We start from the raw sequence: 114232 nt of genomic DNA on the forward strand, positions 1-114232 counted from the left end.
GTTACTCCACTTTCCCGAGCTTGAGTTTCTGGTTCGTTCCTATATCCCGGACAATCTGGTCACTTTCGTGTAGTGACCCCGAACGGGTCATCCAGCTCGCCAAGCGCGAGGAGGAGATCATCCAGGCGATCGGACGCGTCCGTGCTGCCCAGCGCGATCCGATGAACCCGGCGACCTGGCCGACGGTCTACATCATGGGCAACGTCTTTCCCGACAGCCTCGTCTACGACGATTTCGTGCACGTTGACGACCTCGGCCGCGGGGCTTCGATCCTCTCCGGCGCGATCCAGAACGGCGGGTGCCTGTGGGCCGAGGCCGCCGTCGATCTCGGCCTCGCCGCCTGCGCCTCCGACGACCGCGGCCGCCGCCTGAAGACCGGCGCCGACTTCATGTGCCGCTGCGGGCTGCGGACGGACGGGCCGGTTCCGCTCGGCTGGGCGAAGGTCTCCGTCCGCTCGGGCCGGGGAGGGCGTCCCACCACCGTGTTCGCCTGGCTCCCGGCGGTCGCCGGGCGGGACCCCGCCGAAGCCGCGCTGGCGGCGATGTCCGCCCGGGGCTATGAGGTCTCCAGCGCCGACGTCGTGGAGAGCCGTCCCGTCAGGTCGGCCCCGCCGGTCCGCCGGGACGCACGCCCCGCCTTCGCCGAACGCGTCGAGGCCCTCGCCGACGCGGTGCTGGAATCCGCCGCCCTGCTGGCAGAGGACAAGGACGGGCTGCTGCTGCCCGAGCTGGCCGTCGAGCACGTCCTCGGCCGCCGCAGGATGCCGGTCCTGGAGGCCGTCGCCGAGGCCGAGGCGGGCGACCCCGAGGACGGACCTCCCGCCGACGTCTGGTAAGTCTCCGCCCCGGCGGAACCCTCCAAGCGAAACGAACAGAGAACCCGGTCGGCGGCAGCCTTCCGGGCGATCTCCGTTGCGGCGGGCAGGGGCGGAGGCTTCGTTTTGGAGTTCCCGCCCCCTCTCCCGGACTGAGAACTCGGCGGACGGACCCGCTCCGGGGGGCTTCCGGGAGCCTTTTGGGAGCTTTCCGGGAGCTTTCCGGGTGCCTTTCGGAAGGTCGGTGGAGGGTCGGCACACCCGCCGGGAGGTCCTGCCCTCCGGATCGGGTAGGAGTTATTCCGGGACCGCTATAAGGATCTCTATGTAGGGGTTCCGGAATAACCCCGGGCGGAGCTGGAGTCCCCTCGCGGGGCAGCTTCGGACGGGGCCGGAACGGCTGCACACACGCCCAGCCCGGGAAAAAGAAGAGGCCGTTACGGATGTGCGGACTTTTGACCGGAGGAAGCCCTTCAAAACAACCTCGTTCGTGTTGACATGAAGACATCTTCTTCTTACGCTTCGAGGAAGATAAGTTGAACAGACCGGAGGAGCATCGATGGACGAGGAGAGGAAGAAGGGCGGGAGCGCCGGCAAGGCGAGACTTCTCGCCGGCGTGGCCTTCGTCGCCGTAGCGGCCGGCGTCGTCGCCTGGAACCAGCTCGGCGGTTCCGCCCCCGCCGAGCTGCCGGCCGCCGAGACCCGGACGGACGAGGCTCAATCGTCCGAGGAGGAACCCGTGACTGCCGCCGTCCCGAAGAGCGAGACGGTCACCGAAGGCGGACAGGGAAAGGCCGTCGAGCCGAAAATCGAAGAAGCCGCATCCGCAGGGTCCGCGGAGAAGCCGACGCACGCCGCCCACGCCGTTATGCCCGACGCCCCCGTGGCTGTCGCCGAGGACGACGGCGAGTCCGTCTTCACGAGCGGACCCAGGACGGAGATCAAGGGGCCGGTCGAGCAGGCGGTCGCGAAGGCCGACGAGATGAGCCGGATCGTCGTCCGCCTCGAAGACGCCCCGGTGGCGCCGCCGAAGGGGAAGGCATCGGGGTCGCTGTCGATGTCCGACCTCGTGAGCGGGGGCGGCGGCGAGCGTTTCGTGCCCGGCTCGCGCTGGTCGGCCCGCCACGGCCTCGCCGAAGTGGCCTGGAGCGTCGTTCCGGCATCCGATGGGTTGGCGATACGCGACATGCGGCATTTCGCGATGCTGCCCGGCGACGTCCCGCTGGTTCCCGACTACACCGCCGACGCGACGGAGCGCGGCATCCACACCGTCACCGGCTTCATCAACGTCGCGAAGCCGGGCGAGCACCGTTTCGACCTCCACCTCACGAAGCCCAAGGACATCTCCCGCGACGCCGAGACCTGCACCGTGTCGCTTGAGATCGGCGGGGCAACGGTGCTGAAGGCGACGGACATGGCGGTGGGGTTGGGGGATTCGACCGTCCTCGAAGGCTTCGCCGTCAAGGTCCCCGAAGGCGGACAGGGCCTGCATCCGTACCGGGCCGAAGTCGAGTGCCGGGCCTACGTCGTGCCGGGCGACAAGGACTCCGCGGTGGCCGACGGCCTGCGCGTCGGCAAGGCCCAGAGGGACATGGGGGCGCTGTCGTCGGACTGGCACCGCCGTGTGCTCGGCCGCGACCTGCCGGAGATCGTCGCTAGCTTCCGCGTGAAGGAACCCGGCTCGCTTGAGCCGCGCCGCCTGGGCGACGGCGACCTGTTCGTCGAGGCGGGCCTCGCCCCGTCAGTCCCTGCCGTCCTCGACACCGGCATGGAACCCGGCGTGACCGCGGGGAGCTGGTACGGCGACGTGGTCTGGAAATACTGGAAGGTCCCGATCACGCCGTCCGTCAGCGGCATCGAGCCGTCCGCCCGCCGGCACGAGCCGGACGCCGCCCTGTCGCTGTTCGACGGCACCGGAAAGGTCGCCGTCCGCGTCTTCGAGGGCAAGATCGCGGTGCGCGAAGGCGGCCCGCAGACCGTCGGCGGCTTCGTCACCGCCGCCGAGGCGCCGAAGTCGTTCGGCAAGACTCCCTTGGCTGGGGTGCGGAACTGTGCCTGGACGCTCCGCATCGACGGCGGCGCCGTCGTCACCTCGGCCGGCACGGACGTGCCGGTGGACGGCAGGCGGCACGGCGCCTTCCTGAAGCTGGCGAAGGTTGACCTCGCCAAGGGCGTGCATCCGTTCTCCGCCTATTTCGCCTGCGAGCCGGACATCAACTCGACCGGGCTGCACGAGAAGGGCGACTATGTGGCGGTTGACGCGGACGGCAGGATCGCCGCCGGGGAACCCGACCTGACGCTGATGCTGGTCGCCAAGGGGCCGTCCGAGGGGACGCTGCGCGTCCTCGGGCCGCAGGACGTCTTCAACGGGCGACCGCGGGACGACCGCCGCCCTGTTGGCATGGGGACGGATTCGGGCAAGGCGGAGAAGGTTCCCGGGGTGCTGTCGTTCGACGACCTCGTCACCCCGGGCACCGGCGGGGCGGTCAAGGACGGACGGATCAAGGGCCCGAACGGACGCATCGTGAACTTCCAGTGAGCGGGCATGGGGGCGGGGACACCCGCCCCGGACGGACGAAGGAAAAGAAAGGGAGAAGAGAGATGGCTGTATCGATCAACGGAGTGGACGGCGGCAACCGCGGAGCCGGAGGGCAGACCCCTGGCGGAAGCGACAACACCACCTCCCCGGGGAAGGGCGGGATTCCCACCTCGGCGAAGCTCGCGGTCGCCGTGGCAGCCGTGGCGGCCGCCGCCGGCTGGTTCGCCTTCGGCGGGGTCGGCGGCGAAGCGAGACTTCCCGCTTCCGCAGCTTCCGCGATCCAGCCGGCCAAGCCCGCCAAGGCGGGAAACGGCTGGCTGCCGCTCGGCGGCGACATGGCGGCCCAGCCCGCAGGGAAGACCGCCGCAGCGGGGACGGCTCCGGCCAGCCCCAAGTCCGACGGGTCCAGGAAGCCGTGGGAGGCGGAGCAGCAGGGGCCGTCCGCGACGGACGTGCTGAACGCCGCCTCGCTGCCGCCGGCGGGCTTCACGGCCTGGGAGTGGGACGCCAGGCGCATCGACCGCGGCCCCGCCGCCTTCACGTTCGACAACGCCGGGTTCTGGCTCCGCCCCGGGCTCGTGCCCTTCGTCGCCGCCGGGCGGTTCCATCCGCATCCGGCCGAGATGGCGGCCTTCTTCGCCGCCGACGGGAAGCCGAAGTTCGACGGCGACGTCTTCGAGCTGGCGTCCGTCGGCTGGACCTTCTCGAAGTCCCGCATGCTGACCGGAATCGTCACCGGCCAGAGCGGGCACGGCGTCAACCCGGAGTCCCACTACGTCCGGCTGCCGAAGGAGGCTCGCCCCGCCGTCGAGAAGCCGATGGAGGAGTTCCTGCCGCTGGTCCGCAAGGCGGGCGGACGGAACGCCGTCGTGGTCGAGGCCGTGCCGCTGAACAGGGACAAGACGGCTTACGCGGTCGGGCTGCACCGCAACCCGCGTGCCGTCCACGTCGTGGACTGGCAGGGCAACATGTCGAAGGGGCTGCTGAACGCCGCGGAGATCTTCTTCGTCGCCGCCGCCTGGGACGGCGCGGAGTGGCGTGCCCTGGCCTCTGCGAGCTGGAAGGCCGATCTGATGCAAGGGCCGCACAGCGTGAACGCGAAGACCGGCGAGCAGCTCTTCCTCGGCCAGCGTTCCGATGAGAACATGGTCATGTCGATCCTCGCCACCTCGAAGGTGTTCCAGGACGTCTACGAGCGCTACGAGGGGCACGGCTACATCACCGGAGCGGTCACCACCGCGGCCGACCGGGCGCCGAGCGGGCAGCAGTCCCGCGACCCGCTGGACGCGAAGCTGACGCCCGTGAAGACGGCCTCCTTCAGCCTGTTCACCGGCAGCTTCGACGAGGGCTTCACCTTCGGCCGCCCGATCGAAGTGACCTGCCCCGACGGGATCGTCCCGAGCTTCGCACGGAACGTGCGGGGCATGCCGACCAACCCGGTGGCGGGCGTCGCCGTGCGGGCGAAGGGCGTCTGCCGGGTCCCCTTCTCCTTCGTTGACACCCGCGACGCGGAGGCCCCCGTCGCGGCCTTCGGCGGCTACATGCAGATCGAAGTCAATCTCATGGGCGGCGACATGGCCACGGTGTACCGCCCGCTCAAGGACAAGGCGTTCGTGATCGAATGGTCGCGTGAGTGATCACGCGGTCTCCGGGGCAGGCGGACGGAAACGGGGAGGGCGGAAGCCCTCCCTTTCCCATGTCCGGAACCGGCGCCTCCGCTGAGCTTAGGTGTTGACATGCGGACTGCTTGGCGCTTGTCTGAATGCAGATGGTATCCGATAAGGAGGGATCGAAGGATGGGCAGGACGAGATTCGCCTTGATGGGCTTGACGGCCTCGGCGGTGGTGACGGTGACGGTGATGGCGCCGTCGCCGTCGCACGCCGCATCGGACGAGATGGACGGACGCACGCTGGACGCGCTGGTGTCCGATGTCGCCGCGGGATTCAAGGGCAAGAAGGCGAGCAAGCAGGACGTCAGCTTCGGCACGATGCTGCTGCGGCAGCGGGTGATGACGGCTCTTTTCGCCCCCGACGCCAGGGGGCACCGCTCCGGGTCGTTCAAGGACAAGGGCGGCGCCATCAACGGCTCCGTGGAGGCGGTCGAGGACAAGGCGGGCTGCCTGAAAGTCACCGCGAAGATGTCGGTCGGGAAGGACAGCAGCCGCTCGGAGGGGACCATCTGCCGCGAGGGCGGCAGGGGCGAGGTCTGGACGCACGACATGCAGAGATGGGCGCCGGAGGCGGTGGCCGCCTACGATCCGGACGCCAAGCCTGTGCCGAAGCCCGCCACGGAACCCGCTCCGGCTCCGGCTACCGCTCCGCCTCCGCCTCAGCCCCCCGCAGATGCCGGGTTCGCCGTCGTCTCCGCGGCGCCGAAGAAGGCCGTTGAAGAGAAGAGGCCGCAGGAGGAGCCCGTGACCGCCGACGGCTGGTCGCCGGGCATGCACGCGCAGGCGTTCACGCCGACCTACGAGCCGGACGTCTTCGACGGCCGCGTCGTAGGCTACAAGACGATGTGGAAGAACCTGAACGCCATCGGCCCGGAGGTGGCGGAGAGGCCGGTGAAGGGGAAGATGGGCGTCTTCGACCACCTGGCTATGATGCCCGACCGAAACGTCCATCTGCCCGTCGTCTGGAGGGTCAGCGGGCATCTGAATAAGGACGGCGAGGGGCACGAGGTCATCGCCGAGCTCCGCGGCGTGCCGGGCGGGGTGCGCCGGTGCAAGGTCGCGATCACGTCGCCGCACGGCACGCCGGAGCCGATCGAGGGGGACGTGATCGACGCCCCGCTCCGCATCGGCGTCCGGGCCGACGCGATGGACGAGGTGACGGTGTCGTTCGCCTGCGACCCCGAAGACCGCTCCTACCGCGACGCGTTGGCGACCTCCGCGTCCGGCAAGCCGCTCAAGCCGGGCGTCTCGCCGATCGAGGCCGTCTCCCCGTCGCTGACCGTGTACACCACCTCGCCGGGGGCACGCACCCCGGAGCCGATGAGGGCCTCGGGCGGCGTCGTGGACTTCGTCTACAAGGCCGAAGGGATGGCCCTCGCCGCCGGGATGCCGACGCCCGAGATTCCGGGCGGAGCGGTGGCCCCCGGCCTCTCTGCGGTCTGGAGCGAAGTGCCGCAGACCTGGAAAGTCGAGCGCACCGTCCCTGCCGGGCTGTCCTCCGCCGACCGCCCCGGGCTGACGATGGGCGACGGCGTGATCGACGGGAAGGCGAACGTCGTGCGCGACGGGCGGGCCAACATCGTGGCGTTCGACGGCATCCTCGCCGCGTCGAAGCGGGGCGGCGAGATGACCGTGGCGGTCGTCCCCCGCCGCGTCGAAAGGAAGTCGGCCGATCCCGTCCGCTGCCTCGGTGAGTTCCGCAAGACCGGGCGCGAGGTGGTCCTCTCCGGCGACGTCTTCGCCGGGCAGGGCTACGGAATCCCGACGGTCGGGCGGATGCGCACCGACCCGCAGCCGGACGGCCCCGCCGCGTACGAGAAGGTCTCGGGCGTCTTCGGCTGCGTCGTCAGCGTCGCCGGCCGCGAAGACGGGTTCCTGAAGGGCGACACCGTCGGCTTCACGACCCCCGACGAGCGCGGCGTCGAGTTCGAGGTCTGGGTGAAGTCGGACGAGGACCGCGCCCTCCGCCGGGTCGAAGGCTGGGGGGCCGTTCACCGACAAGCCGAACCCAAGGCGAAGCCCGCCAGCTCCGTGGTGAAGTTCCAGGAGTGAGGCGGACGGAAAGGGCATGAGCACAAGGCGGGGCAAGTTCCCCGCCTTTACATGTTGCGCTGTCCCCTCTGCGGCGACGGCTCGCTCCCGATCACGATGCCGTTGATTGTGGCCCCGATGGGCAGGTCTGCTCCGTCCGTCGGCTCCATCGCGTCCGCCGTGCCGGGAGTGCCGCAGCGGCAGCGTGTGTACCCCATCCCTGGCGGGGCGGACTCCCAAACCCAGCCGCAGACGCGGCACTTCACCAGACCTTCCATGACCCCGATGCCCCCTCCTTCAGCGACCGAGGGGCAATGCTGCTCTCGCCCCGTCACGACGTCAACGTGCACCGGAAGAAAGCCGGAAATGTGCTAAATTGTGGTTGACATGCGGACACTTAATTATGAGCGTTGTGTGCAGCATGTGTTGAATCGGGGGGTGTCCGTCATGGCACAAGGATGGAGGGAGGTTCCGCTCGACGCGCTCAGGGACGCGATAGCGGACGGCGGGCTGGCGCTGGTCGTGCAGGAGAAGGTGCGGCTTTCGGACGGTGCGCCGGCCGGGTTCGAGGCGCTGGTGCGCTGGCCGTCGTCGGCGGCGATCAACGGCGGCGTGCCCTTCGCCCCGGACGCGTTCGTGCGGGCCGCCGAAATGGGCGGGCTCGCCGGCGATCTCGGCGGCTGGGTCGTCCGCGAGGCGTGCGCGATACTCGCCCGATGGCTCGCGACAGATGACGGACGGGCTCTCGCCCGCTTCGTCGGCGACGGGCTGCTCTCTGTCAACGCATCCGCCTGGGAGCTGGAGGATCCGTCATGGGGTCATCGCTTCCTCGCCGCCGTGGCTGCCGCTGGCGTGCCGTACAACCTGCTGGAGGTCGAGGTGACCGAGACCGGCCGCGGCGACGGAGACGACGTCCCGGCCGCAGCCGTGGCCAACCTCGAACTGGTGTCGTCGGCGGGCGTCGGCGTGGCCCTGGACGATTTCGGAATCCGGCATTCGTCCGTCCCCCGGCTCCGCCATCTTCCGGTCTCCGTCGTGAAGGTGGACCGCTCGTTCGTGTCGCGTCTCGACGGCGTCGGCCCGGCGGCGGAGCGGGACACCGAGATCCTGCGCTGGATCATCGGCCTGCGCGGGCTGTGCGACGGGGTCCGCGTCGTCGTCGAGGGCATCGAGACGGAACGGCAGGCGTCGCTGATCCGGGCTATGGGCGCCGACGTCGGGCAGGGCTACCTCTGGTCCCGGCCCGGCGACCCGGACGCGGCACTGGCGTCCGCGGCGAGGCGCCTCCGGGCCGCCGATTTGACCGCCGAGAACACGCGCGATAGTGTGTATGCTTAGTGTTTGCATGGCACAGCCTGAGAGGCTCTGCCTGAAGGACATGCGGCCATTTATACGGCTGCGATAAGAAGGGAGGCGGCCATGGGAATGGGGCTTGGCATTGGAGGCGGAGGCGGACTGAAGGTCGCCGCGCAAAAGCAGTCGCAGCCGGCTCAGACCCGCCAGGTCGGGCAGCAGCGTCCGCGTGCCCTCGCGCAGCACCGCGAGCGGAGCCGTCCGCTGGATTCCGTCCTCCGCTTCGAGGAGCTCCGCCGCACGATCGCCGGCACGAAGGTCTTCACCGGGGAGCGGCTGCAAGATTTCATGCGAGCCGACCCGTCCCGGGCCGCCGAGATGGTGCGCGGGATCGGCGGCTCCGCCCTGTCGGCCATCGCCACGAATCCCCGGGCATTCGAGGGGTTCTCCTCATTTATCCGCGCCGCCGAGAACGTCGAGCGGGACGTCCACGCCGCCCGGGGGGACGGCGGTCTCAAGTCAGCACGCGACCTGCTCCGGGCCGGCATGATGGACCGCCAGCCGGGCGGGCAGTCGGCGTTCGAGACGGACTACGGGAAGGCCGCGCAGGACATCTACACCCGCGCCGCCCATTTCCTGAAAGACACCGCCTGGCTCGACCGCGACCCGCCGGGACGCTCGCCGCTCACGCTCGCCGCCGGGGAAAGGGCGGCGCCCGCCCAGGATGTCTCCCGCAGCGTAGACCGGGACGCCAGAGACCGCATGCTCGACCAGATGCAAGGCAACATCGCCAGCGGATTGCGGTCGCGTGGCGGGCGGGTGATCGCCGAGCTCATGGATTCCAGGCAGGAGGGGATCGGGCTGAAGAACGGCCGCGACGTGCTCGCCGCGTCGCTTGAGGAGGCCGGCTTCGCCAAATGGCTCGCCGCCGAGGGGAGGGGATACCCCGCCTGGCTCCGCGACCCCCGCGCAGAGGTGAGCCGCGGGGACCAGGACGCGGTCATCGACTTCCTGCGCGACCGCGACAGGAAGGGGCAGGGCGGGCTGGAGGCGCCGAAGGACCTTCGCGACCGGCTGAACGCCGAGAGCTACACCGTGCAGTACACGCCGTTCGGCCGCTCCTATCATCAGGGCGCCAGCCCTGAGGATTTCCGCCTCGCCGACCGCCTCGACCGGCTGTCGGAGATCGCCCGCTCGATGAACGCCGTCGAGCGCGAGGTCGGCGCCATCAAGCGCCGCGATGACATCCCGTGGCAGCGGCTGTTCCCCCAGCGCGAGGGGCCGAGCCAGGACGAGTTCGCCGGGTTCCACAACGTGGCGGCCCTGGGCGAGCGACTGAAAGTCCGCAAGGCCGCCTTCTCGGACATCGAGAAGGCCCGCACGATTGACGTACTCCGCGAGCACCTCGCTCGGTCCGGACACGGGGGCGAGCTGCTGAAGACGGTCGAGCAGGCCGCCGACCGCTTCCGCGAGAAGGCCGGCGGGCAGGCCCGCTACGTCTCGGGAGACTGGGCGGAGCGCCGCGCCGATATCCTGTCCCGCATCGGGCAGGAGGTGGAGGCCCGCCCGGACGCGAAGGCGAGGGTGATGATCCGCGAGGCCATGGCCGACCTCAGCCGCGGCTACGGCGAGCGGGATGCCCGGGCGATTGACGCCGGGTTCTCCGCCCTGCGCCGGGGGCTGGACGAGCTGCGGGTGGCCAGCCCCGAGCAGGCGAGGCGCCTGTTCGGAGGGGACGGCCCGACGCTCGGCCTGTTCGCCGAGATCGAGGCCCGCCGCCGCGACGCCGTCGAGCGTTCCCGCACGGCGAACGACCTGAACATGGCGGTGAACGGGCTGAAGGCGGCACGCGACGGGGTCTCCCGGTCCGTCCGCCGGATTCCCGACGAGATCGGCGAGATGATCGCCCGCGAACGCCGGGCCATCCTGGCGCACGAGACCCGCGTGTCCGACCTCCGGTCGAAGGTGGCCGAGATGGAGCGGCAGACGACCGGGCTGAACCGGGTCAAGAACTGGATCCGCAGCGTGACCCCGTTCGTCGGCGGCACGGACGACGGAATCCGCCAGAAGCTGGCACAGGCCAAGCGGCATCTTGAGATCGCCGAGCGCGAGGCCGACAGGGTCGCCCGCGAGGCAACGGACCGCATCGGCCGCCTGAAGGCCCTCGGCCGCGAGTTCAACGAACTCGGCAGGGGCGGCGTGACGCTGTCCTCGCCCGAGGGGCGCGACTACCTGAAGCGCCTGTCGGACATGGGCGTCGGGACGCCGCTGAAGGCCGCCGACCTCGCCGAGCGCGAACGCCGCCGCCTCGCCGACGCGTCCGCCGCCTTCTCGCGGGCCAACGAGGTCGAACTCGACCTCGCCGCGCTTCCGCCCGAGGAGGCGTCCCGCCGCATCGCCCGGGCACGGGCCGAGCTCAAGGACAGCTTGGCCGAGGTCCACCGCGCCGCCCGCGAGCTGGCCGACCGCATCGAGGACGATCTCCGCGCGGACATGAACGCCCGCGCGGACCTGAACCTCGCGTTCGGCGAGGAGGGCTTCGACTTCGACGCGGAGTGGGCGGCGTGAGTGTTGGCGTGTCAGATCATGACGGGCTTTGCAGCAGGGGCGGCGATTTGCCGCCCCCTCTTCTTGGCGCTAGAATCTCGCAGAGTTCGAAACACGGGATCAGGAGGCAGCGATGGAAGACGATGTGACGGAAATCCGGCCCGCCGCCTGGACGCCGACGGTCATCGAAGGGACCGGGCACGGCAAAAGGATCGCCCCCGGCGACGTGGCGGACGTCTCCGCAGCCCTCGCCGACATCGACGCTCTCGTGGCGGACGGAATCCCGGACGATAATGCCCTCGACGACGCGATCGACGCCTACGAGGCGGCCGAGGCGGCGGTCGTGGACGCCCTGGACACGGCCGGCATCCCGCACGGACGGAACGACGCCCCCTCCCTCGCCCGGGCCGAGTTGGAGGCCGAGGCGAAGAGGCGGAACCTGCACGTCGCGACCGAAGACGATCTCCCCGACGTTCGGCAGGCCGAGCCTGAGATCGCCCCGATATGCTCCGCACGTTCCGTGCGAAGCTCGGGGCGATCCCGTCCGCAGCCCTCCGCCGGGTTCACGGAGGCTGTCCTTGAGGCCAAGGCGATGGTCGATGCCGCCGCCCCTCTCGGCGCCGGCGGGGCCCTGTGGGGGCACGTCCCGGCGGACGAGAGGAAGGCCCTCGTGGAGGCCCACGCTGCCCTTCGGGCGTCGGCGAGGTCGGGCGACCCGCAGGCCGTCCGGGACGCGGCGGAGGGATTCCGCGCCGCCGCCGTGGCTGCGGCGGACGCGGCGGACAGGTCGGTGCGGGAACGGCGGGGCAGGGTGGAGTCCGACCGGGCCGAGATCCTCGCCCGCATCGAAGCCGACCGCCGGGCCGACGAGGAGGCAAGGCGCCGCATGACATCCTCAAGCCTGTTCGGGCGTGCGGCGAAGCGGCTGGCCGAGTGGCTGGGCGGCTCGCTGCCGGGGCTGCCCGGAGCCCTCGACACACTCCAGCGGCTCGGGCTGGTCCGCGGCCCCGATCCGTTCGGCGACAAGGGCAAGCTCGCCGCCGCGCCCGACACCAGCCGTCCCGAACTCGTCCGCTCGCTGCGGGCGATCAACGAGCGGTCGATGTCCGTCCGGGCCGCCGAGGACGCGTCGGACGCCCTGCACACGGCGCTCCGGAACGCCCCAGCGGGGCAGGCTTCGTCCAAAAACGCCCGCCGCCCCGAGGCGGTGGTCTCCCGCACGGCGCGGAAGCCTTCCGTCCAGCGGGGCACGGCGTCCGCCGGACGGAAGCCCGCCTCGGTTTCAAAGAAGGGCGACCGCGGGATCTGACCCTTGCCTTGGGCCGATGACCCAGTCGGTGACGTTCCAGGCGCCCGGATTCCTCCGGGCTATTGACGCGAACCTGTCCCCGTGCCAATTTACAGCATCAAGTATGTTGACATGTGGACGGCTTACCCCATCGGCCCAAGCGGATGGCACAGCCTCAAGGTCCAGGAGGGAGCGGACATGAACGTCACCGGGGTTGTGCGTGAGGTTAGCCGGCGCACCGGGCTTTCGCACGAGACGGCGCAGCATTCCGTTGACGCAATGCTTGAGACCATCCTTGCGGCTCTCGAAAAGGGTGACGAGGTCCGCCTCGGGGCCTTCGGACTCTTCCGCGTCGCCGAGAAGGCCCCCCGCGTCGGCCGTCAGATGCTGCGGGACGAGAGCGGCAAGATCGTCGCCGGAGAGGCCCTCCCGATCCCGCGCCGACTCAAGGTCGAGTTCCGTCCGGGCATCGTCTTGCGCGAACGGGCCGAGCGGAAGCTCTCCGACGAGGGGGGCGCGTCCGACGGCGCCGACCTCCAGCCCGCCGCCGAGAACGCCTGAACTCCGGCACATCCCGACGACGAACGGAAGGCGGCACCTGCGTGCCGCCTTTCTGCGTTTGTTCCGCCAAACCACGCCAAACCGCTGAATTTCTGTTGGCATGCGGGTATGAATGCCGCTGATTTTGAGCAACAGGACTTAGCGTCTATCATGATCCGCACCTGAATCGGAATCAAATCACGGAGACGCGGAGATGGAAGGCGAGCACCTGATCAAGAACGAGATGTACCCGAAGCCCATGCATGCGGTGTTGCCGTACGTGCGCCGGCAGTTCGACGCCTTGCCCGAGGCCGGCAAGCGGCTGTTCTTCAACACGCTCGGCACGGGCATGATCCCCCCGCTGGGATACAGGATGACGGACAACATCAAGGTGTTCGAGCAGGGCTACGGGGTCGAACCCGGCGAGGAGGGCAAGCTTCCCCGCATCCTGATCACGTACACGATGTTCAGCGACCGCTCAGGCGTCTCCGAGCCTCCGGGTTCGTTCGTCCGCGCCCTCGTCGAAGTGAACGGCGACATGCTCTCGGAGGCGGGATACCACGTCGAGCCGTGGGAGGCGGGGAGGACGGCGATGTCAGAACCGGAGTTCGCCGCCGAGGTCCTGTCGGCGCTGGCCGACGCAGCCGACGCGAGGCTGGCGAGGGGGTACACGCTCCCCGTCGAAGCCCCGCCCGAGCCGTCGCCCGCCGAGCTGTGGGCCGGGGAGGTGGGCGAGGTCCCCGAAGGCGGGCCTGGCGTGCTCTACCGCGTCGTGTGGCAGCGTCCCGACGGCGACGCCGTCGCCGGGAACCCGCTGTCGGAGGTCGGTTTCGAGTCCGACGCCGAGGGGCTTGAGGGTGTCCACGTCACGACCCTCGCCGGCGCCCGCGAGTGGTTCTCGAAGCTGGTGGAGGACTACGACCGCGAGCCGGCGGCGTGGTTGGTCAGGATCGACCGCCCGGAGGGTTCCGTGCTCGTCGGAGACCCGCAGTTCGCGATCCCGGACGAGCGGATGGCGCTTCCGTCCTGGGTGCTGGTCGCCGAGGCCGGTTCCCTGCGGGGCGAGGTCGAGGCCGACTTCGGCCCGGAGGACCTGATGGAGTCCGCCCCCGACGGCGTGGACATGGACCCGGACGTGGTCGAGGTCCGCAGGCTGCTGGCCGGTCTGAAGGAACCCGGGGAGAGCGAGGCGAGGCTGGGCGAGGCCCTGCGGGAGCTGGAGGCCGTCCGCCGGGCGGAGCCGGCCGAGGAACCCGCCATCGCCCCCGCCGACCCCCGCAGGGCGGTCCGCGTCATCGAGGCGGCCGTCAGGGCAAGCGTCGCCCGTACGCCAAGCCCGCCGGAACGCGAGGCCGCACGCGGGGGCAAGGGAATGGGCATCTGACCCGCCGAAAATCGTGTTTGCATATCAACCCCCACCGATTTGACCGGCAGCGTTCCGTGCGCAAGTATCGACTCAACAGGACAGAGCGGGGGCGTACGCCCCCCCCACAGCGGAACAAGGAGACAGCACATGTCGCAGACCAACACGACCGACACCATCGAGGCGGCCAGAGCCGAACTCCTCGCAGCCCATGAAGCGGCCCGGGAGTCCGTCCGCCGCGCCGCGGAACGCGTGAAGCCGGGCGAGGTCCTCCGCTTCGCCGCGCCGCTGTCGGTCAAGCAGGAGGGGTTCGACCGCGTGCTCGTGCGGGATTTCCTCTACTCGCCCACCCCCGCCAGCGGAGACCGCTTCGCCGCCCTGCTCGACGGCGAGGTCTACGGCAAGCCCGTGGAGCTTCCGGGCTGGCGCGACGGCGACTGCGGCGGCTTCGAGACCTGCGGCCGCTTCAAGTCCGTCGTGCTTTCCGAGAAGCTGGCAGTCGCGCTGCTTACCGACGCCCCGACCCCGGCCGACCACGCCCGGCTGGTGAAAGAGGCGGTGGCAGAGGGCGCCGACCCGACCCTGGCCCTGAAGGCGGTGCTGGCCAGCCCCTTGGGCGATGACCTGGCCCGCTTCCGGGCCGCCCGCGAGTTGACCTCCGCCGGGGCCGACGTCGCCACCGCCAACGCCATCGGGATGTCACTGTCCGCCATCGCGGGCAAGAGGGGCGACGAGGCCGTGTGCGCCGGAATCGTGATGGGCTGCGCCCGGCAGGACGAAAACGGACGCCTGCGCGGCGACGTGAACCTCGCCATCTTGAACGTCGTTCATGCCGGGGTCCATCCCGACCGCCTCGCCATCCCGGGCGGCTCGGAGACCAAACCCGTCCTGCTCGCCGTCGCCGGCATCCGCACCGTCAACCGCAACGACCACGACAACGTCGTCTCGGCGATTTCCAACCTGGTCGAGAACGGAGCCTCCGTCGCCGCCCAGTGGGGCGGTGAGACGGCCCTGCACGCGGCAGTGCGGGCGAGCCGGGGCAGCAACGCCGTCGTCGCCGGCATGCTCGCCCGCCACGGCGCCTTCCCCGCCGAGGCCGTCGCCAAGGCCATGGAAGGGGGGCACTTCTCGAAGGCCGCCGAAGCCTTCCGTTCCGGCGCCGCCGGCAGCACCGCGCTCCACGTCGCGGCATCCGGGGACAAGCGGGCGGCCGTCGCCGAGATCGTGCAGGCGATCAAGGAGCAGCACGGCCCGGAGGCTGCGGCGTTCTTCCTGACGATGCGCGACCGGAACGGCAACACCCCGCTGGCGCTGGCGGCGCACGGGCTGAACGAGGGCGCCGTCCTGGCCCTGCTCGCCAACATGCCGGCGGGGCTGAACCCCGACCAGCTCGGCGTCGGCGGGACGATGCCCGACGACCGCTTCCCCCAGGGGCGCCCGGCGATGACTCCGCTGCACCTGTCGGCCAGCGCCGCCGAACTGACCCTCACCGGACGCACGACCGACGACGCGGCCAAATCGGCGCGTCAGATCGCCGCGATGCTGATCGAGGCCGGATGCGACCCGAAGGCGCTCAACGGCTCCGGAAGGACCCCGTCGGAGACCGCCAGGGAACAGGCGGTCTGGCTCGGCAAGTCCACCCGGCCCGACCGGGCGGCGATCTGCGATGCGGTGTCGGAGGGCATCTCCGCCTGCCTCAAGACGAGCGAGGCGAGGACGGAACGGCGGCCCGGCCTGCTCTCCGGGCTCTCCCAGCCGCAGCCCGCCCCGAGGCAGAACAAGCCGGAGACCAAGCAGGGAGGCGGATTCAAGTTCTAAGCTGTTGCAGAGAAGAGGGGGCGGAATACCGCCCCCTTCTGCTTTAGACATTACTGTTGTTTGTTTGCGGTTTTGCGAAACTTATTTTAGGCTATGAACGAAATGAACGAAAAACACACAAAACGTGTGGACGACCGCAAGGGGCAGAGGAGGAGACGGCATGTGGGAACAGGAGGCTGGGTTCTCGGGGCAGGTTGCGACGTTCACCGTGCCGCAGTCCGTCGGCGTTGCCAGCATGCCTACGGCACGCGGTGCCGCAGGCTCTGCGATAGACGGTGAGAAGGGGATTCCGCTCAACGTCGTCTTTTTCCCGGAGATCCGGGTGCCCAGCGCGGCGTGGCTGGCGAGGCACGCGCCGATGTCGGCTTCGGACTTCCCGAAGTCCGACCGCCTGTCGGAGGGCTTCCGCCGGCGGCTCGATTCCGTGGCCGATGCGGTGAACGAGTTCGAGGCGGAGGGCCGCGTCGATCCCGGGATATTCGCGGTGGCCAGGGAGGTGGCGCTGGACACGGCGGAGGCGTCGGTCGGGGCTGTCCTTGAGCGCGAGGGGTTCGGATACCTGTGGGAAGAGTTCGCGCGGCAGATGCTGGCCGACACCGTCGGACGGGTGCGCTACCGCTTCGAGCAGCCGGGTTGGAGCCAGCCCGCCCCTGAGGGCGAGACCACCGCCGAGCTCGCCGACCGCCTGTCGCATGGGGACTGGCAGTCCGCTGTGAGCGAGGAGATGCTCTCCATCCACCGCCGGGCCGAGGAGGCGGTCTCATCGCTGAAGCGTGCCGCCGCGTCCCGCGACATGGGCTTCATCCCGGCGGCGGCGTCGTGCATGCGTCTTGCCGACGCCCTGCCGGGTGCCGTCGCGGCCCTCGACGACGTGGAGCGAGGCTGCCCGAGCCGCGGGCCGATCGCCGCGGCGGTCGAACGGCTTCGCGAGGTCGCCATCGGGGTCGCGCAGTCCGTGTCCGAGGGCAGGGGCTTCAAGCTGAACGACCGCATCGACAACGCCTTGGACGGACTGCGGGCGGCGATCGACGAGACCGTCGTGCGCACCGTCTTCGAGCGGGTCGGCATCCCCGCGGCGACCGCGTCGCTGGAATCGTCCGTCGGCTTCGGCGGCTTCGCCCGGTCGCGGGGGATCACCTTCGTCCGCACGCCCGACCTGGAGGCAGGGTTGCCCGTGCGGACGGTGGCCGAGACCATTGCCCTGGCCGCCTACGAGGCCACCTGCTGGGGAGGCTCGGCTCACGAGCGGGCCGCCGCCCGGATCGACGCGAAGGCCCCCGGCCTCGGCGGCTGCGTGCACGTCCGCAAGGCCGCCGCCGCGGTGATGGAGGCCATCGTCAGAGCCGTGAACGGCCCCGACGTGCACGGCATCGTCAGGACGGCGGAGACCGGCGCGGTGGCCGGGCACCTGGCGGACGCCGCCCGTGGCCTGTCTTCCCTGCGCTCGGAGGCGGAGAGCCTCCGCATGTCCGTCCGCCGGGGTTTCGCCGCCGTGGACGGCTCGTCGCCCCCGCCGGACTTCCTGGCCGCGGCAACGGCGGCGCCGTCGCCACGCCGGGGGATGCCGAAGCTCTCCGTCGTCCGAGAGGGAGGAGGCGGACCGAAGCTGTGACATACAGTGCGTTGCAAAGCCTCACTGCGGTCTCTGAACCACTGTCCCGAGACGACCTGTCCGCTCACCAGATGGGCCGATTTGACATAGCGTTTCCGTGCAAGCATTGTGTTTGCATGCGGCTACTTAATAGGCTGCAAATTCGGCCAGCAAGGAGAAGGTGATGGCAAACGCGGATGACATCAGGACGGACGGCGACGGCTTCCCGAGCATCAGGGGCATCAAGGACGGCATCGACGGCCTGAAAGCCCTCACTCCCAAGATCGAGGCTATGGCCGAGAGGCTCGACGGGCTGATCGCCGATGCCCAGGATCAGACGGAGAGCATCCACTGGGCACTCGGGAAGCTCGACGGCATGGCCGGCGACCTGTACCGGGCTGCGGCGGCCGGCGAGGCGTGGGACGTGTCCAGGCTGGCCGACATCCTGAAGGACTGCGAGCATCTCTGCCGGGACCTGGAGCCGTCCGCCTGGAGCGTCGCGGGCGAATACACCATGAAGTTCCTGAATCCTGACCGTCCCGGCTTCTCCTTGAACGCAAGCGACGACCCGGTCGCGGGCAAGATGGCGACCGCCCTCGAAGCCTACACGGTCGTCAGCAACCTCAAGGTGCTGCTCGCGGACGGAATTCCGGAAGAGACCGTCACGAAAGCCATCCGCACGCTGGACGAGGCCACCGACTTCGTCACCCTTTGCCTTGAGGCCCGCGCCTGCCTCGACAGGCTGTCCAGCAGCGACGTGCAGGTCCTGCCTATGGACATCGAGGCCGACCTCCACCACGACCTCATGTGCGAGGAAGAAACCCTCCATGGACACAGCCGCCTCTATGGCAGGGAGCAGGGCGATTCCGAGCGCCACGGCATGATGCCGGCGATCGAGGAGTCCGCCGTGCTGCTCGCCCTCGGCCGGCTGGCAACCACCGCCGCGGCCCTTGCCTACGTCGCGCACGTCACCGGGGAAATCCCCACCGAGGTGGGCTTCCTCCCCTCAGAGGACCCCATTTTTCCCGCCCTTCCAGTGGAGTTGGTGGTGCAGGCGATCGAGAAGAGCTTGCCCCGCGCACAGGCCCTGCTGCTCGCCATCGAGGCGAAGCAGGCGATGGATGTGCCGGAGGTACTGCCGCGGATCGCAGAGAAGCTGAATGCTTACGTTGGTGCTCCTGACCCGGTCAATGGGGTCGGCGACCATGATAAAGCCAATGACGCCCCCCTTTCCGTCCACGTTGTCCACTTTGGAGGAACCCGCACCGACTTCTCGCTTATCGAGTATCTCTCAAATATCAAGCCGGAGTTCCATTCCCTCCGGGAGATGTTCGAGGCGGTCGAGGCCCACGTGCCGGTCAGCATCGACAACCTCGCCGAGTTCGCTCGTCCGAACTACCCGACTGTGGACATGGGGCAGGGGAGCGTCTGGTGCGAGGCGGGTGCCCATGTCGGGGACGGATACACGGCGGGCGCCATCGTGCTGGAGGACGGACGATTCTCCGCCAAGCCTTGGCACGAGGCCTGCGGCGTGGCGTTCGAGTCTGCCACCGACCGTGTATCGGATGTGCTGCCGGTCGCTGGTGGCAGTGCCGCGGACATGAGCTTCCGTGATGCGCAGCGAATCTGCTTCAACACCGAGAACCAGAAAATGGTCGCCGTTGTTGAAGGCGGCGACTGCCTCATGGTGCATCGGGGTTCCGGGAACGACTTCCCTGTCTACCGGAAGGAAAGCCTGCGCGACGCTCTGGCCGAGCGCTATGTCGTCGTGCTCGACGCCATGGTCGGTGAGATGCACCGTTCAGTGTCCGCCGGCGAGAGGTGGGACGCTGCCGCCCTGACCGACATCCTCGAAGGATACGAGAAGGTCTGCCGCGAGGTCGGAGCACCCGCCGACGAAAACGCTGGGCAGTATGCCCTCAAGTTCCTCCACCCGAACGGTTCGGACGACCCCGTCGCGGCTCGGATGGTGAGTGCCGTCCATGCTTGCCAGGACCTCCGCAACATCGCCTCCGGAGAAATGGAGTGCAACGCCAACGAAGTTGCCGACGCTCTGAACACCCTGCGTTATGCGGGCCAGAACGATATCCTGACGCTGACCGAGGATCTCCCAGCCCTCGGCGCCGCCGGCCTTGCGTTCTGGAAGACCGTCGATCCCTTCCTCGATGAACGGACGAAGGAGGACTGTCTGGCGTGCGACGAACGCGGGCGATTGGTGCTGGAGGTCGCAGGCTCGTTCCGGGCGCTCGACTTCACCTCCTGCTTGGTGGAGGTCGCCCCCGAGGAGGTTGGGCTCACCCGGGGCGAAATGACGCGCCTTCGCGACGAGATGGATGTCGAGGCGGTCTCCAGCAGCGGGATGGCTCTCGTCGCCGAGCGCGGGAACTCCGGACGGATCGAGGGTTGGACCGTGAAGGACATCCTGGAGATGAAGGCGGAGCTCGCACCCCGCCGCGGCAACGCTGCCGCAAGGTGCATCGCAGAGGCCGTCCGGGAATCCGTCCGTTCCGCCCCCGCTCCCGCCCGCGAGGCCGAAACCGGACGGAGGTCCGGGGGGCTGAAGCTGTAACGCCACCCAGAGGCGGCAAAAGAGAACAAAAGGAGGCTTCGGCCTCCTTTTCCCGTTCTTGGGGGCCGATTTGCGATCCGTCCGCCAGGACGTCACGATTGCCCGGAACGCGCCGAACGGGCGCACACGGGGAGAGGGGACGGGCCATGGCGTACGAAGTGCAGCAGCGGGCGAAGCAATCCAGCGACAGGTTCTCGTGGGCGGGGGAGGCGGGGGTGCAGGAGGCCATCCGCGGGTTCGCGCCCGCCCTCGCCCGTGCCCGGGTCGCCGCCGTCGATCCCGATGGGATCGCTTGGCTGGACGACCCGGCCGATCCCGACCGAGTCCGTCCGGAACGGGTCGAGGACGTGCTCGGCCGGCTGCTCCCGCCGGAGGCGATGCTCGACGCGGACTTCGGGCAGTCCGACCTTGAATTCATGGGGGTCGTGGCCTTCGAGCCGTCCAGCGGGACCGCGCTCTGCTCGTCCGGGGGGACGCTGCGGGCCATGGGCCGCACCGAATGCCTTCTGGAATCATTCGCCGACCGCATCCGCGGGGCGGAGACCGTGCGGGACATGAACGAGTTCCTGGGCGTGTATCTCCGCCACGGCGGCAGGATGTCCGACGTCGGCGAAGCCGTGCGGAAGGTGAGGGCGGAGGCGATGGAGCGGGCCGTGGGTGCGCTGCACTTCGCCCTCGACGCCTGCGGCATGACCTCAGCGCTGAACGACCTCAGAACCACGCTCACGGAGTGCGGCCGCCACTTCTTCGACGTGAGGCCGCACCTGCCGTTCGACCCGCCGCAGTGCTACGACGCGGAGGACCTCCGCAGCCTCGGCGTCGTGGCTGCCTGGCCGGACGGCAGCGCCGTCAAGGAGGTCCGCAACGGCTACCGCCAGACCACCGTCGAGGCCGAGCTCGGGCCGAGGCAGCGGAAGTCCGTCCTCGCCTTCGGCGATCTGCCGCAGCGGAGCGTGACGAGCACGGAGCACGCGAGCCAGCAGACGCGGAAGGCCGGCGGGCCGAAGCTCTGACCCGGAACGACGTGACGTCCAACACAAAGGCACGAGCAGATGACCGACAGCGAAACCCCGCTGACTACTCCCGTCGAAGCCCTCGTGGTCTTCAGCCTCCAGCGCTCGGTCCTCGCCCGGCTCCGCAGGTATGTCAAAGACGACAGCCTGCCGAGGCTGGCCAAGGTTGTCGGAGGGCTCGGCCGGCACGGACGGTTCACCTTGAAGATCGGGCCGAACGATTGCCCGATGCCCGCAATGCAGGTCCTGGCGGACGGAGGCCGTCTCGCTGTCGAGGTCACCTACGGCGGACTCGCCGTCCAGACGGACTGCGGGCCGACCTCCGTGGACAACCTGTTCACCGACGGACGCGGCCCCGTCCCGGCGGGCAAGGTCGCTTTCGGCGTTGCCTGCGACTCCTTCGCCGCGTCCGTCGGGTTCGCCAGGGCGTTCAGAACGCTCCGCCGGGCGGGCTTCTCAATCGACGAGGCGTCCGCCGCCCGGGCGGCCCTGTGGAGTCCCTCATCGGGCGAGTTAACCGCGACCGTCGCCGCCAAGGGGGACGTCCGGGTGATCGTCTCCGTCCGCCGCGAGGGGACGCACGGCTGGAAGCTCTACGTCGGTGCGGTCTCGCCTCGCCGGCCGCTCGTCTGCCCGGCGGGCAGGCCGCACACTCTGCGCGGGCTGAACCAGGAAGCCCTGGAGTTGGCCTTCGCCACGGCGGCCGAGATGTCCGAGACCCCGTCCGGGTGACTTCCGTCCGCGGCGGGCCGGAAAGCCCCCTCTGGACGCATCTTCCGACTGTCTCGGGGCACCCCGCCCCTCCGAATGCTCTGCATGGGCTTCCTAAAGCCTCCTGCGGCGTGTCGGAGGGCTGCCGCCGCCGATCTCCTCCTTCATCCCGGGTGGGGTGTGTCGGCAGGCCCGTCGCCCCGGCGTGCGGACGACCGCTTCCCGTCCGCACGCCCCGTCCCGACCATTTTCCGTCCGTCCCGTCCGTCCGCCTTCAGCTCCGCCCCGGGATGAAAGAGGATTCCACCGGGCTCTGCCCCTTTCCGCTTCCGTTGCGGGAATCCCTTTTCCCGACCGAACGAACCTCCCCATCCGCCCCGCCCGTCCGAAACCAAGACGTTCGGTGAAACCAACGCGCGTGCGCGTACGTGCGGGTAACTAAAAGATAATATAATGATAAGGCGGAAACGGAATAACCTCCGCCACCGCCCCGTCTTCGTTGCGGCAGTAGGGGCCGTCGCCACCGTCCAGATTGAGGGGCGTTAGCGGTTTTCGATGTTTATTCAGCGATTTTCGATGTTTTACGCCCGCCCCGCGCTCTGTAATTGACATGTCAACACCCATGGCGCTACGGTGAAGACAATGATCAAAAGGGGAGCGCATCGCATGGCACAGCCTGATAGGCAGCGCCTGACTGGCATGGGCGAAGGAGCGGTCGGCATCAGGACGAGGGCGGCGGGCCCCGGCAGAGGGCGGAAGCGCCCGGACTACGCCACGGGCACCGCCCGGCAGGACGTCGCGATCGGGAAGCTGGACATCTTCACCGTGCGGGCCAAGGGAGGGAAGGACGCGCCGAAGAAGGTGGGCGGACTGACCCGCACCGTGCGCTACGAGACTGAGTGGCTGCCTGTCCCCGAAGACGAAGGCCCTCCGCGCGAGATCCAGGTCTACTACCCGCCAGGGGTCGGCGACATGCCCAGCAGGCTCTGCCCGCAGGGCTGTGCCATCCACCAGTCCGTCCTCCTCGGCGCCCTCTCGCTCGCCGGGGTGCTGAAGCGGGAGTTCTACGAGGCCGAGCCGGAGACCGGCATCGTCGTCGAGGACCGCACGCTGGTCTCCGGGGCGACCTACCGCCGCGTCAGGATCAGGACGACCACCGCCGCCCTCCTGAAGGCGTCCGGCCTGTCGGTCGGCGGGCCGATGTTCAAGGTGCTGCCGGAGGTGCTGAAGGGGCTTTGGCAGATCAGCTACGCGTACCGCCACCAGGTCGGCAACCGCTTCGTCGAGTACCGCGGCGAGCCCCTGATCACCTACGAGCTGGTGGGCGACACGGGAGAGCTCGACATCACATTGGCCGAGCGGTTCGCCCGCATCTTCTTCGTCGGGCACCACGAGGGGCGCTGGCCCAGGCACCTGTGCATCGACCTCGGCGAACGCAACGCGCTGTCCGGCGAGATCGCGAAGCTGCTGCACAACTGGCTGTCCTGCAACGTCTGGACCGGCAGAACGGCGACGTTCTGGCCTGACACCCTCGCCGGGCACGTCTACCCCGCCGGCACGGTGATCAACAGCCCGAAGCGGTTCGCCGTGAGGGGCGCTCTCGACAAGCTCGGCCGGCTGCCCGGCTGGAGAGTGCAGCATCTCCCCGACGGGAAAGTGTCCGTCACCAGAGGCGGCTCAATTAGTGTTTGCATGCAGCAAGTTTGACGGCTGTCGGAGTGCGCGGCATGATGGGCGGCGCCGGTCCGCACGCGGTCGGCTCAACCGATCAAGCGAGGAGGCAGGGAATGGGAACGATGGACACCGTTGACGAGGCCGATTTCGGGCGGAGGCGGGCCGCCGCGGAGGCACTCTTCTCCGCTGGCGCCACGCTCTACAAGGCGGGCTTTCCGAACACGGCTGAGGTTGCCGCGACCGTCGCCGAGGCGGTCGCGGGGGGAGCCAGGAGGCTTTCCCGCGAAGGGCTGTCCGCAACCGCTTGCGTGTGCGCGGTGCTCCTGAAGCGGTCGGCAGACGCGGGGGAGGGGGCGACAGGAACGCTCCGCCGGGCCGCCGCGTCGGTTCTCGGGGCGGTGTCGCGCTTCGAGGGGGGAGCCTCCCGCAGCCTCGCGGCTTCGACGCGAGCCGGGCTGGTCGAGCGGATCGACGGCTGGCTTGCCGAGACGCAGGGGCGCCGGCCGACCACAGCCCGCGGCGAAGAGGGCCGCAGGGCGGCCATGGACTTCGGCAGCGGCCCCGTTCCGTCCGCCGGCGAACTCGGGCATCCCGGTGGGATCGCCCTCGCGGACGAGGTCGTCCCCGCGCGGCTCCGCTTCGCCGAGGCGAGGGACGACCACTCGGCGGGCCTTCGCAGCCGTCTGTCCGCAGGCGACGCGGGCCGGGAATCCGCCCGTCCCCGCGGGCGGTTCTGCGAGACGTTCCTGGTCGGACTCGTCGATGCCGGGTTCGTCATCCGTTCCGGCATCGACCCCCAGACCGTCTCCCGCCGCATCGGCGACGGGCTTTCCGGGGTAAGGGACTGGGCGCCTTGGCCGGTGGCCAGCGTCGAGGGTCCGTCTGGCGCCCTGGCGGCGGTCGGGCTGATCGACACCGGGCGCGGGATGGCGGTCTACGTCGCCGACAGCGGGAGCGACGGCGGCAAGCCCAGGACCTTCCCGTTCTCGACCCCGCAGGAGGCAATGTCCGCCATGCGCGACGCGGCGGGCCATGCGGCGGCTGCGGCCCGCTCGGTGTCCGCCCGGAAGGGCGGGGGCATGCAGGCGCTCGGCAAGGCCCTGGACGTCTCCGTCACCCGCCAGCCCCAGCCGACGCGGTCAACGAAGTCGCCCGGGAACTCGCTGTTCTGATCACCGCATCCCCCGCAGGATAAGGCGCCGCAGCGGGGGAGAGGGAAGGCGTCTTCGACGCCATCGTAGAGGCGTCTTCGACGCCAGCCCGGGAAAGGGGCACGTCCGTCCTCCGAGACACTCCGCCGATGGAATCCATCGATGGAGGAGCGGCAGTGCAGACGGTGCGTCCCGAGGGCCTTGAATACCTCGACAAGCATTTTGTGCCTCTCAAGGGCAAGGTTAAGTGGGATGCGGAGGCGACCGGGATCGCCCCGCTGACCATGTTCGAGGGCTTCGCGGGCGTGGGTGCCCCCTACCTCGCCAGCGCCGGGCTTCCGATCGAGACGGTGGCGATCTCGGAGCACTCCGGCTACGCGCCGACGCAGTGCCAGGTCTGGAAGACCTGGACGGACGTCCCGAACCTCGACGACATCACCGCCCCCGACCTCGCCGGCCGTTACGGGGTTCTGCTGAACGGGCGCGATCCTCATATCATGATCGGCGGCAGCCCGTGCCAACCCTTCTCGTTCGCCGGGAACCGCCAGGGGTTGCGGGATATCCGTGGCAACCTGGCCCTGCGGTACTGCGAACTCATCGACGAGGTGAACCCCGAGATCAGCGGTTGGGAGAACGTCTTCGGCGTACTCAACGACCCGACCAACGCCTTCGGCCATCTCATCGGCCACCTCTCCGGCTTCCGCCGCCCCCGGACGGACTGGTCGCCCCTGCGGGCCGATCCCCGTTTCGCCCGGGTCTTTGAGGAGTCCCCCGACGTGGCGGGGATGCTCGACGACCATCCCGGCCTGTGCTCCCTGCTGCTCGACGACGAGGCGTTCCGCGTCGCCGTGACCGAGCCGTCGGAGAAGGTCAAGGACCTCCGCCGGAGCTTCCCGAAGGCGATCTCGAAGGAGCACGGCGCCGCCCTGGCGAAGCCCCTCGGCAAGGCGGTCCTGGACGGCGACCGCGAGGCGTTCCTGTCCGCGCTCGCCGCCGCCCCCTCGGCCGCTGCGGAGGTGCTGGTGGCCTTCTCGCCGTTCGCCGTCGCCCCGCACGAGATCCTGCCGCCCGACGCCTACTGCACGATGACGAAAGGCACGCTGAAGCGGCGCTGGCCGAACGCCGGGGTGGTGGCTGGACCGTCCCGCGTCGTCGCATGGCGGGTCATCGACGCGCAGCACTACGGCGTGGCCCAGCGCCGCCGCCGCATCTTCGCCGTGGCGACGAAGGTCGGCAACGGCCTCGACCCGACCGCCATCCTGTTCGACTGGCCCGAGCGGCCGCCCCGGAAGGCGGGCGGCAAGGGCAAGGTGAAGGTCCCCGACATCCACATCAAGGGCGCCACGGGCGACGTGATGGTTTGGCTGCCCGACCCGAAGACCAAGCGCTTCGGCACGGATTGCGAGCCGCACTGGGGCGAGGGTCCGCTCAACCCCGGCCGCAAGGCGAAACTCTCCGACCCCGGCTGCCTGCTGCGGACCTTCGTGCCGGAATCCTATGATCTGTCGGCATTGGCCTGCCTCGGCATCCTGTACCGCGCCGACCGCCGGGACAAGGCCATCCCCGTCCGCCTGGAAGCCGGCCTCGACGAGTACGTCTGCGGCGGCCTCGACCTCGTCGCCGGGCACGTCGAGGCCGAACTGGCGGACTGCCGCGCGGCCCTGCTGGCGATCGAGGAGCTCGACGCCGCGCTCAAGGGTGCGACCCGGCTGGGCGCGGCGGATTTCGCTCGGAAGCTGGAGAGCCTGACCACCTTGGTAGCCCGCAACGACGCGCTGGCCGCCATCCGCACCGGCGGGGCCAAAGGCTCGGCCGAGGATGCCGACGACACCGACACCGCCACCGCCACCGACACCGACACCGACACCGACACCGACGACGAGGAGATCTGAAGATGGCAAAGAAGACCAGGGCCGACGTCCGCCCCGACATCATCGGCATGCTCACGAAAGCCGCCGCGCTGGCGAAGCCCGCCGCCTCCGGCGACGCGGACTCTGCCAAGGCCCTGAAGGCCGTCCTGGACGCGGTGGAGGGCCAGCTCGCCCGCCTCCGCGCCGATGCGGAGAAGGCCGTCGCCGAGGCCGAGGGGCGGAAGTCCGTCCTGACCGCCGCCATGCGGCGCTACCTTGCGGGCGCCTACGACTTCGGCGCCGACGACGTGCCGGTGTTCGGCGTGATCGGAGACGCGACGCCGAAGACCTACGACGACGGCATGGGCACGCTCCGCGCCCAGCAGGGCGGGGAGGGCAACGTCGCGGCCTACCTTCTGCCGCAGCCGGCCGGCGCCTTCCGCGAGGCTGGGTTCGGCCGCTGGGCCGGCACCGATGTCGGCGAGACGCTGCGGGCGTCCGGCGGCAGCTTCGGCGGCGGCTCCGAAACCGTGGTGGCCGCCACGCCCGGCGCGTACGTCGAGAACTCCCGCTCCGAGGTGCGCGAGGTCGAGGGCGGCGTCGCCGCGTGCCTGACCGGCCCCGCCGGCAAGAACTTCAATATCATCGCGGGCGCCTTCATGGGCGGGCAGGGGGCAAAGGCGGGCTCCGTGGCCTACTCCGAGACCGTGTCCCCGACCCTGAAGTCGTCCCCGTCTGGCTCGAACCAGATTCCCAGCCTCGTCGAGCAGTCCCTGCCCGTGGGGCCGTGCCATGCCCGCCAGGCAGAGCCTATCAGGCTGTGCCACCCGACCACCGCCGGGACGCTGCTGGCCTCCGGCGCGGGGATGTCGCGCCCCGCCGGCTGCGCGTCGGAGACCGACCTTGTGGTCGCGCACCCGGTGTTGGCATGCGGTGACGACTTCTACTGCAACAAGGTTTCCGTTGCCGAAATGGATTATGCCCAGCTCAAGGCTGCCGTGAAGGCGGAGGCCGGTCGCCGCCAGCGCCGCCACCGCGTGCGCCGCCTGACCCCGATCGAGACCGCTCGGCTTCAGGGCATGCCGGACTGGTGGCACGCCGTCCCGGCCCCCGAGGGCAAGCGCCCGAAGGCCATGTCCCCCAGCGAGGTGGCCGCCCGCCGCCGCATGTACGCCGAGATCGGCCTCGACTTCACGGAGTCCGAGATCGCCGCCTTCGCGAGCGACGGCGACGCCTACAAGGGCCACGGGAATTCGATGGCGGTCCCTGTGATGCGCTTCATTTTCACGAAAACGGTCGATCACGTGCGTGAGCGCCGCCCGGACTTCTTCGTCCCGCAGACCGCCACCGCCCGGCCTTCGTCCCGTCACGAGGCGGCGAACGAAGCGACGGCAGTGTCCGCATAACAGCACGTCAAACGCTGCAATCCTGTTCAGGGGGCCGATTTGACCGCCGACTCTTGAGAGACTACCGTTGCCCTATCTGCTTCCCAGCGCTACCGTAGCCTACATGCCAACACTTGATGTGGCTGCGGCGGCGCCGGGGCAGGCACGGGACAGGAAGGAGAACGCGATGGCGGGGCTTGGCAGGCTGAATTCGACGAGAGACGACTGGGACGGCAATTCGTCCCGGTCGCCGCAGCACAAAGACAGAACGACGGACATGAGCGACGCCGACTTCCTCGGCGACTGGTTTGCCGACGTCGTGCGGCACCTCGGCGGCTTCTCTGAATACAACGCCGCGAGCCCGGCGGATGTCCGCGCCGCGTTCAAGGAAGTGGTTCGCGAGAGCGGCGATCTCTGCGCCCTCGTTATGGGGATGGTTGGTGAGGGACGGCGTGCGTCGAAAACCTTCTCGAAGGACGGAGTCCGTCCGTACGACGACGAGAGCCTGTTCCACCCCCGCTACATCCGTGCCGCCGACTTGAACGGGCTGATCGCCCGGTTCCAGGAGGTCGGCCCGCACGAGCTGACCGTCCGAGCCGACCTCAAGCCAGACGCTTTCCGGCGGGTGCTCGTCGCGGCGCAGGACAAGACGCGGCTCGACGGCAAGCGCGACGCGGTCAATCGCCGTTACAAGGACAAGGGGGACAGCGACGACGGTTCCGCGCGGGTGCCGGACCTGGAGCCGTCGGAGGATCGGCGTTGGGTGATGGTTGATCTGGACGGGCTGCATATCCAGACGCTCGCCTCGGCGGCCCGGAAGCTCGGCCTCGACATCCACCCTGTCGCGGCCCGTCTCTCTGCCGCGGGGGATCAACCCGACGACATGTTCGACGCGATCGTCCGGCAGGCCCTCATCGACAACACCGACGGTTTTGCCGACTGGGCCGTCCGCACGGCGATCCGCGTGATCTTGCCCAAGGAATTCCACGCGGCCCGTTGCGGCGCGGAGTGGTCGTCATCGGCGTTCCAGCCGTCGAAGCCCCCCGGCGAACTGCGCCTGCACGTCTTCTTCGAGTCCGACGTGGGCTTCGACGACGTGCAGATGCGGGAGGTCTTCAAGGCCGCGAAGGTGCGCATCGAGGAAGAGCTCGGCATCCCCGGCGCCGTCCTCGACGACCGCCTGCTGATCAGCAACCAGGTCCACTACATCTCTCCCCCCGTCTACCTCGACGGCACCGATCCGCTGCGCGGCAAGCCACGTGCGTGGATCGTCGAGGGCACGGAGGCCAAGGTGCCGGTCTCCAAGATGGACCTTGCGGTCGTCGCGGAGCGGGCAAGGGCGATCGTCTCGCGGTTCGATGCCTCGAAGATGGCTGGGGTGAGCGCCAGCGGGCACTTCGACGCGTTCCGCCAGCTCCTGGAGCGGCTCGCCGCCTCGACCGACCGGACGGACGCCGCCGCTCGCCGCGGGCTGGCGCTCATGGCTGGCGGACGGACTCCCGAGCAGATCGTGACGGACGCCCGGAAGGCCGCCGACGAGATCGGGGCGAACGGGGCCGACACGAGTTGGCGATTCCGGGGCGATCCGCTGGCCGAGTTCCTCGGCAGGCTCGGCACGCTCGGACGCGGCGAGACGGGGCAGGGGTTCCAGGGGGTGATTCCCGGCGCGGTGCAGAAGCTGGCCAACCGCCTTGGGGCGGTGGCGCCGGAGGGCGGGGAGGTCGCGTTCGTCGCCTGGATGACGCTCGCGGCCACGCGCTGGGCGGCCGAGGAGGCCCCGCACTTCCGTCCGCAAGGCGTTGACGACTACCAGTTCCACCGCCTGGTCCAGGGGACCCGCTCGGCCGACCGCAAATACGACGCGGAGTACGTCAACGACATCGTCGTCCGCACCTTCCCCAGGAAGGTCGTCCGCAGCCCCGAGCTGACGCTCGTGAAGGACCGCGAGGCCAGCCCGTTCAAATACGTGCTGCGCGAGCACTCCGCCCACCGGCAGCAGTCCGTGCTGACCGACTTCGTCGCCCGCGACGTCAACCACGTCCGCAACGGCATCTATTCGCTGAAAACCAAGGGGGTCGAGGCCGTGGTGCTCAGCGACGGGCGGGGCCGACCCGCCATCCTGCTCGCCAAGGCGGCGGGCGGGCAGCCGCTGATCGCCTTCCCCGGCGCCGCCAAGCTGGGGGACATGTACGGGGCCGGGCGCGAGGCCGTCCGCGCCGAGCTGTCGAAGGTGCTGGCCGACCTCGCCGAGACGTGCCGGGCAACGATGACCTCGGTGGACGGCGGCTTCGACGTGCCGGGTGTCGAAGGTCTCCGCCTCAGCTTCGGCAAGGGCGGCCTCGACACGATCACGTTTGCCGGCCGCTCGTTCGCCCTGCGCTCCGCCCAGCCCGCCGTCGAGGCGTCGGTTCCGTCCGCCCAGGCGGAGCAGGAGGTCGCCCCCCGCGCGGACGCCGCTGCCCGCATCTTCGACCCCTTCGCCGACTTCGCACCCCGGCCCGCCGCAGCGGCGGACAGGGGAAATCAGAACGCCGCGCAGGCCGAAACGTCGGCGCCGGAGATTCCCGAGTTCGACCCGTTCGACTGCGGCCCATTCATGTCCGTCCGTAGGGATTCGAAGAACCCGGAGCGGGATTCGCAGAACCTCACGGATGCCGGGGTTCCGCCACGGGACCGCGGGCAGGGCCAGCGGGACATCGACGACGACCCCTTCGACTTCCCGCCGCCCCGCCGAGGGGGTGCGCTCAGGGCGATCGCGGAAGCCGTGGCCGACGGTGCCGCAAGACCCGCAAGGGATTGCTCCGCCGGGCGCGGAGGCGGCGTATCCCTCGTTTAGGGGGCACCGCGCCATAGGCGTTGCCAAATCTATAACGTTGCGCCTATACTGTCTGCATGACAACACGTAGATGGCAGTTGTGCAGAAAGGCGGCGCCACATGGCACTATACGACACCGTGTCTGGCGAAGGGGGAGGGACGCGCTCCCTCACCCGCGTCGAGCGGTTCTTCCCCGATGACGAGATCATCGTCAGCAAGACCGACCCCAAGGGTCGCCTCGTCTACGTCAACGACATCTTCCTGTCCGTGTCCGGCTACACGGAGCGTGAGCTCATCGGGCAGCCGCACAGCGTCATCCGCCATCCGGAGATGCCCCGCTGCGTGTTCCGGCTGATGTGGGAGCGGATCGGCTCCGGCCAGGAGATCTTCGCCTACGTGAACAACAGGGCGAAGAACGGCGACCACTACTGGGTGTTTGCCCACGTCACCCCGAGCTATGAGGGGCCGGGGAGGCTGGTCGGATACCATTCCAACCGCCGTGTCCCCCGCCGCGAGGCCATCGAGAAGATCAAGCCGATCTACGGCGCCCTCCTTTCCGAGGAAAACCGCCACGCGGACCGCAAGGCCGGGCTCGACGCCTCCTGCCGCCTGCTGAACGACCACCTCGTCTCGCTGGGGAAGAGCTATGACCAGTTCGTCCATGAACTCTAACCCCCTCGCCGGGGTTCGCCGCGCCCTGCTCGCCACCGCGGCCGTCGGGGTCGTCGCGGGCATCGCCTCCGCCGTCTGCGGAAACTGGGGGGAGGCCGTCGCCTTGGCCGGAACCGCCGCGCTGTCCGGCTGGGGGCTGCGGCGCGTGCGCGGGGCCGAGGGCAGCGTCAGGAAGGCCATGGCGGCGTGCCAGTCCGCCTCGCGCGGACAGCTCGGCGTGCGGGTGCTCGACATTGAGGGCGAGCCGGAGGGCATGCGGCAGATGCTGCGCGACCTGAACCGCTTCCTCGACCTGACCGAGGCGTTCGCCCGCGAGGCCGACGCGGCGATGCAGCACGCGAACGACCGCCGCTACTACCGCAAGATCGTGACCACCGGCCTGCGCGGGGACTTCCTGCGGCACGCAGCGGTGTTCAACGATGCCTTCGACCGGATGAAGGCGAGGGACGACGAGGCCCTCGCCTTCGCCGAGACGGAGGTCAGGAGCCTCGCCCGGGCGGTTCGAGAGGCTACGGGGGCGCTGAACGCCTCCGCCGCTCTGCTGCGGGAGAACGCCGGAACGTCGGTCGATGAGGCGATAGCCGCCGCCGCCGCCTCGGCCCAGACCTCGGCCAACGTGCAGGCGGTGGCGGCCGCCGCCGAGGAGCTGGCCGCGTCCTTCGGCGAGGTGCGGGGGCAGGCCGTTCGTGCCAGCGCCGTGTCGTCGGAGGCGGCCGCCGCCGCGAGGCGGACGGACGACACGGTGCGCGAGCTGGGCGAGACCGCCGAGCGGATCGGAGCCGTCGTCAAGCTGATCTCCGACATCGCGTCCCAGACCAACCTGCTCGCCCTCAACGCCACGATCGAGGCGGCGAGGGCGGGGGAGGCGGGCAAGGGATTCGCCGTGGTCGCCGGCGAGGTGAAGCAGCTCGCCAACCAGACCGCCCGGGCGACCGACGAGATCGTGGAGCAGATCGCCCGCATGAAGTCGGTGGCCGAAGGGGCGGCCAGGGCCATCTCCGGAATCGGCGGCACCGTCGGCAGCATCGAGCAGACTTCGGCCGCGGTGGCGGCGGCGGTGGATCAGCAGAGCGCCGTCACCCTCGACATCAGCCGCAACGTCAACGAGGCGGCGGTCGGCACCGGCGGCGTGTCCGCCGCCGTCGTGTCGGTGCGCACGACCGCGGAGCGCACGCGGGCCGAGTCCGAGGAGATCGCCCGCTCCGCCGTCCGCCTGGCCGACCAGGCGGACGACCTCCAGCGCAAGGTGGACGCCTTCATCGGGAAGATGATGGCGTGAGCGGCGCCCGCCTGATGTCCGACGGAGGCCCTGCCGCCGCCCACCGCACGCGGCAGGGCCTCCGAAGGGGGAATGACGTCCTCGCATAAGAATACTTATGGAAATACTCAACCCTAAGTTGTTGTTTTGCAAGACTTTGCTGCGGCACACGCCATTGAGCCGGTCAGCCAAATGGCGGTTCACGGCCTCGCTCGTGATCGTTGTCGGCTACAAACTTCGCTGCTTGCGCGGGCGACAGTCGGTTGACACCGAAGAGCGAGAACACCTTGGCCAATGCCTCGATCAGGAAGGCTTCCTGGGACTGGGGGTTGGACCAGTCTCGCCCCTTCTGCTCGTGCTTAGTCGCCGACCGCCTCGCCGGGGGCCGGTCCGCCATCGCCCAGCCTCCGGGGAAGCGGACTCCGTCGAAGCCGGTAAATCCAACTTCAACACGGCGGGCAGCGTAAGCGCCGTAATGGTCAAGGACCCAGTTAATGCGGCGGAGAGCTGAGGACCAGCCCTTGAAGACGTCGGCCAAATCGACCGAACGCCGGTCAGCCCCGGTTTGCTGCCACACGCAGGAACCGTTCAGGACCCAGAACTCTCCCGTGTCTTCGAAGTACATGGCGACGTCTTTGCTCTCGCGGACCTCACTCCGTCCGGAGGAAATCCAGTAGCGAACGTAGCCCTCCTTAGTGGCTCCGAAATCTCCGCTGTCGTAGCGGGTATGCGCGTCTGGAGCGATGTTCGAGCCAAGGCCGCCGATGCTGGCCACATCGGGCGGGTTTGACTTCCATCCGCTCGGGATGACGCGCAAGTATGCACGTGGACCAGCCGGTATCGACACCGCCGTCCAGTGGTTGTTGCCGAAGGAATCCTGGTGGGCGAAACCGGCCTCCGCGCCAGCCCACAAGGAAGGCTCGTCAGCCTTCGCCTCAACACCCGTGATCGGCTTTTCCGCTGCGGCCTCTTCCAGGTAGTGTACGAGGTTGGTGCGGATCGCCGACGTCAATTCGGACACTAACCGCTTTTTCACGCTCGCCCTCGTCTTGCCGTCGTCGCTTTCGGCGAGCTCATAGGTCAGCGTGCGGCGGCCGCGGATATCGAACGGCAGATCAGATATCTTCCAACCCTCGGCGGTGTTGAGAATGTAGATCTGACGCGTCCAGCCCGGGCTGTTCAGCGACCAGCCTAACTCGACGAGGACGTTCGGGTTCGGCAGCGCCTTGCCATCCGCCGTCTGTGCCACAGGCGTGACGTCGGCCACGAAGACCGCGCTTTCCGCGATCTTCTTCATCAGCACCGGCACGATCTCGGCGGCTCCCGGCACCCCCTTGGTGTCGTGATCAAGCGCCGGTCGATCGGCGTCGTCGAGCTCGAAATCACCTTCCAAGGCCGCGACAGCCTCCTCCAGGGCAGACTTGATGAAGTGGCGGTTGGCCTTCCCCGGCGAGTCGTCTTGCCAGGACCAGAAAACCTTCATGATGTGCGAGCCTTTTGCTGCTGTCCTGATACCGGCCGATCCCCCGGAACGGCAGTTCCAGTGCCACTCCAAGCAATGCAACCCTATCGTGCCGACGACCGCTCAACAACATCCGCCGTCAATGTGATCGTATTTCTCACTTACTTGACATTATTGTCATTTCGTATTATGGATTTGGGCATAAGACGGAATTCAAGGAGGACGTGCGATGCCGCAAGCGAGAGCCATCAACCATCGACCGCCGCGGAATGTGGCGAGGGCATACCGGAATCTGGTCGATCCCGCGAAGAAGCGTGTCAGCGTCAGGACGGTCGCGTCCTGGATGTCCTGCATGCGCTCGATCCTCGAAAGCGTCAGCGCGGCGAGGTCCGGCGGCGATCCGGCCAGGGCGGCGACCCTGGAGGCGTCCGCCGCGCTATGGGACGTCTGGCTGGAAGAGACCTTCGACGCCGTGCCGGACGCCATCGCAAGGATGGAGCTGCTGGCGGCGATCGACGACGGAAGGGCATGCCCGCTCCCCGCCTTCCCCGGCGGTCCGCTCGTCTTCGCGGAAGGAGGGCTTCCCGTCGGACTCGAAGCCTGGCTGCGGGCCTGGCGGCGTGCGTTCAGCTTGGTCCGGGAATAGCCGGGGCGAATGACGCCTGCCCAGGAGCGGGGACGCGCCGTTCGGCGCCAGCATGAGATCGCTCCTCTTGCTTGACATTATTCATAGATTGTGTTATACAATGAGCAAGGGCTGGGAGAGGGATCGGTGGCACGGCATAGCACATAGGTGTTGACATGCCATACGTCACTCCGGCGAGTCGGACGGACGAGGAGGCGTGGATGAGGCAGGCGCACGGAGGCGGACAGCTTGCGATATTCGTCGGCGACTGCCGGGACGCCCTTCGCATGCTTCCCGACCGCTGCATCGACTGCATGGCACAGCCTGGTAGGCTCTGCCTGGCAGGCATCGTGACCTCGCCCCCGTATTTCGGCCTGCGCCGGTACGGCGACGCGGAGGGCGAGATCGGTCGCGAGACGACCCCCGCCGAGTTCGTGGCGGCCCTGCTGGAGGTCTTCGCCGAGGCCCGCCGAGTGCTGAAGGACACGGGGACGGTCTTCGTGAACATCGGCGACGGCTACGCCAACGACGCCTCGGCGGGAATACCGCGGAAGTCGCTCATGCTCGTGCCGGAGCGTTTCGCCGTTGCGATGGTGGACGCCGGGTGGCACCTGCGGAACAAGGTCGTCTGGGAGAAGACCAACCCGCTGCCCGAGCCCGTCACCGACCGGATCGCAGAGCCTGCGGCACCGCGTGCCGTTGTCATGTCGCGGGCCTGGGAGCCGGTCTACCTGTTCACGAAGCGGCCAAGCGGCTACTGCTCGAACGCCGATGCGATCCGCGAGCCGTACAGCCCCGACTATCTCGCCCGTTGGCGGTCGAAGCGGGGCAACCGCAACGCCTGGAAGCTGTCCGAGGCCCACAAGGGCGGCATGGCACAGCCCTGCGGGCAGCGCCTGCGGGGCATGATGGCGACCCGCTTCGCCAACCCGCCCCACCCGTTGGGCCGCAACGCCCGTGACGTCTGGACCCTGGCCGTGTCGAACGCGAAGGGCATCAAGCACCCCGCGCTGATGCCAGTCAGGTACTGCCTGCCAGGCTGTGCCATGCCCCTGTCGCTGGCCGAACGCTGCCTGCTGGCCGGCTGCCCGGTCGGCGGCAACGTGCTCGACCCGTTCGCCGGCGGAATGCCTGCCAGGCAGAGCCTATCATCGGGTGAGACCCGAAGCCCGTTCGGGTCAGGCTGTGCCATGACGACCCTGCTCGCCACCGCGTCGAACGGACGGAACGCCGTCGGCGTCGAACTCGACATCGGCCACGCCGCCGAGGGGGCGGACAGGCTCGCCAAAGCGGGCTTCCCGGTCGGCTGGCGGCTCGATGCCAGGGAGGGGCGCCGCGCTTTGATGGCCTGACAACTGTTTGCATGCCGCAACTGCAACGCCTGTGAAGCTGAATGCGGAGGACGGAATAGGGATGACACACACACAAGCCCGGGCGGAGAGGGATTCACCACCGTCCGGCGAGAACGAGGAGAACACGATGACGAGAACCAGCCGGGCGGGATTTGCCGCCCTCATCGCAGCCCCTGCGGCCGCGGCCTGCCTCATCGCCGCGGCGGCCCCCGCCAAGGCGGACTGCTTCCCCTACGCCGACTTCGTCGCCTCGGCGGAATCCACCCCGCCGTCCGCCCTCCCTTCCACCGGCTGCCGGACGGACGGAATCGGCGCCCCCCTCAACCTCCTCCCGCCGGACCCGGGCAAGGCCGGCAGGATCGTGGCGGTGCCGCTCCCCTCCCCTGCGGAGGCCGGGCCGGAGCAGTCCGTCCGCGACCCGAGCTTCGACCTGCCCGCGATCTACTGACCATCAGGATACCAGCCGCCATGACCGAGACCTTCAGCCTCCTCACCGAACGCCTCCGCCGCGCCGCCGCGGACACCTCCGCCTCCGAGCTGGCCGATCGGTTGGCCGACCTGCTGGACGAGGGCATTCCTGGATTGATCCCCTACATTCAGTCCAGCGAGCACCTTCACGAGCTCTGCGGCAGCGACGACGACGTCGCCCGCGCCGCCCGCGATCTGCTCGACGCCCTCGCCTCGGAAGACGCCATCATCGACCTGGTCACCGAATGCGGCCAGCGCCCCGTGACCACCATGAGCCGGAGGTGAGACGATGGCCAAGGCGAAGACGACGAGGAAGGCGGCCGAGGAGACCGGGTTCGACCGGCTCCTGGTCTCCCTGAAGGGGATCGACGCGATGATTGTGGAGTGGGAGTCCGAGAGGGACGAGCCCGCGGACACCCGCAAGAAGCCGAACGAGGGGCTGGACGACCCCTTCGACTTCGGCGCCGCTTGAACCGGGGTTATGAGGCAACCGAAAGCCCACTATGTGTTTGCATGTGGTCCATTTGCACAATGCAAGGGAGCTGGCATAGCATCGGACTGAACGGCACCCGAGACGGGAAGGAGAACAAGCATGGGACAGGGGAGAGACGCATTGGACGCACTCGCACGCAACGTGGAGGTCGTCGTGCACGACACGGTGGCCGACAACGGACTGATCGCCGGAAGCGTCGAGCTGGGCCGCGACGAGGACGGAACGGACACCGTGACGGTGACCGTGCTGGGCCGTGACGGAACCGGCCGCTGGTCGGCCACCTCCGTCTGCCGGGGCGGGACGGACGGATTCGGCGAGCCGAGCGTCGTGGACGGGGCGACCGCTTTCGCGGGGCGGGTGTTCGAGGGGCCGGGCGTCGAAAGCCCGCGTGAGCTGCTGTTCCTGCGCGAGACGCTGAAGGCCGCCGAACTGGCCGTCGCCGAGGGTCGCGACCTCGGACAGGACCGCTTCGTCTACCGCGTCGCCCACAGCCGGGACTGCGAGCGTGCGTTGTCGTACCTCCGGCACGGGCTGGCCGACGTGGACGCCGCGGACAGGCACGAGCGGACGGCCCTCGTCGCCGCCGTGACACACTCGCGCCCCGTCGCCGTCCAGCGGCTCGTCCGCGAGTTCGGCGCCTCCCTGGCGGCCAGCCCCGGCACGTTCGCGGGCAGGCCGCCGATGGTCGCCGCGGCGATCAACGAGAACCCGGAGATGGTGCGGATCCTCGCCGCGCTGGGCGCCGACCCGGACGTGCGCGACCACGCCGGCTCCGCCCCGCTGCACTACGCCGGCGACTCTCTCCCCACCGTCCGTGCCCTGCTCGACGCGGGCGCCGACCCGAACGCAACGGACCGCGACGGCGAGACGCCCGTCTTCGACGCAAAGCGTGTGCCCGTGCTGAAAGCCCTCGTCGAGGCCGGAGCCGACATCGGCTACGCGATCCCGCTGAAAAACGGACGCAGCGGCGACACCGTCTTGCACCGCTTCGCGAAGACCGGGCGGGCGAACCTCGCACTGGCCGCCGTGAGCCTGGGGGCCGACCCGAAAGCGGCCAGCGCCGCTCCGCTGGGCTGGATGGCACAGCCCGTTGGGCAGCGCCTGGCGGGCATGCGGGGCGACACCCCGATCCTGCGGGCCGAACGCACCGGGCATGCCGCCCTCGGCGAGGCCCTGCGTTCGCAGGGGCGGGATGGCGTGCGTCGTGACCCCGCACGATCGGCCGGGATCAGGATCTGACCCGGTGACCGCGACGCCAGCCCAGGAAAGGGGGATGGCCGCACCCCGCGACATTCGGGGAGCAATCCTGTCGCGGAGCCACAACAATGCAGAACCAAGCCCGGAAGTCCAACATCACCAAGGCCGATCTCGCCGACCGCTTTGAATTCCTGCTGAACGGGGGCACGCCGCCGATTATCGCTGCGCGGTTTGCCTCCGCCACCATCGGCGGCAGCCCCTGCCAGGCGTTCAGCCAAGCCGGCAAGCGCGAGGGTCTGGGGGGCGCCCCGCGACTAAAGTGAACGAAGAAAGAACCCAGCCGCGCACAGGAACCGAGTGCGGCTTCCAGTGGAATCCGGGCGCCTCCAAAAAGCGTTCCACAAAAAGGCAAGACGCCACGCGGGTTTCCACAGAAAGGCGTGTTCGTCCCGAGGCGGACGGATCGCCTTTTCTTTGTCGGGGACTGGGCCGCCCGCCTCTCCTCCCCGCCGTTTTTTGACCCCGCCGAACACGGCCGCTTAGACTCTTAGATGTGTTTGCATGGCACCACCCTAGCGGCTGCCGTGCCGCCTTTGGGGAGGAACGCCGATGAGGGTCGAATACAATTCAGGCACGGGCGAGTTCAGGTTCCACGCCCTACCCCCCTGGGAAGACGGGGCGCCTGCGGGTCGCAAGGAAAAGGACGTCGTGAAGGAGGCGGGCTGCCGCTTCCGCAAAGTCGGCGCCGACGCGGTCTGGTACACGGACAGGCCGGACGTCGCGGCGCAGGCGTTGAAGTCGAGCCAGTCCGCCGGGCATGCCATGCGCGTCGATGACGCGGCCAAGGAGGCGCTGGAGAAGGCGATACGGGCGCGGGAGTCCGCCGCCAGGGCCGCCGAGACCGCGGCCGAGGCGTCGAGGTCAGCCGCGTCGGACGCGGCGATCCCCGCCCCCGCCGGGCTGGACTACCTGCCCTTCCAGCGTGCCGGCATCAGCTACATCCTCGACCGCTACGCCGACGGCTGGCCCGGGGTCATCCTCGGCGACCAGATGGGGCTCGGGAAGAGCATAATGCTCGCAGGCGTGGTCAACAGCCTGCCCGTCGAGGACGGCCCCGTCCTCGTCGTCTGCCCGGCGTCGCTGAAGGGCAACCTGGCCCGCGAGACGCTGAAATGGGGAGTCCAGGGTCGCGGCGTCCACGTCTGGACCGGGAAGGAGCAGCCCGCGTTCGCCGACGGCGACGTGGTGATCGTCAACTACGACATCGTCCACAAGGAAAACGTCGCGGCGGCCCTGAAGGGCGGGCTGGCGAAGCTCGGACGGACGCAGTGGGCCCTGCTCGCCTGCGACGAGGCCCACTACCTGAAAAATCCCCAGGCGAAGCGGACGCAAGCGGTGCTCGGCGACAGCTACCGCAAGAAGGAGGGCATCCCGGCACAGCGTCGGCTGTTGATGACGGGCACGCCGATTACGAACAAGCCGAAGGAGCTGTGGCCGCTCGTCGATGCCTGCGTGAAGAAGAAGGGCGCCGCCGTGTTCGGCCCCGGCGGGCGAGACCTCACCGCCCCCTTCACCCGCTACTGGAACTCGTACGCACCGGAGAAGAGCTTCGCCGGGCTGTTCTGCGACGGCCGGCAGGGGCGCTACGGACTGGAGGACGACGGGGCGTCGAACCTTGAACTCCTTCAGCACGGCCTGCGCGGCTCCTTCATGGTCCGCCGCACGAAGAACGAGGTGCTGAAGGAGCTGCCGCCGAAGTTCCGCCAAGTCGTCGAGTTCGCGATGGAATCCGACGACGGCGTGAACGCCGACCAGGCGAAGGCGGCGGCGAAGGCCGTCAAGGCCGAGGCAGCGACCGCCGGCAGGCACGAGAAGGAGATCGAGCGGCTGCGGGCCGCCGTCGAGCTCGCCAAGGCGTCTGACGACGAGGCCGCGTACCAGTCCGCCGTCGCCGCCCTCCGCAGCGGCCAGGGGGCCGCCTTCGCGGAGATGGCGAAGGTTCGGCACGAGACTGCCGTCGCGAAGATCCCGTACGTCGTCTCGCACATCCGGCAGGCCCTCGACGGTCAGGAGCGGGAGGCGGACGGAAAGCGGGGCGGCATCATCGTCTTCGCGCACCACACCGACGTCATCGAAGCCATCGGCGAGGCGTTCGGCCCCACCGCCAGGATCGCACACGGCGGCACCCCGCTGAAGACCCGCCAGGAGCTCGTGGACGCCTTCCAGCGCGGCGAGTTCGACGTGTTCGTCTGCCAGATGCAGGCGATGGGCGTCGGCCACACCCTGACCCGGTCTAGCCATGTCGTCTTCGCCGAGCTTGACTGGGTGCCCGCGACGGTCAGCCAGGCGGAAGACCGCTGCATTCTTGCCGGTGAACTCGTCCAGACAATCAAGGGACTCGTGCCGATCGAGGACATCAAGGTTGGAGACCTTGTCCTGACGCATCTCGGTAATTGGAAGCCGGTGACCGCAACAAGCAAGAGGAGCCACCGCGACCTCATCACGGAGATCAGCTACTTCCGCTACAACAAGCCGCTCCGCAGCACCTCCGATCACAAGCTGCTCGTTTTCCGGGATGGCGAGATCACGTGGATGGAAGCAGCCGATGTCCGCCCTCGCGACGCTCTTGTGATGCCGAGACCGGTCAGCGACGGCGATATGGATATCGAGGAGATTCGCCTGGACGACTGGATGAGAGTCCCTCGCACACACCACAACTCATGGGGCGACAAGCAGACAAACGGTCGAGCCGTGTTCCTGCCTGACGCACTCGCTCTCGATGACGACTTCCTGTTCATGTGTGGCTGGTATCTCGCCGAGGGCTTTGTCAGCACAGACGCCAAGAAGGGAGCGTTCGTGTCCTTCTCTGGACATGAGCGTGAGCACGCCATCCTGGATCGGATCGCCCTGACGCTTGGCCACCTTGGAGTCGATTCCAGGGTCTATCGTTCAAAGAGATGCAAAGGGATCGAGCTCCGGGCTTTCAGCAGGGAATTGGCCAACTTCATGGGGCACCATTTCGGACGCCTGTGCGAAGACAAGAACGTTCCGACTTGGTTGATGAGGCTGCCGTCGATCAAGCAGAAGCACTTCGTACAGGCATACACGGCGGGAGACGGCTACCTCCGCAATGGCATCAATGAGTGGGTATCTAAGTCCGCTTCCGCTGCATCACAGGTTGCCATCATGGCGGCAAAAGCTGGCGAGAGGGTGACGCTCAGACAGGTCGATAACCGCCACAATGCCGGGCATTGGATCGGTTCCTACAACGACACGGCATCCAACCCCAATCGGGGTGTGCCAATAGGGACGGATGAATACACGCTCAACCCGGTGCGGGAGGTGAAGACCTTCATCGCGCGAAGGAGCCCTTCCGTGACCGTGCATGACCTCACCGTGGCAGACGACCACTCCTTTGTGGTTGGATTTGCGACCGTCCACAATTGCCACCGGATCGGCCAGGTCTCCAGCGTGCTCGTGCAGCACCTCGTCCTCGAAGGCTCGATGGACGCCACGATGGCCCGGAGGCTGGTCGAGAAGCAGGCGGTCATCGACCGCGCCCTCGACCGCCGGGCGGACGGAACCCTGCCCGAGATGCAGGAAGAAGACGTTGACGCCCTCGTCGCCGACCGGGAGAGCGAGCACGAACCCCCGGCGCGGGCGGGACACACCACCGAGGCGACGAAGGCCGTCAGCCGGGAGCGCGTCGCGGAATGGGCCGAGAAGCTCGCCGATCAGGATGTCGAGGACATCCACCGTGCGCTCCGGATCGTCGCCGGGGCCTGCGACGGCGCCAGGGCCACCGACGGCGGCGGGTTCTCGAAAGTGGACGCAGCCGTCGGGCATGTCCTGTCCGCCGGCGAATCCCTGACCGCGAGGCAGGCCGCCCTCGGGCTCACGCTCGCCAACCGCTACCGCCGCCAGCTCCCCGCGGAGCTGAAGGACAAGGTCGTATTCTTGTGGAACGATGTGAAGGGAAGCGGCGGGGACCGCAGGTCCGCAGGCCGCTCCGCGCTGCTCTCGGCGGTCGCGGAGGCCACCGCCGCCAAGGCGGACAGACTCTCCGCCCGCCCGCAGGCCGAGCCTCCCCGCAGGAAGCCCGGAGGGCACTCGCTGTAAGTGTTGTCATGTACCCCTATACCTTCAAGTAAACCAGTCCATAACCACAAAACGGAGGCGGTTGCGATGATGAGGTTTCTTCTTGTGTCCGGGTTGTGGACGGCGATGTCGGGAACCCTGGCGGTTCCCGTCGGGGCCGTGCTCGGACTCCCCTCCGAACAGGCGTTCCTCGCCAGCTTCGCCGGGCTGGCCGTTCTCGGGCTGGTCATCAAGGCCGTCTTCGGCCTCGGCAAGGCCGTCTTCGCCGTCGCCCTCGCCGCGGCGCTGGCACTGGCCGTCGCCTGGGCGGTCGGGCTGGTTGACGTCGGCGGGGGAGGGACGCACGGTCGGCCAGCCCAGCGGGCATCTGCCGCGGCGTTCTAAACAGAACGCCAGCGGGCTTCCGCCTCGGCGTTCTGACCGTACCTGGACTTCCCGTGGCAGTCATCGTAGCACATTTCCTTTGACAGTTTTGCCGGTCCGTGTAGTGTGCTCATTGTGTTTGCATGAAGACGGTTGATAGACTAAATGGGAGGGGATCATGGAGCACATCGAGGCGTTCAGGACGGTGCTTTCCGAAGCCCGGCGCTGCGTTCGGGAGATCGGGGAGTCCGGTCGCGTTCACCTCGCGTCCCGTCTGGCCTCCGCGCTGGAGGAGGTCGGCGAGGTCTCCAAGGATATCGGCGAGGAGGGCGGGCCCGCGTCGGTCCGCGTGATCTCCGGAATGACCGCCCGCCTGCGGCTTGCCCTTTCCTCCGGCAGCGACGAGGCGCTGGCCGTCGCGGTCTGTGCGTGCCAGGACGACGTCCGGGCCGCGAAGGGGTGCCCGTCCGTCCGCGAAGCCCCGGCGACCCCTTCCGCCCTTGTCGAGACCCCGGCATCGTGGGGTTGGGGGGACGCCGACGACGGTGCCGAGATCCCGGTGCCGACGCGCACGCAGGTGCTGACCTTGGCGTCCGCCCCCGACCTGACGCTGGAGGATGCCCGCATCCTCGCCTCCCTCGGGGCCGGTGCCGGCGAGGAATCCGCCGACCTCACCCCCGAGCAGAAGGCCGCCCGAGACGCCGCCGGTGTCATGCTGTACGAAGAGGCCGTCGAGGAGGCGGCGCAGGTGATCGGCGTGCTGCACGACGCCATGCGGGAGATGGCGCACAAGGGGCCCATCCGGGCCGTGCGCAACCTCGATCTCGCGCTGGGCGAGATGAAGGGGGACAGCGGCCAGGCGCTGGCCGAAATCCGCTCGCGGATCGCACGCGACATGTCCAGCCGCAGCCGCACGCTCTCGATGCACAAGCCGAAGCCGCCGGCGTTCGGGCCGACGGAGACACCCGCCCGCATCGACATGATCGAGATGCTTCTCGGGCCGATCGACGCCGTCATCGATCTCCGCGCCGCCTACGAGGTGGATATGGTCGCCATGGCCGACGGCTTCCGGGCGGTCTCGGAGGCGGCCCGGCATCTCGTGCGGATCGCCGAGACGGACTCCGCCGTCGCCGCACGGGGCATCGACGGGCTGCGGGGCTTCGTGCTCGCCGCCCGGGGCGAGGGGACGAAGCGGTCGGCCGTCCGACTGCCGCAGGAACCCGCCGTGCAGGAGCCCGCCGCGGACGAGGACGAGGACGACGAGCCGCAGGATGCGATCGAGGAACCCTCCCCCGCTGGACGGATGATGTCGGTGATCGACCGCGACCGCGGCGTCGCCGAGGCCAAGCGCTTCACCAGCGAATACGCCCGCTGGCGCGAGCCGCTGAAGCTCGTCGCGAAGCACGGCCTGCCTCTCCGGGGTGCGGTGTCCGTCGAGGCGATCGCCGATACCCTCGATCGCGAGTTTCCGTGGATGGAGGCGGCGAACCGGCACGTCCGCGTCTCGATGCAGCTCCGCTCGAAGGGCGAGGCCGCGTGGTTCTGGATGCCCCCGCTGCTGCTCGACGGCCCCGCCGGGACGGGCAAGACGACGTGGGCCCAGCGGCTGGCGGAACTCGCCGGGGTTCCGCATGCGTTGATGGCGTGCGCCGGGCTGGGCAACGCCTTTGGCTTCAGCGGCTCGCAGCGTGCCTACCGCTCCGCCGAACCCGGCTTCCCGTTCCGCAAGATGTGCGAGCTGCGGACTGCGAACCCGGTGCTCCTGCTCGACGAGATCGACAAGACGGGGTCCTCGGATCACAACGGCCGACTGCACGACGCCATCCTGACCGCCCTGGAGCCCGCGACGTGGACGGCGGTGCCGGACGAGTTCCTCCAGCTTCCGATCGACATGTCCGCCGTCGTTTGGGTCATGACCGCGAACGACGCCTCCCGCCTGCCCGAGCCGCTGCGGTCCCGCATCGCGGTCGTCCGCGTCCGCGAGCCGGAGGTCGAGCACGCCCGCGCCCTCGTTCCGAAGATGTCCAAGGGCGTGGCGGCTCTCCACAAAATCCCGGGCGATGCGGTGCCTCCGCTCAACGACGAGCGGGTGCAGGTGCTGCTCGACGAGTTCGAGGGCCACCGTTCGCTGCGGCTGCTCCGCAAGGGCGTCGAGTCCGCGATGGCCGACCTCGTCGCCGGTCCGTCCGAGGGCCGCAAGTCGCCCGACGTCCGCCGCACCGCCGTCCACGAGGCGGGCCACGCCGTCGCCGGTCTCGCCCGCGGCATCGAGATCCTGAAGGCGACCTGCCGACCGGACGACGGCGGACTGTCTTACGGGCACGTCCTGATGAAGGCGCCGGAGGGCAACCCCAGCGCCGACCTGCTCAAAGCCCGCCTCGTCATGGCCCTCGGCGGCCACGTCGCGGAGCGGCTGGTCTTCGGCTCCGGCGCGGTGACGACCGGGGCGAGCCAGGACATCGAGGTCGCCTCGGAGACCGCCCGCCGCATGGTCCGCCTCGGCATGTCGTCGCTCGGGCTGACCCTGTCCTCGGCGGCGAAGGACGCCGACGGGCGGTGCGAGAAGGAGGCCCAGCGGCTGCTCCGGGAGGCGGCGGACGAGTGCGAGCGCATCCTCGCCGCCAACCTCGGCACCGTCCAGTCCATGGCGGCCGAGATGCAGGCGAAGGGCACGCTTGTCCGCGGCGAGGTCGCCGCCTACGCCGCCGGCATCGACCGTGCGCCGGCCGAAACCACCCTGTGGCGGCGGCTGCGGACGGAAGGGGCACGCCGCTTCGGCGCCCTCCGCCGCACGCTCCGGGCCGCGTGAAGAAAAAGAGAACGAAAGTTCTGTCGCCGAGAAGGCGGGGCGGGCGATCCGTCCCGCCTTTTTCTTACCAAACCGCCTGAATAGGCCGGATTGTCAACAGATCCACTTGGCCGTTTCTACGGATCGCAGGCTGTCCCATCTCATCGGCGCTAGCATCGCTCTGTGTTGAAACAGAAGGAATGCCAGCCATGGCGAGACTGCTGACGATCGAGGAGTTCCGGGCCGAGCCGGGCGGAACGTTCTTCGCCCCGGTGCACTGGGGCGCCCACTACTTCGCCGACGGGAAGCCGTGGGCGGAGAGGGACATCGACGAGGAGGAGCACCCGGAGCACGGGCCGGGACGCGGCGGCGAGGTGATGGTGAAGGCTCCGGCCCACTGGGCGGAGGACGGAACCTCCGTGTATATGCCCACGGTCTCCCTCTCGCCGACGCTGTGGGCCGCCGGCGACGCAGGCTGCGTGCGGACACCGTCGCCCCGTCCCGCCGAGGTCGGCTTCGAGGCCACCTCATTCGAGTGCTCGATACTCGTGTTCAGCCGGGAGGAGGTCGCCGCCCCGTGGCTCGCCCTTCTCGACGCACCGCTCTCCGCCCTTGGGGGCTGCGGCCCGGTTGCTTCGTCCCGCCTCGACCCCGCTGACGTCGCCCGGGTCATGGAGTGGCGCCGTGCCAGGTTCCTTGAAGCGAGGGCATCGGCGGAAGGCAAGCTGGCAGGGCGGAGCGAGGCGGAGACCGCCGCCACCCGAACCGGGCTCACGTTGACCAAGGCGGAATCCCTCGCGCTTCGGAGCGGCATGAGGCACCCCGGCGACGCCATTCGGTTCCGGCTGTGGCGCGACCTCATGGGGCATCCCTCCCTTGGGCGGATCGCCCGCATGCTGGGCAAGGGCAAGTCCACGGTTTGCCGCTACATCGCCGGCGACGCCAGAATCCCCCCGAGGGTCGTGAGGCGGTGCCGGGAGCTGCTCGACGCCCGCGCCCTGTCGATGGCCAAGCGGGGCGACATCGCAGGTCGCTTTCCCCACCTGCACGATCTTGCGGACGGTCCTGCCGCCCGCAGCTACGTGCGCGAATTCGCCATGGTGGCGGTCGCTTCGCCGCCGGTCGGCGAGGAGATCATCGAGGCGTCCCGGCAGGCCCGTCCCGGCTGCTCCTGGCTCCGCGAGATGATGGCGGAAGCGATGCCTTCCCCCGAGTCCGCCCCCTTCCCTCCCGGCTGCAACGAACTGGGCGACGACGCGTGGAGCAGATAGCAAGACGTTTGATTGTCCGCATGCCAACTGTTAGTATTCTTATATGCAGCTCTATGACTCCGAGGCGAGGAGCGAACATGGCGGACGGAACCACGGATGCGATAGTAGTTGACACCAGTTGGGTGGACTGGCTGACCGCCTCTCCCCCCGAACGTGCGTCCGAGGCCATGGCGGAAGCGCCCGAGGCTCTGTCCACGGCAGCACCTGATGACGAGACCGCACTCGCCCTGATCGATCCCACTTGGGCAGAGGCAGCGGTCGGCGCGATGCATGCAGCAAAACGTGCCGTTAAGCATGCCGAACTGGAGCGGCGGATGCTTCAGGATTCCCAGGATTTTTTGCACGCGGAATGCGGGACGGTGGCACAGTTCGCTTCTCACCTGTCCGCAGCCGTGCGAAGCACGGCCACTGGTCTCTTCGGCAGGAAGGATTGTCGCTCCTCCGATCTTGAGAATTTTCTCGTCATCGTGGACCGCTTCGTATCCGCAGTGCCAGCGTGGAAAGCGCAGAGTTCGGACGGTGGCTTGATCGAACAGGTGAAGGCAACGACACATGCCATTGAAGATCACCTTTTCGATGTCGAATACGAGAGATTGAAGTCCATGCTCAACGGGGCCGCCCCCAGCGAGGCGGACATCATCCGAGCGATGGCACAAATGGAAAAGGCGTTTGATGCCGCGCAGAAGAGGTCCTCATCCTTAAGCCTGATCGATGCCAAGAAGGAATTTGAGGACTTCCTGATAGCCACCAGTGAGGCGTTCGTGAACCTGCTCATGCACTATCCGCGCCTCATCCACCCGTCACTCGGCGATGCCGCTTCGAAGGCGGCCCGGGAATTTGAGGCAGGCCAGGGATTCAACGCGGGAGAAGCGAAATCGGTATCAGGTTCAGCTAGCAATGCCGGCGAAGATGGAGACGATGAACTGTTCTCCGATCGTACCCCCGATAAGCTCAGGGCAAGGGCGCACGGGGAAGACACCTCGTCGCCCCCTCGTCGGATGATCGCCGATCCCAGCAAGGCGGCTGCGGTTGCGGAGACGCTCATCGAAGAAAAGCAGGTCTGGGCAAACAAGCTGTCCGACGCGCTCGAAAGCGGCGGCCTTCCGCTGCTCGGCTCCTGCGACGTCGGCGCGATCGCCGACGAGCTGGACCGCCGCTTCCCGTGGATGAAGTCCGCCAACGAGTTCGTCAGGACGGCCCTCACGCTCCGTTCGAAGGGGCGGCACGCCTGGTTCTGGATGCCGCCGCTCCTGCTGGACGGCCCGCCAGGCGTGGGCAAGACCACCTGGGCGAAGGCCTTGGCGAAGCTCGCCGGCACGCGGAGCTACGTGACCTCATGCGCCGGGCACTGCAACGCGTTCTTCCTCACCGGCTCGAACGCGGGCTACCGGGCAGGCGCTCCCGGATGGCCCGTGACCCGGATGCTGGACGGAGCCTGCGCGAACCCCGTTCTCCTGCTCGACGAGATCGACAAGGTCGGCAGCAACGACCACAACGGACGCCTGCACGACGCCCTTCTCCCTCTTCTCGAACCCGAGACCTCGGGTGAGGTCGAGGACCTCTTCTACGAAATCCCCATCGATCTCTCCGCCGTGACCTGGGTGTTCACGTCAAACGACGCGTCGAAGCTGCCCGAGCACCTGCGGTCTCGGCTGACGGTCGTGAAGGTCGGCAGACCGGACCCGGCGCACCTGCCCGCCGTAACCGAGGGCATCGTCGCCTCGATCGCCGGCCGCTACGGCATCGACCAGGGGGTGCTGCCGCAGATCTCCGAGGCGGAGTCCGCCGACCTCCACGGCGACTTCGAGGGCCACCGCTCGCTGCGCACCCACCGCCTCGCCGTGGAGGCCCTTATCGCCCGCAGGGTCTCCGGGCGCCCCGAGTGGACCGCCCCGCCGCTGGGGGCCGAGACCGACAGGGTCTACGAGACCGCCGTCCACGAAGCGGGGCACGCGGTCTGCGGACTGGCCTGCGGGATCGACGTCCTGAAGGCGACCGTCGTTCCGGCGGATTCCAGCCTCGGGCATGTGCTCCTCAAGTCCCCGGAGGGTGTTGCGACTTCCGAAGAGCTGGCCAGCCGCATCGTCGTCATGCTCGGAGGCCGCGCGGCGGAGATCGCCTTCTTCGGCCCCGCCGGGGCGACCTCCGGCGTCTCCAGCGACGTCGAGAGGGCCGAAGAGCTGGCCCGGGACATGGTCTCGCTCGGCATGTCGTCGCTCGGGCTGGTGCCGGTGAAGGCGAAGGGCGACAACGCCGAGATCGAGGCCGAGGTCGCCCGGCTCGTCCGCGAGTCCGCCGCGAAGGCCGCGGCCATCGTCGCCGGACGGAAGGACGACATCGAGCGGCTGGCCCGCGAACTCGTCGCCCGCGGCACCCTGCGCGGGGACGCCCTCCGCTCGGTCGCCGGTGGCAACGCCGGACGGAAGCCCGCCGGCGGGGCGCTGCGGGCCGTCAGGGCGTGGCTCGGACGATAAGTGTTGACAAGCAAACGGATATATGGAGGGCAAAGACATGGCTGAAGACACCAAAAGGGCGCTGGCCTACGCGGCGGCTGCGGTCCTCTGCGGGCTCGGCGCCGCGATGGCGATGGCCGCCGCCTCCCTGTCGGCGGACGGAATCCTGATGTGGGTCGCCGAGGCGTCCGGCTTCGACATCATCGCCCGGGTTTGGATCGCGGCGCACTGGGCGTGGGCCGGCATCGTGAAGGCGGCGTCGAAGCTGGTCGGCGGGGCGGACGTGGCCAAGGCGGTGGCGCTGTGGCTCTCGTACGGCGTCGCCCTCGGCGTCGGGCTTTGGGGATACCGCCGGGGCTACCGCCTCGCCCGCGCATACATCGTGATCCGGGCCGCCGATTGATGGCCTCTGCGGACCGAATAGGACGGGAAGCGGGCGTCCGTTCCCGCTCCTTTGGTGTTGACATGCAGACTATTTAGTAACAGCAATTAAGCATGTTCTGAAACTGGGAGGATTTGCATATGCACGGAGGGAAGCAATGGGCCGTCTTCGCCGCCTTCATCGGCGTCGTAGCCCTTCTCTACGTCTGGATCATGTCCGTCATCGGCTCGATGTTCGGCGTTGGCCTCGAATGGGCCTCCGGGCTGCTGTGCCTCGGCGTGCTCGCCGGGGTGGCAAGCATGATCCGCCGGGACCTGAAGAAGCCGTGGGTCGTCAAGCTCGGATGGGTGGCCGTTCTGGTGTCGGCGATAACCGCCGCGGCGTGCCTCTACGGCCTGACGATGACCCCGTTCGCCCACCTGAAGGGGACCATCGTCTCGCGCATGAGCCTGGGGGCCGCCATCGACCGCTATGGCGTGTCGGTGCTGTCCGGGATGGACCTCTCGCTGGCCCTGCCCTTCCTGCTGAGCCTCGCCGCGACCGGCCTCGGTCTCGCCACGCTGGCCATGGACGGACGCCCGCTCGAACGCATCCTGGTCATGCTCGGCTTCGCCCCCAGGGGCTTCGCGAGGGCGGCGAACGGCGAGCTTGCGGATTCCGGCTGGCTGCCCGTGAGCGACGCCCTCGACCACAGCCTTAAGGGCGGCCTCGTAATGGGGCAGATCGACGTGACGCTCGACCGCGCATTCAAGCGCCGAAAGGTGCACAAGATCGGCGAGGAGCCGAAGGCGATGAACCCGCTCGACGAGGAGCAGGAACTCGCGAAGAAGGTGTCCGACGGCCGCGGCTCGATGCCCCCGATCATCATGCACAAGCTCGAAGGCCACGGCATGTCGATCGGCTCGACCCGCTCGGGAAAGGGCCTGACGCTGATCGCCAACCTTCTCGCCCCGCTGGTGGACGTTGACGGCACCTGGGGCATGCCCCGCTGGAAGCGTCGCTGGCATCGCCGCACGCTCCGCCGGAAGGGCGTGCAGGCTGGCTGGCCGGGACCGATCCTGATGATCGACCCGAAGGGCGAGAACATCATGGTCGCCCTGTGGGCCCGCCTGATGCTCGGCCGCAAAGTCCGCCTCATCGACCCGTTCGACGCCGTCGGCGAGTTCGCCAATAAGCCCGGGTTCGAATACCTCAGCCTCGTGCCGAAGGGCGGCTTCAACGTGCTCGACATCATCCCCCACGAAGACAACAAGCGGTTCACGAACCTCATCGAGGCGCTCATGGACCCGCTGATCCCGATGCCGAAGGGGGACGCCGGCAACGCCAAGCACTTCCTCGACGGTGCCAAGACGATCACCGCCGGCGTGCTCGCGTGGATGTGCTCGATGTTCCCGAAGGGCGACCCGCGCCGCTCCCTCATGCTTTTCAACGAGCTCATCTACTCCCCGCTGCTGGACGCGATGCTGACCGGCGAGGGCTTCCCGGAGGAATGCTACGAGAGCGAGGGCAAGCTGAAGCCGGAATGGGCCGATTGGAATCTGGCGGACCCGATGTGGCTTGAGCGTGCCGGCGGACTGCCGATACGGGCGTCCGGCAAGTACCTGAAGGCCGGCGCCGAGAACGAGCGCCCGGGCTTCATCTCGTCGATCCAAAACGCCGTGAAGTGGCTGAACAACCCCGTGATGCGCCGGCACGTCGCCGTGAGCACCTTCGACATCGACGACTGGTTCCGCGGCACCGAGGATCTATTCCTGACCGTGCCGCCCTCCGACATCCCCGGCGTCGAGGGCTACATGCGCCTCTGGGCGGCCATGCCGATCCTGCTGGCCCCGTCGAAGCAGTCGCTCATCAAGGAACGCTGCCTGGTGGTGCTGGACGAGGCCCCGCTGTTCGGGAAGCTCGACGCCATCATCCAGGCGTTCGGCGTGATGGCCGGCTACAACGTGAGCTACTGGGTCATCGCGCAGACCCTGTCGCAGCTCGAATCCGTCTATTCGAAAGAGGATGCGAAGACCCTGCTCGGCAACGCCGAGTTCGTGCAGTTCCTGAAGGCGGGCCAGGGCGACGACAACGGACAGAAGTGGGTGAGCGAGGTGCTGGGGGCCACAACCAAGCTGCTGGAGACCCGGGGCACCTCGTCGGGCACCTCAGGCCAGGACGGGCAGGTGTTCGGCGGCTCGAACGTCGGCACTTCGCTCAACCGCAACCTTCAGAAGGTCGAACTGATGACTCCTGCGGAGATCGGGCAGATGCAGGACGGTGACTGCATCATGCTTTGGAATCCCAGCGGCAAGGAGCGCAAGCCGTTCCGCATGCGGGCCGTCCGCTACTTCGATCACCCGTTCTTCAAGGATCTGGCCTTGCCCAACCCCATGCGTCCGGGAGCGGAGCCTCCGAAGCCCGAGGTGGTGGCTGACCTGGAGGCCCGGCTGCTGGAGACCGCCGAGCAGGAGAGGAAGGTCGAGATTCCGAAGTCGCTCATCCCCCCGGAGCTCCGCGGAGGCTTCACCAAGCCCGACGGCAAGGGCGGCTCGGCAGGGGGCGGAGGCGTCTCCCTGCCCGCCGTCCTGGACATCGACGTGCCCCAGTTCTCCGGGTACGACGACGCGGACGAGGACGACGAGGTGTACTCCGACCGTGTTTCCGCCGAGAGCCGCAACATGGCGAACAGGGCAAGCGGCGACCTCGACGACATCAACAAGGAACTTGGCGGCGACACCGACTACACGGGCGTAGCCGGAGCCGGCTCCGACGATTACGCCGATATCCTGGGCCTGGGCGCCGAGACCACCTTCGTCGGAACCTACCGCGAAGACGACGAGCCCGTCTGAACCTCCGCGAACGGAGGAACGCAAAGGGGAGGCGACCGCCTCCCCTTTTTCCGTTTCCGTCCGGTTCTCTGTGTTCGGGTCACCTCACGGGGGCCACGTAGCCGATCTCCACAAGCGTGCGGACCATGTCGGCGGCCTCCCGGCGGCGGCGGACGGGATTCGTCATGCGACCGAGGAACTCAAGGTCCTGCACCGCCCTCCGGTCGCGTCCGGTCACGGCTGCATCGACGAACTCACGCGCCTCGCGCGGCAGCCTGTTCCACGACGGGCCGACCAGGCGGCGGACGGTCGCCGCGGTGGCGCGGCCGGAATGCCAGAGATGAGCCGCCTTCGCGAACGCGAACTCGGGGCCGGGGGGCTTCCGGGATGCCGACGTGCCGTCGCGCCCGGCTGCGGGGTCCGCCACGTCGGCGTGTCCGTCCGGAGCGGTCGGCAGCCGGGCGGGCAGCCCCAGTGCCCGGCTGATAAAGCTGAAAACGTTCACCATGTCCCCCTCCTCGTCCCGCGCAGCCAAGCCGCCACATGATGGTCTTGCATAACACAAAATGTATATTATGTCAAATTGTGTGCGCGGGCGGCTGTGGCCCCACTCCTGTTCCGGATTCTTGCAAGATTCCAGATCGGATGTCCGGGTCTGCCCTCTGGGCTCGGAGTGCGTCCGCGTGTAGAATCCTCCTCGCCGTCAACCCACGGGAGGACTCCATGCTTGGCATGGCCTCAAGGTGCTTTCTCGCCGCGGTGTCCGCCCTCGTCCTGGCGGCGGTCTGCATCCCGGCGAAGGCGGCGGAGATGCCCCGCAGGTGCGGCCCGCAGGGCTGTGCCACCGCCGTTTCCGGTTATCCCCGCATCATTGACGGGGACACGCTGGAGGTGGCCGGAACGAGGGTCCGCCTGCACGGCGTGGACACGCCGGAGCCGAGGCAGCCGTGCGTGAGGGAGGGAATCCCGTACGACTGCGGCCGCATCGCCAGCGCCGCCCTCAAGCGGAAGATCGGCGGAAGGGAGGTCTCGTGCCGCTCCGCCGACGGCACGAGGGATCGCCGGGGGCGCCTTGTCGCGGTCTGCGGCGTGGTCGGCGAGGACGGATCGCTCAACGCTTGGCTCATCTCGCAGGGGCTGGCGGTCGCCTACCGCCGCTTCTCGAACGACTACGACGCGCTGGAGGAGGAGGGCAAGGCCGCCGGCATCGGCATCTGGGCCACGGAGTTCATGCCCCCCGAGGACTGGCGGAGGCTGCGAAGGCAGGGGCAGCGGTAAGGTTCCGCCTCACGGCCTCAGTATGGAGTTCAGCGTCGGGCTCTCCGCGTAGATCGGCAGGGCAGAAAACAGCAGCCTCTGCTTGAGGTCGTTCGGAAGCTGCTTCCAGACCTCCTCCGGGTCCGTGATCAGCCCCGACGTGCCGGGCAGGTAGACGCTCTTGGTCTCGACCGTGCCGATCTGCTTCGCGAGGGCCTCCTCGACATCGGCGATGCGGTCCTTCCTGCGATCGCACAGGAAATTCGCCAGCCACCGCTCGACGGGGTCGTAGAAGACACGCTGCTCCGGCTGGTCGAACCTCTTCTCGACAAGCGTATCGACCAGCCTGAAAGCCGAGTGAAAGTGGAACATGAAGCTGTCGTCGAGGGCGATCGGCAGGTGGGCCGTCACCTTGCCCATGTTCCGCATCACGAAGTCGCCGACCACCTTCTCCTTCTTCCTGTCGTAGGGGTAGATGGCCAACGCGATCCCCGGCCAGTCCTCGACGGCGCCGCTTCTGGATTTGATGGACACCGAGGTCCAGCGCCGCTGCTCGCGGCTGCCGAAGAAAAGGTCGGTCTTGTAAAGCCCCCGCAGATCGTCCGGCAGCTTGAGCCATTCCTTGGGCTTTCGAAGCTTGGTGAAGAGTTCTTTGGTCAATGGCGTGCCCTTGTTGCACACCGTGACCAAGGTCGGGTCCTCGCCGAACAACTCGTCGAACCGGCCAAGGAAGCCTTCGTGATCCCGCTTCTCGATGCCATAGATGACGGACTCGATCGGCCAGTCCCACCCGAACATGTTGCGGAGGGCGGCGCAGACGTAGCCGTACATCGGCTGCATCCGTTGAGCGACGCCGAGGTGGATGGCGTGCTCGAAGCTGATGCCGAAGAACCCGTCGTGTTCGCGGAGACCCATCGCGAGCTGGGTGAGCGTCATGTCCGCGCGGGAGCAACTCATGTTGTCCACGGACTCCGCGGACACGTTGTCCCTCAAGGCCCGCAGGACGGCGACGACCAGGGCGGCGGTTGCGGGAAGCCGATCGTCCGCCTGCCCTTTCTGGACGATGCCGAAGACGTCGATATCGGTGTTGACGTCGGTGATTGTGTCCAAGGCGGCCCGCGCGGTCGGTGGTGGCTGAGACGTGTCCCATCATCCTGCCACAACGCCAGGTCGGTGTCTCTCCGGGTCCTGCTCAAGCCGCTCGCCGGCGGCGCCCCCAACTACTGTTCAAAATGGGACGCGGTACTGTTCAAAACAGGACGGGGGGTCCGCGAGACCGTTGCGGGAGAAGGCTTTCGGGGTTATTCCGCCAGCCCCCTATATATTCTCCTATTTTATAGAGGGACTGATTTCAGAAGCGTCAGCGTGACGGATTCCCGCATGACGGTGGAGGGTAGGTCCTGATCGGTCGGTCAGGGAAAAGCCCCCTTCCCTTGAACTGGCTCCGGAGGACGGGACGGAGGGATGAGAGTGTAGCCGGACGAGGAAGGCGCTGGGGGCCGCTTTTTATCCCGGGCGGAGTTGTGGGCAGACGGGCGGGGCGGTCTGAAGGTCGGACGGGCCATGGCTGCGGACAGACGGACCTGGGATAATGGGGGAGATCGACGCTGGCTTCGGCACCCCCGGCGGCGAGACACGCCTCAGAACGTGCCTGGAGGCCCCACAGGCAGCCTCGGAGCGGAAGGCTGGGAGAAGGAGCCTCCCGAGCGGGGAAGCTGCCAAGACGGCTTCCAGACCATCCACGGCCCCGCAACGGCGAAGGGCGGGTGGACCTCCGTCCACTCCGCCCTTCCTGCCGCAATATCCCGAAGCCCGTGGGGTCAGGCAGCGATTCCGTCCGTTCCTGCGGAGGCGATCCTGGCGCGGAGTTCCGCCAGCACCAGCGGCGAGGGCGGAGCGTCGCGGTCGTGGAAGGGGTGCGGAAGCGCCAGGCCCCTGAACTCCGGTGCGTCGAGATCGCGCACGGCACCCATCCTCGCGCACATTCCCGGGCGGGCCACAAAGGTGTCCCAGTCGCGGACACGCGCGAGGTAGGCGGCATCGAGGAGCCGGCCGCCGAACGCCGCATGGCACCGTTCATCGCGGGAGGTAAACCGCGGACGGAAGCCGACGATGTCGTCGCTGGCGAACATTCCATCCATCACATCCGGCCCGTACACCGCCTCCAGCACGCTCTCGGACTGGGCGACGATGTGGGTGCGGACGTTGAACTGGCGTCCCAACCCGCAGAACACATCGACGACACCCAGCACGCGTCCGACCTCTGGGGCGTCATCGAGGATCATGTCGATCCCTCCGTCCACCATCTTTCCCTGACGGACACGCGCAGTCATGAACGCGCATTCCGCGAGGACGGCGAGATGGCCCCTGCCGAATGCGCTGTTCTCGATGGGGGAGAAAAGCACGAACAGATCGCTGCGGCCTTCGATGAGATCCGCGAAGTCGAATGCCGGCGCCGCAAGGTATTCCTGGACGCCGGGATTGCGCAGCCAGGACAGAGCGGACCGGCAGATTCCGATGGCCGCATCGGCTTCGACGGAATGTCCCGAAGCGACAAGGTCCCTGTATCTCACCGAGGCCCGCGACGGAAGCCCGCCAGCACGCTCGACCCACTCCGGGCTGGAGAGGTCCCACTCCCTCCACTCGGGAGGAAATCCGCCGTCCTCGCCCGTCCGCTCGGGAGGCGGTTCGCCCGACAGCATGTGCGAGAGAGCCTCGTCGTGGAGAATGGAGCCGACGAAGGCGATCGACCTCCTCGGGTCTCCCTTCGGCAGGCAGCAGACGAATGCGATCACCCCAGCCAGGAACCCCCGTGACAACGAGACGAGATAGCCCAGCTCATCCGGGGTTCCGTTCGGGCCCACCAGTGCCTCGGCCAGACGCTCGACTTCCAGCGCGAAGTGGGGGTGATCCTCCGAAGGCAGGGCGTTCAGAGGCTCGAAGCCGATCGTCGGCACGTCGGACAGGTATTCGAAGCCGGGATTCCTCGCCAAATTCTTCAGGAGTCCGTCGGGGTCGATGACAGCGACCTTCCGACCAAGACGGAGGCGGGCCAGGATCGTCGATGCCAGGACCTCCCCGGACCTGTCGAACACCATCACCGGGGACGTGAATCCAACGCGCGTCTTCCGCACGCCGGACCGGGCGAGCCGGGGGGACACCAGCCGCTTCGGCAGGGACGCTTCGGCCAAGGGGTCGATCTCGACCTCGGGGCAGAGCAAGTTGGCCGTCAGCCCGACCGTCTTCCCGGTGCGGCAGGGGCCGATCACGACCGTGTTCCCACCCCTCGCGACCACGAAAGAACCCGGCGGGGCGAGATCGGGTTCGACGTCTCCGCACCTGTGCCCGTCGGCGTCGAGGGTGCGGTCGATCCGTCCGACGATGAGTCCGCCGCCCGCCCCGGCGGAGACCAGCTCCTCGGCGGAGGGCTGGCGGAAGGTGAAGTCGGTGTTTTCGGGCATGGTGTTCTCCCGCGGTCGGTGGTGGAGGTTTCCTTTCACGCTGGTAAATAAATGTCTGCATGTCAACTTACATTGCAACTTCGCAAGGATGCGGCGAGTCGATGACGTTCGCTCTACCCCTGCGTCGGGGCGGGCGGTATGTTCGCCAGCCGCGGGCGAATGTGCCCGCGCACTGGGGGATGAAGATGAAGCGTTCGGCGGCCGGGAAGAGGATTGTCAGGTTCAAGTCGTGGCTCGTGTTCGTGTTGGGACTTGTCTTCGGAGGGCTTGCGGGGCTGGGCGCCTTTGTCGCCATGCTGTCACTTCCGACCCACCTGCCGGAGATCCAGTTTCTCCCGACCATCCTGTCGGGACTCACGATGCCGACCGGATGGCAGGACATCGCCCAGCCCCTGTCGCTGGCGCTCTCCACGGCGGTGGGCATCGGCGGCGCCATCGCGGCGCTCACCGTCGCCCACGCCGCGCTCAACATCGCCGAGCGGCAGGACAGCATCGAGAGCATCCGCTTCATCGAAGAGCAGCGGACCCGCGTGTTCGATGCCTTCTCCGAGTTGGCCCTGAGCATCGTCGGGCTGAACCATGCGGCTGCCCGTGTCGCCGCCGACTTCAGCGACCTGGTCCGGGCGAACGCGAAGACCGTCGAGCGGGAGTGCGATGAAGGGCCGATGGAACCCGATCGGTACGTCGTGCTCAATGAGCTGTACGCAGCCCTGGAGCAAAGCAGGCAGAAGGAAGGCGAGCAGACCCCGTGGGCCGAGCTCCGGAGGGCCGTGCACCGTTTCCGCCTCGCCATCGCCCAGATCGGCTGCGTGCCTGCCGCCGGGACGGTCGGGACGAGGCACCAGAGGTTGGCCTTCGACGACGACAGGTCTCTAAAGGAGGCGGGCGAGATCATTCGCCGAGATCTTAGCTCTCGCACCGCCGGAGACGAGAACGAACCGCCGACAATCGATGACCTCGTAGAAGTGCTCGACGACAACGCCGCCCGCAGCGCCGGGGCGGTCGTGCAGGCCCTGCTGGCCGCCCCCATCGCCATCGAGCGGCGGAAGCTCGCGCGGCAGGAGCCGAAGCACAAGTCGCGGTTCTACATGCCGCCCTCGATCAAGACGGTGGACGTCACGGACTGGACCCTTCCGCGCGGCAACCCGCTGCTGGTCGCCGGGCTGCTGATCGCCCACGGCAGCGACGACGAGCGCGGCGTCGTCAACGTCGGCGGCGCCGTGATTCAGCACGCCATCGCGTTGATCCCTGACGGCAAGTCGATCGCCGAGCATTTCTGGAGCCTAGCCGACGAGATGGGCGCCTCCGAATACCCGGTCATGACCACGGTGCTGGGATCGAGGCCGAACGATAGGGAGGCGTCCCCGGCGGGCCTCCTGTCGCCCCGGTCCGTCCTCGGCAACGCCCTCGCCGAGTTCGGGCAGGACTACTTCTCGCTCTACCCGAACTACGAGCCGGAGGAACACGACCCCGGCGAAGAGGCGGAATATGCCCCGGCCGAGGCGACGGCCTGAACGACGAAGGGGAGGCCGTCGCCTCCCCTTTCCGTTTCCATCCGCCCTTCCGGGGCTATTTCCTGCGGCGCGAGACCAGCGTGTAGCCGACCCAGAACGCCAGCCCGGCGGAGACGGACAGCAAAATCGTCCCGGCGAGGGGAAGGTATCCGTCGAAGCGGCCAGCGGAGGCCCACCAGACGGCGACCGCAAGCCACGCCGCGGTGGCCGCAGCGTCGCCAAGCCTGGAACCCGTGCGGAACGCCAGCCCCAGCCCCCAGGCGAGAGCGGCGCCGAAGCAGACGCCAGCGAGCAACGAGGCGTCCGACAGCGTCTCGGCGGGCAGAAGGATGCCCAGCTCCCTGAGCCGCGGCCCGAGCATGCCGGGGGCCTGGACCATGGCCGCGAACCCGCAGATCGCGGCCCACAGGATGCGGGTTCGCCAGAACAGCCTTCGCCCCCAGCCGCCGACGACGAGCAGGGACTCCCAGGCCAGGATGCGGACGTCGTCGAGGAAGGTATGAACCCTCCAGATCAGCTTCTCGAACGCGTCCTCGGGCGGCTTGGGGTCGGGCTGTATCGCCGCCAGCGCCCTGTCGCCCGCCGAGCGGACGGCGGCGAGGAACGCCTCGGCCGCCCCCCTGCCCTTCTCCCGCGCCGATTCCGCCCCTTCGCGCCGGGCATCCGCCGGCAGGCTGCCGCGGAAGGCCGAGAGGTCCTCCGGGGTCAGGCAGTCGAGCTCGTCGTCGGGCACGGCGAGGCGTTCTGAGACCGATAGGGCGAGGAGGCTGTTCAGAAGCTCCGCGCTCGACGCCCGCCACTTCTCACCCGCCTGGCGGTCGGCCTCCGCCCATGCCGCCGCATCCCACAAGGTGTGGCCCGGCGGCGGGGACGGAATCCCCGCCGGGGTCGGCAGCGGCCCTGCGGGCTGCTTTCCGGGCTTGCGGAGGCCGAACATTGGTCAGCCCTCCCCGCCCTCGGCCTTACGGCACTCTTCCACGATGGGAGCGATGATCGGCTCCACCGCGGCGGTCGCGGCGGCAATCCACTCCGTCAGCTTCTTGATCTCGCGGTTCGCCTTCGGCTTCGACAGCCCCAGCTTCTCGGCGATCGTGTCCGCCTGGTCGTAGACGTCCATCGGGCTCATGTAAGCCAAGTTGCCGTAGTCCTGTACGAGACGGGATGACGAGAACGGAATCTCGACGATCTTCAGCCCGACGGCGGCCTCAAGCTTCGCCAGCTCCTTGAAGACCTGCCCGTTGCGGCAGGCGGCGAAGCCGTCGCCGTTGATGTCGTTCAGGACGAAAAAATAAGACGCGTTCTTGCCGTAGAGGTCCACGGCGGCGCGGAGCGCCCTAAAGCCGGCGTCGATGGCCGCCACGTCGGGCGTCACGGGAACGGCGAAGATCTTCCAGACCCCCTCCTCGATCATGGCTTCGGGCACGTCCGACAGCCTCTCCCACTCCATCTTCGCGGAGGTGACGTTGGCGCCGAGGTCGGTGATCGAGTGCCCGGCGGTCTGGGCGGAGTAGACCGGGTCGAAATGGCTCTCAAGAGCCGTCCGGTCCTTTGCTGCGGCAGCCAGCCCGGCGGAGGCCGCCAGCGTCACGTCCACCTTGTCCCCGCGGCTTTCGAGGAATTTCGAGAGCTTGCGCTCGTGATCCACTTCGATGACGGCGATCTTCGACCTCAACCCGTGGCGACGAAGGCTCTCGATGAGCACGAGGTCCGTCAGCGACTTGCCGACGCCGCCCTTGTCGTTGGGATTCTCGATTGCGAACTTCATGGTTTTCTCCTTCTGATCATCTGGTCTGGCTGTACGCAGGCGTCTGCAAGCCAACACTCGCTGATACGGTTACTTCTCTGAGAGGAGCGAGAGGATGGCCTCCGCCTCGATCCCGTCGTCCGCCGGAGGCGGCACCGGGTCTTCGTCGTCCGGCGGAACATCCCCAAACTCCATTCCGTCCGACCCAAAGATCAGCTCGGGTTCGGTGGCTTCGGGGACGGACTCCCCTCCCGCATCGCTTTTGCCGAGGAAGACCTCCGCTCCGGTCAGTTCCGGGATTTCCAACGCGGACAGGAGTTCGCTCCCCAGCCCCTTCTTCTGTGCCGCCACGATGGGGTCGGGACGGCGCTGAACCGAGGCAGCCCCGGCGGGCATCGCGGGCGTGAACGGGGCGGCGGCGGCGACCTCGACCTTCGGCTCGCGGACGGACCGAGAAGGGGTCTCAACACTCGCCCGGGTCGATGCGGGGAACATCCCCTTCGTGCCAAGGCAGCCCGACGCGTAGCGCTTGACGGTTCCGCCGAGGAGCGGCCGGTCGCTGGCGCCGTTCTCGTGCAGCCAGTTTCCGATCATCCGCCAGGACCACCTCTTCGCCCGCAGCAGGCGTATCGCTTCGGCCTGCTCCGCGACCACCGCCCTCGCCGACATGCTCTCCGGCGCCGAGGCCGCCAACGCAGCCAGGTCTCTCAACTGTTTCATCGCAGAGACCGCTGTGCGGCCTTTCAACGCACTGTGTGTCACGACGTCCTCCCTCGCCCCGGCGGGGCTTGTTGTCTTCCTCTCCCCTTTCTGTAGAGCGCACAAGAGTCCGCATGTCAACTTCTACATGCCTGATCTTCGGGAACCCTCGGTGAGATCGCGGGGAGGTCTCGGGGATGCCCCGAGGAGGTGTCGGGGACATCCCTGGGATTTCCCAGTGAAGGCAAGGGAAGCACCAGGGAGGAGGTAGGGAATCCATAGGGACGCTTCAGGGATTTCAATGGCTTAGGCTCGCCGGCGACCCCCGCAACCCCGTGCCGAATCCGCCCTGGAATACCGATAAAAACGTTTCACGGCCAGAGAACATCGCTTCGCGGTCAAGCAAACCCGCTTCTGCGGTCAACGAAACAGTCTCGCAAAAGGCGAGACTGCGTATTGTACTCAGTCAAACACGCATTGTTGCCCCGGTGCAGTTGTAGCCCGGTACGGGGAGGCCCGTCCCACTCTGTGGGTTCTTCGAATCCGGCACGCTGGGTAGGCGGGGCAGGGCCGTCTGTCCACCGCTGAATGGGTAACTCTGGCTGCGGAGCCGGGGTCGGATTCGAAGAACCCACGGGGTGGGACGGGCGGCGTCCCTCCGGCAAGGCGTCAAGGTAGATGGGGACATAGAGGGTTCACTGAATCCAAAAGGGGATAAAAAGGGATAGAAGAGGATATAGCGAGGACAGATGAGGACAGAAAGGGAGGAACGCTTCATAAAACAGGATGGAAGAGGAGAACCGCTTCCTAGAGCAGGATATATCGGGACATCTTGGGATTCCTGCGGATCGAAAGCGGAGAGAGAGGGAGGTTTGAGGGTGATCTCGGGAGAAAAGAGAACAAAACAGGTCTGCCGAGGCGGGAGGAGGATGGCACAGCCTGGTAGGCTCTGCCTGGCGGGCATGCCAACGGCACGCGGTGCCGCAGGCTCTGCGATGGCACAGGCATGGAAGGGGTTTACTCCGGCATTGCCTCACCTTATCTGTTGGCATCCAAACACGAAGGCGCTTGCGGTCAAGATTTCTCGCGCTACAATTGTCCTTAGCTGCAACAGCACCGGGAACAATATGCGTTCCCGACGAAAAAGGGAGGCAGGGGATGGAAAGGGATCGATTCGACCGTCGCACGAAGGGTGAGACGGATACCAAACGGACGAGAAAGGACGCCATCAAGCGCCAGCCGGACACCCCGTCCCAGGACCTGAAGTCGTGGGGCTGGCCTGGATTCACCCTCACGAGGGACCGGCTGGTCCTCCGCTCGGACATCGAACTCGCCCGCAAGGTCGCGGCCCAGCTCCGCGATTACGACCGCACCCGCCGCGGGCATGGCCCCAGCGCCGCGTCGTTGGACGCCTACCGCGCCGACGTCGCCCGCCTCCGCAAGCTCGGCCTCCTGCCCGAGCAGGCAGCCGGGACCAAAAAGACCTACTACCGCTACCGCGCCGCCCTGCTGGCCGTCTCCGCCGAGCGTGCCCGCTCGACGCTCGACTCCATGGCCGCCATGGCCGCCCGCTACGGCTACGCCTTCAATGTTGACAACGAACGGACGTCCCCTGCCCAAACATCCAATGTTGACAAGCAGGACGCGACTACCGCCCTTAACCTCAATGTTGGCATCAATGTTGACATGCTTTCTCCTATTGTCCTGCGGGACATCCCGGCGGAGGACGCCGAGGCTTGGAGCGGCTACCGGGACTTGCTTGACAAGTGCGGCAGGGCGTTCGACCGCTACCCGCCGGGCGAGGCGGAGACCATCGTGCTGAACGACGGACGCTGCCTGTGGACGCCCGAGCTCGTCGCTCCGAGCCGGAAGGCCAGGCTCGGACGCTCGAACGACGTCGAGCGGAAACAGGCGATGCTGCCCGACGGCTGGATGCACGGATTCTGGGCCGCCGTCGAGCGGTCGCAGACGGAATACCGCGACGCCTTCGCCGTCACGCAGAGCGTCGGACTCCGCCCGGAGGAACTCCAGAAGGGGGTGCTGGTCACGACGGACGGACGCGGGCTCAGGTTCGAGATCCTGGGAGCCAAGACGAACCGCGAACACGGCTTCGACCGGCGGGTGACCGAGATCGCCGAGGCCGTCCATCCCTGGCACCGCCACCTCGTCGCTCGTGCGCTGGCCACCGGCTTCGGGGCAGGGCAGACCCGGAGCCTCCCGGTCGCGGTGCGAAGCAAGAACGCCTACAGCCAGGTCTACGCCTATTTCATGCGGCAGGCGGGGTTCTGGGCCGAACCCTTCTGGCGGAACGCCTCGGTGTCCATAAAGGGCGAGGAGCTGTCACGCTTCGCGTCCGGGATGATGCTGGGTTCCGACCACCGCCCCGGCACCGTCGCCGGAGGCTTGAGGATCACCCTCGATCCCGACACCGAGACCCTGCGGCTGCGTACGGTCGGTGGACGGCTGCTGGCGGAGGCCCGAGCCGACGTCGAGCAGCCTTGGGTGCGGCATCTCGTGCGCGAATGCCACCAGTCCGGCGGAGACATCGGTAACGGCGTGCTTGCGATCGAGATTCCCGCGGTGCCCGCCGCGGACTGGAAGCGGGGCTGGGGCGAGATCGCGAAGCGGACGGATTTGTGGTCGTGCACCGCCTACGTCGCCCGGCACGCGGTGATCGCCGCCCTGAAGTCCGAGCTGGCCTTCCGTGACGACCTCACCCCCGATGAACGGAAGGTGATGATCGGCGAAGCGGTCGGACAGCGTTCCGTCCGAACCCAAGGCGGATACGGGCGTGCGTCGGCGGCCAAGGGGTCGGTGGGCATCACCAGCGCCGCCGGGATGAAGAACGGCGTCACCCGCTCCGCGTCGGCCCCGGCACGGTCGTCGGGCCCGGCGATCTGAAGGAGACGGCCATGGACGACGAAACTCTGGAAACCTTCCTGCGGCAGCAGCAGGAGATCGAGAGCCTCGCCGAGGACATCGCATGCCGCGTCGCCTCGCTCCAGGCCCGGCAGGACGCCGTGCTTGAGGCGGTTGCCGGGGCGAGGGAGATGAGCGCCGAGGTCCACTCCGGGACGAAGCGGGTTTCCCAGCGGCTCGACCTCGCATGCTCGGCGATGAACACCGTGTCGGTCGTACTCAAAGATGTCGCTGAGATGGTCATGCTTGCCTGGGAACGCGCGAAGGCCCTCAACAAGAAGATCGTAGATACCGCCAAGGTCATCGCTGATGAGCAGAACAAGCTCGCGGACTTTACCGTCAAATTCATGATTCAGGTCGGCGGGGAGAAGGCACAAGCTGCCGCACGGAAGATCAATGCTGAAACCGAAAATGGAACCCAAGAAGGAGGCAGCCGATGACTGGAGCGGATGACATCCTGAAAGCGGCTGTAAAGAAGCAGGAACTGGTCCTTCGGAACCTGCGTGGGGCATCGGACATCGTTTCCTCGCTGGAGAAAATGCAGGACCGCGTCGAGTTGAGCATGAAGTCCGTGCGTGGACCTATACGCGACTCGGCTAAAGAGATCGAGAGAATGGGTAGGATGACCGAGGACATCATGAAATCCATGACGGACAGCGTCGGGGTCCTCCGCGACCTTCTCGGACCTCTGGACATGCTCGTTCGAAGCATGGCTACGATCTACAAAAACGGCATCAAGACCCATCTCGGCGCTATCAAGTCTGAACTTGAATTGTACTTTAAGTTCATCCGGAGGATCATGGAGGCCATCCGCTCCTGATTCTTGATGCTACGCAGACGAGCTGCGAAGCTGCTTGGCATGGGACGGAGAGCGGACAAACGAAAAGGGGGCGTGCAGCCCCCTTCCGCATTCCCGGCCCCGCCCGATAGCCTTCAGGCGGCCTCGTCGATGGCGTCCGGGTCGAAGCCGTTCTTGAAGACCTCCGTGCCGAAGCCGGTCTTCAGGATCTGCGTCCGCAGGGCGGCACGCTCGCGCATCGCAGCCGAGAGATGGCCCAGGATTTCGGACACCTCATCCTCCAGCCTCGCGGCGTAGTCCCGCCAGCCCTCGATTCCCGCCGGGTCGGCGGGGGTCGGCAGCCCGTCGTTCTCGAAGTCGCTCATCGCCCGTCTCCCTCTCTACATGATGCGCCCGATCTTCGGGCGGCGCTTTTCACCTTCGGCCGGCGCGGGGCCAGCCTCGTTAGCCGGCGTCGGGCCGGGGACCGTTTCGACCACCGCCGCGGACGGCGCCTTCACCTCCGCCGGGGGCGGGGGAGGCTCCGGCGCGGCGGCAGGAACCTGAACTGGTGCTGCTGCCGCTGCCTGCTGCTCGCACGGGGCAAGCGTCCCCGGCTGTGCCTCGTGCTGCGCCTCGCAGAACCATTTCGTCACCCGGGCCGTTTTTGTGTCCGGCGGGATGATCCCGGCCTCCTTCAGCCCGGCGGCGATCTCTTCCCAGGCCAGCCCCTTCGCCCGGAACTCCGCGACGGTGGCCAGCTCGGACATGAACGCGGCCTTGGCAGCCTTGCCCCCCGCCATCCGCTTCGCATCCAGCCGCCTTTCCAGGCAGACCCTCAACGCCCCGGGCGTAGGGGTGTGATCCTCTGACATGTCCGCCTCCCTCATAGCGTCCGTTGGGCTCCCTAGTGGCTCCCGCAAAGCGGGTCCTTCGCATGCCCCGCACGTGCCGTGCGTAGCTCGGTACGATCCCGCAAGGCGGGTTCTACGAATCCCACTCCGTGGGTTCTTTGAAGCCCACTTTGTGGAACCCCCGAAGCCCGTCCGACGTCCGCACTGTTGATCTCTATATAATACGTTGCGGCAATTCTGTCAAGTTGAAATCCTGTCTTGCCCCTTTGTGCCCCCTTTTCTCCCCTTCCATCCCCTTGGGTTCGGCCCCCAAGCAGCTTCGGGGGACGATGGCACAGCCCTGCTGGCAGCGCCTGCGGGGCATTTGACGTATGCAGCCATGCAGCGCTACCCTTCTTTCAGAAATGTGTTTGCATGCCACACCTTGTTGCATGCGCGGCTCATGACGGGAGGACGGTGATCATGACGGGAGGACGGTGAGATGGCGACGACCGCGGCGATGAAGCGTCAGGACGGGCAGCTTGGCATCAACTGGCGGACGGAATCCCCGGACGGGGAACGCACCGGGTTCGTGCCGGTTGCGCGTGGCGACCTGAATGGCTCCCCTTTGTTCTCGCCCAGCCGGAGCGCCGTGCTCGCGAAGGCGGCCCTGGCGGTGTCCGTCGAGATAGCCCGCGGCAAGCTGTCCGACGCGCGGGATGCCGACTTCTCGATGCTGAAGCCGAGCCTGTCGAACCTGGAGCTCAGCTACCTGACAATCGAGATCGGCGGCGCCCGGGACTATATGCCTCGCACGGCTGAGCCGTCCAAGGCTCTGTCGATGTGCGAGGGCGTGCGTCTCGAACACCTTGAAGACGGCGTCCGCCGCGCCGCCGAGGCCCGCGTCATGCAGGCGGCTGCCGAGACGCTGAAGACGGCGTTCGACTACGGCATGCGGGTCGCGTTCGAGACGAAGGGCGTGCCGACTCCCGACGACCGCAACGACGCCCGCCGGGTGGCCTTCCGCATGCCTGCCAGGCAGAGCCTATCAGGCTGTGCCATCGGGCAGGAGGCCCTTGCGGTCGCCTCGACCCGCCTCGTCATGCGGCCTCCCCTTGATCATCAGGTCCAGAGCTCGTCTCTCTCGAAGAGCGAATACGACCCGTTCAAGGCCCGTGAGCGCCGCTCGTACAAGCTTGCCCTCCGGGACCTGCCCGCCGAGCTGGGCCAGCCTTGGCTCCGCCCGGAGGAGGTCGCCGCACGCTACGCCGGCGGGCCTCCCGTCGAGCCGTTCGTCCGTCCGTCCGGTGCCGCTGCGATCATGAAGGGGGTCGCTGAGGGCCTGCGGCGGCCCGAGCGGACCGAAGCCGCCCGGTCGTCGGGCGGACTCAAGATCTGAGGAGGAACAGACGATGAAAGTCTTCGGCAGCCCGGACGGGGCGGAAGGTCGGTTCGCCCGGGCACTGCTGCTCGGCCTCGCCTTCGCCGCCGCCGGCACCCTTCTGGGGGTCTTCGGTGTCCCCCTGCTCGTCCACGCGGCGCACGGCCTCGGGGCCATCGCGGGCACTCTCGGTGGTCTCGGCACGGCAGCCGCGGCAGTGATCGCGATGATCGCCGTGCGTGCCGCCGTCTCCGCCCTCGGACGGCTCCGCTGACCCGTAGGGCTTCGGGTCTCACCCGATAACTTGACATTCTATCCTTATCGTGTTATGCATGGTGCGTAACCGAAGGAGATGAACTATGCTCGACATCCTGACCGTCGCCTCCGCCTCTGTGCTCGCGATACTCGTGCTGTGCAACGCCTCGATCGTCGCCCGCACCGCGGTCGGCGCCGTCTACGACAGCCTCCAGCCCTCCCTGTTCGCCGGCTTCGTCGCCGCCGGTTCCGCACTCTACGGCGTGAACGCGTTGCTGACGGGCCTTCTGTGAGCGCCGACGACGAAGCGGCATTGTCCGCAAGCCTCGGCCGCCTGCTCGAAGAGTCGGAGCGGTCGAGGGAATCCCTGTGCGGGTTCGCGTCCGATCTGCGTGACGCACGGGCCGACTTCGCCGGCATTCGGACGGATTTAGCCGACCTGCGCGACGGGCTGGCGCCCCTGAAGGACGATCTGAAGCTGGTCCTGGACCAGCTCCGGGAGCTGCTCCGGAGGCAGGGATGAGACCCGCCTTCCGGCTGGCCGCCCTGCTCTCCGCTGCGGCCATGCTGCTGGCCCCCTCCGCCTCGGCGGGGCAGCCCCCTTCTCTCGACCAGGCCCTGTCCCTTCTCGGGCCGGACTACGCCGCCGCGGCCGGGCGGACGGACATCGTGTTCACCCGCAACCTGCCCTACGGGGTCTTCGGCACCTACCGCCCGGATTTCGGCGTGCTGCTGCTGTTCCCGATCGATGACGGCTGCATCCTCGCCTCCGCTCTCGCCCACGAACTCACCCACGCCCGGCGGCTGCCGCGCGGCGGCTGGACCGAGGCCCCTCCCCCGGGGATGGATGCCGACGCCTACGCCGAGGCCGCGTTGCGGGAGGAGGCGGTCGCCCACGTCGTTCAGATCGAGACCGCCGCCCGGCTCGGGTGCGCCGACCGTCTGCCCCCGGGGCTGGCCGAGATCGTCCGTCCGGTGCTCGCCGCCGGGCCGGGTGAGGCGAGGCTGCGGGCCTGGACGGAATCGTCGCCCACGGCTGCGGGATACCGCGCCGGCTTCCGGAAGCGGTTCGCTGCGCTGCACCGATGATCCTCCCATGGACGCCCAAACCCGGAAGTTGTAGAAAGCGTGAAGAGCGGGGGTCTTGGGTTGGTCCCGCCAACACCCTCTTCCGGCTGCTACGAAAACAAGGACGACATCAGACGCATGCTCCACAGACAAGATGCGAAGCTGCTTGGCATCAGAAGCGAGGCCGCTAAGCTGCTCCTGGATGCCGAGGAGCGGGCCGATCTCTGCCATCCTTCAGACCGCCCGGCGGCCGTCCGAGAGTCCGTCCGTGCGGTGCTGAATTCCGTCCGCCGGATGATGGCCCCGTACCTGCCTCACTGACTCAACGAGCTTTTGGCCGATGACCGGCGGCTTTAACTGAAGCTATGACGGCGATTGGCAACCACCTGAATGTTCGAGAAGAAGCTTAACTATTTTCTCGTGATAACGCAGTGCAAGGTTTGGCGCGTCTGGTCCGTAGACACCTTCCTCCGTGAAGATTCGAGATATTGTTTCGCGCTCCCTCTGCCGTTCACGTTCGTCGCTTCTAGCGCTCCGCACCCAATCAGGTTCAGTTCGGTCAAACCAGTTAAGCCCCCGCATATAGTGGTATGCTGTACTCAAGGCATAAAGCCCTCTCGGCGACATGCCTTCCGGGGCTGGCAGAAGAGCCAACTCCGAAGAAACTCGCTTTAGTTCATCTAGAACAAGGCCTTCATCATCAATTCGATAGCTGGGAAGGTCGAACCGCTCTTCATTCCACTCGGTGCTGTAACGTATGTCGTCTTCCCTTGCTAGCATTCCATGTTCCCACAGTTGCGCAAGCTGGGAGCCAGCGTCGCTCATCGCTATGCCCAAGGCACTCGAAGCAATCTCCTCATCGACGCGTCGAAGCAACAGACACAGATTCAGTGCAAAGAATCGTTCCACAAGTTTGATCCCGGCATTGCCGGGCTGGGTGTCCACGGGGACCGCAATTGTGCCGAAATGGTCTTGCATAGGGATTATCACGCGGAAGAACTTTTCAGTATCGAGAACCAATGGGGAAGGCATTCCCATTTTCATAATCCGCGACTGGACAAGCTTGAGGCCAATGTTCCGGCAATGTGCTAGGCCGATGTCCTTTAAGGCGACATGCAGGTTCGACCGCATCAGGGGATAGTGCCTCCAGTCATCCCGGATTATTTTGTTTCTTGGCCTCGGAACCTGTCTGTTAATGAATTCTATCCTGTTGCCAAGATGGACAATGGCCATGGCTTTGGCACTTTGGCCGATAGCTTCATAGTCACGGGTTGAATGGTGCTCGGAATACCAATATCCATGCACGAACGCATTAACGGCGAGTTCTTTCAACGCCATGCCGAACGTTCTCTGGTTGAAGCGGGACGGAGCAATCCTTTCGCCCCTAAAAATCTCTACGGGGTCACTAACTACGTTCTCGATGCTAGAGACAACGTCGAAGACATCTCCCCCCAGCCTGTAGATATTGGGATACATTTTGCCGCCCAAGCCGGATCGCTCCCGCTCCTGGCTGGGTTCCCCAGGCGTCAAATGGTCAAGCGGGGAAACTCTTGTCATACACTCCTTCGTATTGTTGCCAAGAATGCCTTTGTGGTATCGGAACGAACGCTCTGTCCATCCCATAATGTCTTTTTTAGAGACATCAGGACCGTAGCCGGACCGGACGTAAATGGCGCTTTCCAGTTGTCCATTCCTGCCCAATGCGGCCAAAGCTTCATCAAGGCATCCCCTTCCATCCTCGTTGACTCCCAGCCCAAGCAAGATCGGGAGATCGTTCGGGGCATACCGGGTCTCGATGGCATTAGGCTTGATGGCGGCGCGGCGTTCCAGATACCTGGAGATGGAAATCGATGTGAGTTGCGTGTCCCAATCTGATAATTCCCTCCCAGCCCCAAAATCATTCTTGATCTTATCCAGCACCGACCGCGGCCTATTTGTGATCCGTTTAAGATTCCAGCCAAACGTTCCCTGCTCTATTTTTTCTGAAATGACCAGATAGCACCATTCCCCCTTATGCTCCTGTCGGCAATATAGCAGGTCAATTTTTCGCACTGGGAGCCAACCGAATGTATTTTTAAGAAATGACTCTATGTATTCAGGGGCAATAACCCTGCTCTGTAACCGAATAATTCCTTTAACAAATTCGACGCCAATAGCGATACAGCCAGAGCCATCCTCCTGGTTGAGGATCGAAAGCACGAACTCAGGAGGAAGCGTCCCATATATTCTATCGCCGTCACTTCCGTCGCTGACGCTAAAAATGGGAATGTATCTGAAATTGGAATTCAGGGCCCGATCCATGCGGAGTGACAACGTTCCGTCATCGAGCCGCTTGATGGTAACGTCTGCTTTCATTTTGATAATGCGCTTTCGCTTCGTTCTCTATTGTTCTCAGACGGCAACAAACTGGATGCTGAAATTGAACAAGCACAACTCCGTCCTAGAGGACATGGGCCATTGCCCGCACATGTTCCGCAGCATTCGTGTACGCGTCGCATACCTTCACCTTGAGTATGCATGGACTCGCCATGCTCGTCACCCTTCCGTGCATGCTGCGGCGTTCGTGGCCGCCGCCTGCTTCACGATCAAGTGGCCGTCGTTGGATTGTGTTGACATGCAGACTATCACGCGCTTGTCTTACTTCTAAGACACCAACGGGAACCGGCAGCCGACGGCGTTCCGCCGCACGGTTCCTCGATCCGCAGACGCTCACGCGTCCGTCCTCCGCACTCCTCGTGTTGGCATGACGACGCATTACAATCACAAAAGGAAGCAATCATGAGCAAGCTGGTCATCATCTGCGAGAAGCCGAGCCAGGCGAAGGACGTCCGGGCGGGACTCGCCGGAACCCCGTTCGCGAAGGCCGAGGTCCTCGCGGCGCAGGGGCACATCATCAAGCTCGCCGAGCCGCACGAAGTGAACCCCGCCTGGGAGAGATGGAGCACCGAGGTGCTGCTGCCGCCGCAGGGGCGGTATCCGCTGAAGGCGGACACGGGCTCCGGCAAGCCGGAGCGGCTGAAGCAGATCCGCGAAGCCCTGAAGGACGCCTCCGAGGTCATCATCGCCACCGACTGCGACCGCGAGGGCGAAGGCATCGGCCGCGAGATCGTCGAGTTCCTCGGCTTCAAGGGCCCCGTCAGGCGGGCGTTGTTCACCGCCCAGGACAAGAAGACGATACAGTCCGCCTTCTCGAAGCTGAAGCCGGCGTCTGAGCTGGAGGGTGTCTACCAGGCGTTCATCGCCCGCCAGCAAGCCGACCAGGTCTACAACCTGTCGCTCACCCGCGCCGCCTCCGTCCTGCTGCCGCACGAGAAGGGCAAGGCGATCGGCATCGGCCGCGTGAAGACCCCGACGATGGCCATCGTCTGCATGCGCGAGCTGGAGATTCAGAGGTTCCAGGTCAGGGACTACTACGAGATCTCCGCGACCGCCAAGGTGGCCGCCGGAGGGTTCCAGATGCGGCACGTGGGCAAGGACCGCATTGAGGACAAGGCGAAGGCCGAGGCTATCGCCAAGGCCGCCGAGGGCTACAGCGGCCCGCTGAAGGTCAAGGTCAGCGACGAGCGGCAGGCGCCGCCGAAGCTGTTCGACCTCCCCGCGCTACAGAAGGCGTGCTCGGCCCGCTTCGGATGGACCGCCGCCAAGACGCTGGAGGTGGCTCAGGATCTCTACGAGGCCCACGTCATCACGTACCCCCGCGCCGAGAGCCGCTACTTGTCGGAGAGCATGATCCTCCAGGCCGCGGAGCTGATGCCGCAGCTCGCCCGTCTCTACGGCGTCGAGACCCCGGACGAGCCCGTGATCAGGCGGGGCAAGGACGGCGTGTTCTCCGACAAGGCCCTTGAGGGCGTGTCGCACCACGCCGTCATCCCCAACGTCAACGGAGACCTCAGCACCATCCCGGGATTGGGCGGGGACCCGCGCAGGCTGTTCGACCTCGTCGCCCGCGCCTACCTCGCCGCCCTGCTGCCCGACCATCTCTACCGCCAGACCGTGGCCACCCTCGACGTGCAGGGCCACGAGTTCCGGGCGACCGGACGGATCACCACGTCGCCGGGCTGGAAGGCGGTCTACGAGGAGGTGACCGAGGACGAGGCGGCGGACGATGGCGAGCAGTCCCTGCCGGCGATGTCAGACGGCGAGGCGGCGGCCCTGTCGCAGGCGAAGGTCGAGTCGAAAAAGACGAAACCGCCGCCCCGCTACACCGAGGGCTCGCTGATCGCGGCGATGCAGGACGCCTGGAGGTTCCTGCCCGCCGACCGCGCCGACCTCCGCGAGCGGCTGAAGGAGGCCAAGGGTCTCGGCACGCCGGCGACCCGCGCCGAGGTCATCAAGGGCCTGAAGGATCAGGACTTCCTCGTGGCGAAGGGCAAGAACGTCGTGCCGTCGGAGGCGGCGCTGGAGCTCTACCGTCTGCTGGCGGAATCCGCTCCCCGGCTTGTGGACCCCGGCGTGACCGCGCTGTGGGAGACCGCCCTCGACGAGGTCGTGCTGGGCAAGCGGCCCGCGTTGCAGGTCGTGAAGTCGGTCGCCGACGACGCGGCCAAGATCATCGAGGTGCTGAAGTCGAAGGCACCGGAGCGGCCTGCCGGCGGGGCCGACGGCGCCCCCAGCGAGAAGAAGCTGGCCTTCGCCCGCAAGCTTGCGTCCGAGAAGGGCGTGCCGCTGCCGAAGGGGGCGGAGACGGACTGGAAGGTCTGCTCGGCCTTCATCGACGACTGCCTGAAGGCAAACGGCGGCAAGCTGCCGCCGTCTGAGAAGCAGATCGGCTTCGCCCGCAAGCTGGCCACCGAAAAGGGCATCCCGCTGCCCGACGCGGCGACGAAGGACGCGAAGGTGTGCTCGGCGTTCATCGACAAGTGCCTCGCGTCCGGCGGCAAGGGCGGAGGCTCCCGCTTCGGAAGCCGGGCGGCGTAGCCAGACATGCGGTCATTGACCTTAGGCGGTTCCGGACGTGGCTCCTGCTTTGTGTGAAGGCACACAAAGTCAAGACCACACTGGAATCGCCGAAATGGCTTCTGCTGCATGAGGATGATGGATGCACAAATCCGGACAGTGTCTGCCTGAAAGGCGCACCACGTAGGCCGAGAGGATTCATTCTTGAATTTCTGCATTTTGTAGGCATCATTCCATTGGATCAACGGATATGTGGAGAGCTTCCCAATGCACGGCTCAGCCTTTATCCCGCTTGTGGGGTCGTACCTGGACAAACCGGCTGACCTCAAGGCAGTTTCAGACGTAAAGGTTGTGACCCCTGCCGGCGACGTTGTCCGAATTCCCACTGACGCAATCAAGCACTTACAAAATGTTGATGCGTCAGGAGAGTTGGTGCGGTTTTTCCTAAACCCTGAAGCTGAAATTGAAGTTACAATAAAGGGCGATATGATAACCGCTTCCAGAGCAGGCACTAACACAATTTACAAATATCTTGATGATGGCGGCACAATTTCGAAGAGCCGGGACGATCTGGCCGCAGATCCCGTATGATATCCCCTTCTGTATTGATATTTTCCACCCGGGGTGACAGCCATACTGAGGCTGTCCTCCGGCGTCTATCGTCCAATGCCCATCCCCTGTTGATTGATTTTTCTGAATTTGGGAAGAAATATTTTTCCTCTTTTCGTGTGGACAACGAGAGTGAGTCCATCTGGATACATTCTGCTGATGGAGAAATCTTCAATCTCGACTCGGCCCCTTCTGTTTGGTGGCGGCGCCCACAACCTTTTGCGACAACAATCGAGAACGATCCCGTTGCTAGCGGATACATAGCGGGCGAAGCCCGCCATTATTGGGGCAGCGTAGTTCAGTGGCTTCTACATAAATCCGAATTTATCAACAACCCCAACAAGCACAGACAGATTGATAGAAAGACGTATCAACTAGCGTCCGCTAAACGTGCTGGGTTTTCGATACCATCCACATGCGTATCATCTTCCGTGCAAGCCATAGAGACGTTTCTTTTGAATCACCCTAAGGTTATATTTAAGTCGTTCTCCGGTTCCGAAGAATTTTGGCAACCCACACGTATCTGGCGGGACGAATACAGATCAATTATAAGGAACACCGGAGCATGCCCCGTTATATTTCAAGAGCTTATCAACGCAACCTTTGAGTACCGTGTGATTGCGATAGATGGAGAGCTGTTCTCAGCTAGAACCGACCTACGAGATTCGAGATACCCATATGATGTTAGGATCGACACCAAGCTAATACGCCATCCTTGCAAACTTGATTATTCCATACAGGATCGGATCAAAAAATTCATGGATGATGCTGGCTTGGTATATGGTGCTTTTGATCTTCAGGAAACTAGCAGTGGAGACTTTTACTTTCTAGAAATTAATCCGGGAGGCCAATTTTTGTATATTGACGATCTGTTCGGGGGGCAAATATCAGCCGCAATGGCGTGCGCACTCTCAAAGAGAAGCGGCGGCACACCAACCTACGAAGAGCATGCGATGCAGCGGCAAGAGGATTGGGCGCAACCGCTGGCGTTCTCGATACCTGAGAAAATAAACCACTTATCCTAGTGGTGTGCACCAAACGGACCTTTATGTACGTAGAGCGAGACAATCATCTGCTTCAGAACACTAGGCTATTAGCATGATTTATTGCTCATCATCGTCATAATATCCGTCCCACCAACTATCCGTATCGATTGAATAATCAACGCCTTCAAAACTGGTGATGTCGTCCACCGATGACCACATCGTCACGCGAAACGGGAAGCTTTTATCTATCGCCGCACCATCTCCTCGTCGGAAGTCTGAGCTGGAGCCCCACTGGAGTTCGACGCCGATAGACCCAGAAACCATGAATTTGATGACGTCATGAGTTATGGCAACGACTGCCAGATCTTCAATGCAGACTTCATCTATGCAATGGTGAGTGGCAATTTCATCAATGCTTTCAATGGTTTCTGAGATGAAGGTCGAGACAACCTCTTCGTCGATCTGGTCATAAACGGCATCAAGCACTTTACTACGACATTCGTCAAAGGATGCGAAGAGCCCTTCCATAGCTGCGAGAGCACCCCGCACAAAGACGTTGATCTCTGATTGGTCAGACACCAGTGAACCCGGCCTAACATGGGTGTATTTACTGAGTCGATCGATCGCCTTGATTGCCTCACTGTGAAGATCACCCACATCTACGCCTGCCCCTTCAATGAACTCATCGGGCAACCCACCTTGTGTCGCGTACTTTGCTCTTTGCCTACGCGTCGGACCGTTAGTGTTAGGCTCTGGTTCGTACCACTTACACTTAGTCACTTCAGGATCGGGAGCCAGCCGATGCAAAATATGAGTGAACAATTCTCGGATGCCGGCGGCAAAAAGGTTCAGGCCGATTGGATTCTCTATGTCTGCTACGACACGAAGGGAGCCACTCATGACCACCTGTTCAAAGGAATCGAGCGGCAACCTCTCTAACTCGGGAAACTGGTCTGACAAGGTGATATCTCGCATAATAGAGGGTGAACAGTATGTACGGATTTGGGCTCGCCTTATGGCCCTGAATCGCCACCCTGCCTCGAAGCTGATCTCGGAGGCAAGGGCCAGTTGGGCTCCAACCACTTCAGGCAGAAATGCCAAGCAGGAAGGCGATCGTGACCGTAGACGGCGCTGCTGAGTCGTGTGCATTAGACGGGCCTTACGTAAATTGGCAGGCAGAATTCTGCGCTTCTGCCCAGCTACAAGCGACACGATCCATATAACTTGGCCCACTTGCATCCTAGAATTGGGCTTGAGACGACCGCATGCAGACGCTCAGCGGGAGCCAATTGGTCGCGGCTTGGGAGGCATCCTGACACCACTCGCAGCAGTTCACCTCAACCCGAAGCCCTTCGGATCACAGACAAGCACGGACGGAACTCCGCGCCATCCCGGGCATGAGTGGGGCTCCACTCCACATGCGGGAAAGAAGCCCCTCGCACCGCGCCCGCAGATCACCGCTTGATCGCCATGACCGCCTGCGTGCCGCCAAAGATCTTTGAGAACTTCGTGCCGTCGGCCTCGGTCATGAGCACGGGCAGCGGCGAGGTGGAGCCGCCCGTGGCGACCCACGACCCCCAGCAGTAGGCGTCGCCGGTCCCCCGCTCGATGCCGCACGAGAACGAACGCCCGGTCGCGATGTCGTCCCATTTCCGTCCGCCGGCGACCGGCACGGGACGTTCGACGACGGTGGAGCTCGTCCCGTCCCCGATCTCGCCGGCCGGGTTGAGGCCCCAGCAGTAGGCGTCCCCGACGGCGGTGATCCCGCAGGCGTGCTTGAAGCGGGCCGAGATTTTCGCGAAGGCAAGGCGGTCTGCGGTCCCGGTCGGCCCGTCGATGCGGACGGGCTTCAACGGGTTCGAGCGGTTGGCGCCGAGCCCGAGGCGGCCGTCCCCGTTGTAGCCCCACGCCCACACCAGCCCCGTGCCCTGCTCGATCGCGAAGGTCTGCCCTTCCCCTGCCTCGATCTGCGTGAAGGCGACGTAGCTGCTCGCCCCCGACGGCATGCTGACCTGTCGGGGCCGAGACCGCGTGCCTGTGTCCACCGCCGTCCCCGTGCGGCCGGAGTCCGAGCGCCCCCAGCAGTAGGCCGCCCCGGTTCCAGACTGGATGCCGCACGAATGACGGTCGCCCGTCGAGATGTCGGAGTATGTCAACGCGTCGCTGAGCGACGTTGGGCCGTGGACCCGCGTCGGCACGCCGTAATCCACGGAATCTCCGGTGCCGCCTTCGTAGTCGGTCTTCGAGCTGCCCCACGTCCATGCCGTGCCCGCCGTGTCGAGCGCAACGACGTGGGAGTCGCCCGCGGAGATCTTCGAGAAGCTGAGACCGCCGGCGACGGCGGACGGGGTCTCCGACCAGTGCGCGGCCACGGTCCCGTCCCCCAGCGTGCCCGTGCTGCCGTTGCCCCAGCAGTAGGCCGCCCCGGTTCCACCCCTGATCCCGCAGGCGAAGCTGGCGGTGTCGGCGCCGGAGGCGATGGCGAGCGTCGTGAAGTCGAGCCCATCGTCCTCGCCGGTCGGCCCCCACAGCCGGTAGGGCCGCTGCATGCCGTCGTGTAGCGGACCGTTGCCGAGCATGCCGAAGGTGTCGGCGCCCCAGGCGAACGCGTTGCCCGCGAGGCTCGCGAGGATCACTGAGACGCGGACGATGCCCGCCGCTGAAGCCTTTCCGTCCGTCACCGAGAAGTTGAGGTCGAAGTCGCCGAGCCGGCCCGACGGCGGTGTCCAGCTCCAGGTGAGGTTCATGTTGTCGGTGAGTGACCCGGCGGTCGGGAACAGCGACGAGATTGTCAGGGCGTCGCCGTCAGCGTCGGAGACGGCGGCGAGCATCTCGGCCGCGGTGATGTCCACCGGCTTGTCCCTCGTCGTCGTCTTCAGCACCGTCGATGCGATGACGGGCGCCGCGTTCGGGGCACCCGGCGACGGCGGAGGAAAGGACGGACCGCCCCCGCCGGAGGATCTGGCGAGGCCGGGATAGTAGAATTTCGCTACGGTTTCAGCGGTAGCGGCCATCGACGAGAGCATGGCGACCGCAGCCGTGCCTGCGACGAGGAGCGGCCGAAGCGGAGAAGGGTGTCCCCCCTCTCCGCTTCGGCCAGTGTCAGCATGAGTTTTCAGCGATCTACGCATCCGCATGTCAACACTTTATTGTCAAAAGATGCCGTCGATGGCGTCGCGGCAGGAGCTGCTGTCCGACAGTGCGCGGCGGACCTCTCTCATCACAATTTCATTCTGTGCGTCGGACAGGCGGATGGCATCGAACTTCCCCGATCCAGGATAGTAGTTTCCACGGTCGGCTCCGGTGAGATACCAGCCCAGCGTGTTGCGCTTGAGAGTGATGCCGGTTGAGCCTGCGGCGTACTTGTAGCTTTTCGCCCAAGCACCGCCCTCGCAGTAGCGGTAGATCGCCCCGGCACGCTTGGTCTTCGGGATTCCAAGTCTCGCGAGCGCCTTCTCGGCCCTCTCCGCCTTCTCGAAGACCTCCTTAACGCTGACGGTGCGGGCGTTGCAGCTCCGCTGTGCACCGTCGAGCACGCTCTCGATCTGCTCTTCGTTGCCCTTGACGATCTTGACGCCCTTGTTCGCCTTCACGATTCCCATGGTGATCTCCCGTTCGTTTGTGTCGAGCCGTCGGCCCGTCCTTCATAATCACACCATGACACGGAAGGGGGATATTGTCAAGTTGTTCTTTGCGTTTTCCTCTAAGACAAAGAATGTTTACATGGCCTACTCCTTCCTGTTTTTCGGTATGCATCGAGTGGAAGATTTTTCTCTTTGAGGAAAAAATTTTAGACGAGATCACATCTTCGGCCCAGAGATGCCCGAGTCCTTCCGTCCACCTGACGGGCGGCGGTCGAGTTCGTCCGACCGACGGCGGGCGATGTCGTCGAGTCCGTCCAAGATTCCCTTGAACAGGGCGGCGGCCCCGGTGCGGCGGGGGGCCGGGGCCTGCTCCGCCTCGTGGCGGGCCGGAGGAGCGGCGATCCTGGCGGCGACCTCCGGCTCGGGCCTCGGCTGCGGCCTCGCCTCTTCGGCGCTTATCGAGCTGCGGAACCGGTCGAGCAGGTCGTCGCGGATGCCCGCCATCCTGGACGCAGCGACCGCCCGGTCGGCGGCCAGCGGGTCCCAGCGCTCGTCTTCCCTGCCGTTCATGCGGCATTCGACGGCGTACTGCTGGCGTTCCGTCATCGTGAACAGCGGTCCGTCCGGGGTGAGCATGACGGGCGGACGCTTCGCGGAACGCACGAGCATCAGCCGGGCGGTGGCCTCGGACTCCAGCGCGGAGGGCGTCCCCATCCCGTTCCGCTCCGCCATGTGCGCGACGGTGCCGACGGCGAGGCGGAGCGTCACCCGCACGGCCTCGGCGATGTCGGCGTCGGTCGGCTTCGGACCGAGGCGCCCCGTCTCGGGGTCGCGGTGCAGCTCGGCCGCGAGATAGGTCCGCTCAAGCATAGTGGTCGCGTAGATAATATCCCGGTCGGAAGCCTTCATGACCCCGGCGATTCCGCCGAGCACGTCAACCGCCCGCGAGGCGGCGCCGACGAGCGTCGGGTCGCGGTACTCGCTGTAGAATTCCAACACCGTCTGCCACACGCTCGGATCCATCGCCATCGCCGCTCTCCCGCCGGTTTCACCAAATTGTGCAGATCATAACATGTCTGCATGCAAACTTCAATTGCTCACGGCGCCGGATGCTCCGACCGCCAAGTATGTTGACAAATTTGAGCGTGCGTGTTATGTTAGCCTCTGGAGGTGAGACATGTTGACGTTCGGAGCTTTTCTGAAGCCGCTGCCGCGGTCGCCCGATGCGGACCGCAGCGTTCTGGCGGCTGCCGTTGCGTTCGCGATGGAAAATCCCGGCCACCCCGCGTGCCGCGAGATCGTCGCCGTGCTCGCGCGGGGCGACGGAGACGTCGAAAAGGCGGAGATCGCCCGGCTGCTCGCGTCGGCCGAGGCCCCGCGGCGGGAGAGAATGCATTGAACGGGAGAAAGGCGATGACGGATGCGCCTGCGGGGCATGTGCGCGAGCGGCGCCGGAGGCGGCTGGCCGACCTAGCGGCGAAGTCGAGAGCGATGGTGGAGGATCAGGCGGAACGCCGTGCCATGCACCTCGTGGAGCGGATCGCCGAGGCCGACGAAGGCGCCGCAATGTCCGCCAGCGAGGCGATCAAGGCCCTGCCGCGGGGCGATGGGAAGCAATGAAGAACGGGGCCCGGAGAGTGTCCCCCAGGCCCCGCTGAAAACGTCATGCACAGCCCTTCAGGTCACGCCACGGAGCGAACCAAGCGGTTCACGACGACGTAGTCGGAGAGCAATTCTTCGATCCGCTCAGTAATCTTCGACATCACCTCCTCGTCGCCGCGGATATCGAACTGGCCGCACCTGCGGACAATGCGACTGTAGAGCCCCGCCGTGTGATGCCAGCCGAAGCGGGAAAGCAAGCCGTGCAGGACGTTCCGCACAAGCACCGGATCGTCGCTCGGCAGGAAATGAAGCCGCCGGCCGACCGGCACCTTCTTCGGCTTCGCCTTTGCTTTCGCTTCAGCCCGCTTCCGGCGCCTGCCGGGGTCCCGCCCGCCCGGGAATCGAATCACCTGACCCATGACAATCTCCATGGATGATCGCCCCTCATCGAGGCACATGCATGAATGTACGCCTTACTAAGCCGTTGTAAGGACACTGTTTTCCTGTCGATATGACATCAATTTCCGGTCAGCTATTGCCAGCCTGCTGGATAATACTGTAAATGAGCTTTTGAGAGATGCCAGCGTTTACCAGCTTGCTGGCAAATACAGGAGACGGCTAATGTCCGAACGCACGACCCCGGACGACGATTTTCCTCTGTCCGTATCGGTCGAGGATGACGGGAAGAGGCTGCGACTCGCCTTCGATGGCGACCCCGCCCTGTTGGCCGACTTCGTGGCTGCCTGGAATCGGCGCCCGAAACGAACGCTGGCGGCGTTCAAGCGGTTCGTCACGACACAGGCCAAGGGGGCCGCCCCGCCCGTCCGCGACCGCCGGGGGACGTTCAACCCACGTGTCCCGTCCGCGATCTACGATGCGTTCAAGGCGGCGTGCGAAGCGGCCAGTCCGCCCGTGACGCAGGCGCAGGCGATCGGGATGGTCCTGAGCCGCTACGTCAGCCTATCCAGCAAGCGGCGCCGGGCACTCCGCATCGACGGCAAGGCCGTAACGGATCATCTGGGGCAGCGGGTGATGAAGACCCCCCGCCGCGAGGAGTTCGCACGGCCGGAGTTCGACGCAGAACCGAAGGTGAAGGTGCACTACGACCCAGGGTCGGAGCTGAAGCAGGTCGTCGAGGAGCTGATCGACGACGTCGGCGTGGGCAAGTCGCGGTTTTTCGCCTTCGTGCTGTCCGAGGCCACCGCCGAGGTCGGCAGTCCGCAGCCGTAGCGCCAACGCGATGCCTCGGGCCGGCGGACGGAGCAGCATCTTGCCCCGTCCGCACTAGGTTCGGAATTGCTACATCCACCCATCGATCACGTCGGACAACGTGTCGTAGCTTGCGCCGATCACCAGGATGGTCTCACCACTATGAAGGACCATCTGAACCCCCAGCGTGCGTTCACGCCAAACTTCGATAGACGCGATTCGAACGCCAAGCCGGAATCCTTCGGAATCCCGAAGGAGGATCATAGTTGGGGTTGCCCCTTCATATCGCAGCGCGGAGTCCCCCGAGGAAAGCCGCGCATCGGTCCGTTGCGGTTCGGGGGAGTGGCATGGCCTCGGTGTCGGGCGACAGGCCGCAGACTTGGCACCCGTACCCTCCGCCATAATTTTTTTCACATGCGCGGCAGCCTCGGCGCGAACGCCGCGATCAAGCATACCAGCGGCCCCCGTCCCGGAGAGATTCTGCCGGTCGATCTTGCTCCTCCAGTCGCCCAGAGGGTTGAACTCAGAATAATTATCTTCAGCGTGGATCGGAACCCACTTTGCGTCTCGCTCCTGGGCTCGACGATCGATCCGCTCGAAGAAGCCTTCATTTTCATGATTGCGGTCGGGCATCACGCAGCTCCAACGTTTGACGGATGTCGGTCGAGGCTCACGGGCTCACTGCCCGGGCTACGAGAACGGCCCCGTCCTCGATCATGTATTCGACCGCATAAGACGCACCGAAGCCGCCCAGCACGGCCCCGGTGACGCCTCCGACGACTCCTAGAGCCACAGCACACGGCGGGGCACCAGGTCCGCAAAAGGCACCGGCCGCCGCTCCGGCGGCAGCTCCGGCAAGAGCACCGCCAAGAACGCCGCCGGCCGTTCCGACCACGGTCAGCATCCCCTCTTTGGCCAGCACCTTCAAAGCAGCCTCGGCACGCACCGTGATATCTTGCGAGGGATCGTCTTCCATGACGACCTCGGCCACCAGCACGCCGGCGACCACCGTGACCACCACAGCCCGGACGTATGGAAGATTCTTCAGGACGGTCGTAGCCTTCTGAACGGTCCCTTCCACGCCTGCGGCGTCCGCACTGCGGAAGGCCAGGCGCACCTGCTTGAGCACCTGCGCGGGTGCCATGACCTCGTCTTTCAGAGCCGCCATCGTCGCCGCATTGTATTTGCCGACAACGCTCCGCAGCAGGGCAAGGCGCTCCGCACTAGCGCCCGGCTTCGGGGAGACCTCGACACGCCCGCTCCCGTTCCACTTGATGTCGTACAATTCACCGACGTTCCGGGCGATCGTCCTTGTGGCGACGCCCGAAATGGGCGACTTCAGCAGCGTCGGGCGGATGCTGGCAGGATCGATCCCTTTCGACTTGACCAAGTCCAGCAGGGCGTCATACGCCTCCGGGTTGATGATGACCCCGTCGAGCGACGCGTAGTCGCCCCGCGTCAGCCGCTTCAGCAGCTCGCCGAGATTAGGTGCAGCGTAATCTTTAACCTGATAGCGGCGGACGGAACCATCGGGAGCGGTAACCTTCAGGTCAACATCCGCACCCATGAAGGTCTCCGGCGGGGACGGCAATTCAACCCGGGCGCCCGTCCCTTTCAACTCGGCCGTCATGGCGTCGGCCAACATGGTTTCGTGGATAAAACCGTGGTACGAGTCCGGCTTGAAATTGGCGTTTTGCCCGCTCGTGTTCGTTCGCTCCAGCGTGCGGGCCAGAACGTCGGCAGGAGCGTCCATCCCGCCGGCAAGCGGCGATGGAAAATCATGCAGCACCTCCCTCTCGCCGAGGGGGGCCTGAAAGGCATGCGCCGGCTGCGCATGAAGGGCGCCGGCCAGCAGCGCGATGGCAAGAACCATGGCTTCGCCGCGGATACGGCGAACCAGTACCGAAAGAACCCCGCGATACATTGCCCACTCCGAATGCCAGTTGGTTGGAGATGCCTTCGCCTCGGAGCCGAGGCGAAGCTCAGGAATGGGACTGGCATCCCGGCAGCAATGTTCTCGCCCTGTGCGGAGCGAGCGATCAGGACATAGTTTCACCCATGGAACACGTCAAGGGATGGCAATCCAGCCGCTGCCGCTTCAGAAGAGGTACGCTCATCCACCACTTTGACGACCCGTTGCAGAGTAGATGAGGATAGCAGAGTGCAGAGTGCAGTGCTCTCTGCCCGCCAGCACCGCGTTCGCCACCTCGTGAGAGTCAACCCCGCATGACGCCACCAAGAAGAAATGCGAAACGCCGAAGGCAATCGAAACACCCAGTAGCTCGCGCATGGGAGCGATTAGGCGTGAGTGAGCTAATAAAGCTCGGCGCTCGGAATTTCATCCGGAACGCCGGAAAAGATCCCCGGTACTATCTTGGGCCATCGAAAAAGGAGCCAGGACGGAGTCTGTACAGGATACTCGTCCAAATAACCCCAGCAACCAAAGTTCAGGTATTCTGCTACGTTAGCGACGCTGATGGCGCACTCATCACGACGCTCGACGACAGCATGAGCGAGGTCCAGGCATGGTGGCAGCAGGATCGGGCCTACAGAAAGCTGCCGTACAAACAAAAGGTGGCGATGCGGATCTCCGCCGGCTTGATGCGAAACAAGTTCAACGCCATCGACACCGGGATCCTCTTATCGACGCTGTTCGGAACGACCACGGACGCCGAATTCGCCAGCTTCAAGAGCGTTCACTTCCCCGACTATGATCAGGTCGAGTACATGGTGATGGTCGGATGGAGGCTGCTGGAGTTCGGTAACAAAGTCTATCATCGCATGCCGGGAGATCTCGAAATTGTCGACGCCATTTGCCGCCTCCCTGTCGATTTTGTCAGAAGAAAGGCTCTGGAAGGCGCAATCAGAAGGGAGATGTCGCTCGCCGATGTGAAGGGACTAATGGAGGAGTGGCTAGCACACGATAGTCCACAGGATTCGGTCACATTGCTTTCCGATAGCGGCGGAAATATTAAGGGGGTGCTATGAGTCAGAACTCCGATAAGCTGTGGTGGCATGGCAGGATCGTTATGCATCCCTTTAGCTGGGGCGATGCATATGTGAAGATATATGGTCGGGGTGGCGAAAAAGATAGGCCATGCATTGTTGTCGGTCTTAATGAGACACAACCCAATGAAGCCGTTGTCATACCCCTAACAACCAGAATCGGATACAGCTCTGGCGTAGAATTGACGCACTTAGATAAGCGAATGGCCAACATGGACGAGGGTCAGGTTTCTCTTGCCATTGTTGGTGAATTCAACTTTATAGAGCTACCAGAGAGAAATTCCCCTCGGGTGCGGGGAAAAATATCCGCTCAAACCATGTCTACCATAAAGAATAAGATTGGCGAAGCCGAAGAAGACAGTTGATATATTTGAAGTTTTTTACAGCTACGAATGCAAACCACCACTCGTCAGTCTATTGATTTTTGCCTTAAGAAGATACCATTATCTTTCATTTTACTGATTGCAACATCGGCGTGCTTGCAGACTTGAGCATCACCCTTTCCGCCTCACCTTGCCGATCCGCCTCCAGTGCGCCTCCGGATCGAGGGAGACCTCCCGCCAGTGCTGCCGCCACCGCACGTACCGGGGGCAGGCTTCGGCCAGCGCGGCGTCGATCGCGCCGTACCGGAACAGGGCGGCATCGGCGAGGCTGACGATCAGCGAGTTCGGCTGGAACCGTCCGTCTGCGTCGTCCCGTAGCAGCCGGGCGACCGCCTCCCCTTCCCTGCCCGGCCCCAGCTCGTCTGCAATGGCGGCCAGCGCCAGGGCCGCCGAGCGGGAGACGCCGATCTCGCAGTGTACGGCCAGCGTCCCGTCCGGGGCCCGCAGGCGGACGGAACGGGCAAACTCAATCGCCGAGGCCACGTCCTCCATCGTCGGCCCGACGTAGGGGCCGAACGCCGATACGCCGATGTCGTCGAAGCGGAGCGGCAGGATCGCGGATAGGTCCCCCAGGACCGCCTGGGAGCAGGCGAGGTCGAGGTCGCTCCGGTCGGTCGCCGCGGACGGACGGACGGAGATCACGCCGTCGGCGCCCTCGGCCGCCCCGTCCTCGACCGCCGCCCTCGAATGAACCCGAACCCGCATGCAAGCCTCCCACAGCCCATGCGAGGGTCGCGCATCAAGGGCCATCCGGGAAGGGGTACAAACGCAGGCCACGCGCCCGGCGCACGCATGCTCGCCGCAGCGGAGGAAACGGCCTTCAGGACGCGTTCGGCGTCGAAGTCGGCCACACGCTCGCCCGATGCTGTCTAAGCCTCCACAGAGCCGCCTGAGCGGCTTCTGGCGGCATTACGGAATGTGCCCCTCCCTCGGAGTTCACTTCGGCCGGCGGAACTTGATCGAATCCGCAGGACCGATGATGTCGAAGGGGATGGCGGACTTTCCGTCTGCAATGGCGCGGGCGATGCGGTGGGAGCCGTCGAGCAGGCGTAGCTGTCCCATGTCGTCCGTGAACATCTTCGGCGGCACCGCGGCCCGTTCAGCGGGCATGGTCAGAACCCAAAGGAGGTCGAGGTTGGAGAGTTCGTCCTGCTCGACGACACCGTCACGGACGGTGAGCCCCCACATCAGTTCGTACGGCCCAGTCTTCACCGTCGCCGTCGTCGTCACGATGTCGCCCTGGCGGATCAACTCCTCCGCCATCAGCACGTCGTAGAAATACAGGTCAGGGGACTCGGCGGAGTCCAGCTTGTTCTTCAACGGGTTCTCGCTGCCGACGGCGTGCATCAGCCTGTGCCCCAGCCTGACGTACCAAGGCACCGGGATTGTCTGACGTTCCGTCGGCTTCAGCATCCTGTACAGCCACCGCGCCAGCGGCTTGATCGTCGGCATGTCGTCACTCGTCCGTGGGAACCCGGATCGTCCGACCGATCCAAGCCTTGCAGTCGTCTTCGTAGGTGCAGCGGTGCCGTTCGTCGTCCGCAAGCAGCGTTTCGGTGAAGGTCTTCCTCGCCATCTTCAGGGACACGAGGATGTCCTTCGGCCCCTCTGGTGCCCGCCGAAACCAGCCCCGGAATCCGCTGGGCGGAGGATTCTTGAGCTCCCCGAACTGGGCCGGCTCCTTGGCGAGGAGTTCCGCGACCGCCTCATCAGCCCGGAAATCGTTCAGCAGCAGGGCGAGGGCCTCGTCGGGGTCGGCGAACGTGTCGGCCAGCGCGGCCCGCAGGACAGCGTAGACCTCGCCCGCCTGTCCGGCGACGAAATCCCGGCGTTTCTTCTGGGGCTTCAGTCGCTCCCGCAGAGTCGTCGGCACTTCGAACCGGGCGAGCAGCTCCGCGAGCTGGCCGTCGTGCTGCGGCGGGGGGAGCGGGAGCGGCGGCTTGCGGACCGCAAATCGGCCGTGGCCCGGGACATCCTCTTTGCTGACGTTCGGGTCCAGACCGCCCGTCCACAGCTTGCGCCCCTCGGACAGCAGCACGGGGGCCGGAGCGATCTTGAAATCGTATCCCTTGAGGTGGGCGTAGATGGTCTTCGCAACGCCGCGGCGCTGCCAGTCGTCATCGACGTCGGTCTTGCCCGACGCCCAAATGGTCGGGAAGGTCATGTCGTAGTTGTCGCCGACGGCATAGCGCTTGAAATGGGCCTTGGCGATGCGCTGGCCCCTGAACCACACCCTGACGGCGATCTGATGGCGGGCGACGGCGTCCCATCTTTCCGGCCTCGGAGAAGGGTTCTGGTAGCACCGTCCGTCGTGCTCAAGGTGGGAGACGACGACCTCGGTTCCGAGCGGGGCGTCCTTCCCCGGCGCGTCGCGGATCGTCTGCTTCGAGAATCCGTACCAGGCGCCGTCGCCGCGCCGCTGCTTCGGCTTCGACAGGTTCGAGGGGGCCTGGACGAGCGGGAGGTCCGACAGGGCGGGCGGCGGAGGGGCGGGCAGTTTCATGCCGGGATCATCTGCATATGATCGCCCGCCCGCAACCCTCATTTGTGTCGCAGTACGCCTCAGCCGGGTTCGGGAACCTGACGGCCGTCCCGGTCGCAGAAGAAGTGGTCGGGGAAGCGGGCGGAACGGCAGCGGTTGGTGACGGTGTCCGGCTTCACGCCCAGCGCCCGCCCCGCGTCCGCCGCATGCTCGTACACCGTCCCCTGCACCGACACTGGCACCGGGGGGCGACGGACCTTTCGCGGGGGCTTCGTCCGCTGGCCCTCGTCCGCGTAGTAGAACCCCCGCCGCCCCGCGTTGATCGACCGGATGATGTGCTTGTCGCCGGTCATCTCCTCCGCCTTCTTCAGCGAGGGGTAGAGGACATGGTTCACGACCACGGGGCGGGCGGCGAGCATCTTTTCCCGCCCCTGCCGGATCAGGTCCTCGACGTCGTAGCCCAACCTTGTCGCCGCCGACTTCGCCGTCGAGCGCACCCACGCACGGTCTTTCGGCGTCGGAACCCCGGCGGCGTTCAAGCGGCGTACCAGTTCGTGGAGGGAGTCCGGGCCGGTCGCCATGATGGCGTCGAACTGGTCTTTGATCAGGGCCAGGCGTTCGTCCGCCGCCTGGCGCATCGCCGCGACGTTGCGGGCGTGCACCTTGTCCTCCAAGGCCTTCCGTTCGAGCAGCGGCATGTCGTACCCGAGCCGCTCCAGGACTGCCTTCACGTTGCCGATGCCCCACCGTGCCCCGCCCTTGAGCGTCGGGATGCCCGCGCGGTTCATCCTGCCCGCGAACTCGCGGAAGTTCAGGAATCCGTCCGCCATCAATTCCTCGACGGACGGGCGGAGCCGTTCCGCCCTTTCGTCAGCGCGGCGCCGGATGGACTCCTTCGCCCGCTCGACGGCCTCCGGCGGGGGCGGCACGCCGAGCACGCCATCGGCCCCCGCGGTCATGTTGTATCCATGTCCGCCGTTGCACATCGTGTCGAACAGCCGGATGTAGTGTTTCTCCCTTTCCCCAGCCTCGCCCCAGTCGTTCAGGAGTTCCAAGAGCTCGACGGTGAAGCTCTCGGCCCCGTATTTCCGGATGGCGCAGTAGAGGGCACGCTGGGATTCCAGCCCGAACGCCTCGTACAGATGCTGCTTCCAGCGTTTCTCAAGCGGAATGTAGGTGATCCCGATGTACCGCTTGCCGTTGACGGTGTTCGTGACGCAGTAGAGGCTCACCTCGATTTCGGGGAAGCCTTCGTCCCTCTTGTGTGTGCTCGGCCTCATGAAGGCGGCTCGCGTAGTCTCTGCCCACTGAAGAATAACGCAGCCGCCGGCGGTTTCGCATTCGGCGGATTTGCCGAGGCCGGCGCCGGTCTCCTCTTTATCCCGGGGTCCGCCTGTCCGCAGCCAAGGCCCGTCCGACCTTCAGACCATCCCACCCGTCTGCCCTCAACACCCGTCCGGGATAAAGAGCGGCCCCCACAACCCGCTCCGTCCGGCTCCACACCCTCTCCCTCCTGTCCTGTCTTCAGGAGCCAGTTGAGGGAAGGGGCCTTTCCCATAAAAGACAGAACAGAAACTACCCTCCACCGCCCCTGCGGGAGTCCGTCACGCTGACGCTGCTGAAATCAGTCCCTCTTAAAAATAGGAGAATATATAGGGGGCTGGCGGAATAACCCCGAAAGCCTTCTCCCGCAACGGTCTCGCGGACCCCCCGTCCTATTTTGAACAGTAGTGCGTCCCATTTTGAACAGTAGTATGGGTGCGCCGCCGGCAGGACGGCATCCTCCGCAGCCGGCAAGTTCGACAGCCATCCACCTTCAGCCCAACGGCTTATGTGTTTGCATGCAACTTGACAGAATGCTTGACTCATGTTAGCCGTTGATCATCGAAGTGATTCCCGCACTGGCTCTGCCTTATGTGTTTGCATGCAATACAGAGCATGACTGAAAAGACGACCGGTTCGGACGGATTCCAATGCGTGACGGAGGGGGAGATGGTGAAGGGGAAGAGGGGCGGGGCACGGCAGGCGGAACCTGCGGCACATCGGGAGACCCGAAGCCCTTCGGGTCACGTCGCGAGGCACGACCCGACGATAGCGGGGATGCCGATCTTCACGGTGCAGCCGAGGGGTAGGAAGGCCGCCGAGGCGTGGGACCGCAACGAGGGCCGCTTCGAGCGCACCGACTGGCTGCCCGTGCACAACGACACGCGGTTCGACGAGGGCAACGTCGAGATCCGTCTCAGCTATCCGGTCTGGCTCAGCGAGATGCACGAGAGCGTGCTCCTGGGATGCCTCGTGCTGGCGGGCCGCATCCCCCCGGCCCGGCGGGAGTTCAGCCCGAGGGTCGTGCCGCTGGCGACCGTCAGCCGGAGCGACGAGCGGTCCGCGTCGGGGCGCCGCGACGACCGAATCGTCATCAGCACGACGGCCTACGCCCTCCTTGAGGCGTCCGGCCTCGCGATCACCGGGCCGAACTACAAGTCGCTGCCGGAGGTCCTCGAAGACCTTTTTCAGATTCGCTACGTCTACCGCGGCGGCTCCGAGGAACGCGGCGGCGGCACCGAGCTTTTCAATTTCGAGGTCGAGGCTGGCGGCCGGCTCCGCATCTGGCTGAGCGAGCGGCTCTCGCGCATCTTCTACACCGATGCCGTGCCCCAGATCGCCCGCTTCGTCAGCATCGACATGGCCGAGCGGTCCCGTCTCAAAGGCGAGATGGCGAGGTTGCTCCACCGCTACCTGTCGGTCGTCGTCTGGCAGGGCGAGAAGGCCCGCCCCTTCTATCCCGACACGCTGCTGGCGCAGGTCTACCGGGACCCGCCGGAGGACCGGAAGGCCAAGTTCCGCCGCCGCGAGGGCCTCTGCAAGGCGCTGGAGCAGATCGCCGCCCTGGACGGGTGGGAGATCGAGATGGACAGCGGACGGAACGACGCCCGCTTCCTGGTCACCAGGCACCGCAACCGGTTCGCCGACCAGTCCGAGGATGTCCCCGCCGGGGAGGGAGGAGACGCATGATGCAGGAACACGCACACTCGATGACGGACATCGGCCCGCCCCTCCTCCTCCCTGGTCGCAAGTACCGGGTCAACCGTCGGAAGGCGGAACGGAACAAGAGGATCGCGGAGATGTGCCGTGAGGGAGCCGCCCTCCCGCAGCTTTCCGAGTGCTTCGGCCTCACCCCGACACAGATCCGCAACATCCTCCGCAGCCAGGGCTTGAAGCCCAACAAGGGGGCTGAACAGATTTCCGAAAGCGATGCGGTCATCGTCGCTTTTCACCGGGCGCGGTTCGCCGCTCCGGTGATCGCCGAGCAGATCGGTCTTCCCCAGGAAGCGGTTCGCCGGACTCTGAAGAGGTTCGGGTTAAAGCCCTGGCCGACGAATTCCAAGACCTGCCTCACTATACCCGATCCGAACATCTTGCGCGACGCGACGATTACCGCTCTGCACGAGATAGGAGCGGCCCCGTCGGTGATCGCCGAGCGGGTTTCGCTGTCCCGCCAGCGCGTGCGCATTATTCTCTGGAACCGCGGACTGAAGCCCAACCCCGAGGTCGAGGGCAGCGTCAGGAACGACATCTCGGTGCGGGACGCATCCATCCTGGCGATGTACGCGGAAGGCGTCAGCATGCCCGCCATCGCCTCCGATCTCGGCCTTACATACCAGCGCGTGCAGCAGATCCTCACGGAGAACGGAATTGCCCCTCGGCGTCGATTGCGGAATCGGGACGCTGAGATCGCTGCGGCGTTCCGCTCCGGAAGCACCGTCGCAGGGGTCGCTGAGCGGTTCGGTGTCACGGCTGACAACGCGAGGCGGATTCTCCGCAGGCATGGGCTGAAGCCCGACCAGAAGACAAAGCACGACCATGCCCGCATTCTCAAGATGGCACAGGCGGGTATGCGTGCGCCGCAGATCGGAACGGAGCTGGGGATCAACCCAAGGGTGGTTGGCGCCATTCTGCACAAGAACGGGGTTCCCCAGCCCCGCTTCAAGTTCGACCATGCCCGCATTCTTGGCATGGCACAGGCGGGCAGGCGGGCCCGTGAAATCGCTTCGGCTCTCGGAATTTCCAGGGCGTCGGTCGGGTACGTCCTGCGTGTCCTGCGGACGAACGGCATCTCCACCTCCCGCAGCGGAGGCGCGTCATGACCGTGTCCCCCTTCGAAGGCGACCTCCTCGTGACCGAGGCGATGGCCGTCTCCAGGAGGGCCTCAGCATGAGCGTGCTCGTCCCCGCCCGCCTGAAAGAGGCTGTGTCCGTCCGGCAGGCCCGCGTCAACGACTTGGCCGGGCAGATCGGCGTCTCCACCGGCCTCGTGCAGGGATGGCTGGACGGCACGGCTCGTCCCGACGCCGCGCAGCTCCTGCGGCTGTCCGTCCTGCTGGCCGTGCCCCCGGCGTTCCTCGTCCGCGAACGCCGCGGCGACGGGCCGCACTGTTTCCACCGGGCGGCTCCGCAGATGGGGGAGCGCTGTTTGTCGGAGATGGAGTCCCTGCTGCTGTGGCTGGGCGACGTCCACGAGGCGCTCGGCCGTTGGATCGAGTTCCCCGAACCGGCCGTTCCGGTCGCCTCTGAGCCGGAGGAGGGGGCCACGGCGGTGCGGGACGCCCTCGGCCTCGGCCTTGGCCCGGTGTCGAACGTGATGGCCGCCTTGGAGCGGCTCGGCGTAGTCGTCGGAACGGGGACCGCCGGGCGAGGAGACCTGGTGGGCAGCACCCGCCTCGACGCCGCCGGCCCCCTCGCCGTCTTGAAGACGGATGGCGTCTCCCCGGTCCGCCTGCGGTTCAACGCCGCGCACGAGCTGGGGCACATCGTGCTTCACAGGCACGTCACCGCGGGCGAGTTCGATGCGGCGGTTTCCGCCTGCCGCTACGACCGCGACTACCAGTTCCGTCCGTCGCCCGCGTGGAGCAAGTTGGAGGGCGAGGCCGACGCCTTCGCCCGCGCCTTCCTGCTGCCGGCCGCGTCGTTCGGCGCCGAGGCGGAGACGAGCACCCCAGGCGACCTCCCCGCCTTGCAGCGGCGCTGGAAGGTGCCCCTGCTCGCCATGATCGATAGGATGCGCGACCTCGGCCTGCTCGACCGGAACGGGAGGGCGTATTGGGTGAAACGGGTCAACACGAAGGCTTGGCTCCCAGCTTCGCAGGGAACCTGCGGGGCATGGCTGCCCCGCGAGCCGATCGGCGACGAGCTTCAGCAGGAAAGACCCGGCTTGCTCGCGTCCGCCGTCGAGCTGGCCGTCACGGAAGGCGGGGTCGGCAGGCGGGAAATCGTCGAGGCGACCGGGCTTTCGTCCGGCGACGTCGAAGCCCTGTGCGGGCTGCCGGGCGGCTGGATTGCGGGCGGCAACGTCGTCCCCCTCCGCGGCGAAAGAAGCACGCTGTCCGTCAGGAGTTGTCATCGCAGAGCCTGAGGCACCGCGTGCCGTTGGCATGCCACCTCTTGACCGTCTTCTTTGCAGCATCACATGCCGGCCACTATTTGACAATAACGCCGCAAAGTGTTATGCATTCATGAGACAAGAACAGGCCATCGCCACAGCGGCGTTCGGCGTGCGGAGGAGGGGCAGGATGGCGGAACGGAATGCGGAGGTGTTCGGCACGCCGATGTATGTCGTCGAGTGCCGGAGGAGAGGCCAGTCCGTGGCCTCGATAGCGAAGGCCATGGGGGTGTCGCGCGAGGCCGTCTACTTCCATTTGCGGCGTGCCGGCATCACCGGACGGACGGAAGGGCTGGCCCGCCCCGGCGGACTTGATGAAGCCTTGGCGAAGGCGAAGGCGGGCGCGGACTCCGGCGAGCTCGCCGCCGAGTTCGGGGTCCGGGAGACGTGGCTGCGGAATGTCCTGCTGCGGCGGTTCGGCTTCCGGTTCGACCGCTCCGGGAGCCTCCGCTCCCGCATCCGGGGTGAGGTCCTCTCATTGGTGCGGATGGGCATGTTCCAGCGCGACATCGCCGCCGAACTCGGCGTCTCGCCGGCCCTCGTGTCGAAGATCGTGGTCGAAGCCGAACGCGGGGGTGCGAGATGAACCGAACGGGCTTCGGGTCTCACCCGATGGCACACGCATTGGATAGAATCGGCTCCGCCGATTCAGTGGCGTCTGCCTCTGCGATGGCTCCCAGCTTCGCAGGGAACCTGCGGGGCATCGACAGAGCCTTGGGCGGCTCAGCCGTGCAAGGCATGCCATCGGCACGCGGTGCCGCAGGCTCTGCGATGACACACGGCACGCTGCAATTTTTCCGACGCCGAGGCTCTCCCCGTGTGTGCCCTGAAGCGCACCGCGGAGGCCGCCGCCGGCGCGAGGTGCGTCCAGACGGTCGCAATCCGGCTGGGCGTGCCGCTGAGGCTGGCTTCGACCCTGCTCCGGCGGGCCGCGGCCGAAGGGCTCATCCCCTCGGGTGTCCTGCCCCGCAAAATCAACCGGGTGGCACGCGTCGAGCCGGAGGCCCTTCTGCTTGCCATCGACGGAGCCCGCTCCGTCCGCGAAGTCGCCGGCCGCCTCGGCCTGTCGTATGCGTGGGCACGGTCGAACCTCCGTCTCGCCGTGCGGGACGGGATCATCCCGGCGTCGGCGGTCCCCGACGGTCGGCAATCCCGCCGGAAGAAGCCCCGGCCCGCCACGCCGCCGGTCGTCCGCAAGCCTCCGCCCACGAAGACCATTGTCGCGCTGCGCGAGCAGGGGCTGCCGTATCGCGAGATCGGCGATCAGGTCGGGCTCTCAGGCGAGCGCGTCCGTCAGATTCTGAAATCCTTCGGCAAGGATGGCCGCCTCCCCGCCAAGCCGGGGGCGGTCAAAATCCCCTACCGTATCTCAGCCGTTCTCGACGAGGCCCACGAGCTCGCCCGGAGCGGCGAGACGCTCGCGGAAATCTCCCGGCGCCTCCGCGTTAACCCGACCGATCTGTCCGCCGCCCTGGCGGGACGTTTCGGCTTCCGCTTCCGGGTGGGATCACGACCCAAGCCCGGACGCGACGAGGAGGTAGCGAAGCTGCACGCGGAAGGACTCACGCAGGCTGAGATCGGGCGCAGGCTCGGAATCGTGCAGCCGCAGGTCAGCAAGCTCTTCAAGCGTCTCGGGCTGGCCAGCACCGTCCGCCGCCCGAGGCCCTGACCCGAAGGGCGGCGCAGGAACACGGAGCGGTCTCTGCGATGCTCCCCTGCGAAGCCGGGAGCCATGACGCCTGCCCGGGACGGGGGACCGGCGGACTCCTGGAACGATGCGGCTTTCCCTGCCCTGTCGGCGGGGTTTCCGGAAACCGCATCGGGAGACGTCAATGGACGGTATTTTCACCGGTAACGGCATCGCCGCAGCCGATCCCTCGCTGGAGCTGCTGGAAGCGGCGGCCGCCGCAGCATTCGCGACGAGGACGCTGCACCAGGCGGCGGCCAAGCTCGGCCTGCCCCTTCGAACAGCCACGGCGCTCATCAAGCAGGCCGCAGCCGAGGGCTTGATCCCCGAGAAGAAGCCGCCGCAGGGCCGTATCCTGCTCACCCCGCAGGGCCGCGTGCTCAAAAAGCCCGGTGCCCCCGCTGAGAAGCTCGTCCGCATCTTCGGGGGGAACGCCCGATGAATGCGGTCGCAGTGCTTGAGAACGGCTCGATCATGATTCCGGCTCCGCCTGATCTGGTGAAAGCGATGGAGGACATGGCCGAGGCTATGAGGTATCTGCACGAAATTGCGATCTGCATCCCCGAGCAGATGGATTGGCTGGGGGCGGTGGGTGCGACGGCGAGGGCGAAGGAAGCTCTGCACAAGTCCGCGGACAAGCTCGGACTGCCTCTGCACACGATCGCCGCGCTGGTCAAGCAGGCGGCCGCCGAAGGTCTGATGCCACAGGCCAGCAGTCTGACACCACAGGCAAGCACCATCCCCTATCCGCAAGTCCGCGGCCGCCCGCGGGCCAGCATCTCCCCCGAAGACATCGTCCGTGCCCTCGAAGATGCCCGGTCAATGAAAGAGGTCGCCCTGCGCCTTGGAACGTCCTGCGGGACGGCCCGAAAATATGTGCGGCTTGCGGTCGAGGACGGCCATGTTTCCAAAGACAGCGTTCCCGATGTCCGCAAGGCTCGGCGCGGGGGTGGTCGGAAGAGCAAAAAGCGTTGCCGCCGACTCGACCGTGCCCGCCATCGGCCGGTGCCGATTTCCCCGCAGATGATCGCCCCGGCGCTGGAGGGGGCCAAATCCATCCGCGAGGTCGCTGACCGGCTCGCCCTGCCCTACGTCCGCGTCCGGGTAGCTTTGGCAAAAGCTTTGCGAGACGGGCACATCCCTGCTGAAGTCGTTCCCGACGGCCGCAGGGTCAAGGATGAAACCAAGGCCACGGCATGCCGCTTGCGCGGCGAAGGGTGGACGCTGGCGAGCATCGGGAAGGCGATCGGTGTCTCCCGCCAGCGCGTCCACACCATGCTCCAGGAGGCGGAGCGGTTCTGATCGTCAGAGCAGCTCCCGGATGCCGGTCAGGGCACGCAGCATGCCCTCGCTGATCACGTCGTCCGGGACGCTGCTGCCGGTGACGTGCCCGACGCCGAAGACCCTGGTGGCGCCGCGCTGGGTCTCGGAGTAGTAGCGTTCCTTCCTGCCCGTCGAGTAGGCGTGCCGCAACGTGTTCTTCTCCGGCACGCCTCCGCGGATCGCGTCGAAGGCGACCATGCCGACGGCCAGGATGACCTTCGGGCGGAGCGCCATCACGATCCTCATCGAGTTCTTCTCGAACGCCTCGGTGAGGTGCGGCGGGATGGTTTCGTGCCTGCCCTTCGTCTGTAGATGCCAGACGTTCATCCCCGTCGCCCCGGCGAGGGTCGGCATCATGTCGAGCGCGGAGAAACATCCTTGGAGGACGCGGGCGAAGACGTGCTGGTGCTCGACGTACGAGTTCACCTCGGGGATGGTCCCCGACAGCATCGTCCTGTTCGTCTCGTCGGACCAGTCCCCGTCCCCACTGAAGTTGCTCGGGTTCTGCCCGCAGATGAGCAGGTCCACCCGCCCCGACGGCGGCAGCGGCGTGTAAAGGATTGCGAACCCCGGCTTCGGACGGGTCGCGTCCGGGTAGAACAGCGGCTCACGGTGGTTCTCTTCCGCCAGCTTCCACGTCGCGTCGTAGACGCGCTGGACTGCCTCACGCACGTTGTCCGCCATCGGTTCCTCCTCACAACCAAAGGATCATAGACCGGAAAGCGGAGCGGATCTCCGGCATTTTCGCTCGCCCGTCCGGCGGCTCCGTCCTCAACTTGACATAACACACGATTCGTGTTATGCATTTGGTGACCGTGACAGTCCGCCTTCCGAGGCGGCGAACCAGGAGACGACGATGCAGACGGACACCGCGATAGACACCGAATTCGAAGGGCGGCATTGGGTTGTCCGCGTCGGACGCCTTTACGGCGAGCCGCGCGGCACCCGCGAGGAGGCCCGCCGAGACTACCGTCGCGAGGCCGAGGCCAACACTGGCGTCGAGGTCTCGCTGGAGGAGTACGTCGGGTTCGCGACGTACCGCACGCTCGCCCGCAGCGGACACAAGAAGGCCCTGCCTTCGCGGGCCACCCGCCCCGCAGCCCCGCCGGCCAGGGTCGGCCTTCTCGGCAGGGCCCTCGGCTTCGTCGGACTGCTGGCCGCCTGACCCGAAGGGCTTCGCAGGTTCCCCGGGTCTTCCCAAATGACGTCTCCGTCCGTGTCCGCATCGGGCGATGGGCGGGAACGCCATTACTCAACCCGGATGGGCGTGTCGGCAGGATCTGGCCCAAGGTCCCGAGGAGACATCGAATAGCTCCCTTCCTCCTACACGGCCAATCCAATATTCACAAAATAAATTAAAAGATGACCACATTTTGTTTACATGGCGTTCTCTCCGTTGGCTTTCCTCTCTATTGCCTCCTGCTTGTCTCAACTTGACATAATTAACCTACCGTGTTATGCATATAATAAAGAAACACGGGAGGTTCCAATGGCTACCAAAGAGATGAAAGAGTATGTGAAGACGTTGGCCCCGGTTCTAGCTGGAGCCGGAATAACCGAGTGGGAGTTCGAGGAGACAAAGAAGCATCCGCGGATACGCTACAATGTTGCGGGAAGCTGGTTTACATACCCGTTCCCGAAGACGGCCAGCGACTACCGCTCGGTGAAGAATTCGGTCTCCGACCTGCGCAAGGCGATCGTGCAGGCCAGGGAGATGACGGCCCGCAGGGCTGCGGCGGCCTTCGTCCATTGACCCCTTCTGCTGCGCACCGCAGGGCACACAGCAAAAGCGGATCGGATGTGGGATCAGCGGCGGACCTGGAGCTCCAGGCTGAACCCGCCCGGGAGCGGGCTGTAGAACCAGTAGGCGACCACGACGCCGGGGTCTGGCACCTTCTCGATGCACTGCTGCCGGATGTCCTCTTGCGAGCCGGTGAAGTGGAAGTCGGGCTCCCAGACGTTCCCCGCCTTCTCGAAATCGGGCGCGGGTACGGCGTTGCGGAAGAGATGGCTCAGGTCGGTCATGACTTCTCGATCGGAGATGGTTTTTAGACGATGGCGGACGGACGCCACAGTAGCCCGGCTCCGTTCCTACGAAAAAGCGGAATCCCCGCAAATGGCGTCGTTCGACGCCTGCCCGGGACGGAGGCGGAATCCGCCGAGTCCAGTTCCCCAATCATGCCTCGCAGGCCGAGCCTTCGGGGCTGTGCCATCAATCACAGGAGCCGATCACGATGACGACAGACACCGATTTCAAGAACCAGACCGCCACCCGGGAAGCAATGGACGCACTCGTCGTCGATGGCGATTTCTCCATGTTCTCCGAGCTTGTTGTCTCCGGTCGCTTCGACCCGCGGCTGCTCGACCTGTCCGACACGGACACGGCCTGGCGGGTCGCGGAGGCGGAGATCAGGGCACAGGCCGACGCCTTCCACGAGGACTGCCGTTCCCCCCTCCCCGCCGAGGTCGCCCCCGACTGGACGACCGGGCCGAAATGGATGGACGCCGCCCGCAAGTGCGCCGCGCACGCCCTGCACTTCCACGGTGTCCACCTCGATCCCGGCCTCCCCGTGCGGCGGAAATGACCCTCGGCGACCAGCAGCTCGCCTGCGGGATTCCTTGCGCCACCTCCCATCACGTGTTAGCAGAAAGAGATTATCTATTTGCATGTCAACACTAATGAGGAGGCGCTAGCATGAGCATCATCTGCGGATACCCGATAATCGGGAAGGGCTACATCGTGCCGACCGGCGAGATCGCCGTCGTCGGGCTCATCGACGACATGATCCACGACGACCGCAGCCGCAGCTACGTCCAGCCGCGGCTTGTCGAGGGCATGCGGTTCCCGCGGACGCCGGTGGGCGGAAGGGACGCGACCGGGTTCGCCGAGCGGCTGTTCGGCGACCTTGAGCGGCTCTACGGCGGGCGGCGGCGCCAGTTCGCGGTTCACGTCATGATCGTGGACGAGGGATGGACGATAAAGCAGGCGTACAGCCGACGCCGCCTGCTGAGCGAGGCCGAGTGGGTGAGCGACTGCCCCCCGACGATCGGCTTTCCCGTTCCTAAGATCACCACTCCCCTCTCCGGCGTTCCGTCGGCTGCGTGATCCGATTTTTTGCCGGCTTGTGTTATGCAAGCGACGGCCGTATGCGGAACGCAGTGACAGGAATCGGCGGGGAGGATGCAATGTCGAATGCGGGTTGGGCGGTCGTGTGCGCGAAGGACGGACGGATCAGGTGGGTGGTGGACGCTGAGACCGGCTCCAGCCGGAGCCGCGTGCTGACCCTCTCCATGAACAAAGACGGAACTGTCGCCACCCAGTGGGACGACATTGATCGCATGGACGGCTTCGCGGCATCGACGGTGCCGGCCGGCTCAGACCTCGAAGGCCACGGAGTCCAGGTCCGGGGCATGCACGCCGCGGCGGGGATCGCGACATTGCTCGATTCCGTCCGCGAGGCCCGTCAAGCGTAGCTGCCTCCCTCCGGGGTGGGGCGAACGCTGTCCGCCCAAGGCTATGCCATCCCTGCCCGCTACAGCGACATCCGACATAGTGAGACGCTGAATGCCACACTATCCCGGGCGAAGTGTGTCCTCACCCCCGACGGATCGGCTCTCCCCGGAAGGCGCGGCGACAATGGCCAGACCTCTGCAAGATGTGCCATAGTAACTGCTATGCACTCTCCCCCAACTCTGATGCATATGCTTTGACGAAATACGTTGTGAATAATCATTTACTTGCATTTATTCTTTACATTGTAAATTTATTCGCATAGCATCAACACATGACCAAACGACGGCGGATGCCGCGAACGGAAGAGGCAATAAAATGGCAAAGTTCTTGACCGAATACGACGAAGTGGTGGTGATCGACCCCGAGACTGTCGCCCGCGCGATCGAGCTGTGCGAAGAGGACGGCGACGAGGAAGGTGGGTTCCTCGTGTATGAGAACGGTCGCATCGTGCACGCCGAATCTCACGAGCGCTTCCATGGTCTCGGCTACGTCACCGTCGATGCCTCGGGCGTGACCGATGCCCGCGAGATCGATGAGGCCGAGCTGATCACGCTGTCGCACGGCTGGGTCGGCGATCTCGACTACCTCACCGGGGCGGAGCAGGGCGTGACGACCGCAGACGGGTTCATGCGGGCCATCGCCAAGCAGGTGTCCCAGGACTCCGCTCCGGAGGACGTGTCTGAAATGACGATCTCGATCCTGGCGCCCGGACGGCGCGTGGTCGTCGCCGAAGGCAGGGTCGGGGCCTACCTCTGACCCGAAGGGCTTGGCGGGGCAGCCGCTCCGCCCCCTTCCCCGACCTCGGCGGACAGCCGACGGGGTCCGGCAAGGGAAAAGCTCAACGGAACGACGAAGAAGCCGGGGGAGGCCAAGTTGGGAGCTGAATTGGAGGCTGATCCGTCCGCTGGAAAATCCGCTGCCGGAAAGCGGCGTGGACGCCCGACGCTCGACGACAGGCCGATGACCAAGTCCGAGGGCGTGGCGCGGCACCGGGCGAAGATGCGGAGCCAGGGGGCGCCGACGGCTGACGACATCAGGAAGCTCATCTCCTCCGCCGTGCTCGCGGAATGGAGCCGCATCGAGGCGCCGGACAGGGACGTGATCCTGGCGGGCGTCCGGGCCTGCGCCGAGCGTCGGAAGCTGGACCCCGACCGGGCCGAAGCTGGTCTGATGCGACTTGTCGGATCATGTTGAACGACGGAGGCTTCGGCCTCCGTCGTCGTTTGAAGGCGATGTCGGCTGATTAAATCGATAAACCTCTTGCTCATTATACCATATCGTATTATATATTACTTCAGATAAGGCGGTTGGCAGCGGTTTCCAAACGTCCCAACCCAGGGGCGTCGAGGCTGGGCATGCCAAGCAGCTTCGCAGCTCGTCTGCGGAGCATCGGGGCCGTCCGGTTCCGCCACGTGAGTTTTCCATTGACCGGACGGATTTGCCGAAAGGCGGGCTGCCTTCAAACATGTCCGCAAATGCTCAGAACGGGGGCCGAGGGGCGGGATCGCAAGATTCCGCCCCTCGGCTTTCCGCTTCCTGCACCCCGCCACCGAAGTGAACGTTCCTTCACAATGGCTATTGTGTCCCCATGCCAACCCGCTCTAGCTTGCAGGTGAGGTTGGGCTTCGGCCCGCACCGTGCAGCGACGGGGATCGGATCATGAAGAAGGGCATCCGGGAGATGGTGAACGTTTTCGACGGCATCCTAGCCGACGCATGCGTGAAACAGTGGGATGTCGAAGTCACGAAGCGGCATTCCAAGCTCCGGTTCGTCCGCGCGGACGGTCGTCCGGGCATGCTTGTCTTCCCGTGCACAAGCAGCGACCACCGGGCCGTGAAGAACGCGTCCTCGACGCTGCGTCGCCTGCTCGCTGCTTGACCTGTGCCGGGGCGGATTCCGTCCGCACGCATATACGCCTGATTCATCTAGTCATGTTATGCAATCTGCATGAAGGCGCCCACCTTTTGCAGCGGGCTTCCGTCCCTTTATGTGTTGGCATGTTTTCATCTGACGCGCTATCCTGACCCAGTGAGGTGAACCGGGAGGGGCAGATGGCGATACGCAGAAGTGAGAGGTTGGACTGGTCTGACATCCATCGGCGTCTGAAAGTGGTGCAGGGGCTGCCAGTCGAGGCGATAGCCGTCCGATGCGGCGTCAGCAAGAAGACGGTTTTCGCGGCGTTCAGCCGGGTCGAGAGGCTGGGCGGGGCCGCCGTGCCGCGGGGTTCAGGCGGGGGCCTGGGCGACGCGTCCGCCTGCATTCTCTGACCCCGGCAGACTGCATCATGAACGCCGCTCACGACCTTTTCGACACGATAGCGGACACCCTGTGCGGTCCGTCCGCCCCCATGTCGTCGCCCTACCTGCCCCCCGCCGACACCGGGCGCCACGTCGTCCTGAAGACGCTGGGCGGGGCCAGAGAGATCGTCCATCCGTCCGCCGGGCATCCGTCCCCGCGGCTTTTTGTGCTGCGGGACGCCGTCGCCGTCGAGCTCCTGACGGTCGGGACGGACGGCAGCCAGTGTTCCGTGACGGCCGTGCCGACACCCGACGGGTGGCGGTTCGACAAGACGGAGTCCTGCCGCTGCCGGCATATCCCCGACTACGCGACCTCCGACATCGACGGCTTCGTCCGCTATGCGGTCAAGGAGCTGGGCCGCTGGTGCTGACCCGCAGGGCCTCGAACACCGACCGCTTAGGGCGACGGTCGGATTTCAAGACCTTGCCCACCGCAATGGTGTGAGGCCCACTGATTTTGGGGGCGTGGCCATGATCCATCAATCGAGCCCCCCTTATCCAGTCCACGACCTTCCAGGCGAAGGTGTCCTTGCCGAGTGGAGCCTTGTCGTCGGTCACAGGCAACCCGGCGGCTTCCGCGACCTGGATGGCGCCCCACATAAGCCAAACGTTGGCTGGAAGCGCCAAGGCGTAGTTAGAGCCGCCGCTCTGGGTCTGGGATGCGTTCAAGCACAACTCGGCGACAAGCGCGAGCGCCTTGTGCGGTGGCGTATCCAGGGGGGTCAGCGTCCGTCGCAGGATCTCGGTCACTTTTGCCCGCACTTCAGGATCGGAGAGCAGGCCATCCGCAGCCCGGGCTTTTGCGTCTTCCACGATCGCCCTGACGGTTTCCAGCGGCATACCCGTAGCGGCCGCCACCTCTTCGGACGGATCGATTTTTACTCTTACCGAGGCGAACCGCCTTTTCAGCTCGTCATGATCCGACCAGATCGGCACGGATGAATTCGTCCTCCCCTTCTTTCTGAACGGAGCCATGACGGCCTTCACGCCTGCTGGGCCAATGGCGTCGGCGACGGCGCTTGTTGCGGCCTCCGCGAGCACTTCGTTCAGACAATTGGTAGCCCAGCGAGAAACCGACTGGTATGCCTTCGACATTGCCATACCCGGGACCACCCCGCCGCGGGCGACGATGATCACGCTCTTACGGCGGGCATCCTCGGCAATATGTTCTGCACGTTCCTCCCTCTTGATCTGCAAACTGATCTCTTTGTCTCCGGCGGTCATATCCGCCCTGCTCGTCGGCTTCCTCTGTCCCTTCGCTTTCGGAGGCTGCGGCACCTCCTCGCTGACCAGCCCGCACTCAAAGACCACCGAACGTGCGAGATGTCCGACTCTCGCCATCTCGTCGGAGTAGACTTTGGTGTGAGCAGGCTTTTTGATCATCGTCATCGCCGCGTGGCAGACATCCGCCGCCGAGCCGAGCCTGCGGGCGACCGCCTCGGTGTCCACTCCCACCCCCGGCTTCCAAGCCCAGTCCGGATAATCCGACTGGTCTTCAGGCTTGGCGTTTTGGCGATCCCAGCCCCAGTTGCCCCGCAAGGCCGCTGCCGACAGCCCGAAAAGCCGAGGAAGGATGTCGTCCACCCGATTGGGGGTGTTGTACACGACGAGCTTCGCGAGGCCGATGCATAGATTGGCGTTGTCCGTTGCCTCGTCCAAAACCGTCTGGGCTGCCCCGACCACTCTCGATGACCATTTGTGTTCGGGGCAGTCCTCGGGAGCGTGAGGCCACGGAAGCAGGTCGCACGTTTCGGGGGTGTGCTCGTCGCGGTCATGGTCCTCGGACCGCATCGGCGGCAGCTTCCATACGTTGGTAAGCAGACCCACCGCACGGGCCGTTTTGCGGGAGTCCAACACCGCTCTCACGAGTTCCGCGGCTTGGCCGAAGTCGTCTCGATCAAGGCCGTTCAGGTTGAAACGGGACAGGGGTCCCCGGCGGCGAGTCTTCGCCAGAAGCTTGGCGAACGCATGTCTGGCCCCGACATACTCCAGCACGCCGCGCAACATATCCCAATGAAGGTCGTCGATGACCTTGAACTCTTCGCCGGGAGGGATGGTCGGACGTCTCGGCAATTTTGGCTTTGGCAGATCGATCCCTTTGGCCTTCTCTTCCTCCCAAGCTTTCAGGACTCTCTCTTTCTCCGCCTTCCAAATTTCTGTTGTCTTCTCACGGGCCTTACGCAGTTGGGGGCCGCCTACGGATTCCTTGGCCCGGCGGATGGCATCGCGTATCGTTCCCGTGGCGGCAGCAACCGCGTCCCGAAGATCCTGCGGCCCATCCCATCGAGCAAAAACCTCGCGTTGCCGCTTTGGTAGAGCGGCAATCCGTTCCGGTGTGCCGACTGAACCTGACGGCCCCCTTCCCAAGACCCATTCGTCGTCATCGTCAGGCTGAGCGTCCCAGCAGCTTGCCTCACCGTCGGGCCGGTCTCGGCCTTCCTCCTCGATCCACCCGCCGCAAAGGTTCGCGAGGAGAAGGGCGGCCGCAGTGCTGTCATGGGCGATTTCGAGAAGACCGGATACCGGACCATTGATTTCGGCATCCTTGTCTTCCCCGGCCTCGTCAGAGGCTTTCCAAATGCCGAGGGCGGTCTCGTAGACCTCCATCACCGCGGCGATGTGCTCCCGCGTGCGGCGGACGGACTCCGAGCCTTCCGGCAGCCCGAGCCGCTCCGCCAGGTAGTCGCGGTCGCTGTCGGCGAAGGGATACGCCTCCATCCGGCTCACCCCGCTCTTCTCCACGCGGGAACCGTCGCGGGCGTATCGCCCCGGCTTGAGCTTGCTGCGGCCGAGGTTGGGCACGTCCTCCAGGCGCGACCACGCCTCGGCGATCACGAGGCCCCACTCCAGCTCCCGGTCGCCCCCGTTGCCCAGGATTCTGCCAACGCCGCCCATCGCCGCCTCAAGCCTTGGAGTGTCAACACTTTTGCCATGGCCATACAGCCAAATGGGGTAGGGCGGCAAGCGACAACGTGCGGTGCCGTTGCTTTTGTGTTGACATGTTTACGCCATGCGGATCTCGGACCCCGTTTCGGACGGAACAACGCAGAGGCGATAAATCATATCGCATTCGCGCTAAAGCCTTTGACGTCCTGCTGTTCTCTGGTTAACATGCCAACACCTATCGGGAGCGCTGACCGCTGTCCCGGAACAGAATGTTGGGGGATGCCGTGAGGGTTTTCGGTTTGGCGGCGATAGCCTTGATTGCCGGGACGGCGGCGGCGCTGGCCGCCGAGCGCGGCCCCGATCCGTTCAGCCCCGGCCCCCGCGCCACGGCGGAGGCGAAGGCCGGCGACGCCAGGAAGGCCGAACCGAAACCGGAGGAACCCGTCCCGCCGCCGTCCGCCTCGAAGCCCGAGAAGTCCCCCCGCGAGAGGCTGATCGAGGAGTCGGTCCCCGGCGGCTGCCTGGACGGGAAGGTCTTCCTCATTCACGAGAAGACCGGGGCGAGGTTCCTCGTCTCGCCGAAGGACGCGGCAACGAACGCCGCAGCACAAATGTTGACATGTCAGAAATAATCCGACCGCCGGAGAACGGAGAGACGCGATGAGAACCAAAACGATACGGACCCTGGCGGCGGCGTTGCTCGCGGCGACCTCCCTGTCGGCCTGCGCCACGCCCCCCGCCGCCGAGCACCGCGACACGGTTCTCCAGGGCAACCTGCTGCCGCCGGAGGAGGAAGGCCGGGCGATCGCCAAGGAGCTGGCGATCTGGGAGCGCGTCCCCGCCGTCCGCGAGGTTGTGATCCCGTCCGACGCGATGACGCCCCGCGCCGTGTCGAACGCCCTTCCCCCAGCGGTGGCCTCGCAGCGGGTGGAGTTCGAGATCCTGCCCGGCCGCACGGTCGAGGACCTCGCGTTCCTGCTCGACGCCAAGGGGGTCCGCGTGACCTTCGACGATTCCGACGCCGAGCTGCGAAAGGTCAAGGTGCCGTTCCTCTCGCACGCCGGGACGCTGGGCGAGCTCGCGAGCCGCCTGGAGAACGGCGCGGACGTGACGATCGCCCCGGCGCAGGGCGGCGGGCTGATCCTGACGCGCGGCGTCCGCTGGTCGTTCCGCGCCCCGATCCAGCAGAAGGAGATGATGAAGGCCCTGTCCGAGGACATCGCCGCCATTGGCGCGAAGGACGTCCTGGTCAGCCCTAGGGCAGGCGAGATCATCTACACGGCGAGTCCGCGGGTGCAGCGCGACGTCGTCGGCCCGTTCCTGGAGCGGGCCCGCTCCAACCTCTCCGCCGTGACCCTCCAGGTCGCCTTGGTGACGGTCTCTGCCACCGCGAAGAACGACCGCGGGATCGACTGGGGCAGCCTGTCCGTGCAGGCGACCTCGAAGGGCCGCTTTGACGGCCAGTCCGCGAATTCCGGCTCGAAGCCCTCCGGCTCCGGTGGGACGGGTTCGGCCGAGACGACGGACTTCCCCGGACTGGACGGCAAGAAGCTGGCGGCGGGGCTGGCGGGCGTGGCGATGTCCGGCGCCATCCCGGTCGGCGGCGCGGTGATCGGCCTCTCCGGCATCGTCAAGTGGCTCGACACGATGGGGTCGGCGAAGTCGCGCCAGAACGTCGAGCTTTCGACTCTGTCCGGCGTGCCGGTGTCGATGCGTGACGGCGAGACCGTGCCCTACATCGCCAGCATCGGCGTCGCGAGCATCGGCACGACGAACGGCTCCGCCGGCTCCCAGCTTCTCGGGCAGACCCAGTCCGCACAGGCGGAGTCCGGGCTCAAGATCGAGTTCTCTCCCCGCTACGACGACGTGGCCGGGCTGGTGACGGTCGAGGTGGACATCACCGCCAAGACGATCGTCGAGATGATGAAGCTGGACGCGGGCAGCCAGGTCGGGACGATGACCCAGCCGCGCACGCAGGACCACGAGCTGAAGTCCACCTTCGCCCTCCAGGCTGGCGAGGTCGCCGTCGTGGACGGCACCCGCATCGCCCGGCTGACGAACGGCGCCGAAGGCCCGATGGGCGGGCTCCTGCTGCCGCACGAGACCGCCAACGGCCAGTCGCAGTCCCTTTTCGTCCTCGTCCGCCCGACCATCGTCCGCTTCGTCCCCGAGAACGCCAAGGGAGGGCGCTGAGATGCCCCGCACGTTCCTTGCGAAGCTCGGAGCGATGGCGTTCGGAATCACCCGCCCGTCCGTCCGCCCGAAGGACGACGCGACCTCGCTGCCGGTCGTCGCCCTCGCGGGCTGGATGCCTGGCGCGGCCCGGCAGGACGTTGTGGCCTACGTCAAGGGCGTGGCCGAAGAGGAGCTGACCGCGCACGACGCGTGCTGGTGGGCCGTGCATAAGGTCGGCGACGGCTGGGCCTGGGAGCTCCACGAAGGCGGGCCGGGGCGGGCCTTCATTCCGTCCGCCCTCGCCGCGTTCGGGCGCGGGGCCGAATCCGTGATCGTCCCGACGGCGACCCGCGACCTTCAGCTCAAGCCGAAGGGCGACGGCTTCGAGGACCTGCTGCTGACCGAGTCCGACCGCCGGAACCCCACCGAGGGCGTCGGCTATCTCGGCAAGCGGTGCCAGCCGCTCCGCACCCGGGGCGTGGCCTTCGCCGTGCTCGGGGCCGTCGCCCTGTCCGCCGGCATCGCCGTCCTCGCCGCCGGGGTCTTCCACCGGGAAGCCCTGCACGCCGAGGCGACGCGGGTCCATGGCAGGGCCGTCGCCGCCCGCGACGCGGGGGTGAAGCCCCTCGGCCCCGCCGAGATGGCCAAGCTGCCGCTGTCCCGGCTCGCCACCGTGCTCGCCGTTCCCGAAGACCAGTTCCTGGAGGCCCTCGTCTTCAAGGACGGAAAATGGGAGGTCCGCCTTGCGGCGCGACCGAAAGACGCGCCGAACACCGACGTCGATGCCAAGCAGCATCACCCCGCTCCCAAAAACTCCGCCCCCAAGAAGTAAGGAGAGGTTCTATGAACAGGATTTCCGGGATCGCCGTCGGCGTCGCCCTCGCCCTGTGCGGGGTCGTGGCCGGAGCGGGTGGCGCCGCCCTCTATCTGGCCCCTCCGCCAGCACCTCCGCCCGTTCCGTCCGTCCGGGCCTCGACCGCCGCCGAGGCCGACGCCTGCGTCGCGTCGGCCCGCTCGTCCGTCCCCGGCGTGACGGCGGCTCCCATCGACGGGAAGGTGGAGGTGCTCAACCCGACCCCGTCCTCGCCGGGCGAAGGCTGGCTGGCCGAAGCACAGTCGGCGATCCTCGCCTGCCCCGGCTGGACGATGGCCGAGTTCTGCGCCGGCCCCGCATGCACGCGACGCGACCAGACCGGAGGCTGGTGGGTCGTCATGACGCCGCCCGCCCGGTGAAATCCTGCGCCATATACGTGTTGACATGCAGACATTCCAGGGTTAGCGCTTAAGCAGCATTGATGGCCGGCTCGGCCACAACGAAGCGAAAGGGGAAGTTCGATGAAAGATTTGCTGATGGGCATCATGGCCCTTGTTGTCCTCACCCTCGTCGGCGCCGCCGGCGTGATGATCGGCGGGCCGATGCTGACCAGCTCGGCGGCGAAGGCCAACGCGGTCGAAGTTCACAGCAAGATGGCCCAACTCGCCGGTCTTGTGACGCTGTATCGCAGCGAGAAGGGGGCCCTGCCCGCCACCGGGACCATCAACTCGACTCACGCGCTGGTGACCGGAGGTTATCTGAAGTCCGCTCCGCTGCTGCCGACCGGCATCGCCTCCTCGGGCAACTTCTATTCGCTGACCGGAACGGCGGTGACCGCCACCGTCACCTCGCAGGACGTCTGCGACAGGATCGGCCTTCTCGGCGACGCGTCGATAACCTGCACCTGGACGATCGGGACGGGACCGGGCGCGGTGGCCTACGCATTCTAACCATCAAAACAGACCGGAGGGTGGTGGGTCGTCATGACGCCGCCGCGGCTGCAACGGAAGCGAAAGGGGAAGTTCGATGAAGGATTTGCTTATGGGTATTATGGCCCTGGTGGTTCTCACCCTCGTTGGCGCCGCCGGCGTGATGATCGGCGGGCCGATGCTGGCCAACTCGGCGGCAAAGGCCAACGTCGTCGAAGTTCACAGCAAGATGGCGCAGATTGCCGGTCTTGTGACGCTGTATCGCATCGAGAATGGAACTCTGCCTCCCGCTGGGATCATCAACTCGACGCACGCGCTGGTGACCGGAGGCTATCTGAAGGTCGCGCCGATGCTGCCGGCAGGCATCTCCTCTGCGGGCTTCTACACGCTAACTGCAACGACTGTGACCGCAATGATCACCTCGGAAGACCTCTGCGACAGGATTGGTCAGTTCGGAGATCTGGCGATGACCTGCTCATGGCCCGGCGGATGGACGATCGGGACGGGGCCGGGCCCGGCGACCTACACTTTTTGATCCTTCGGCATAGCCTGGCGGGTTCAGGAGCCGCGCCGAGCTTCCGGCGGCCCTTCGTCGTAAAGGTGTTTGGGAGGGAGCGGCATGTATCACTACGTCGTGTTGATGATGATCGGCGCCTCGGTCGCCGGCGCCACCTCATGGGGCGTCTACACCGCCGTCTCGGGGTCCGCGGCGCTGTCACGGGCGGAGCGGTCGGCGGCCGCGATGGACGGCGCCGCGCTGGCGGTGATGGCCTCCGCCTTCTCGGCGGGCGGCTCAGTGTCGCTGCCCGCCCCCGCCGCCGACGGCGGGCTTCCCGACTGGCTCGGGGTGCCGTCCCGCACGCCATGGGGGAAGCCCTTCCGCTACTGCCCCTACGGCGAAGGCACGGGCGGGGCCTCGATGACGGCCAACGGCTACGAGCTCGGCGTGCAGACGCTCGGCGGACGGACTTATGTCGTCTCGTCCGACGACCCGCCAGTGCCCGGGACGGGGTTCGTGCTCGTCTCCGGCCTTCCCGGCCAAGACGCCCCCGCCTGCTCGTCCGTAGCGTTCGCCGACGGCGTCTTCAGGGTTCCCGGCGGCAGAGCGGTCGGATTCCCCTTCCAGGCCCTGCGGCACCTCCGGGCAGGGGGAGGGACCATCCATCTCTCACCGGACGGGACGGGCGCCGGCGGCTCCTCGGCGGACCCGATGTCGCTCGCCGACGCGGCGGCTTGGTGGAAAACAGCGAGGCCCGCCGACGCCCGCTTCATTCTGTCCGCCGGCACCTACGCGCAGGCGGACTTCGGCACGGAGCGCCGGGGCGGCCGGCTGACCGTCAGCGGGACGGGGGCGAGCATCACCGGCAACCTCTCCGTCCCCGCTGACCTGTCGCTCTCCGGCGTGTCGGTGAGCGGCTCCCTCACTGTGCCGCCGGGCGTCTCGGCGGACATCTCCGGCGGCACGTTCGGGAGCTTGCAGGTCTACGGCGACGCGGTCCTCGACGGCGGCGCCTCCGTCGGCGTGCTCACCGCCGCGTCCGGAGGGCGGAGCGTCCTCTCGGCGGCCAGCGCCGTCACCGCGGAGGCGAGGACCGCCGGCACCGTCTCCGTCTCCGGGGCCGGATCGTCCGTGACGAACCTCTACGCCGACACGGGCGGACGGGCCACCGCGCAGAACGGTGCGGCCGCGGCCGTCCCTTCGGCGGGCAGCGGCGGCGTGGTCTGCACCTACGTCGAAGGCGCCTGGAGCTGCGTCAACGGGTGAGCCCCGAAACCTTGGCGCCCGGCGCTTGACGCCCTTCCTTGTGGTGTTAACATGCAGACAGTTATAAGCGCTTCGCTTTGAAGGGAGCTTGGCCGATGGGCAACCTGATCACGGGCATCATAGCCCTGTCCTTGACGGCCCTGCTCGGCGTCGCCGGGGCGACGATCTGGGGCGACGTCGCCCACGGCTCCCAGGCCCGGGCGAAAGCGACGGGCTACAGGAACTCCGCCGGGCAGATTCAGTCGGCGATAGACCTGTTCCGGTCACAGGAAGGTGGTTGGCCCGCGTCGATGGCCGAGCTGCGGACGCACGGATACCTCAAGACATCCGCTGCGGTCGAACCGTCCGCCGCTTGGGCCTTCGAGGAGGACTTTGTCGTCGTCTCGGGGGTCAGCCCCGAGGTCTGCCTCGCCCTGCTTGAGGAATCCGGCTGGACCGCGACGGGATGGAGCCGCTCGGCCGGCGTTCCGTCCTGCCCGACGGCGGCGACCTCCCCCTACCCGGGGTGCTGCAACCGCTGACGCACAAGTGTTGACATGCGGTTTTATCAACTATTGGAAATGGGGTATTGCGATGCGACTTGGAGAGGCTCTGATCGACAGGAGGCTGATCGCCCGCCAGGAGCTGGAGGCGGCGCTGGCCGAGCAGGCGATCACCGGCGAGCGGCTGGGGGCGGTCCTCGTACGCTCCGGTTTTCTCAAGCACGCCCAGCTCGTGAGCGTCCTGGCCGAGATCGCGCCGGAATCACTGATGCGTGAGAACGCGGCGGAGGTCAGGCCGGACTATGCGGAGCTTCACCGCGTCCGCACGATGATCGCCGCCGTGACCCCCGGCGAGCTGTTCGCCGCAACGCTGCGGAGCGAGCGCGAGGCCCGCCGGGTCCTGGAGCGGCACTATCCCGACCGGGCGATACGCTTCGTCCCGCTGTCCGCCGACCGCTACGTCGCCTTCATGCAGCGTCTCCGCCTGGCGGAGGGCGCCGTGGAGTTCGAGGCGGACGGAAACGGCGACCGCATCCTCGAAAACATCCTGTCGAAGGCCGTCGAGGCAGGGGCCTCGGACGTGCACGTCCATCCCGGCGAGCGTGCCTACATGGTCCGCGTCCGGCTCGACGGTCAGATGGTACGCGTCCGCACGGGCAGCCGCGAGGAGCACACCAAGCTGCTGTCCTGCATCAAAGACCGGGCGGGCATGGACATCGCCGAGACCCGGCGCCCCCAGGACGGCGGCTGGAGCGAGGAGCGCGGCGGGCGGAGCCTTTCCTACCGGGTGAACACCGTCCCGACGGTCGGCGGGGAGAAGGCGACGATACGAGTCCTCGACTCCGACCGGGCCAGCCCGACCCTCGCCGATCTCGGCATCACCCGGCTCGACGAGTGGCTGCGGGGGATGGTGTGGGACAACGGCCTCGTCCTGATCGCCGGCCCCACCGGGTCGGGCAAGACGACGACGCTGAACGCGACGCTGCGCAGCCCCGAGGCGGTGGACCGCTTCGGCCGCCAGGTCTACTCGGTGGAGGAGCCGGTCGAGTACCGCGTGCCCTTCGTGGACCAGGTCGCCGTGAACCCCGCCGTCGGGCTCGACTTCCCGTCCTCGATCAAGGCGTTCATGCGCGGCGACCCCGACATCATCATGCTGGGCGAGATCCGCGACCACGAGACGGCGACCAACGCCGTCCGGGCGGCGGAGACCGGCCACCTGGTGCTCGCGACCGTGCACGCCGGGTCGATCCTCCAGGTCGTCAACCGTCTCCGCAACATCGGCGTCGAGCCGCACAACCTCCGCCACCTGCTGCGCACCGTGATGGTGCAGCGGCTGGTCCGCAAAGTGTGCAAGGCGTGCGGCGGCGAGGGCTGCGTGGCCTGCCTCGGAACCGGCTACCGCGGCCGCACGGTGGTGTCGGAGGTGCAGTCCTTCTCGACACAAAGGGAGGTCGATCGGCTGCTCGCGGGAGAGAGCTGGTGGCCGACGATCGCGGAGGACGCGAAGGCCAAGCTGGCCTCCGGCGAGACGACCCCGGAGGAGATCGAGCGCCTGCTCGTCGCCTCCTCGGCGGACGAGTGAGGGCACCATGTTTCATCTCATCACGGCAATCGTCGCCATCGCCCTCGCCGCCATCCTCGGCACCGCCGGGCTGATGCTCATCAACCCGGACAAGCCCGTCGAGGCACGCGTCACGGAGGCGGCCCGCGCCGGCTTCACCGGGGCCCTCGCCTCGGCCTCCGCCTACCGCACCCTGACCGGCGCGAACCCGATCGGCCTCTCCGACCTCGCCGCCGCCGGCGGCATGGTCCCCCCGCCCTTCGACGGGCTGTCGTGGAGCGTGTCCGGAGGGCGTCTGTGCCTGTCCGGTTCCGTCCGCGAAACGGTCTGGTCGGGGTTGGAGAAGGCCGCTTCGACGCTTCCGTCCGGATACCGGGTGGGGACCTCGTGCGACGGCTCGGGGTCGAAGCCCGCTCAATGGCCAGCGGCGGTCGCCGCGTCGGCCCCGCTCTGAGGAGGACAGCATGGCTCTGTGGACCGTCTCCGTCTCGTCCGCCGGCGGCATCAGGAAGGTCAAGGTGCAGGCCGGCGACCGCGCCGCCGCCTTGAAGTCCGCCTCGTCGCACGGCCGCCCCCTCTCCGCGTCGCGGGACACCGGCGGGGGGCTGTTCTCCGCAGGCATGAGCGAGACCCAGCGGGCGATCTTCCTCGAACGCCTCGCCGCCCTTTCGGCCTCCCGCATCGGTGTGTCGAAGGCCCTTGAGGCGATGCGTGACACTATGCCCGGACGCGTCGGGCAGGCGGCGGGCCTCCTCCTGGAGTCGATGCGGTCGGGCATGGCCGTCCCCGCGGCTATGGAGGCCAACCCGAAGGACTTCCCCCGCGCCGTGGCGGCGATCGTCCGCGCCGGGATGGAGACGGGCAGCCTCGAAAAGGCGCTCCTGGACGCCGCCGAGTTCGAGCGGGCCTTCGGCGAGGTGCGGTCGGGCAGCGGCCGCGGGCTGATGCTCGCCGGCTTCAACATCGCGCTGGCGGGGACGCTCTGCGCCGGGGCCAAGCCCGCTATGGACATGCTGATGAGCCAGTTGCCCTTCGAGACCGCGAAGCCCGACGCCGACATCGCGATGCTGCTGTCCGTCTCAGAGTTCGTCGCCGGAGCCCTCGTCAGCTTGGCGGTCGGCTCGATCCTGCTGATGACCTTCCTCTGGCTGCTCGGCGGGATCGGCAAGCGCCTGTTCCCGCTGGCGGCGGACGCCCTCATCGTGCGCATTCCGTTCTACCGGGACATCGCGCTGTCGCTTCAGAACCACGTCTCGCTCTACCAGCTCAGCCTCCTGCTTCGGTCCGGCGTGCGTCTCGAATACGCCCTGACGCTGACCGCCGAAGCCGCCCCTCGCGGAGCCATGAAGCGCGACCTGCTGAAGGCCGCCGACGCGGTCCGCTCGGGCCGCCCCTGGGCCGAATGCCTGCGTTCGCTGCACGCCACCGACCGCCTCGCGGTGTCCGCCTCGTCAGACCGCGAGCGGATGGCGCACTCTCTCGAAGCCGTGTCCCGGCAGTACAAGTCGGCCTACGTCCGCCGCCTCGCTGCCGCCGTGCCGCTGATGAAGACCGTCGCCTTCCTGCTCATGGCCGGGGCCACGCTCATCGTCGGGTTCGAGACCACCGTGCCGCCGCTGCTGATGGTAAAGGCCGTCGGCGGGCTCTGACGCGCCATCCCGCGGCGACTGGTGTTGACATGCGGACGCTCATGCGCTCGACTGGCTCTCAGAGGATGTCCGTTGGACGCCCCTTTGGCTCCCACTACGTGGGTTCTTCGAATCCCACAAAGCGAGTGCTTCGCATCCCACTTCATGGGTTATTCGAATCCCGCAAAGCAGCCACTTGGAGGGCTTGCCCCCCCCGCCCGACGTCCGAGAGACGGCCTGGGGGCACCCGCTGGACGACATTCAAAGCACCCTAAAGGAGGACGTCATGGACACGAGACCTGCACCCGGAACCCCCGCCTACTTCGCCGGCCGCGCCGAAGCTTTCGCCATCATCCGGGAGCTTCAGGAGGCGGCGGACGACGTGAGCCGCGCCTTCGACGTGTACGAAGTCGCCGCCTGGGACACCGCGTACGAGACCTTCGATGGCACCTTCGATCAGTTCGTCGAGCGCCGGGGCGCCCAGCTCCACGCCGCCGACGAACGCTACGAAGAGGCCCTGGGCCGTGCGCGGAGCCATCCGGCCGTCCGCGAGATCCTCGCAGCCCAGGGGCGGGAAGGGCTGCTGAAGGACTGGCTGCTCGCCGCCTGATCCCGCTGCCGTTTCGTCGCCGTCTAAGGAGTTCATGATGTCCCGTGTCACCCCATCACCACACATGCACCGCGCCCGGCAGGTCGTCGAGGAATCCCTCGCGG

The 114232-nt window shown here is 66.7% G+C and carries 106 protein-coding genes (1 of these 106 cut by a window edge); 82 read left to right on the plus strand and 24 right to left on the minus strand.

The window, feature by feature from the left end; all coding sequences use genetic code 11:
- From TSO5_RS15855 to TSO5_RS15960, 21 genes are all read left to right on the plus strand, one after another.
- Positions 1 to 836, plus strand: an 836-nt coding sequence (locus TSO5_RS15855; protein WP_211099784.1) for a hypothetical protein, incomplete at its 5' end; no start/stop codon positions are given.
- Positions 837 to 1374: 538 nt separating this feature from the next.
- Positions 1375 to 3354, plus strand: coding sequence for a hypothetical protein (locus tag TSO5_RS15860; protein ID WP_109152441.1), 1980 nt, complete (start codon positions 1375 to 1377; stop codon positions 3352 to 3354).
- Between the two features lie 62 nt (positions 3355 to 3416).
- Positions 3417 to 4991: a hypothetical protein gene (locus TSO5_RS15865; protein ID WP_109152442.1), complete on the plus strand. Its 1575-nt coding sequence runs from the start codon at positions 3417 to 3419 to the stop codon at positions 4989 to 4991.
- A gap of 180 nt (positions 4992 to 5171) precedes the next feature.
- Positions 5172 to 7076, plus strand: coding sequence for a hypothetical protein (locus TSO5_RS15870; RefSeq protein ID WP_146203746.1), 1905 nt, complete (start codon positions 5172 to 5174; stop codon positions 7074 to 7076).
- A gap of 426 nt (positions 7077 to 7502) precedes the next feature.
- The gene (locus TSO5_RS15880) at positions 7503 to 8393 is read left to right on the plus strand and encodes an EAL domain-containing protein (protein WP_158282424.1); all 891 of its coding nucleotides are present in this window, start codon (positions 7503 to 7505) and stop codon (positions 8391 to 8393) included.
- An 81-nt stretch (positions 8394 to 8474) separates the two neighbouring features.
- Positions 8475 to 10916, plus strand: a complete 2442-nt coding sequence (locus TSO5_RS15885) for a hypothetical protein (protein WP_146203747.1) — start codon at positions 8475 to 8477, stop codon at positions 10914 to 10916.
- Positions 10917 to 11028: 112 nt separating this feature from the next.
- Positions 11029 to 12204, plus strand: coding sequence for a hypothetical protein (locus TSO5_RS15890; RefSeq protein ID WP_109152447.1), 1176 nt, complete (start codon positions 11029 to 11031; stop codon positions 12202 to 12204).
- A 111-nt stretch (positions 12205 to 12315) separates the two neighbouring features.
- Complete coding sequence (locus TSO5_RS15895; protein ID WP_146203748.1) at positions 12316 to 12744, plus strand: HU family DNA-binding protein; 429 nt, start codon at positions 12316 to 12318, stop codon at positions 12742 to 12744.
- A 193-nt stretch (positions 12745 to 12937) separates the two neighbouring features.
- On the plus strand, positions 12938 to 14107 hold the full coding sequence (locus TSO5_RS15900) for a hypothetical protein (protein WP_109152449.1): 1170 nt from the start codon (positions 12938 to 12940) through the stop codon (positions 14105 to 14107).
- Between the two features lie 129 nt (positions 14108 to 14236).
- Positions 14237 to 15904: an ankyrin repeat domain-containing protein gene (locus TSO5_RS15905; protein ID WP_109152450.1), complete on the plus strand. Its 1668-nt coding sequence runs from the start codon at positions 14237 to 14239 to the stop codon at positions 15902 to 15904.
- A gap of 322 nt (positions 15905 to 16226) precedes the next feature.
- Positions 16227 to 17516 (plus strand): hypothetical protein, encoded by a 1290-nt coding sequence (locus TSO5_RS15910; RefSeq protein ID WP_146203749.1) that lies wholly within the window; start codon positions 16227 to 16229, stop codon positions 17514 to 17516.
- 163 nt (positions 17517 to 17679) lie between these two features.
- On the plus strand, positions 17680 to 20064 hold the full coding sequence (locus tag TSO5_RS15915; RefSeq protein ID WP_109152452.1) for a hypothetical protein: 2385 nt from the start codon (positions 17680 to 17682) through the stop codon (positions 20062 to 20064).
- 146 nt (positions 20065 to 20210) lie between these two features.
- Positions 20211 to 21077 carry a hypothetical protein gene (locus tag TSO5_RS15920; protein WP_109152453.1) on the plus strand — a complete coding sequence of 289 codons (867 nt, stop codon included), beginning with the start codon at positions 20211 to 20213 and terminating at the stop codon, positions 21075 to 21077.
- 39 nt (positions 21078 to 21116) lie between these two features.
- The gene (locus TSO5_RS15925; protein WP_109152454.1) at positions 21117 to 21809 is read left to right on the plus strand and encodes a hypothetical protein; all 693 of its coding nucleotides are present in this window, start codon (positions 21117 to 21119) and stop codon (positions 21807 to 21809) included.
- Positions 21810 to 22454: 645 nt separating this feature from the next.
- Complete coding sequence (gene repC, locus TSO5_RS15930) at positions 22455 to 23495, plus strand: replication protein C, IncQ-type (RefSeq protein WP_109152455.1); 1041 nt, start codon at positions 22455 to 22457, stop codon at positions 23493 to 23495.
- A gap of 89 nt (positions 23496 to 23584) precedes the next feature.
- Positions 23585 to 24634 (plus strand): hypothetical protein, encoded by a 1050-nt coding sequence (locus TSO5_RS15935; protein ID WP_146203750.1) that lies wholly within the window; start codon positions 23585 to 23587, stop codon positions 24632 to 24634.
- 128 nt (positions 24635 to 24762) lie between these two features.
- Complete coding sequence (locus TSO5_RS15940) at positions 24763 to 26505, plus strand: DNA cytosine methyltransferase (protein ID WP_109152457.1); 1743 nt, start codon at positions 24763 to 24765, stop codon at positions 26503 to 26505.
- Between the two features lie 2 nt (positions 26506 to 26507).
- Positions 26508 to 27869, plus strand: a complete 1362-nt coding sequence (locus tag TSO5_RS15945; RefSeq protein WP_109152458.1) for a DNA cytosine methyltransferase — start codon at positions 26508 to 26510, stop codon at positions 27867 to 27869.
- Between the two features lie 256 nt (positions 27870 to 28125).
- Positions 28126 to 30684: a hypothetical protein gene (locus tag TSO5_RS15950; protein WP_109152459.1), complete on the plus strand. Its 2559-nt coding sequence runs from the start codon at positions 28126 to 28128 to the stop codon at positions 30682 to 30684.
- Positions 30685 to 30783: 99 nt separating this feature from the next.
- Entirely contained in the window at positions 30784 to 31335 is a 552-nt protein-coding gene (locus tag TSO5_RS15955) for a PAS domain-containing protein (RefSeq protein ID WP_109152460.1), read from the plus strand.
- Positions 31310 to 32614: a methyl-accepting chemotaxis protein gene (locus tag TSO5_RS15960; protein WP_109152461.1), complete on the plus strand. Its 1305-nt coding sequence runs from the start codon at positions 31310 to 31312 to the stop codon at positions 32612 to 32614. The genes TSO5_RS15955 and TSO5_RS15960 overlap by 26 nt, the downstream gene beginning before the upstream one ends.
- Before the next feature lie 163 nt (positions 32615 to 32777).
- Here the strand turns inward: TSO5_RS15960 and TSO5_RS15965 are convergent, their stop codons facing one another.
- Positions 32778 to 34076, minus strand: coding sequence for a hypothetical protein (locus tag TSO5_RS15965; protein WP_109152462.1), 1299 nt, complete (start codon positions 34074 to 34076; stop codon positions 32778 to 32780).
- A gap of 208 nt (positions 34077 to 34284) precedes the next feature.
- On the opposite strand from TSO5_RS15965, the gene TSO5_RS15970 reads away from it, so the two are divergent.
- From TSO5_RS15970 to TSO5_RS16035, 14 genes are all read left to right on the plus strand, one after another.
- On the plus strand, positions 34285 to 34701 hold the full coding sequence (locus tag TSO5_RS15970; RefSeq protein WP_146203751.1) for a hypothetical protein: 417 nt from the start codon (positions 34285 to 34287) through the stop codon (positions 34699 to 34701).
- A 293-nt stretch (positions 34702 to 34994) separates the two neighbouring features.
- The gene (locus tag TSO5_RS15975) at positions 34995 to 36032 is read left to right on the plus strand and encodes a site-specific DNA-methyltransferase (protein ID WP_158282426.1); all 1038 of its coding nucleotides are present in this window, start codon (positions 34995 to 34997) and stop codon (positions 36030 to 36032) included.
- A 127-nt stretch (positions 36033 to 36159) separates the two neighbouring features.
- Positions 36160 to 36480 (plus strand): hypothetical protein, encoded by a 321-nt coding sequence (locus TSO5_RS15980; RefSeq protein ID WP_146203752.1) that lies wholly within the window; start codon positions 36160 to 36162, stop codon positions 36478 to 36480.
- Between the two features lie 20 nt (positions 36481 to 36500).
- A complete protein-coding gene (locus TSO5_RS15985; RefSeq protein ID WP_109152466.1) occupies positions 36501 to 36785 on the plus strand; it encodes a hypothetical protein in 285 nt (94 codons plus the stop codon).
- Positions 36786 to 36789: 4 nt separating this feature from the next.
- Positions 36790 to 36972, plus strand: coding sequence for a hypothetical protein (locus TSO5_RS15990; RefSeq protein ID WP_109152467.1), 183 nt, complete (start codon positions 36790 to 36792; stop codon positions 36970 to 36972).
- A 141-nt stretch (positions 36973 to 37113) separates the two neighbouring features.
- The gene (locus TSO5_RS15995) at positions 37114 to 38232 is read left to right on the plus strand and encodes an ankyrin repeat domain-containing protein (RefSeq protein WP_109152468.1); all 1119 of its coding nucleotides are present in this window, start codon (positions 37114 to 37116) and stop codon (positions 38230 to 38232) included.
- Positions 38233 to 38318: 86 nt separating this feature from the next.
- Positions 38319 to 38513 (plus strand): DNA cytosine methyltransferase, encoded by a 195-nt coding sequence (locus TSO5_RS16000; protein WP_109152469.1) that lies wholly within the window; start codon positions 38319 to 38321, stop codon positions 38511 to 38513.
- A 286-nt stretch (positions 38514 to 38799) separates the two neighbouring features.
- Positions 38800 to 42309 (plus strand): SNF2-related protein, encoded by a 3510-nt coding sequence (locus TSO5_RS16005; protein WP_109152470.1) that lies wholly within the window; start codon positions 38800 to 38802, stop codon positions 42307 to 42309.
- Positions 42310 to 42375: 66 nt separating this feature from the next.
- The gene (locus tag TSO5_RS16010) at positions 42376 to 42672 is read left to right on the plus strand and encodes a hypothetical protein (protein WP_158282427.1); all 297 of its coding nucleotides are present in this window, start codon (positions 42376 to 42378) and stop codon (positions 42670 to 42672) included.
- Between the two features lie 157 nt (positions 42673 to 42829).
- The gene (locus TSO5_RS16015; RefSeq protein WP_109152472.1) at positions 42830 to 45460 is read left to right on the plus strand and encodes an AAA family ATPase; all 2631 of its coding nucleotides are present in this window, start codon (positions 42830 to 42832) and stop codon (positions 45458 to 45460) included.
- 188 nt (positions 45461 to 45648) lie between these two features.
- Positions 45649 to 46710, plus strand: a complete 1062-nt coding sequence (locus TSO5_RS16020) for a hypothetical protein (protein WP_109152473.1) — start codon at positions 45649 to 45651, stop codon at positions 46708 to 46710.
- Between the two features lie 77 nt (positions 46711 to 46787).
- Positions 46788 to 49184: an AAA family ATPase gene (locus tag TSO5_RS16025; protein ID WP_158282428.1), complete on the plus strand. Its 2397-nt coding sequence runs from the start codon at positions 46788 to 46790 to the stop codon at positions 49182 to 49184.
- 37 nt (positions 49185 to 49221) lie between these two features.
- The gene (locus TSO5_RS16030) at positions 49222 to 49566 is read left to right on the plus strand and encodes a hypothetical protein (protein WP_109152475.1); all 345 of its coding nucleotides are present in this window, start codon (positions 49222 to 49224) and stop codon (positions 49564 to 49566) included.
- Between the two features lie 119 nt (positions 49567 to 49685).
- Entirely contained in the window at positions 49686 to 52376 is a 2691-nt protein-coding gene (locus TSO5_RS16035) for a type IV secretory system conjugative DNA transfer family protein (RefSeq protein ID WP_109152476.1), read from the plus strand.
- A 79-nt stretch (positions 52377 to 52455) separates the two neighbouring features.
- On the opposite strand, the gene TSO5_RS16040 is transcribed toward TSO5_RS16035, so the two are convergent.
- Positions 52456 to 52863: a hypothetical protein gene (locus tag TSO5_RS16040; RefSeq protein WP_109152477.1), complete on the minus strand. Its 408-nt coding sequence runs from the start codon at positions 52861 to 52863 to the stop codon at positions 52456 to 52458.
- Positions 52864 to 53114: 251 nt separating this feature from the next.
- On the opposite strand from TSO5_RS16040, the gene TSO5_RS16045 reads away from it, so the two are divergent.
- Complete coding sequence (locus tag TSO5_RS16045; RefSeq protein WP_158282429.1) at positions 53115 to 53633, plus strand: thermonuclease family protein; 519 nt, start codon at positions 53115 to 53117, stop codon at positions 53631 to 53633.
- A gap of 9 nt (positions 53634 to 53642) precedes the next feature.
- Here the strand turns inward: TSO5_RS16045 and TSO5_RS16050 are convergent, their stop codons facing one another.
- Both TSO5_RS16050 and TSO5_RS16055 read right to left on the minus strand, forming a co-directional pair.
- Positions 53643 to 54722, minus strand: a complete 1080-nt coding sequence (locus TSO5_RS16050) for a hypothetical protein (protein WP_109152479.1) — start codon at positions 54720 to 54722, stop codon at positions 53643 to 53645.
- Positions 54723 to 55432: 710 nt separating this feature from the next.
- A complete protein-coding gene (locus TSO5_RS16055) occupies positions 55433 to 57073 on the minus strand; it encodes a type IV secretory system conjugative DNA transfer family protein (protein WP_109152480.1) in 1641 nt (546 codons plus the stop codon).
- Between the two features lie 101 nt (positions 57074 to 57174).
- Here TSO5_RS16055 and TSO5_RS16060 point away from each other — a divergent pair, with 101 nt between their 5' ends.
- A complete protein-coding gene (locus tag TSO5_RS16060) occupies positions 57175 to 58587 on the plus strand; it encodes a hypothetical protein (RefSeq protein ID WP_109152481.1) in 1413 nt (470 codons plus the stop codon).
- A 55-nt stretch (positions 58588 to 58642) separates the two neighbouring features.
- On the opposite strand, the gene TSO5_RS16065 is transcribed toward TSO5_RS16060, so the two are convergent.
- From TSO5_RS16065 to TSO5_RS16075, 3 genes are all read right to left on the minus strand, one after another.
- Positions 58643 to 59524: a hypothetical protein gene (locus TSO5_RS16065; RefSeq protein ID WP_109152482.1), complete on the minus strand. Its 882-nt coding sequence runs from the start codon at positions 59522 to 59524 to the stop codon at positions 58643 to 58645.
- Positions 59525 to 59527: 3 nt separating this feature from the next.
- Positions 59528 to 60352: a hypothetical protein gene (locus TSO5_RS16070; RefSeq protein WP_109152483.1), complete on the minus strand. Its 825-nt coding sequence runs from the start codon at positions 60350 to 60352 to the stop codon at positions 59528 to 59530.
- Positions 60353 to 60421: 69 nt separating this feature from the next.
- A complete protein-coding gene (locus TSO5_RS16075; RefSeq protein WP_146203754.1) occupies positions 60422 to 61093 on the minus strand; it encodes a hypothetical protein in 672 nt (223 codons plus the stop codon).
- Between the two features lie 1095 nt (positions 61094 to 62188).
- On the opposite strand from TSO5_RS16075, the gene TSO5_RS16080 reads away from it, so the two are divergent.
- From TSO5_RS16080 to TSO5_RS16090, 3 genes are read left to right on the plus strand one after another with little or no spacing between them, the layout of a single operon-like run.
- On the plus strand, positions 62189 to 63931 hold the full coding sequence (locus tag TSO5_RS16080) for a hypothetical protein (RefSeq protein WP_109152485.1): 1743 nt from the start codon (positions 62189 to 62191) through the stop codon (positions 63929 to 63931).
- A gap of 11 nt (positions 63932 to 63942) precedes the next feature.
- Complete coding sequence (locus TSO5_RS16085) at positions 63943 to 64389, plus strand: hypothetical protein (RefSeq protein ID WP_109152486.1); 447 nt, start codon at positions 63943 to 63945, stop codon at positions 64387 to 64389.
- Positions 64386 to 64769, plus strand: a complete 384-nt coding sequence (locus tag TSO5_RS16090; RefSeq protein WP_109152487.1) for a hypothetical protein — start codon at positions 64386 to 64388, stop codon at positions 64767 to 64769. Before TSO5_RS16085 ends, TSO5_RS16090 begins: the two co-directional genes overlap by 4 nt.
- A gap of 113 nt (positions 64770 to 64882) precedes the next feature.
- On the opposite strand, the gene TSO5_RS16095 is transcribed toward TSO5_RS16090, so the two are convergent.
- Both TSO5_RS16095 and TSO5_RS16100 read right to left on the minus strand, forming a co-directional pair.
- Complete coding sequence (locus tag TSO5_RS16095) at positions 64883 to 65113, minus strand: hypothetical protein (protein WP_109152488.1); 231 nt, start codon at positions 65111 to 65113, stop codon at positions 64883 to 64885.
- 15 nt (positions 65114 to 65128) lie between these two features.
- A complete protein-coding gene (locus tag TSO5_RS16100) occupies positions 65129 to 65602 on the minus strand; it encodes a hypothetical protein (RefSeq protein ID WP_146203755.1) in 474 nt (157 codons plus the stop codon).
- A 460-nt stretch (positions 65603 to 66062) separates the two neighbouring features.
- Between TSO5_RS16100 and TSO5_RS16105 the strand changes: the two genes are divergently transcribed.
- The 5 genes from TSO5_RS16105 (at position 66063) to TSO5_RS16125 (ending at position 68285) form a co-directional block, all read left to right on the plus strand.
- Positions 66063 to 66959, plus strand: a complete 897-nt coding sequence (locus TSO5_RS16105; RefSeq protein ID WP_109152490.1) for a hypothetical protein — start codon at positions 66063 to 66065, stop codon at positions 66957 to 66959.
- Between the two features lie 13 nt (positions 66960 to 66972).
- Positions 66973 to 67215 (plus strand): hypothetical protein, encoded by a 243-nt coding sequence (locus tag TSO5_RS16110; protein ID WP_109152491.1) that lies wholly within the window; start codon positions 66973 to 66975, stop codon positions 67213 to 67215.
- Positions 67216 to 67300: 85 nt separating this feature from the next.
- The gene (locus TSO5_RS16115) at positions 67301 to 67489 is read left to right on the plus strand and encodes a hypothetical protein (RefSeq protein ID WP_109152492.1); all 189 of its coding nucleotides are present in this window, start codon (positions 67301 to 67303) and stop codon (positions 67487 to 67489) included.
- A complete protein-coding gene (locus TSO5_RS16120; protein ID WP_109152493.1) occupies positions 67486 to 67719 on the plus strand; it encodes a hypothetical protein in 234 nt (77 codons plus the stop codon). The genes TSO5_RS16115 and TSO5_RS16120 overlap by 4 nt, the downstream gene beginning before the upstream one ends.
- On the plus strand, positions 67716 to 68285 hold the full coding sequence (locus TSO5_RS16125; RefSeq protein WP_109152494.1) for a hypothetical protein: 570 nt from the start codon (positions 67716 to 67718) through the stop codon (positions 68283 to 68285). The genes TSO5_RS16120 and TSO5_RS16125 overlap by 4 nt, the downstream gene beginning before the upstream one ends.
- A 342-nt stretch (positions 68286 to 68627) precedes the next feature.
- Here TSO5_RS16125 and TSO5_RS32235 read toward each other — a convergent pair whose 3' ends face one another.
- A complete protein-coding gene (locus TSO5_RS32235) occupies positions 68628 to 70619 on the minus strand; it encodes a hypothetical protein (protein WP_146203756.1) in 1992 nt (663 codons plus the stop codon).
- A 423-nt stretch (positions 70620 to 71042) separates the two neighbouring features.
- On the opposite strand from TSO5_RS32235, the gene TSO5_RS16140 reads away from it, so the two are divergent.
- The 3 genes from TSO5_RS16140 (at position 71043) to TSO5_RS32245 (ending at position 74794) form a co-directional block, all read left to right on the plus strand.
- Positions 71043 to 73181, plus strand: coding sequence for a DNA topoisomerase (locus tag TSO5_RS16140; protein WP_109152497.1), 2139 nt, complete (start codon positions 71043 to 71045; stop codon positions 73179 to 73181).
- A 246-nt stretch (positions 73182 to 73427) separates the two neighbouring features.
- Positions 73428 to 73751, plus strand: a complete 324-nt coding sequence (locus TSO5_RS32240; RefSeq protein WP_146203757.1) for a hypothetical protein — start codon at positions 73428 to 73430, stop codon at positions 73749 to 73751.
- A complete protein-coding gene (locus TSO5_RS32245) occupies positions 73748 to 74794 on the plus strand; it encodes a hypothetical protein (RefSeq protein ID WP_146203758.1) in 1047 nt (348 codons plus the stop codon). The genes TSO5_RS32240 and TSO5_RS32245 overlap by 4 nt, the downstream gene beginning before the upstream one ends.
- A 78-nt stretch (positions 74795 to 74872) precedes the next feature.
- Here TSO5_RS32245 and TSO5_RS32250 read toward each other — a convergent pair whose 3' ends face one another.
- The 4 genes from TSO5_RS32250 to TSO5_RS16160 all read right to left on the minus strand — a co-directional run bounded on the left by TSO5_RS32250 (position 74873) and on the right by TSO5_RS16160 (position 79368).
- A complete protein-coding gene (locus tag TSO5_RS32250) occupies positions 74873 to 75685 on the minus strand; it encodes a hypothetical protein (protein ID WP_146203759.1) in 813 nt (270 codons plus the stop codon).
- A gap of 524 nt (positions 75686 to 76209) precedes the next feature.
- The gene (locus TSO5_RS16150) at positions 76210 to 77781 is read right to left on the minus strand and encodes a cadherin-like domain-containing protein (RefSeq protein ID WP_158282430.1); all 1572 of its coding nucleotides are present in this window, start codon (positions 77779 to 77781) and stop codon (positions 76210 to 76212) included.
- A 126-nt stretch (positions 77782 to 77907) separates the two neighbouring features.
- On the minus strand, positions 77908 to 78357 hold the full coding sequence (locus TSO5_RS16155; RefSeq protein ID WP_109152500.1) for a hypothetical protein: 450 nt from the start codon (positions 78355 to 78357) through the stop codon (positions 77908 to 77910).
- Positions 78358 to 78555: 198 nt separating this feature from the next.
- On the minus strand, positions 78556 to 79368 hold the full coding sequence (locus tag TSO5_RS16160; protein WP_109152501.1) for a hypothetical protein: 813 nt from the start codon (positions 79366 to 79368) through the stop codon (positions 78556 to 78558).
- A gap of 148 nt (positions 79369 to 79516) precedes the next feature.
- Here TSO5_RS16160 and TSO5_RS16165 point away from each other — a divergent pair, with 148 nt between their 5' ends.
- A complete protein-coding gene (locus TSO5_RS16165) occupies positions 79517 to 79738 on the plus strand; it encodes a hypothetical protein (protein WP_109152502.1) in 222 nt (73 codons plus the stop codon).
- Between the two features lie 14 nt (positions 79739 to 79752).
- On the plus strand, positions 79753 to 79959 hold the full coding sequence (locus TSO5_RS16170) for a hypothetical protein (protein WP_109152503.1): 207 nt from the start codon (positions 79753 to 79755) through the stop codon (positions 79957 to 79959).
- Between the two features lie 62 nt (positions 79960 to 80021).
- Here the strand turns inward: TSO5_RS16170 and TSO5_RS16175 are convergent, their stop codons facing one another.
- On the minus strand, positions 80022 to 80360 hold the full coding sequence (locus TSO5_RS16175; RefSeq protein WP_146203760.1) for a hypothetical protein: 339 nt from the start codon (positions 80358 to 80360) through the stop codon (positions 80022 to 80024).
- A gap of 202 nt (positions 80361 to 80562) precedes the next feature.
- Between TSO5_RS16175 and TSO5_RS16180 the strand changes: the two genes are divergently transcribed.
- On the plus strand, positions 80563 to 81171 hold the full coding sequence (locus tag TSO5_RS16180) for a hypothetical protein (RefSeq protein WP_109152505.1): 609 nt from the start codon (positions 80563 to 80565) through the stop codon (positions 81169 to 81171).
- Positions 81172 to 81240: 69 nt separating this feature from the next.
- Here TSO5_RS16180 and TSO5_RS32255 read toward each other — a convergent pair whose 3' ends face one another.
- Both TSO5_RS32255 and TSO5_RS16185 read right to left on the minus strand, forming a co-directional pair.
- Positions 81241 to 81783 carry a hypothetical protein gene (locus TSO5_RS32255; protein ID WP_146203761.1) on the minus strand — a complete coding sequence of 181 codons (543 nt, stop codon included), beginning with the start codon at positions 81781 to 81783 and terminating at the stop codon, positions 81241 to 81243.
- Between the two features lie 37 nt (positions 81784 to 81820).
- Positions 81821 to 83074, minus strand: a complete 1254-nt coding sequence (locus tag TSO5_RS16185) for a hypothetical protein (protein WP_109152506.1) — start codon at positions 83072 to 83074, stop codon at positions 81821 to 81823.
- A gap of 380 nt (positions 83075 to 83454) precedes the next feature.
- Between TSO5_RS16185 and TSO5_RS16190 the strand changes: the two genes are divergently transcribed.
- Both TSO5_RS16190 and TSO5_RS32260 read left to right on the plus strand, forming a co-directional pair.
- Positions 83455 to 84138, plus strand: a complete 684-nt coding sequence (locus TSO5_RS16190) for a hypothetical protein (protein WP_109152507.1) — start codon at positions 83455 to 83457, stop codon at positions 84136 to 84138.
- Positions 84135 to 84521, plus strand: a complete 387-nt coding sequence (locus TSO5_RS32260) for a type II toxin-antitoxin system PemK/MazF family toxin (protein WP_146203762.1) — start codon at positions 84135 to 84137, stop codon at positions 84519 to 84521. Before TSO5_RS16190 ends, TSO5_RS32260 begins: the two co-directional genes overlap by 4 nt.
- A 129-nt stretch (positions 84522 to 84650) precedes the next feature.
- On the opposite strand, the gene TSO5_RS16195 is transcribed toward TSO5_RS32260, so the two are convergent.
- The 4 genes from TSO5_RS16195 to TSO5_RS16210 form a co-directional block, all read right to left on the minus strand.
- Positions 84651 to 85244 carry a hypothetical protein gene (locus TSO5_RS16195; RefSeq protein ID WP_109152508.1) on the minus strand — a complete coding sequence of 198 codons (594 nt, stop codon included), beginning with the start codon at positions 85242 to 85244 and terminating at the stop codon, positions 84651 to 84653.
- Between the two features lie 231 nt (positions 85245 to 85475).
- A complete protein-coding gene (locus TSO5_RS16200) occupies positions 85476 to 85991 on the minus strand; it encodes a hypothetical protein (RefSeq protein ID WP_109152509.1) in 516 nt (171 codons plus the stop codon).
- Positions 85992 to 85995: 4 nt separating this feature from the next.
- A complete protein-coding gene (locus TSO5_RS16205; RefSeq protein WP_109152510.1) occupies positions 85996 to 87042 on the minus strand; it encodes a hypothetical protein in 1047 nt (348 codons plus the stop codon).
- Positions 87043 to 87101: 59 nt separating this feature from the next.
- On the minus strand, positions 87102 to 88301 hold the full coding sequence (locus TSO5_RS16210; RefSeq protein ID WP_109152511.1) for a GIY-YIG nuclease family protein: 1200 nt from the start codon (positions 88299 to 88301) through the stop codon (positions 87102 to 87104).
- Positions 88302 to 89121: 820 nt separating this feature from the next.
- Here TSO5_RS16210 and repC (TSO5_RS16215) point away from each other — a divergent pair.
- From repC (TSO5_RS16215) to TSO5_RS16245, 7 genes are all read left to right on the plus strand, one after another.
- Positions 89122 to 90033 (plus strand): replication protein C, IncQ-type, encoded by a 912-nt coding sequence (gene repC, locus TSO5_RS16215; RefSeq protein ID WP_158282431.1) that lies wholly within the window; start codon positions 89122 to 89124, stop codon positions 90031 to 90033.
- Positions 90030 to 91166, plus strand: coding sequence for a hypothetical protein (locus TSO5_RS32730; protein ID WP_158282432.1), 1137 nt, complete (start codon positions 90030 to 90032; stop codon positions 91164 to 91166). The genes repC (TSO5_RS16215) and TSO5_RS32730 overlap by 4 nt, the downstream gene beginning before the upstream one ends.
- A gap of 67 nt (positions 91167 to 91233) precedes the next feature.
- Positions 91234 to 92430: an ImmA/IrrE family metallo-endopeptidase gene (locus tag TSO5_RS16225; protein ID WP_158282433.1), complete on the plus strand. Its 1197-nt coding sequence runs from the start codon at positions 91234 to 91236 to the stop codon at positions 92428 to 92430.
- Positions 92431 to 92587: 157 nt separating this feature from the next.
- Complete coding sequence (locus TSO5_RS16230; protein ID WP_109152515.1) at positions 92588 to 93043, plus strand: hypothetical protein; 456 nt, start codon at positions 92588 to 92590, stop codon at positions 93041 to 93043.
- Between the two features lie 231 nt (positions 93044 to 93274).
- A complete protein-coding gene (locus TSO5_RS16235; protein WP_109152516.1) occupies positions 93275 to 94126 on the plus strand; it encodes a sigma factor-like helix-turn-helix DNA-binding protein in 852 nt (283 codons plus the stop codon).
- A gap of 163 nt (positions 94127 to 94289) precedes the next feature.
- The gene (locus TSO5_RS16240) at positions 94290 to 94586 is read left to right on the plus strand and encodes a hypothetical protein (RefSeq protein ID WP_109152517.1); all 297 of its coding nucleotides are present in this window, start codon (positions 94290 to 94292) and stop codon (positions 94584 to 94586) included.
- Complete coding sequence (locus tag TSO5_RS16245; protein ID WP_109152518.1) at positions 94583 to 95446, plus strand: hypothetical protein; 864 nt, start codon at positions 94583 to 94585, stop codon at positions 95444 to 95446. The genes TSO5_RS16240 and TSO5_RS16245 overlap by 4 nt, the downstream gene beginning before the upstream one ends.
- Before the next feature lie 3 nt (positions 95447 to 95449).
- Here TSO5_RS16245 and TSO5_RS16250 read toward each other — a convergent pair whose 3' ends face one another.
- Positions 95450 to 96151, minus strand: coding sequence for a hypothetical protein (locus TSO5_RS16250; protein WP_109152519.1), 702 nt, complete (start codon positions 96149 to 96151; stop codon positions 95450 to 95452).
- 172 nt (positions 96152 to 96323) lie between these two features.
- Between TSO5_RS16250 and TSO5_RS16255 the strand changes: the two genes are divergently transcribed.
- Entirely contained in the window at positions 96324 to 96632 is a 309-nt protein-coding gene (locus TSO5_RS16255) for a hypothetical protein (protein ID WP_109152520.1), read from the plus strand.
- Positions 96633 to 96956: 324 nt separating this feature from the next.
- A complete protein-coding gene (locus tag TSO5_RS16260; protein WP_109152521.1) occupies positions 96957 to 97220 on the plus strand; it encodes a hypothetical protein in 264 nt (87 codons plus the stop codon).
- Positions 97221 to 97273: 53 nt separating this feature from the next.
- Here the strand turns inward: TSO5_RS16260 and TSO5_RS16265 are convergent, their stop codons facing one another.
- The gene (locus TSO5_RS16265; protein ID WP_109152522.1) at positions 97274 to 97492 is read right to left on the minus strand and encodes a hypothetical protein; all 219 of its coding nucleotides are present in this window, start codon (positions 97490 to 97492) and stop codon (positions 97274 to 97276) included.
- A gap of 209 nt (positions 97493 to 97701) precedes the next feature.
- Between TSO5_RS16265 and TSO5_RS16270 the strand changes: the two genes are divergently transcribed.
- From TSO5_RS16270 to TSO5_RS16305, 7 genes are all read left to right on the plus strand, one after another.
- Positions 97702 to 98052 (plus strand): hypothetical protein, encoded by a 351-nt coding sequence (locus tag TSO5_RS16270; protein ID WP_109152523.1) that lies wholly within the window; start codon positions 97702 to 97704, stop codon positions 98050 to 98052.
- A gap of 110 nt (positions 98053 to 98162) precedes the next feature.
- Positions 98163 to 98573, plus strand: a complete 411-nt coding sequence (locus TSO5_RS16275; protein ID WP_109152524.1) for a hypothetical protein — start codon at positions 98163 to 98165, stop codon at positions 98571 to 98573.
- Between the two features lie 137 nt (positions 98574 to 98710).
- Positions 98711 to 98941, plus strand: coding sequence for a hypothetical protein (locus tag TSO5_RS16280; protein WP_146203763.1), 231 nt, complete (start codon positions 98711 to 98713; stop codon positions 98939 to 98941).
- A 355-nt stretch (positions 98942 to 99296) separates the two neighbouring features.
- A complete protein-coding gene (locus tag TSO5_RS16285; RefSeq protein WP_109152526.1) occupies positions 99297 to 99737 on the plus strand; it encodes a hypothetical protein in 441 nt (146 codons plus the stop codon).
- A 204-nt stretch (positions 99738 to 99941) separates the two neighbouring features.
- On the plus strand, positions 99942 to 100175 hold the full coding sequence (locus TSO5_RS16290; protein ID WP_109152527.1) for a hypothetical protein: 234 nt from the start codon (positions 99942 to 99944) through the stop codon (positions 100173 to 100175).
- 465 nt (positions 100176 to 100640) lie between these two features.
- Positions 100641 to 100859 carry a hypothetical protein gene (locus tag TSO5_RS16295; RefSeq protein WP_109152528.1) on the plus strand — a complete coding sequence of 73 codons (219 nt, stop codon included), beginning with the start codon at positions 100641 to 100643 and terminating at the stop codon, positions 100857 to 100859.
- Between the two features lie 469 nt (positions 100860 to 101328).
- Entirely contained in the window at positions 101329 to 101649 is a 321-nt protein-coding gene (locus TSO5_RS16305) for a hypothetical protein (RefSeq protein WP_146203764.1), read from the plus strand.
- On the opposite strand, the gene TSO5_RS16310 is transcribed toward TSO5_RS16305, so the two are convergent.
- A complete protein-coding gene (locus tag TSO5_RS16310; protein WP_146203765.1) occupies positions 101624 to 104113 on the minus strand; it encodes a hypothetical protein in 2490 nt (829 codons plus the stop codon). The two genes, TSO5_RS16305 and TSO5_RS16310, sit on opposite strands and share 26 nt — an antisense overlap.
- 350 nt (positions 104114 to 104463) lie before the next feature.
- On the opposite strand from TSO5_RS16310, the gene TSO5_RS16315 reads away from it, so the two are divergent.
- From TSO5_RS16315 to TSO5_RS16375, 13 genes are all read left to right on the plus strand, one after another.
- On the plus strand, positions 104464 to 104796 hold the full coding sequence (locus TSO5_RS16315) for a hypothetical protein (protein WP_146203766.1): 333 nt from the start codon (positions 104464 to 104466) through the stop codon (positions 104794 to 104796).
- Positions 104797 to 104824: 28 nt separating this feature from the next.
- Complete coding sequence (locus TSO5_RS16320) at positions 104825 to 106357, plus strand: hypothetical protein (protein WP_109152533.1); 1533 nt, start codon at positions 104825 to 104827, stop codon at positions 106355 to 106357.
- A 1-nt stretch (position 106358) separates the two neighbouring features.
- Positions 106359 to 107171 carry a hypothetical protein gene (locus TSO5_RS16325; protein ID WP_109152534.1) on the plus strand — a complete coding sequence of 271 codons (813 nt, stop codon included), beginning with the start codon at positions 106359 to 106361 and terminating at the stop codon, positions 107169 to 107171.
- Between the two features lie 11 nt (positions 107172 to 107182).
- Positions 107183 to 107572 (plus strand): hypothetical protein, encoded by a 390-nt coding sequence (locus TSO5_RS16330; RefSeq protein ID WP_109152535.1) that lies wholly within the window; start codon positions 107183 to 107185, stop codon positions 107570 to 107572.
- Between the two features lie 102 nt (positions 107573 to 107674).
- Positions 107675 to 108103, plus strand: coding sequence for a hypothetical protein (locus tag TSO5_RS16335; protein WP_109152536.1), 429 nt, complete (start codon positions 107675 to 107677; stop codon positions 108101 to 108103).
- A 76-nt stretch (positions 108104 to 108179) separates the two neighbouring features.
- Entirely contained in the window at positions 108180 to 108617 is a 438-nt protein-coding gene (locus TSO5_RS16340) for a hypothetical protein (protein WP_109152537.1), read from the plus strand.
- An 84-nt stretch (positions 108618 to 108701) separates the two neighbouring features.
- Complete coding sequence (locus TSO5_RS32735; RefSeq protein WP_158282434.1) at positions 108702 to 109847, plus strand: hypothetical protein; 1146 nt, start codon at positions 108702 to 108704, stop codon at positions 109845 to 109847.
- A gap of 95 nt (positions 109848 to 109942) precedes the next feature.
- The gene (locus TSO5_RS16350) at positions 109943 to 110368 is read left to right on the plus strand and encodes a hypothetical protein (protein WP_109152538.1); all 426 of its coding nucleotides are present in this window, start codon (positions 109943 to 109945) and stop codon (positions 110366 to 110368) included.
- Between the two features lie 52 nt (positions 110369 to 110420).
- Positions 110421 to 111911, plus strand: coding sequence for a GspE/PulE family protein (locus TSO5_RS16355; protein WP_109152539.1), 1491 nt, complete (start codon positions 110421 to 110423; stop codon positions 111909 to 111911).
- A gap of 7 nt (positions 111912 to 111918) precedes the next feature.
- The gene (locus tag TSO5_RS16360) at positions 111919 to 112344 is read left to right on the plus strand and encodes a hypothetical protein (RefSeq protein WP_109152540.1); all 426 of its coding nucleotides are present in this window, start codon (positions 111919 to 111921) and stop codon (positions 112342 to 112344) included.
- A gap of 10 nt (positions 112345 to 112354) precedes the next feature.
- Positions 112355 to 113539, plus strand: coding sequence for a type II secretion system F family protein (locus tag TSO5_RS16365; RefSeq protein WP_109152541.1), 1185 nt, complete (start codon positions 112355 to 112357; stop codon positions 113537 to 113539).
- Between the two features lie 265 nt (positions 113540 to 113804).
- Positions 113805 to 114128 carry a hypothetical protein gene (locus TSO5_RS16370; protein ID WP_109152542.1) on the plus strand — a complete coding sequence of 108 codons (324 nt, stop codon included), beginning with the start codon at positions 113805 to 113807 and terminating at the stop codon, positions 114126 to 114128.
- Between the two features lie 34 nt (positions 114129 to 114162).
- Positions 114163 to 114232 carry the start of a macro domain-containing protein gene (locus TSO5_RS16375; protein WP_109152543.1) on the plus strand. Its footprint extends 1187 nt past the window's final position, so only the first 70 of its 1257 coding nucleotides appear in the window; the start codon lies at positions 114163 to 114165; its stop codon lies off the right edge, out of view.

The organism is Azospirillum sp. TSO5 (assembly GCF_003116065.1).
Taxonomy (GTDB): Bacteria; Pseudomonadota; Alphaproteobacteria; order Azospirillales; family Azospirillaceae; genus Azospirillum.

Coding starts and splice junctions, on each gene's coding strand:
- TSO5_RS15860 (WP_109152441.1), top strand. CDS start 1,375: ATGGACGAGGAGAGGAAGAAGGGCGGGAGCGCCGGCAAGGCGAGACTT.
- TSO5_RS15865 (WP_109152442.1), top strand. CDS start 3,417: ATGGCTGTATCGATCAACGGAGTGGACGGCGGCAACCGCGGAGCCGGA.
- TSO5_RS15880 (WP_158282424.1), top strand. CDS start 7,503: ATGGCACAAGGATGGAGGGAGGTTCCGCTCGACGCGCTCAGGGACGCG.
- TSO5_RS15885 (WP_146203747.1), top strand. CDS start 8,475: ATGGGAATGGGGCTTGGCATTGGAGGCGGAGGCGGACTGAAGGTCGCC.
- TSO5_RS15890 (WP_109152447.1), top strand. CDS start 11,029: ATGGAAGACGATGTGACGGAAATCCGGCCCGCCGCCTGGACGCCGACG.
- TSO5_RS15895 (WP_146203748.1), top strand. CDS start 12,316: ATGTGGACGGCTTACCCCATCGGCCCAAGCGGATGGCACAGCCTCAAG.
- TSO5_RS15900 (WP_109152449.1), top strand. CDS start 12,938: ATGGAAGGCGAGCACCTGATCAAGAACGAGATGTACCCGAAGCCCATG.
- TSO5_RS15905 (WP_109152450.1), top strand. CDS start 14,237: ATGTCGCAGACCAACACGACCGACACCATCGAGGCGGCCAGAGCCGAA.
- TSO5_RS15915 (WP_109152452.1), top strand. CDS start 17,680: ATGGCAAACGCGGATGACATCAGGACGGACGGCGACGGCTTCCCGAGC.
- TSO5_RS15920 (WP_109152453.1), top strand. CDS start 20,211: ATGGCGTACGAAGTGCAGCAGCGGGCGAAGCAATCCAGCGACAGGTTC.
- TSO5_RS15925 (WP_109152454.1), top strand. CDS start 21,117: ATGACCGACAGCGAAACCCCGCTGACTACTCCCGTCGAAGCCCTCGTG.
- repC (WP_109152455.1), top strand. CDS start 22,455: ATGGCACAGCCTGATAGGCAGCGCCTGACTGGCATGGGCGAAGGAGCG.
- TSO5_RS15935 (WP_146203750.1), top strand. CDS start 23,585: ATGGACACCGTTGACGAGGCCGATTTCGGGCGGAGGCGGGCCGCCGCG.
- TSO5_RS15940 (WP_109152457.1), top strand. CDS start 24,763: ATGGAATCCATCGATGGAGGAGCGGCAGTGCAGACGGTGCGTCCCGAG.
- TSO5_RS15945 (WP_109152458.1), top strand. CDS start 26,508: ATGGCAAAGAAGACCAGGGCCGACGTCCGCCCCGACATCATCGGCATG.
- TSO5_RS15950 (WP_109152459.1), top strand. CDS start 28,126: ATGAGCGACGCCGACTTCCTCGGCGACTGGTTTGCCGACGTCGTGCGG.
- TSO5_RS15955 (WP_109152460.1), top strand. CDS start 30,784: ATGGCACTATACGACACCGTGTCTGGCGAAGGGGGAGGGACGCGCTCC.
- TSO5_RS15960 (WP_109152461.1), top strand. CDS start 31,310: ATGACCAGTTCGTCCATGAACTCTAACCCCCTCGCCGGGGTTCGCCGC.
- TSO5_RS15965 (WP_109152462.1), bottom strand. CDS start 34,076: ATGAAGGTTTTCTGGTCCTGGCAAGACGACTCGCCGGGGAAGGCCAAC.
- TSO5_RS15970 (WP_146203751.1), top strand. CDS start 34,285: ATGCCGCAAGCGAGAGCCATCAACCATCGACCGCCGCGGAATGTGGCG.
- TSO5_RS15975 (WP_158282426.1), top strand. CDS start 34,995: ATGGCACAGCCTGGTAGGCTCTGCCTGGCAGGCATCGTGACCTCGCCC.
- TSO5_RS15980 (WP_146203752.1), top strand. CDS start 36,160: ATGACGAGAACCAGCCGGGCGGGATTTGCCGCCCTCATCGCAGCCCCT.
- TSO5_RS15985 (WP_109152466.1), top strand. CDS start 36,501: ATGACCGAGACCTTCAGCCTCCTCACCGAACGCCTCCGCCGCGCCGCC.
- TSO5_RS15990 (WP_109152467.1), top strand. CDS start 36,790: ATGGCCAAGGCGAAGACGACGAGGAAGGCGGCCGAGGAGACCGGGTTC.
- TSO5_RS16000 (WP_109152469.1), top strand. CDS start 38,319: ATGCAGAACCAAGCCCGGAAGTCCAACATCACCAAGGCCGATCTCGCC.
- TSO5_RS16005 (WP_109152470.1), top strand. CDS start 38,800: ATGAGGGTCGAATACAATTCAGGCACGGGCGAGTTCAGGTTCCACGCC.
- TSO5_RS16010 (WP_158282427.1), top strand. CDS start 42,376: ATGATGAGGTTTCTTCTTGTGTCCGGGTTGTGGACGGCGATGTCGGGA.
- TSO5_RS16015 (WP_109152472.1), top strand. CDS start 42,830: ATGGAGCACATCGAGGCGTTCAGGACGGTGCTTTCCGAAGCCCGGCGC.
- TSO5_RS16020 (WP_109152473.1), top strand. CDS start 45,649: ATGGCGAGACTGCTGACGATCGAGGAGTTCCGGGCCGAGCCGGGCGGA.
- TSO5_RS16025 (WP_158282428.1), top strand. CDS start 46,788: ATGGCGGACGGAACCACGGATGCGATAGTAGTTGACACCAGTTGGGTG.
- TSO5_RS16030 (WP_109152475.1), top strand. CDS start 49,222: ATGGCTGAAGACACCAAAAGGGCGCTGGCCTACGCGGCGGCTGCGGTC.
- TSO5_RS16035 (WP_109152476.1), top strand. CDS start 49,686: ATGCACGGAGGGAAGCAATGGGCCGTCTTCGCCGCCTTCATCGGCGTC.
- TSO5_RS16040 (WP_109152477.1), bottom strand. CDS start 52,863: ATGGTGAACGTTTTCAGCTTTATCAGCCGGGCACTGGGGCTGCCCGCC.
- TSO5_RS16055 (WP_109152480.1), bottom strand. CDS start 57,073: ATGCCCGAAAACACCGACTTCACCTTCCGCCAGCCCTCCGCCGAGGAG.
- TSO5_RS16060 (WP_109152481.1), top strand. CDS start 57,175: ATGACGTTCGCTCTACCCCTGCGTCGGGGCGGGCGGTATGTTCGCCAG.
- TSO5_RS16065 (WP_109152482.1), bottom strand. CDS start 59,524: ATGTTCGGCCTCCGCAAGCCCGGAAAGCAGCCCGCAGGGCCGCTGCCG.
- TSO5_RS16070 (WP_109152483.1), bottom strand. CDS start 60,352: ATGAAGTTCGCAATCGAGAATCCCAACGACAAGGGCGGCGTCGGCAAG.
- TSO5_RS16080 (WP_109152485.1), top strand. CDS start 62,189: ATGGAAAGGGATCGATTCGACCGTCGCACGAAGGGTGAGACGGATACC.
- TSO5_RS16085 (WP_109152486.1), top strand. CDS start 63,943: ATGGACGACGAAACTCTGGAAACCTTCCTGCGGCAGCAGCAGGAGATC.
- TSO5_RS16090 (WP_109152487.1), top strand. CDS start 64,386: ATGACTGGAGCGGATGACATCCTGAAAGCGGCTGTAAAGAAGCAGGAA.
- TSO5_RS16095 (WP_109152488.1), bottom strand. CDS start 65,113: ATGAGCGACTTCGAGAACGACGGGCTGCCGACCCCCGCCGACCCGGCG.
- TSO5_RS16100 (WP_146203755.1), bottom strand. CDS start 65,602: ATGTCAGAGGATCACACCCCTACGCCCGGGGCGTTGAGGGTCTGCCTG.
- TSO5_RS16105 (WP_109152490.1), top strand. CDS start 66,063: ATGGCGACGACCGCGGCGATGAAGCGTCAGGACGGGCAGCTTGGCATC.
- TSO5_RS16110 (WP_109152491.1), top strand. CDS start 66,973: ATGAAAGTCTTCGGCAGCCCGGACGGGGCGGAAGGTCGGTTCGCCCGG.
- TSO5_RS16115 (WP_109152492.1), top strand. CDS start 67,301: ATGCTCGACATCCTGACCGTCGCCTCCGCCTCTGTGCTCGCGATACTC.
- TSO5_RS16125 (WP_109152494.1), top strand. CDS start 67,716: ATGAGACCCGCCTTCCGGCTGGCCGCCCTGCTCTCCGCTGCGGCCATG.
- TSO5_RS32235 (WP_146203756.1), bottom strand. CDS start 70,619: ATGAAAGCAGACGTTACCATCAAGCGGCTCGATGACGGAACGTTGTCA.
- TSO5_RS16140 (WP_109152497.1), top strand. CDS start 71,043: ATGAGCAAGCTGGTCATCATCTGCGAGAAGCCGAGCCAGGCGAAGGAC.
- TSO5_RS32240 (WP_146203757.1), top strand. CDS start 73,428: ATGCACGGCTCAGCCTTTATCCCGCTTGTGGGGTCGTACCTGGACAAA.
- TSO5_RS32245 (WP_146203758.1), top strand. CDS start 73,748: ATGATATCCCCTTCTGTATTGATATTTTCCACCCGGGGTGACAGCCAT.
- TSO5_RS16150 (WP_158282430.1), bottom strand. CDS start 77,781: ATGCTCTCGTCGATGGCCGCTACCGCTGAAACCGTAGCGAAATTCTAC.
- TSO5_RS16155 (WP_109152500.1), bottom strand. CDS start 78,357: ATGGGAATCGTGAAGGCGAACAAGGGCGTCAAGATCGTCAAGGGCAAC.
- TSO5_RS16160 (WP_109152501.1), bottom strand. CDS start 79,368: ATGGCGATGGATCCGAGCGTGTGGCAGACGGTGTTGGAATTCTACAGC.
- TSO5_RS16165 (WP_109152502.1), top strand. CDS start 79,517: ATGTTGACGTTCGGAGCTTTTCTGAAGCCGCTGCCGCGGTCGCCCGAT.
- TSO5_RS16170 (WP_109152503.1), top strand. CDS start 79,753: ATGACGGATGCGCCTGCGGGGCATGTGCGCGAGCGGCGCCGGAGGCGG.
- TSO5_RS16175 (WP_146203760.1), bottom strand. CDS start 80,360: ATGGGTCAGGTGATTCGATTCCCGGGCGGGCGGGACCCCGGCAGGCGC.
- TSO5_RS16180 (WP_109152505.1), top strand. CDS start 80,563: ATGTCCGAACGCACGACCCCGGACGACGATTTTCCTCTGTCCGTATCG.
- TSO5_RS32255 (WP_146203761.1), bottom strand. CDS start 81,783: ATGCCCGACCGCAATCATGAAAATGAAGGCTTCTTCGAGCGGATCGAT.
- TSO5_RS16185 (WP_109152506.1), bottom strand. CDS start 83,074: ATGTATCGCGGGGTTCTTTCGGTACTGGTTCGCCGTATCCGCGGCGAA.
- TSO5_RS32260 (WP_146203762.1), top strand. CDS start 84,135: ATGAGTCAGAACTCCGATAAGCTGTGGTGGCATGGCAGGATCGTTATG.
- TSO5_RS16195 (WP_109152508.1), bottom strand. CDS start 85,244: ATGCGGGTTCGGGTTCATTCGAGGGCGGCGGTCGAGGACGGGGCGGCC.
- TSO5_RS16200 (WP_109152509.1), bottom strand. CDS start 85,991: ATGCCGACGATCAAGCCGCTGGCGCGGTGGCTGTACAGGATGCTGAAG.
- TSO5_RS16205 (WP_109152510.1), bottom strand. CDS start 87,042: ATGAAACTGCCCGCCCCTCCGCCGCCCGCCCTGTCGGACCTCCCGCTC.
- TSO5_RS16210 (WP_109152511.1), bottom strand. CDS start 88,301: ATGAGGCCGAGCACACACAAGAGGGACGAAGGCTTCCCCGAAATCGAG.
- repC (WP_158282431.1), top strand. CDS start 89,122: ATGCCGATCTTCACGGTGCAGCCGAGGGGTAGGAAGGCCGCCGAGGCG.
- TSO5_RS32730 (WP_158282432.1), top strand. CDS start 90,030: ATGATGCAGGAACACGCACACTCGATGACGGACATCGGCCCGCCCCTC.
- TSO5_RS16225 (WP_158282433.1), top strand. CDS start 91,234: ATGAGCGTGCTCGTCCCCGCCCGCCTGAAAGAGGCTGTGTCCGTCCGG.
- TSO5_RS16230 (WP_109152515.1), top strand. CDS start 92,588: ATGGCGGAACGGAATGCGGAGGTGTTCGGCACGCCGATGTATGTCGTC.
- TSO5_RS16240 (WP_109152517.1), top strand. CDS start 94,290: ATGGACGGTATTTTCACCGGTAACGGCATCGCCGCAGCCGATCCCTCG.
- TSO5_RS16245 (WP_109152518.1), top strand. CDS start 94,583: ATGAATGCGGTCGCAGTGCTTGAGAACGGCTCGATCATGATTCCGGCT.
- TSO5_RS16250 (WP_109152519.1), bottom strand. CDS start 96,151: ATGGCGGACAACGTGCGTGAGGCAGTCCAGCGCGTCTACGACGCGACG.
- TSO5_RS16255 (WP_109152520.1), top strand. CDS start 96,324: ATGCAGACGGACACCGCGATAGACACCGAATTCGAAGGGCGGCATTGG.
- TSO5_RS16260 (WP_109152521.1), top strand. CDS start 96,957: ATGGCTACCAAAGAGATGAAAGAGTATGTGAAGACGTTGGCCCCGGTT.
- TSO5_RS16265 (WP_109152522.1), bottom strand. CDS start 97,492: ATGACCGACCTGAGCCATCTCTTCCGCAACGCCGTACCCGCGCCCGAT.
- TSO5_RS16270 (WP_109152523.1), top strand. CDS start 97,702: ATGACGACAGACACCGATTTCAAGAACCAGACCGCCACCCGGGAAGCA.
- TSO5_RS16275 (WP_109152524.1), top strand. CDS start 98,163: ATGAGCATCATCTGCGGATACCCGATAATCGGGAAGGGCTACATCGTG.
- TSO5_RS16285 (WP_109152526.1), top strand. CDS start 99,297: ATGGCAAAGTTCTTGACCGAATACGACGAAGTGGTGGTGATCGACCCC.
- TSO5_RS16290 (WP_109152527.1), top strand. CDS start 99,942: ATGACCAAGTCCGAGGGCGTGGCGCGGCACCGGGCGAAGATGCGGAGC.
- TSO5_RS16295 (WP_109152528.1), top strand. CDS start 100,641: ATGAAGAAGGGCATCCGGGAGATGGTGAACGTTTTCGACGGCATCCTA.
- TSO5_RS16305 (WP_146203764.1), top strand. CDS start 101,329: ATGTCGTCGCCCTACCTGCCCCCCGCCGACACCGGGCGCCACGTCGTC.
- TSO5_RS16320 (WP_109152533.1), top strand. CDS start 104,825: ATGAGAACCAAAACGATACGGACCCTGGCGGCGGCGTTGCTCGCGGCG.
- TSO5_RS16325 (WP_109152534.1), top strand. CDS start 106,359: ATGCCCCGCACGTTCCTTGCGAAGCTCGGAGCGATGGCGTTCGGAATC.
- TSO5_RS16330 (WP_109152535.1), top strand. CDS start 107,183: ATGAACAGGATTTCCGGGATCGCCGTCGGCGTCGCCCTCGCCCTGTGC.
- TSO5_RS16335 (WP_109152536.1), top strand. CDS start 107,675: ATGAAAGATTTGCTGATGGGCATCATGGCCCTTGTTGTCCTCACCCTC.
- TSO5_RS16340 (WP_109152537.1), top strand. CDS start 108,180: ATGAAGGATTTGCTTATGGGTATTATGGCCCTGGTGGTTCTCACCCTC.
- TSO5_RS32735 (WP_158282434.1), top strand. CDS start 108,702: ATGTATCACTACGTCGTGTTGATGATGATCGGCGCCTCGGTCGCCGGC.
- TSO5_RS16350 (WP_109152538.1), top strand. CDS start 109,943: ATGGGCAACCTGATCACGGGCATCATAGCCCTGTCCTTGACGGCCCTG.
- TSO5_RS16355 (WP_109152539.1), top strand. CDS start 110,421: ATGCGACTTGGAGAGGCTCTGATCGACAGGAGGCTGATCGCCCGCCAG.
- TSO5_RS16360 (WP_109152540.1), top strand. CDS start 111,919: ATGTTTCATCTCATCACGGCAATCGTCGCCATCGCCCTCGCCGCCATC.
- TSO5_RS16365 (WP_109152541.1), top strand. CDS start 112,355: ATGGCTCTGTGGACCGTCTCCGTCTCGTCCGCCGGCGGCATCAGGAAG.
- TSO5_RS16370 (WP_109152542.1), top strand. CDS start 113,805: ATGGACACGAGACCTGCACCCGGAACCCCCGCCTACTTCGCCGGCCGC.